This window comes from Hirschia litorea (genome assembly GCF_042665075.1).
Taxonomy (GTDB): Bacteria; Pseudomonadota; Alphaproteobacteria; order Caulobacterales; family Hyphomonadaceae; genus Hirschia; species Hirschia litorea.
The window spans coordinates 1,030,721-1,146,063 of record NZ_JBHTBR010000005.1 but is presented as its reverse complement, the minus strand read 5'-3'; the positions used below and the strand labels follow the sequence as shown (position 1 = coordinate 1,146,063).

95 protein-coding genes and 1 riboswitch (2 of these 96 running past the window's edge) are annotated in these 115,343 nt (G+C 46.2%); of the genes, 47 read left to right on the top strand and 48 right to left on the bottom strand.

The genetic code is table 11. The features are described 5' to 3' along the window. Both eno and ACFQS8_RS13965 read right to left on the bottom strand, forming a co-directional pair. A protein-coding gene (eno, locus tag ACFQS8_RS13970) for a phosphopyruvate hydratase (RefSeq protein WP_382168409.1) crosses the window boundary here: on the bottom strand, positions 1–421 show its 5' portion. 878 nt of this gene lie to the left of the window's left edge; only the first 421 of its 1,299 coding nucleotides appear in the window; the start codon lies at positions 419–421; the stop codon falls past the left edge of the window. Further along, complete coding sequence (locus ACFQS8_RS13965) at positions 418–1,419, bottom strand: phosphotransferase family protein (RefSeq protein WP_382168407.1); 1,002 nt, start codon at positions 1,417–1,419, stop codon at positions 418–420. The genes eno and ACFQS8_RS13965 overlap by 4 nt, the downstream gene beginning before the upstream one ends. A 130-nt stretch (positions 1,420–1,549) precedes the next feature. Between ACFQS8_RS13965 and ACFQS8_RS13960 the strand changes: the two genes are divergently transcribed. Continuing rightward, positions 1,550–2,548: a LacI family DNA-binding transcriptional regulator gene (locus ACFQS8_RS13960; RefSeq protein WP_382168405.1), complete on the top strand. Its 999-nt coding sequence runs from the start codon at positions 1,550–1,552 to the stop codon at positions 2,546–2,548. Positions 2,549–2,672: 124 nt separating this feature from the next. Then, positions 2,673–5,027, top strand: coding sequence for a beta-galactosidase (locus ACFQS8_RS13955; protein ID WP_382168403.1), 2,355 nt, complete (start codon positions 2,673–2,675; stop codon positions 5,025–5,027). Positions 5,028–5,098: 71 nt separating this feature from the next. On the opposite strand, the gene ACFQS8_RS13950 is transcribed toward ACFQS8_RS13955, so the two are convergent. Further along, entirely contained in the window at positions 5,099–7,450 is a 2,352-nt protein-coding gene (locus tag ACFQS8_RS13950; protein ID WP_382168401.1) for an alkaline phosphatase D family protein, read from the bottom strand. A gap of 317 nt (positions 7,451–7,767) precedes the next feature. On the opposite strand from ACFQS8_RS13950, the gene ACFQS8_RS13945 reads away from it, so the two are divergent. Further along, positions 7,768–8,376, top strand: coding sequence for a GntR family transcriptional regulator (locus ACFQS8_RS13945; protein ID WP_382168399.1), 609 nt, complete (start codon positions 7,768–7,770; stop codon positions 8,374–8,376). A 68-nt stretch (positions 8,377–8,444) separates the two neighbouring features. Here the strand turns inward: ACFQS8_RS13945 and ACFQS8_RS13940 are convergent, their stop codons facing one another. The 7 genes from ACFQS8_RS13940 to ACFQS8_RS13910 all read right to left on the bottom strand — a co-directional run bounded on the left by ACFQS8_RS13940 (position 8,445) and on the right by ACFQS8_RS13910 (position 16,640). Continuing rightward, a complete protein-coding gene (locus ACFQS8_RS13940; RefSeq protein ID WP_382168398.1) occupies positions 8,445–9,890 on the bottom strand; it encodes an aldehyde dehydrogenase family protein in 1,446 nt (481 codons plus the stop codon). 3 nt (positions 9,891–9,893) lie between these two features. After that, positions 9,894–10,670: a 2,5-didehydro-3-deoxy-L-galactonate 5-reductase gene (locus ACFQS8_RS13935; RefSeq protein ID WP_382168396.1), complete on the bottom strand. Its 777-nt coding sequence runs from the start codon at positions 10,668–10,670 to the stop codon at positions 9,894–9,896. A 1-nt stretch (position 10,671) separates the two neighbouring features. Continuing rightward, positions 10,672–11,697, bottom strand: coding sequence for a zinc-dependent alcohol dehydrogenase (locus tag ACFQS8_RS13930; protein WP_382168394.1), 1,026 nt, complete (start codon positions 11,695–11,697; stop codon positions 10,672–10,674). A 16-nt stretch (positions 11,698–11,713) separates the two neighbouring features. Then, positions 11,714–12,856 (bottom strand): mandelate racemase/muconate lactonizing enzyme family protein, encoded by a 1,143-nt coding sequence (locus tag ACFQS8_RS13925; RefSeq protein ID WP_382168392.1) that lies wholly within the window; start codon positions 12,854–12,856, stop codon positions 11,714–11,716. 247 nt (positions 12,857–13,103) lie between these two features. Next, positions 13,104–14,255: a mandelate racemase/muconate lactonizing enzyme family protein gene (locus ACFQS8_RS13920; RefSeq protein WP_382168390.1), complete on the bottom strand. Its 1,152-nt coding sequence runs from the start codon at positions 14,253–14,255 to the stop codon at positions 13,104–13,106. Between the two features lie 11 nt (positions 14,256–14,266). Next, positions 14,267–15,043, bottom strand: a complete 777-nt coding sequence (locus tag ACFQS8_RS13915; protein ID WP_382168388.1) for an SDR family NAD(P)-dependent oxidoreductase — start codon at positions 15,041–15,043, stop codon at positions 14,267–14,269. Between the two features lie 31 nt (positions 15,044–15,074). Next, positions 15,075–16,640: an MFS transporter gene (locus ACFQS8_RS13910; protein ID WP_382168387.1), complete on the bottom strand. Its 1,566-nt coding sequence runs from the start codon at positions 16,638–16,640 to the stop codon at positions 15,075–15,077. Between the two features lie 384 nt (positions 16,641–17,024). Between ACFQS8_RS13910 and ACFQS8_RS13905 the strand changes: the two genes are divergently transcribed. The 4 genes from ACFQS8_RS13905 (at position 17,025) to ACFQS8_RS13890 (ending at position 22,191) form a co-directional block, all read left to right on the top strand. Next, positions 17,025–18,098 (top strand): SMP-30/gluconolactonase/LRE family protein, encoded by a 1,074-nt coding sequence (locus tag ACFQS8_RS13905; protein ID WP_382168386.1) that lies wholly within the window; start codon positions 17,025–17,027, stop codon positions 18,096–18,098. 68 nt (positions 18,099–18,166) lie between these two features. Then, a complete protein-coding gene (locus tag ACFQS8_RS13900) occupies positions 18,167–20,500 on the top strand; it encodes an agarase (RefSeq protein ID WP_382168384.1) in 2,334 nt (777 codons plus the stop codon). Positions 20,501–20,522: 22 nt separating this feature from the next. Continuing rightward, positions 20,523–21,167, top strand: a complete 645-nt coding sequence (locus ACFQS8_RS13895; RefSeq protein ID WP_382168382.1) for a 2-dehydro-3-deoxy-6-phosphogalactonate aldolase — start codon at positions 20,523–20,525, stop codon at positions 21,165–21,167. Positions 21,168–21,177: 10 nt separating this feature from the next. Next, positions 21,178–22,191, top strand: coding sequence for a sugar kinase (locus ACFQS8_RS13890; RefSeq protein ID WP_382168380.1), 1,014 nt, complete (start codon positions 21,178–21,180; stop codon positions 22,189–22,191). A gap of 149 nt (positions 22,192–22,340) precedes the next feature. Here ACFQS8_RS13890 and ACFQS8_RS13885 read toward each other — a convergent pair whose 3' ends face one another. The 4 genes from ACFQS8_RS13885 to ACFQS8_RS13870 are packed head-to-tail and all read right to left on the bottom strand — an operon-like array spanning position 22,341 to position 28,861. Then, positions 22,341–23,093: an SDR family NAD(P)-dependent oxidoreductase gene (locus ACFQS8_RS13885; RefSeq protein WP_382168378.1), complete on the bottom strand. Its 753-nt coding sequence runs from the start codon at positions 23,091–23,093 to the stop codon at positions 22,341–22,343. 45 nt (positions 23,094–23,138) lie between these two features. Beyond that, the gene (locus tag ACFQS8_RS13880; protein ID WP_382168376.1) at positions 23,139–24,452 is read right to left on the bottom strand and encodes an MFS transporter; all 1,314 of its coding nucleotides are present in this window, start codon (positions 24,450–24,452) and stop codon (positions 23,139–23,141) included. A 36-nt stretch (positions 24,453–24,488) separates the two neighbouring features. After that, entirely contained in the window at positions 24,489–26,663 is a 2,175-nt protein-coding gene (locus tag ACFQS8_RS13875) for a heparinase II/III domain-containing protein (RefSeq protein ID WP_382168374.1), read from the bottom strand. Next, the gene (locus tag ACFQS8_RS13870) at positions 26,660–28,861 is read right to left on the bottom strand and encodes a polysaccharide lyase 6 family protein (RefSeq protein WP_382168372.1); all 2,202 of its coding nucleotides are present in this window, start codon (positions 28,859–28,861) and stop codon (positions 26,660–26,662) included. Before ACFQS8_RS13870 ends, ACFQS8_RS13875 begins: the two co-directional genes overlap by 4 nt. A 304-nt stretch (positions 28,862–29,165) precedes the next feature. On the opposite strand from ACFQS8_RS13870, the gene ACFQS8_RS13865 reads away from it, so the two are divergent. Together ACFQS8_RS13865 and ACFQS8_RS13860 are read left to right on the top strand one after the other, a co-directional pair. Continuing rightward, positions 29,166–32,201, top strand: a complete 3,036-nt coding sequence (locus tag ACFQS8_RS13865; protein WP_382168371.1) for a TonB-dependent receptor — start codon at positions 29,166–29,168, stop codon at positions 32,199–32,201. Between the two features lie 120 nt (positions 32,202–32,321). Further along, a complete protein-coding gene (locus ACFQS8_RS13860) occupies positions 32,322–33,080 on the top strand; it encodes a FadR/GntR family transcriptional regulator (protein ID WP_382168369.1) in 759 nt (252 codons plus the stop codon). Between the two features lie 94 nt (positions 33,081–33,174). Here ACFQS8_RS13860 and ACFQS8_RS13855 read toward each other — a convergent pair whose 3' ends face one another. Continuing rightward, on the bottom strand, positions 33,175–33,705 hold the full coding sequence (locus ACFQS8_RS13855; protein ID WP_382168367.1) for a YkgB family protein: 531 nt from the start codon (positions 33,703–33,705) through the stop codon (positions 33,175–33,177). A gap of 117 nt (positions 33,706–33,822) precedes the next feature. Here ACFQS8_RS13855 and ACFQS8_RS13850 point away from each other — a divergent pair, with 117 nt between their 5' ends. Next, complete coding sequence (locus tag ACFQS8_RS13850) at positions 33,823–34,422, top strand: TetR/AcrR family transcriptional regulator (RefSeq protein ID WP_382168365.1); 600 nt, start codon at positions 33,823–33,825, stop codon at positions 34,420–34,422. 61 nt (positions 34,423–34,483) lie between these two features. Here ACFQS8_RS13850 and yghU read toward each other — a convergent pair whose 3' ends face one another. The 4 genes from yghU to ACFQS8_RS13830 all read right to left on the bottom strand — a co-directional run bounded on the left by yghU (position 34,484) and on the right by ACFQS8_RS13830 (position 41,427). Continuing rightward, positions 34,484–35,323 (bottom strand): glutathione-dependent disulfide-bond oxidoreductase, encoded by an 840-nt coding sequence (gene yghU, locus ACFQS8_RS13845; protein ID WP_382168363.1) that lies wholly within the window; start codon positions 35,321–35,323, stop codon positions 34,484–34,486. A gap of 85 nt (positions 35,324–35,408) precedes the next feature. Beyond that, positions 35,409–36,959 (bottom strand): sulfatase, encoded by a 1,551-nt coding sequence (locus tag ACFQS8_RS13840; RefSeq protein WP_382168361.1) that lies wholly within the window; start codon positions 36,957–36,959, stop codon positions 35,409–35,411. A 212-nt stretch (positions 36,960–37,171) separates the two neighbouring features. Continuing rightward, entirely contained in the window at positions 37,172–40,300 is a 3,129-nt protein-coding gene (locus ACFQS8_RS13835; RefSeq protein WP_382168359.1) for an efflux RND transporter permease subunit, read from the bottom strand. Positions 40,301–40,302: 2 nt separating this feature from the next. Continuing rightward, positions 40,303–41,427, bottom strand: coding sequence for an efflux RND transporter periplasmic adaptor subunit (locus ACFQS8_RS13830; RefSeq protein ID WP_382168357.1), 1,125 nt, complete (start codon positions 41,425–41,427; stop codon positions 40,303–40,305). 236 nt (positions 41,428–41,663) lie between these two features. On the opposite strand from ACFQS8_RS13830, the gene ACFQS8_RS13825 reads away from it, so the two are divergent. After that, entirely contained in the window at positions 41,664–42,599 is a 936-nt protein-coding gene (locus tag ACFQS8_RS13825) for a glycerophosphodiester phosphodiesterase family protein (protein WP_382168355.1), read from the top strand. A 45-nt stretch (positions 42,600–42,644) separates the two neighbouring features. Here the strand turns inward: ACFQS8_RS13825 and ACFQS8_RS13820 are convergent, their stop codons facing one another. The 4 genes from ACFQS8_RS13820 to ACFQS8_RS13805 all read right to left on the bottom strand — a co-directional run bounded on the left by ACFQS8_RS13820 (position 42,645) and on the right by ACFQS8_RS13805 (position 49,250). Next, positions 42,645–45,797 (bottom strand): TonB-dependent receptor, encoded by a 3,153-nt coding sequence (locus ACFQS8_RS13820; protein WP_382168353.1) that lies wholly within the window; start codon positions 45,795–45,797, stop codon positions 42,645–42,647. A 311-nt stretch (positions 45,798–46,108) separates the two neighbouring features. Further along, entirely contained in the window at positions 46,109–47,167 is a 1,059-nt protein-coding gene (locus ACFQS8_RS13815) for a FecR family protein (protein WP_382168351.1), read from the bottom strand. Between the two features lie 38 nt (positions 47,168–47,205). After that, entirely contained in the window at positions 47,206–47,805 is a 600-nt protein-coding gene (locus ACFQS8_RS13810) for an RNA polymerase sigma factor (RefSeq protein ID WP_382168349.1), read from the bottom strand. Between the two features lie 371 nt (positions 47,806–48,176). Then, the gene (locus ACFQS8_RS13805) at positions 48,177–49,250 is read right to left on the bottom strand and encodes an SMP-30/gluconolactonase/LRE family protein (RefSeq protein WP_382168347.1); all 1,074 of its coding nucleotides are present in this window, start codon (positions 49,248–49,250) and stop codon (positions 48,177–48,179) included. A gap of 440 nt (positions 49,251–49,690) precedes the next feature. Here ACFQS8_RS13805 and ACFQS8_RS13800 point away from each other — a divergent pair, with 440 nt between their 5' ends. The 4 genes from ACFQS8_RS13800 to ACFQS8_RS13785 all read left to right on the top strand — a co-directional run bounded on the left by ACFQS8_RS13800 (position 49,691) and on the right by ACFQS8_RS13785 (position 55,788). Then, complete coding sequence (locus ACFQS8_RS13800) at positions 49,691–51,121, top strand: aldehyde dehydrogenase family protein (RefSeq protein WP_382168345.1); 1,431 nt, start codon at positions 49,691–49,693, stop codon at positions 51,119–51,121. Between the two features lie 9 nt (positions 51,122–51,130). After that, positions 51,131–52,294, top strand: a complete 1,164-nt coding sequence (locus ACFQS8_RS13795; protein WP_382168343.1) for a mandelate racemase/muconate lactonizing enzyme family protein — start codon at positions 51,131–51,133, stop codon at positions 52,292–52,294. A 300-nt stretch (positions 52,295–52,594) separates the two neighbouring features. Then, positions 52,595–53,932 (top strand): MFS transporter, encoded by a 1,338-nt coding sequence (locus ACFQS8_RS13790; RefSeq protein WP_382168341.1) that lies wholly within the window; start codon positions 52,595–52,597, stop codon positions 53,930–53,932. A 65-nt stretch (positions 53,933–53,997) separates the two neighbouring features. Continuing rightward, positions 53,998–55,788, top strand: coding sequence for an arylsulfatase (locus ACFQS8_RS13785; protein ID WP_382168339.1), 1,791 nt, complete (start codon positions 53,998–54,000; stop codon positions 55,786–55,788). 351 nt (positions 55,789–56,139) lie between these two features. Here the strand turns inward: ACFQS8_RS13785 and ACFQS8_RS13780 are convergent, their stop codons facing one another. The 3 genes from ACFQS8_RS13780 to ACFQS8_RS13770 form a co-directional block, all read right to left on the bottom strand. Next, positions 56,140–59,160 carry a TonB-dependent receptor gene (locus ACFQS8_RS13780; RefSeq protein ID WP_382168337.1) on the bottom strand — a complete coding sequence of 1,007 codons (3,021 nt, stop codon included), beginning with the start codon at positions 59,158–59,160 and terminating at the stop codon, positions 56,140–56,142. Between the two features lie 250 nt (positions 59,161–59,410). Continuing rightward, positions 59,411–60,460: a FecR family protein gene (locus ACFQS8_RS13775; RefSeq protein WP_382168335.1), complete on the bottom strand. Its 1,050-nt coding sequence runs from the start codon at positions 60,458–60,460 to the stop codon at positions 59,411–59,413. 57 nt (positions 60,461–60,517) lie between these two features. Beyond that, on the bottom strand, positions 60,518–61,111 hold the full coding sequence (locus ACFQS8_RS13770; protein ID WP_382168333.1) for an RNA polymerase sigma factor: 594 nt from the start codon (positions 61,109–61,111) through the stop codon (positions 60,518–60,520). 400 nt (positions 61,112–61,511) lie between these two features. Here ACFQS8_RS13770 and ACFQS8_RS13765 point away from each other — a divergent pair, with 400 nt between their 5' ends. The 5 genes from ACFQS8_RS13765 (at position 61,512) to ACFQS8_RS13745 (ending at position 65,086) form a co-directional block, all read left to right on the top strand. Further along, positions 61,512–62,942, top strand: coding sequence for a sugar porter family MFS transporter (locus ACFQS8_RS13765; protein WP_382168331.1), 1,431 nt, complete (start codon positions 61,512–61,514; stop codon positions 62,940–62,942). Between the two features lie 281 nt (positions 62,943–63,223). After that, a complete protein-coding gene (locus ACFQS8_RS13760) occupies positions 63,224–63,370 on the top strand; it encodes a YqaE/Pmp3 family membrane protein (RefSeq protein ID WP_382168642.1) in 147 nt (48 codons plus the stop codon). 89 nt (positions 63,371–63,459) lie between these two features. Then, positions 63,460–63,954: a pyridoxamine 5'-phosphate oxidase family protein gene (locus tag ACFQS8_RS13755; RefSeq protein WP_382168329.1), complete on the top strand. Its 495-nt coding sequence runs from the start codon at positions 63,460–63,462 to the stop codon at positions 63,952–63,954. A gap of 93 nt (positions 63,955–64,047) precedes the next feature. Further along, positions 64,048–64,494, top strand: coding sequence for a PA2169 family four-helix-bundle protein (locus ACFQS8_RS13750; protein WP_382168327.1), 447 nt, complete (start codon positions 64,048–64,050; stop codon positions 64,492–64,494). Between the two features lie 205 nt (positions 64,495–64,699). Then, positions 64,700–65,086, top strand: a complete 387-nt coding sequence (locus ACFQS8_RS13745) for a hypothetical protein (protein WP_382168325.1) — start codon at positions 64,700–64,702, stop codon at positions 65,084–65,086. Positions 65,087–65,554: 468 nt separating this feature from the next. Here ACFQS8_RS13745 and ACFQS8_RS13740 read toward each other — a convergent pair whose 3' ends face one another. The 4 genes from ACFQS8_RS13740 to ACFQS8_RS13725 form a co-directional block, all read right to left on the bottom strand. Continuing rightward, the gene (locus tag ACFQS8_RS13740; RefSeq protein ID WP_382168323.1) at positions 65,555–66,370 is read right to left on the bottom strand and encodes a PRC-barrel domain-containing protein; all 816 of its coding nucleotides are present in this window, start codon (positions 66,368–66,370) and stop codon (positions 65,555–65,557) included. Positions 66,371–66,517: 147 nt separating this feature from the next. Beyond that, positions 66,518–66,919: a hypothetical protein gene (locus ACFQS8_RS13735; protein WP_382168321.1), complete on the bottom strand. Its 402-nt coding sequence runs from the start codon at positions 66,917–66,919 to the stop codon at positions 66,518–66,520. Positions 66,920–66,921: 2 nt separating this feature from the next. Beyond that, positions 66,922–67,260 carry an ElaB/YgaM/YqjD family protein gene (locus ACFQS8_RS13730; RefSeq protein WP_382168319.1) on the bottom strand — a complete coding sequence of 113 codons (339 nt, stop codon included), beginning with the start codon at positions 67,258–67,260 and terminating at the stop codon, positions 66,922–66,924. A gap of 165 nt (positions 67,261–67,425) precedes the next feature. Further along, positions 67,426–68,211 (bottom strand): response regulator, encoded by a 786-nt coding sequence (locus tag ACFQS8_RS13725; protein WP_382168317.1) that lies wholly within the window; start codon positions 68,209–68,211, stop codon positions 67,426–67,428. Between the two features lie 145 nt (positions 68,212–68,356). Between ACFQS8_RS13725 and ACFQS8_RS13720 the strand changes: the two genes are divergently transcribed. Genes ACFQS8_RS13720 through ACFQS8_RS13710 form a run of 3 tightly spaced genes read left to right on the top strand, consistent with a single transcriptional unit; the run spans position 68,357 to position 70,890 of the window. Continuing rightward, entirely contained in the window at positions 68,357–68,548 is a 192-nt protein-coding gene (locus ACFQS8_RS13720; RefSeq protein WP_382168315.1) for a NepR family anti-sigma factor, read from the top strand. A 4-nt stretch (positions 68,549–68,552) separates the two neighbouring features. Beyond that, positions 68,553–69,170: a sigma-70 family RNA polymerase sigma factor gene (locus tag ACFQS8_RS13715; RefSeq protein WP_382168313.1), complete on the top strand. Its 618-nt coding sequence runs from the start codon at positions 68,553–68,555 to the stop codon at positions 69,168–69,170. 4 nt (positions 69,171–69,174) lie between these two features. Further along, the gene (locus ACFQS8_RS13710; protein ID WP_382168311.1) at positions 69,175–70,890 is read left to right on the top strand and encodes a sensor histidine kinase; all 1,716 of its coding nucleotides are present in this window, start codon (positions 69,175–69,177) and stop codon (positions 70,888–70,890) included. Positions 70,891–71,072: 182 nt separating this feature from the next. Here the strand turns inward: ACFQS8_RS13710 and ACFQS8_RS13705 are convergent, their stop codons facing one another. The 5 genes from ACFQS8_RS13705 to ACFQS8_RS13685 form a co-directional block, all read right to left on the bottom strand. Beyond that, positions 71,073–71,579 carry a Dps family protein gene (locus ACFQS8_RS13705; protein ID WP_382168309.1) on the bottom strand — a complete coding sequence of 169 codons (507 nt, stop codon included), beginning with the start codon at positions 71,577–71,579 and terminating at the stop codon, positions 71,073–71,075. A 20-nt stretch (positions 71,580–71,599) separates the two neighbouring features. After that, positions 71,600–71,833, bottom strand: coding sequence for a hypothetical protein (locus tag ACFQS8_RS13700; RefSeq protein WP_382168307.1), 234 nt, complete (start codon positions 71,831–71,833; stop codon positions 71,600–71,602). A 43-nt stretch (positions 71,834–71,876) separates the two neighbouring features. Next, positions 71,877–72,671: a metallophosphoesterase family protein gene (locus ACFQS8_RS13695; RefSeq protein ID WP_382168305.1), complete on the bottom strand. Its 795-nt coding sequence runs from the start codon at positions 72,669–72,671 to the stop codon at positions 71,877–71,879. Next, positions 72,668–73,546, bottom strand: coding sequence for a diacylglycerol/lipid kinase family protein (locus ACFQS8_RS13690; RefSeq protein WP_382168303.1), 879 nt, complete (start codon positions 73,544–73,546; stop codon positions 72,668–72,670). The genes ACFQS8_RS13695 and ACFQS8_RS13690 overlap by 4 nt, the downstream gene beginning before the upstream one ends. A 133-nt stretch (positions 73,547–73,679) precedes the next feature. Then, positions 73,680–73,823 (bottom strand): entericidin A/B family lipoprotein, encoded by a 144-nt coding sequence (locus ACFQS8_RS13685; protein WP_382168301.1) that lies wholly within the window; start codon positions 73,821–73,823, stop codon positions 73,680–73,682. A gap of 169 nt (positions 73,824–73,992) precedes the next feature. Here ACFQS8_RS13685 and ACFQS8_RS13680 point away from each other — a divergent pair, with 169 nt between their 5' ends. Next, the gene (locus ACFQS8_RS13680; protein WP_382168299.1) at positions 73,993–74,166 is read left to right on the top strand and encodes a DUF1328 domain-containing protein; all 174 of its coding nucleotides are present in this window, start codon (positions 73,993–73,995) and stop codon (positions 74,164–74,166) included. 236 nt (positions 74,167–74,402) lie between these two features. On the opposite strand, the gene cydB is transcribed toward ACFQS8_RS13680, so the two are convergent. Together cydB and ACFQS8_RS13670 are read right to left on the bottom strand one after the other, a co-directional pair. Continuing rightward, positions 74,403–75,404 (bottom strand): cytochrome d ubiquinol oxidase subunit II, encoded by a 1,002-nt coding sequence (gene cydB, locus ACFQS8_RS13675; RefSeq protein WP_382168297.1) that lies wholly within the window; start codon positions 75,402–75,404, stop codon positions 74,403–74,405. A gap of 9 nt (positions 75,405–75,413) precedes the next feature. Then, on the bottom strand, positions 75,414–76,820 hold the full coding sequence (locus ACFQS8_RS13670; RefSeq protein WP_382168295.1) for a cytochrome ubiquinol oxidase subunit I: 1,407 nt from the start codon (positions 76,818–76,820) through the stop codon (positions 75,414–75,416). A 198-nt stretch (positions 76,821–77,018) separates the two neighbouring features. Here ACFQS8_RS13670 and ACFQS8_RS13665 point away from each other — a divergent pair, with 198 nt between their 5' ends. Together ACFQS8_RS13665 and ACFQS8_RS13660 are read left to right on the top strand one after the other, a co-directional pair. Beyond that, positions 77,019–77,450, top strand: coding sequence for a YeeE/YedE family protein (locus tag ACFQS8_RS13665; RefSeq protein WP_382168293.1), 432 nt, complete (start codon positions 77,019–77,021; stop codon positions 77,448–77,450). Continuing rightward, positions 77,447–77,869, top strand: a complete 423-nt coding sequence (locus ACFQS8_RS13660) for a DUF6691 family protein (RefSeq protein WP_382168291.1) — start codon at positions 77,447–77,449, stop codon at positions 77,867–77,869. Before ACFQS8_RS13665 ends, ACFQS8_RS13660 begins: the two co-directional genes overlap by 4 nt. 8 nt (positions 77,870–77,877) lie before the next feature. On the opposite strand, the gene ACFQS8_RS13655 is transcribed toward ACFQS8_RS13660, so the two are convergent. Then, the gene (locus ACFQS8_RS13655) at positions 77,878–78,378 is read right to left on the bottom strand and encodes a MarR family winged helix-turn-helix transcriptional regulator (protein WP_382168289.1); all 501 of its coding nucleotides are present in this window, start codon (positions 78,376–78,378) and stop codon (positions 77,878–77,880) included. A gap of 265 nt (positions 78,379–78,643) precedes the next feature. On the opposite strand from ACFQS8_RS13655, the gene ectA reads away from it, so the two are divergent. Genes ectA through ACFQS8_RS13620 form a run of 7 tightly spaced genes read left to right on the top strand, consistent with a single transcriptional unit; the run spans position 78,644 to position 86,133 of the window. After that, entirely contained in the window at positions 78,644–79,180 is a 537-nt protein-coding gene (gene ectA / locus ACFQS8_RS13650; protein WP_382168288.1) for a diaminobutyrate acetyltransferase, read from the top strand. A 58-nt stretch (positions 79,181–79,238) separates the two neighbouring features. Next, a complete protein-coding gene (gene ectB, locus ACFQS8_RS13645) occupies positions 79,239–80,534 on the top strand; it encodes a diaminobutyrate--2-oxoglutarate transaminase (protein WP_382168286.1) in 1,296 nt (431 codons plus the stop codon). Positions 80,535–80,543: 9 nt separating this feature from the next. Next, positions 80,544–80,972: an ectoine synthase gene (locus ACFQS8_RS13640; RefSeq protein WP_382168284.1), complete on the top strand. Its 429-nt coding sequence runs from the start codon at positions 80,544–80,546 to the stop codon at positions 80,970–80,972. Between the two features lie 13 nt (positions 80,973–80,985). Beyond that, positions 80,986–81,912 (top strand): ectoine hydroxylase, encoded by a 927-nt coding sequence (gene thpD / locus ACFQS8_RS13635; protein ID WP_382168282.1) that lies wholly within the window; start codon positions 80,986–80,988, stop codon positions 81,910–81,912. 14 nt (positions 81,913–81,926) lie between these two features. Next, positions 81,927–83,372 (top strand): aspartate kinase, encoded by a 1,446-nt coding sequence (locus ACFQS8_RS13630; RefSeq protein WP_382168280.1) that lies wholly within the window; start codon positions 81,927–81,929, stop codon positions 83,370–83,372. 5 nt (positions 83,373–83,377) lie between these two features. After that, a complete protein-coding gene (locus ACFQS8_RS13625) occupies positions 83,378–84,700 on the top strand; it encodes an MFS transporter (RefSeq protein WP_382168278.1) in 1,323 nt (440 codons plus the stop codon). Continuing rightward, positions 84,700–86,133: a sodium/proline symporter gene (locus tag ACFQS8_RS13620; RefSeq protein ID WP_382168640.1), complete on the top strand. Its 1,434-nt coding sequence runs from the start codon at positions 84,700–84,702 to the stop codon at positions 86,131–86,133. The genes ACFQS8_RS13625 and ACFQS8_RS13620 overlap by 1 nt, the downstream gene beginning before the upstream one ends. Positions 86,134–86,147: 14 nt before the next feature. On the opposite strand, the gene ACFQS8_RS13615 is transcribed toward ACFQS8_RS13620, so the two are convergent. From ACFQS8_RS13615 to ACFQS8_RS13595, 5 genes are all read right to left on the bottom strand, one after another. Beyond that, positions 86,148–86,909: an SDR family NAD(P)-dependent oxidoreductase gene (locus ACFQS8_RS13615; RefSeq protein ID WP_382168276.1), complete on the bottom strand. Its 762-nt coding sequence runs from the start codon at positions 86,907–86,909 to the stop codon at positions 86,148–86,150. A 134-nt stretch (positions 86,910–87,043) separates the two neighbouring features. Next, positions 87,044–87,643: a GPR1/FUN34/YaaH family transporter gene (locus ACFQS8_RS13610; protein WP_382168275.1), complete on the bottom strand. Its 600-nt coding sequence runs from the start codon at positions 87,641–87,643 to the stop codon at positions 87,044–87,046. Further along, a complete protein-coding gene (locus ACFQS8_RS13605) occupies positions 87,640–89,271 on the bottom strand; it encodes an AMP-binding protein (RefSeq protein ID WP_382168273.1) in 1,632 nt (543 codons plus the stop codon). Before ACFQS8_RS13605 ends, ACFQS8_RS13610 begins: the two co-directional genes overlap by 4 nt. Positions 89,272–89,297: 26 nt before the next feature. Beyond that, positions 89,298–91,001, bottom strand: a complete 1,704-nt coding sequence (locus ACFQS8_RS13600) for an AMP-binding protein (protein ID WP_382168271.1) — start codon at positions 90,999–91,001, stop codon at positions 89,298–89,300. A gap of 150 nt (positions 91,002–91,151) precedes the next feature. Next, positions 91,152–93,854 carry a TonB-dependent receptor plug domain-containing protein gene (locus ACFQS8_RS13595; protein WP_382168269.1) on the bottom strand — a complete coding sequence of 901 codons (2,703 nt, stop codon included), beginning with the start codon at positions 93,852–93,854 and terminating at the stop codon, positions 91,152–91,154. A 358-nt stretch (positions 93,855–94,212) separates the two neighbouring features. On the opposite strand from ACFQS8_RS13595, the gene ACFQS8_RS13590 reads away from it, so the two are divergent. After that, a complete protein-coding gene (locus ACFQS8_RS13590; RefSeq protein ID WP_382168267.1) occupies positions 94,213–95,238 on the top strand; it encodes an AraC-like ligand-binding domain-containing protein in 1,026 nt (341 codons plus the stop codon). A 20-nt stretch (positions 95,239–95,258) separates the two neighbouring features. Here ACFQS8_RS13590 and ACFQS8_RS13585 read toward each other — a convergent pair whose 3' ends face one another. Further along, positions 95,259–95,906, bottom strand: coding sequence for a ChrR family anti-sigma-E factor (locus ACFQS8_RS13585; RefSeq protein ID WP_382168265.1), 648 nt, complete (start codon positions 95,904–95,906; stop codon positions 95,259–95,261). Beyond that, positions 95,903–96,607 carry a sigma-70 family RNA polymerase sigma factor gene (locus tag ACFQS8_RS13580; RefSeq protein WP_382168263.1) on the bottom strand — a complete coding sequence of 235 codons (705 nt, stop codon included), beginning with the start codon at positions 96,605–96,607 and terminating at the stop codon, positions 95,903–95,905. Before ACFQS8_RS13580 ends, ACFQS8_RS13585 begins: the two co-directional genes overlap by 4 nt. A 125-nt stretch (positions 96,608–96,732) precedes the next feature. Here ACFQS8_RS13580 and ACFQS8_RS13575 point away from each other — a divergent pair, with 125 nt between their 5' ends. Genes ACFQS8_RS13575 through ACFQS8_RS13550 form a run of 6 tightly spaced genes read left to right on the top strand, consistent with a single transcriptional unit; the run spans position 96,733 to position 101,923 of the window. Further along, positions 96,733–98,040: an NAD(P)/FAD-dependent oxidoreductase gene (locus ACFQS8_RS13575; protein ID WP_382168261.1), complete on the top strand. Its 1,308-nt coding sequence runs from the start codon at positions 96,733–96,735 to the stop codon at positions 98,038–98,040. Next, a complete protein-coding gene (locus tag ACFQS8_RS13570; protein WP_382168259.1) occupies positions 98,037–98,819 on the top strand; it encodes a DUF1365 domain-containing protein in 783 nt (260 codons plus the stop codon). Before ACFQS8_RS13575 ends, ACFQS8_RS13570 begins: the two co-directional genes overlap by 4 nt. Further along, positions 98,816–99,997, top strand: coding sequence for a class I SAM-dependent methyltransferase (locus ACFQS8_RS13565; RefSeq protein ID WP_382168257.1), 1,182 nt, complete (start codon positions 98,816–98,818; stop codon positions 99,995–99,997). Before ACFQS8_RS13570 ends, ACFQS8_RS13565 begins: the two co-directional genes overlap by 4 nt. After that, complete coding sequence (locus tag ACFQS8_RS13560; RefSeq protein WP_382168255.1) at positions 99,990–100,481, top strand: chalcone isomerase family protein; 492 nt, start codon at positions 99,990–99,992, stop codon at positions 100,479–100,481. The genes ACFQS8_RS13565 and ACFQS8_RS13560 overlap by 8 nt, the downstream gene beginning before the upstream one ends. Positions 100,482–100,529: 48 nt before the next feature. After that, positions 100,530–101,153, top strand: a complete 624-nt coding sequence (locus tag ACFQS8_RS13555) for a DUF3833 domain-containing protein (protein ID WP_382168253.1) — start codon at positions 100,530–100,532, stop codon at positions 101,151–101,153. Further along, on the top strand, positions 101,150–101,923 hold the full coding sequence (locus ACFQS8_RS13550; protein ID WP_382168251.1) for an SDR family NAD(P)-dependent oxidoreductase: 774 nt from the start codon (positions 101,150–101,152) through the stop codon (positions 101,921–101,923). Before ACFQS8_RS13555 ends, ACFQS8_RS13550 begins: the two co-directional genes overlap by 4 nt. Here ACFQS8_RS13550 and ACFQS8_RS13545 read toward each other — a convergent pair. Beyond that, on the bottom strand, positions 101,916–102,464 hold the full coding sequence (locus tag ACFQS8_RS13545) for a TetR/AcrR family transcriptional regulator (RefSeq protein ID WP_382168249.1): 549 nt from the start codon (positions 102,462–102,464) through the stop codon (positions 101,916–101,918). The genes ACFQS8_RS13550 and ACFQS8_RS13545 overlap by 8 nt on opposite strands. A gap of 193 nt (positions 102,465–102,657) precedes the next feature. On the opposite strand from ACFQS8_RS13545, the gene ACFQS8_RS13540 reads away from it, so the two are divergent. Genes ACFQS8_RS13540 through ACFQS8_RS13530 form a run of 3 tightly spaced genes read left to right on the top strand, consistent with a single transcriptional unit; the run spans position 102,658 to position 108,467 of the window. Beyond that, on the top strand, positions 102,658–103,887 hold the full coding sequence (locus ACFQS8_RS13540) for an efflux RND transporter periplasmic adaptor subunit (protein WP_382168247.1): 1,230 nt from the start codon (positions 102,658–102,660) through the stop codon (positions 103,885–103,887). A gap of 21 nt (positions 103,888–103,908) precedes the next feature. Beyond that, a complete protein-coding gene (locus tag ACFQS8_RS13535; RefSeq protein ID WP_382168245.1) occupies positions 103,909–107,049 on the top strand; it encodes an efflux RND transporter permease subunit in 3,141 nt (1,046 codons plus the stop codon). Continuing rightward, positions 107,046–108,467 carry an efflux transporter outer membrane subunit gene (locus tag ACFQS8_RS13530; protein WP_382168243.1) on the top strand — a complete coding sequence of 474 codons (1,422 nt, stop codon included), beginning with the start codon at positions 107,046–107,048 and terminating at the stop codon, positions 108,465–108,467. The genes ACFQS8_RS13535 and ACFQS8_RS13530 overlap by 4 nt, the downstream gene beginning before the upstream one ends. A 69-nt stretch (positions 108,468–108,536) precedes the next feature. Here the strand turns inward: ACFQS8_RS13530 and ACFQS8_RS13525 are convergent, their stop codons facing one another. Next, entirely contained in the window at positions 108,537–108,860 is a 324-nt protein-coding gene (locus ACFQS8_RS13525) for a DMT family transporter (RefSeq protein WP_382168241.1), read from the bottom strand. Positions 108,861–108,883: 23 nt separating this feature from the next. Beyond that, positions 108,884–108,948, bottom strand: a riboswitch (guanidine-III (ykkC-III) riboswitch). Between the two features lie 399 nt (positions 108,949–109,347). Between ACFQS8_RS13525 and ACFQS8_RS13520 the strand changes: the two genes are divergently transcribed. The 3 genes from ACFQS8_RS13520 to speG all read left to right on the top strand — a co-directional run bounded on the left by ACFQS8_RS13520 (position 109,348) and on the right by speG (position 113,093). Next, positions 109,348–111,621: a TonB-dependent receptor gene (locus tag ACFQS8_RS13520; protein ID WP_382168239.1), complete on the top strand. Its 2,274-nt coding sequence runs from the start codon at positions 109,348–109,350 to the stop codon at positions 111,619–111,621. 124 nt (positions 111,622–111,745) lie between these two features. Next, the gene (locus tag ACFQS8_RS13515; protein ID WP_382168238.1) at positions 111,746–112,429 is read left to right on the top strand and encodes a Fe2+-dependent dioxygenase; all 684 of its coding nucleotides are present in this window, start codon (positions 111,746–111,748) and stop codon (positions 112,427–112,429) included. A gap of 136 nt (positions 112,430–112,565) precedes the next feature. Then, positions 112,566–113,093: a spermidine N1-acetyltransferase gene (speG, locus tag ACFQS8_RS13510; RefSeq protein WP_382168236.1), complete on the top strand. Its 528-nt coding sequence runs from the start codon at positions 112,566–112,568 to the stop codon at positions 113,091–113,093. A gap of 33 nt (positions 113,094–113,126) precedes the next feature. Here the strand turns inward: speG and ACFQS8_RS13505 are convergent, their stop codons facing one another. Next, on the bottom strand, positions 113,127–114,404 hold the full coding sequence (locus ACFQS8_RS13505) for an MFS transporter (protein WP_382168234.1): 1,278 nt from the start codon (positions 114,402–114,404) through the stop codon (positions 113,127–113,129). Positions 114,405–114,659: 255 nt separating this feature from the next. On the opposite strand from ACFQS8_RS13505, the gene ACFQS8_RS13500 reads away from it, so the two are divergent. Continuing rightward, positions 114,660–115,343, top strand: the start of a protein-coding gene (locus ACFQS8_RS13500) for a CRTAC1 family protein (RefSeq protein ID WP_382168232.1). 1,203 nt of this gene lie beyond the right edge of the window; only the first 684 of its 1,887 coding nucleotides appear in the window; the start codon lies at positions 114,660–114,662; the stop codon falls past the right edge of the window.

Below are 115,343 nucleotides of genomic sequence, written 5' to 3'. Positions count from 1 at the left end.
GACCATAAGCAGAAGCAACATGCGCCCACAAAGGCTTCTCATTATATGCAGCGGCCGCATGAAGTGTCGCCAAGGACGTCGCGATCATGGCGTTCCCACCAATGGCAGACTTTAGTTTAGTGCCGTCAATTTCGATCAATTGAGCATCAATACCCTTTTGATCGAGCACATCACGACCAATCATAGCCGGCGCGAGTTTCTCATTGACGTTGGCGACAGCACCTTGAACGTCCATTCCACCAAGACGGTCACCGCCATCGCGCAAATCAACCGCTTCGCGCGTTCCACGAGACGCACCAGCAGGCGCAATCGCACGGCCCATAGCGCCGTTTTCAAGATATACATCAGTCTCAACAGTTGGGTTCCCTCTGGAATCCCAAACACGTCTAGCGACGACTTTAGATATTTTGGATGAACTCATGATAATTCCGTTTTGATAAGACCAATCAGGTCAGATAGTTTTGATATCGGATGAGAAATCAGCGGCATGGACACGAAACGCACTTGATCTCGTGCTTCATTTGAAAGGTATTCAACCGGAGATTTTCCATCTATCCGCGCAAGCATCAAAATAGGCACAAGCGCGCACACTCGCTCTTCTAAGTGCGCACTATCTTCCCAATCAATGAAGTCAGAATAAGCCCCCCAAAACACCTCAACCATGTCCAATATATTTGAAGCATTGGCAGGTGAATTGAATGCCTTGAGAATAAGATGATTTAAGCAGAAAGAAGGGTCAAAACTCGCATCCCCCATCGTGGCGCATTCAGCGTCCAAGATTATGGGACAACCATTCCTCAATATTATATTTTTGGGACTTACATCCCCATGCACAAGCACATCAGATTTTTGCGCTAAGCCTGTCTCAACCGCGTTTATGTTTTCAGCCAATACCGCATGTTTATTCGCCAAAAAACCCAAATAAGGCTCTAAGCGAAGTGCCTTGAAATCATCGTGGTTATTAAACTTGTGACGCACAAAGTTTGGTTTAGCCGAGGCTGAATGGATTTTCCCCAAACAAGCCGCCACTGCCCGCGCCGCTTCTGGGCGAGCCTGCCCCCGCAGCAATTCATCTTTCCAGAGATATACCTGCTCTCCAGATACAAACTCCATCGCAAACCCGCTAAGGCTTTCTGATTGCCCATATAATTTCGGTGCACATTCTGGTAAAATCTGACCAACAAAATTCAACCACGCATATTCAGCTTCATTGCGGTGGACGGGTGCAAACCACTCTTCAGAAACTTGCAGCTTCTCGCGCGCAAACTTCATGCAGTAAACATCATCACCAATTTTCAATGATGCAATATCAGACGCAACCCCACCCGTTAGCGGACGTACATCAGACACATCTTCAACAGCGCCTAATTTTAGCTCTGTCACGAGGGCTTTACACAGCGTTTCCAATTCTCGATCCACGCAATATCCTCCCCCGACCTTATTGTTGACAAAACACAATGTTCACGTGAACATAAATCGGCTTATTGCGCTTGTGTCAATGTTTTTTTCGCCATAGCTTGCCAAATAATCAGAGAGAAAGAGGTTCTGTGTGTCTACGAAAGTAACGATAAAAACGATAGCTGCAGATCTGGGCGTTTCTCACATGACAGTCTCTCGCGCGCTCAGTAGTCACGCAAATGTGCGTCCTGAACTGCGTGAAAAAATCCTAAAACGCGCCGAAGAATTGGGGTATGTACGCAACGCCGCCGCCCTCGCTATGCGAGGTGACACACTCCCCTCCATCGGCCTCCTTATACCCAATCTCCGTAATGAGTTTTACGCCCACTTTGCAGACGCACTCACATCAATCTGCAATGAGCAAAGCATCAACCTACTCATCCACCTCACCCATGATGATATCGCAAAGGAAGAACATGCGCTAACCTTACTAAAAGAAGCTCAAGCGCAAACAGTTATCATGGTGCCCTCTCCCGCGCCTGTTCATTACACATCCACGCACACATCTGGTTTAAACATTATCCAGTTTATCCGCACGCACCCACGGATAGATCAACCTTCAAACTTGTTGATAGACGACGCGCCCGCCATTTTGGAAGCTCTCCAACATTTATCACAGTCAGGCCATTCAAAGATTGCTTATATCGGAGCCGACAAATCCCTCGCTTCTGGGCAGCAGCGCTATGATAATTTCCTAAAAGCCGCGCAAGCATGCCAGATAGATATCACTACCTCCCCAATACTTACTGGCCCACCCACACGGGACTATGGCTATAACAGTGTGCGGCACATCCTCGAAACCAGCCCACAAACAACAGCCCTTATCTGCGGCGGATTTGATATTTCTGTCGGTGCAACAAACGCCCTTCTTAAAGATACAGGTAGTTTACCTGCTCATTTTGGGTTTGTGGGATATGGCGATCCATCCTTCTATCAATGGATTGGCAATGGCATTTCCGCCATCGCCTTGCCGATGGAATCCCTTGCGCGCAAAGCAATCGAGCATTTGATGACCTATAAAATGGAAAAACATTTTACACCTCTTGTATTCACGCAAACAGCTGAATTCATAAGACGAAATTCTTGTTAAAGCACACGACCCCACCTCTAACGCACGCAATCTACCCTTAATTAGCTATTGATTTTTTGTTCAACTTGAACGAATGTTGTTAATTGTATACAATATAATAATAAAAACGCGTCGGGAGGAAAATATGAAATCCAGCAGCATGTTGGCATTGTTAACAAGCATATCTGCGCTTGCCATGATATCATCGTGCGCAGCTCCGGTTCAAAAAGCGCAAACAACTCCAGAAACTCAAGATGTATCGACGCCCGCCGCTACATCGACGCCTGCCGCCACGACGCAGCAATCAGAAATTATATTGTTTGATTTTAACGCAGACACCATTCCAACGCAGGTTTCAGGCAATAATGCAGACCTTCGCATTACAGCCGATAAGAAACTATCCGTTCTCCTTAAAGGAGAAGAGAATATCTATAGCGGCCTTTCCTTCAAAGCGGATACGCCTTGGGATTGGAGCGAATACGACTCCCTTGGGATCGCGCTTGATATCGCAAACCCTGGTGACTATTCCACGCAAGTCTTTTTCGGCGCAAAAGACGCAACAGGAAAATCCTTCACGCGAAGCGTGAACATTCCTCGTGGTGACACAAAGACCTATTTTGCAGACCTAAAAAGCGCAGACATAGACCTTGATACCGGCCTAAGAGACAACCCATCCGCACTCGCCATTGATGCAACCAAATTCATTTGGATGTGGGGCGTTGAAGGTTTGGACGTCAGTCAAATTACTGAATTTACGATCACCACAGATAGCTTGTTGCACGATCGCGAACTTACAATTGATAATGTGCGCGTCATCGCTAACCCCAAAACAAATCCATCTTATCTCACTAAGATTGTCGATAAATACGGTCAGAACGCGAATATCGAATTTGATCAAAAAATACACGATGACAAAGAATTAAAAGCCGTAATGGAAGCTGAACTCGCCACCATCAAGGATGGAAAAATGGCAGACAGGTCCAAATATGGTGGTTGGAAAAATGGACCAAAGCTTGAAGCAACTGGCTATTTTCGCACCGAAAAAGTTGATGGAAAGTGGGCACTTGTAGATCCAGAAGGTTATCTCTTCTTCTCTACAGGTATTGCAAATATCCGTATGTCCAACACATCAACAATGACAGGGGTAGATTTCGATCAAAAACTCCTTGTTCAACGCGATAAAAACGATGTCACACCTGAAGACTCTAAAGGCCTAAATCGCGTTCCCGATTCAGCGCTTGCAGGAAAATTCATTTCCTCAACCCTACGCCACGACATGTTTAAATGGCTTCCTGAATATGGCAGCGCCCTTGCGGATCATTACGGTTATCGCCGAGACGCACACACGGGCCCTTCCAAAACAGGAGAAACATTCAGCTTCTACCGCGCTAACCTTGAACGCAAATACGGTGAAGCTACGCCTGAATCCTATATGGATAATTGGCGCGAAGTGACAATTGATCGTATGCTCGATTGGGGCTTCACATCATTTGGAAACTGGGTAGACCCAAGCTTCTATCAAAACAATCGCTACCCCTATTTTGCTAATGGTTGGATAATTGGAGACTTCAAAACTGTCAGCAGCGGCGATGACTTCTGGTCACCATTACCAGACCCATTCGACCCCGCATTCGTAGAGCGCGCAAATATCACAGCAGGTGTTATCGCCGAAGAAGTGCAAGGTAATGAATGGTGTATCGGTGTCTTCATAGACAATGAGAAAAGCTGGGGACGCATGGGTACGCCGCAAGGTCAGTACGGCATCGTCATTAATACACTCAGCCGCACAGATGCAGATAGCCCTACCAAAGCTGAATTTACCCGTATCTTAAAAGAGAAATACGATACAATAGACGCGCTCAATACAGCATGGTCTTTAGATCTTGCCTCATGGGATGATCTATCCAATGGGATTGATATCTCCGAGCACACTGCAGCGCGCCAAGCAGATTATGCAATCTTGTTGGAAGCTTACGCATCTGAATATTTCCGTGTTGTAGATGCCGCCCTAAACGATGTCTTGCCAAACCACATGTATATGGGGGCACGCTTTGCAAGCTGGGGCCGCACGCCAGAAGTCGTCAGAGCGGCAACGAAATACTCAGACGTAATGAGCTATAATGAGTACAAAGAAGCCCCTCACAAAAATGCGTGGACTTTCCTAGAAGAGATCGACATGCCGAGCATTATAGGTGAGTTCCACATGGGCGCACTTGATAATGGTCTCTTCCACCCCGGCCTCGTGATGGCATCAGACCAAGTCGACCGCGCACGCATGTTCAAAGAATATATGAACACTGTAATCGACAATCCTTATTTTGTCGGTGCGCATTGGTTCCAATACATCGACTCTCCAATCACTGGCCGCGCCTATGATGGTGAGAACTACAATGTCGGTTTCGTATCCGTCACTGACACGCCCTACAATCAAATGATTGAAGCGGCTCAAGAGGTAAACTCAAACCTTTACACGCGCCGCTTCGGAGAGACCTCCGAATAGGCACTTAACTTTCCTGTCCCGAACCTTAGTGCGGAAGCTTTTTCAAGCTTCCGCATTTTTTTGTCCAAATTCTAGACAGTATATTTGTGAATAACCGGCCAACCATCGAATTGTTTTCCGGTCTTCGGATCGGCATCCCAAGGCCAGTTTTCTAACACGAAGTCTTTCGTATCATGGCGCACTTTTATTATGCCATAACCTTCACTTTTAAGATCACGGTCGGCGATGAATTTACCCCATGTCTCATTGCCCGCTTCAAACTCAGCATGCGTAACCTTGGGATTGGAAACGGCTAAAACGCGCATTTTATTTCCAAATGTATCAACAAAGTTTCCGGTATTGGCACCACCTTTATATTGATTGTCTAGTTTGCCGCCGCCTTCAAACCATCTCTGCCAAAATGCAGCCGTGGCAGGCCCAGCAAAGAATAATGCGCCATCATCAAAATCATTTACACCTTGGTGTGCGACCATTCCTAAATGCTGATCACCCGCGATCACGAGCGCTTTAGCATCCGCCACAAGTTTCACAGCGCGCGTCCGACCGTCAGGCGGAAACCCATTAGCATCATAATCGAGTAAAGGTTCCCCTTTGTCATCTGTTTGAGGGCTACCCCATATGGAAGCAGTAATCACCACTTTGGGCAAACCAACGTCCATATCTTTCCAAGCCTTGAGAAACGCTTCTTGGCGTGCTCCCAACAACTCGCCACGTGTATCTAGTGGATTGGTGACATAGTCAGGTGGAGACTTAAATTTTCGATCTTCAACGACCGCAAAGCTTGTCCCACCATACACAAAACTCCCATACGTCACGGGAATATCATACTTTATCGGAGTTGGATCATATGCATCAGGATTGTGGCCATGCTGCATACGGTAAACCATACGCACAACGCTCTTATCCCATTTAAAGCCACCGTCTTCTTCTTTCGGCATTTCCGAAGCATCACCCGCATTGCCCCAGAGGTTGCCTTGCAGAACATCATGATCATCCGCGACCATAATGGAAGGACGATTGCGAATAGATTCCCTATACGTCCAATACCACAAATACCAACGATAAAGCGTATCTAACTTGGCATCTTTTGTGTGACTTCCCCTACGAACCGGATAGGTTTCGTAATATTGATCGCCACAAAAAACATACAGATCCGGCTCATGCCCATCACAATTTTCTACGACCTGCGTGTGCGGAAAGAAAATATTCTCAGGCGTATATCGTCCGAGAGTTTTCTCTTGAGGAATTTTTTTGGGAATCCCCTCCCTATCCAAAGCGCGTGCTGTTGGAATGATGCAAGAATAAAGCGCAATCTTCAGCTCTTTGGAATTTTGTGGATCAGCAACAATCTCACCTTCAAACAAAGTCTGATCACTATCTGGCCAAACAATCCTGTATCTGTAGTTCTTTGTGTAATCCCAATCATCCACCCTATAGAGCGCAACAAACCCATCTTCGATATCGCGTGTTTGTCCATTGCTCCAATTTGCGTCACCCTCTTTTTTATACTCAAGACGTGCACGCGGATATTTATCCAAATTGATTGGCATGAACTGAGCTGTCATCTTCATGACATTTCTATTCAGCGAATGCATGCACCCCATTAGAGGCTCAAGCCCACGAGATTGATCAACATCAATCTTGTCACCACCCGTGCGCACATCTGCAAAGGACCAGCGACTCCCCTGCGTGCCAACAGCACTAGAGGAGAGCAGCATCATACCGCCAGCTAACTGGTAGGACTCCACCCCCGTACGTACAATAAAGCCTAACTCAGCATCCGTTTTTGCGTCATAGGCGATGAGCCGAACATCAAATAAACCACCTTCAACTGGATCTATATGACAATCTAAAACAACCCCATTATCCCAATTTACAGCAAGTCCATTTGAAACATTTTCGCCAATAATTTCATATTTTTCATAGCTTAAGGTCTTCTCACTATCGCTAAAGTCCCGAAAACTGAGCTGCCCCTTATCGTCGATTACGGCCATAAAACCACCGCCCTCACCCGACACCCGATTGGCAAGTGCCGCTGCCCGATAATCTAGCCGCCCCGCACCCACACCTAGCAAAAATCCGGAAAAACCTTCACCTTCAGCTATGGGCTGAACGCGGGCAGATATTCTACCCGGTGAATGCGCGTTATTCAGTTCGCGCGTCAGCAATGATACTGTTCTGATTTCAAAGTCTTTTTCATCATTCAGACATTCAATCTGACCATTATTATAACGCCAATCTTGAAGTCGATTTCCCCAGTAATCAGCGCCTAAATATGTACGAATATCGTCATCTGTAGAAGGCGTTATAGGAGAAAGACCGGTCATATCTGGCCTTGAAGCCGCAAGTTTTCCGGCACACGAGGCTATTAACGCGCCCCCCATACTCGCCGTAGCTGCCTTTATAAAAGTACGCCGTCTCATATCTCTCCCCTTTATCGAAATTATAAACAGTGGAGAATCAGATAAATTTATACCGATTGCCTATTCCCCAATATTGATTATTGTTAACAATATGAGCGTTGAAAGCAAACATTTCATCTCTTATTGGGCGTTTTTATCTGCAATTGTTTTATTAATTGGCGAAAACACAGAAAAAATAGTATTATTCATCATACAAACCTTGTCGTTCAATCTGCGCATTACTACCATTAAGATGAAAACAATATACAAAATGACTATCCGCGGGATGCGTGTTTCTAACCACAGATGAACTACATATTAAAAGGAGCTTTTTACTAATGCTCAAAACGAAACAGGTTATACCAATTCGTGAACAGATCGCGAACCAGATCCGCACGGATGTTATTGCCGGCGAAATGGAACCAGGACAGAGATTACGCGAGGAATCACTAGCGGAACGTTTTGGTGTATCACGCGGCCCCATACGTGACGTTCTTCTTCAATTAACAAAAGAAGGACTGCTCGTTTCCAAAAGAAATTGCGGTGTAACGGTAAATGAGATGCTCTCACCGGCAACTCAAAACCTTATGATTACGCTGCGCAAAAACATTGAAATATTTGCTTTCCAAATGCTGGAAGACAAACTCGATGATCATGATTTTGAACAATTGGAATCATTGCTAAATGCGATGCAAAAAGCTTTAGCAACAGAACATTTCACTGAAGCTGCCGAAATTGACCTCGAGTTTCACAGATACTTGCTAGATAAAGCTGGTGGTGATGAACTTGTGAATTTATGGACTCCGATGGTGCTACGCATGCGCATGAACTATCAGCGCGTTTGTTCACCAGAGCAAAGCATGCAAGAGCATTTAGATATTCTTCAAGCTTTAAAAGACAGAGACATTCCTGCCGCAATCAAACACCTTGAAACTCACATCAAATAAAAACTGATAAAAAAAGGGCTGTGAACGTAATCAAACACTCACAGCCCCAGTTCACGGACATATCAGGGTTAAACTTCTTTCAAATAAACCGTTTTCTTTTCGAGATATTGCTCAAGACCATACTTACCGTCTTCGCCGCCCATACCTGATTGCTTCCAACCATTGTGGAAACCTTGGTGCTGCTCTCCCATTGGGCGGTTGATGTATAATTCACCCGCCTCCATGTCATTGATGAATTTCTGAACATTCACATGCGACGCTGAGAAAAAGTAAGCGGCAAGCCCGTAAATACTATCACTCGCCATAGCGATCGCTTCATCCAAAGTGTTAAAGGTCACAACCGGAAGCACTGGACCAAATGTTTCTTCTTCTACGGCAATATTTTTATGCTCTGTTTCAAGAACAGTTGGCTCATACCAGAAACCACCTTCATATCCTTCAACATTCGCGCGCTTACCGCCAGCAAGTACTTTTCCGCCCTGCTTCACACTTTCCTGTACGATGTGATCAATATTCTCGATCTCTTTGGCATTCACCTTCGGGCTAAGCGTTGTGGTTGGGTCCAGAGGATCACCAATCTTCAACGCGGCAACCTTTGGCAAGAATAGTTCAAGGAATTTGTCCTTAATATCCTCGTGCAGATACACTCGCTCCGCACACGTACACACCTGACCACAGTTTGTGAAACGCGCACCCACCAAAATATCGGCAGCTTGCTCAAGGTCAGCATCATCCATCACAACAAATGGAGCTTTACCACCAAGCTCAAGCATAACTGGGATCATATATTTCCCCGCAGCTTGGTAGATTTGCTTACCTGCGTAAGTTGATCCCGTCATTGTAATCATCGCTGTGTGCTCACTCTCACACAGATAAGATCCAATTTTAGAACCCGATCCATTAATGATGTTCAACACACCGGCAGGCACGCCAGCCTCATTAGCAATTTCACCCAATTCAAGCGACGACAAAGGTGTCTCTTGCGTTGGTTTAAGCACCATTGTGTTCCCAGTGATCAGCGCTGGGCCAATTTTACGTCCCGCAAGCGCCATAGGGAAATTCCACGCTGTAATCGCAACAACGACACCGCGCGGCACTTTGTGAATGTAGATTTTCTCGTCTGGGTTATCCGATGGTAGAATATCGCCTGAAATCGTCAACGCATTGTCACAAGCGTATTCGATAAAGCTAGCAGTCGCATCTACATCAATGTACGCCAGCTCAAGCACCTTGCCCTGCTCCAGCGTCACCATTTTTGCTAGTTTGTCCCTGCGCGCACGGATACCAGCAGCGAATTTACGCATAATCTCTTGGCGTTGACGTGCTGTCATCTTCGCCCAAGCCGGCTGAGCGGCTTTTGCTGCTAGTAAAGCCTTCTCGGCCTCTTCGACTGGTGAAGCTGGGATGGAGCCCAACACCTTACCAGTTGCAGGATTGAGAACTTCAATGATCTCATGCGTAGGCGCAGCGATATATTCGCCGTTTATAAAATTGAGATTATTCTTAAATTCCACGGGTTATCTCCCCATCCATCCGCCATCAACAAGCAATGTCGCGCCATTTACATAGGCAGCAGCATCCGATGCTAAGAACACAATCGGCCCCTTAAAGTCGTCTGGTGTTCCCCAGCGACCTTGTGGAATACGGCCCAGAATTGCTGCTGAACGCTCAGCATCATCTTGCAATGCCTGTGTGTTATCAGTTGCAATATATCCAGGAGCAATCGCATTTACGTTTACGCCTTTAGACGACCACTCATTTGAAAGTGCCATCACCAATTGCTGTACACCGCCTTTACTTGCCGCATACCCTGGCACAGTGATCCCGCCCTGATAGGACAAGAGAGACGCTGTAAAGATAATTTTACCAGATCCCGCCTCAACCATGCGTCCACCAATTTCACGGCTTAGTATGAATTGAGCATTCAGGTTTACTTCAATAACTTTATCCCAAAGATCATCGCCATGAACTGCCGCAGGTGCACGCAATATTGTACCTGCATTATTGACCAACACATCTATCTTAGCATGGTCAGCTTTCACCTTTTCGATGAATGCATACAGGCTTTTTCGATCTGAAAAATCACATTGATAGCTATAAAATTTGCGTCCAAGAGCAGTGACGGCCTTTTCAACGGCGGAGTCTTTTGCTTCCAAGCTCGCCGATACACCGATGACATCAGCGCCAGCTTCAGCCAATGCGACTGCCATGCCCATACCGATACCGCGCTTACAGCCTGTTACGAGCGCAACTTTTCCAGCAAGCGAAAAGGAAGAAAGAACGTTACTTGTCATTTTAGGCACCACACTTCACTACTGTCTTCATTCCCACAGGGCTTGTCGCCAAAGTGTGGAACGCTTCATCAATACTTGTCAGGTCAAATTCGCTGGTAATAAATTTGTCGATATCAACCTTACCAGATGAGACAAGATCAATCGCTTTCTCAAAATCGGCAGCTTCATAAACGCGTGCACCTACCAATTCGAGCTCACGCCAGAAGAATTTAAACAAATTCACTTTTGGTGGCGCAGTCGCTGGGTAAATCGCCACAATACAGATACGCCCGCGAACAGCCGCGATCTCAGTCATGACATCAACAGCCGGTTGCACACCCGACACTTCAAACACGACATCCGCGCCTTTTGTTCCGGTCCATGCGTTCACATAACCGACCAAATCTTGGTTTAGCGGATCAACAGCTTTAATGCCGTTTGCTTCTGCAAATGCACGACGATCAGCATTGATCTCCGAAATAACAACATCCGCGCCTTCAGCCTTCGCAACGGCTGCAACAAGCTGACCAATCGGCCCACCGCCCAACACAACAACATGCTCGCCCGCTTTCACACGCGCCATTGAAATATCGTGACATGCCACAGCTAGAGGCTCGATCAACGCACCTTGTCTCAGGTCGATAGTATCAGGCAATTTGTGGATTGTACGTGCTTTAACAGTCCATGAACTTTGGAACGCACCTACACTATCCACACCCATGAATTTCAAATTGTGACAAATGTGGCTGTGACCCGCATCACATGCTGGACAATCACCGCAATAATCAAGTGGGCGCACAACAACACGATCACCAACCTTTACATCAGTGACACCTTCACCAACTTCGCGAACAATACCAGATGCTTCATGTCCTGTCGTTTCTTTCGGCGCCACACGTTTATCCATCGCACCATGATAGATGTGCATGTCGGTTCCACATATCCCAACATAGCCTACATCTAAACGGACCTCACCTGCTTTAGGTGCTACAGGCACGGAGTCAGCGATACCAAATTTTGAGTCACCCAAATATTGTGCAGCGATCATTTTTTTCAAACCTTTACTATGTCTGCGAAATCAAATGTGGCCCAATTAGAGCCTCATCAAATACAACGCCTGTGCCGACATGGTTGGGCGCGAAGGCAAGGCCATCACGTACTTCCAGCGGACTTATTGTATATTTATCAATGGGGAAGGAATGCACTTCCAACATTCCCGCATGCGGTTGAGCAGCCAACAACGACACATGCAACTCATGCATGCCGTGGCTACAAATCTTCAGGCCAGCTTTCGCTGCCAAATCAGATACTTTTAGAAACCCTGTAATGCCCCCAATATTGGAACAGTCAGGCTGCAAATAGGCTAGTCCTGCATATTTAATGGCGCGCTCAAACTCTTCCACAATGTGCAAGTTTTCACCCATTGCGAGCGGCAGACCAGTTGCGTCGGCAATGACAGCATAATCTTCAAATTCATCAGGAGAAATCGGCTCTTCAAACCAGCCAATATCAAATTCTTTTACCGCTTTACCAAACTCAATCGCACGCTCAACAGTGTATGACCAATTTGCATCCACCATAAGCTTATTGCTGGCACCAAGGACTTCGCGGATCTCGCTCACACGGCGCACATCTTCAGCGATGTCAGCCCGTCCAACTTTCGTTTTGACCGCTGTATGCCCAATCGCTACATGTTTTTTAACAAGCTCTTGTAACTGCTCACCTTCAAGATGCAAATCAATGAAACCAGCATAGCATGCCGTTTGGTTTGATGGTGCGTTCAAGACTTTCCAAAGCGGCGCATCCAAGGCTTTACATTTGATATCCCACAAAGCGATATCGATGGCGGAGATGGCAAAGCTGAGCAAACCACCGCGCCCCACATAATGCAGGTCCTTCTGCATCCCAGCCCATACGCTTTCGATATCCGCGCCATTTTTGCTCAAGATACGCGGCGTCAAATCATCTTTAATTAGCGAGTAAATACCGCGACCACCAGAACCGCCAGTATAAGTATACCCCACACCTTCGACACCATTGCTTCCGGTAATCCGGCAAACAATTAACTCAAAAAATGTGTGCGTGCCATGACTGGCATCCACGAGAGGCTCTGCAAGAGGAATGTGATAATATTCAGTCTTCACGGATTTAATCGCAAAGGCTTCTATAGGGGCAACCACACCTGTATTCAAACTATCAGAACTCACAACGACACCTCTTCCATTTCCAAAGCATGCACACACAGCACGAAACCGTTTTGTATCACCTAAATTTTGGAAACAGTGAAAACTTCCCTATGCGGCCTCCCCTCTCCTCTATCTTTTTATTGACTTCAGGAGATAACAGTTTTGCCGCCGTTATTTTGTATACAATATACAAACAACATAGATGATGTAAAGTGCTAGTCTTCAATTTGACAACAAATATCACCCCCCATTCACTTACCTTTTGTGCCTACCAATTTGTGAAGCTACCGTCAGGCTTGTATCGCCTTGGAATCTCCCAGAATTTGAACGTCTGATCCTTTATAAGATCCTCACGCACATCCACACCAAGACCCGGTTTATCGCTAACCTCATAATAGCCAGCCTTTTCGATCGGACGATTGATAAACAAACGATCATGATCTGACTTATCAGCACTGTAAGGCGCAATTTCTGTCCAAGACAAATTAGGAATTGCAGCACACATATGGTTTGTCGCAGCAGAACAAATCGGCCCCAACGGATCATGCGGCATCACATCAATATAGTGCGCCTCCGCAATCGCAGCCACTTTCATAGCCTCAGTAAGACCACCCACATTACACACATCAATACGCGCAAAATTGGTCAAATCATTTTCAAGATATGGCAGAAAGTCCCACTTACTCGCCCACTCTTCTCCAATCGCGAAAGGTATATTGGTCATAGATCGCAACGCCTTATACGCACCGGGCGTTTGCTGACGAATAGGCTCCTCTAAGAAATCAATCGTACCTTCTGGCATTTTTTGACAGAAGGCAGCCGCCTCCGCCACGGACATGCGGTGATGCATATCAATACCGATAACAATTTCATGCCCCACTTCAGCGCGAAGTTGAGGTAAAATCTCAGTCGTTTGCGCAATCGCTTTGCGTACATCCCATTGCGCGCTATCACCTGCACCGCCATCGCCCACAGTGGCCCGCACGACAGTCCACCCCTTGCTCACAAGATCTTTCACATCTTTGATCAAGTCTTGCGTGTGATCAGCAGTTGATGTTGCAAAACAAGGTATTTTGTGACGTTGCGCACCACCAAGCAATTCATGCACAGGCACATCAAACCGCTTACCCGCAATATCCCACAGCGCGATATCTATTGCGGAAATAGCACCCGACAATACGCGCCCACCTTCAAAATATTGGCCACGATACATTTCCTGCCATAGTGCACCGATATGACGAGAATCCTTACCGATTAGAAAATCGCGAAAATGCTCTACAGCTCCCGCAACAGCTAATTCACGTCCTGAAACACCAGATTCACCCCACCCATAAAGGCCATCTTCTGTTTCAACTTTTACAAGGCATAGATTCCTGTGGCCCACCCAAACTGGATACGCAATAACATTAGAAATTTTCATGACACTTCACCTTAAACGAGGTCGTCAGTCTTACATAATTGTGCGGCAACACCTTGGTCTGCGACTATATCAGTCCCAGTAATGGCGTTGGATAAGTCCGAGATTAGAAAGGCTGCGACATTAGCAATATCTTCCACACTACTTACTTGCCCAGTGGCATGCATGTCGTTGAAAGGTTTAATTAAATGAGGCTTATCCACCGTGACCTGCTGCACAGCCTCGGTCATTGTCAAACCGGGTGATAACGTGTTCACACGAATGCCATACTTGCCTAAACTCCACGCCATAGCGCGCGTCATCGCAGAGATACCGCCCTTTGTCGCCGCATACATTTCATACCCAGACACACTGGCCACAGAGTGATTAGATGACACATTAACAATGTGTCCGCCGCCCTGTTCTTTCATGTGACGCGCCACTGCTTGGCTCATCAAAAAGACAGACCGTTGATTGGTTGCCCAAAGCATGTCCAGCTTCTCTAATGGCATTTCAAAGAAGTCACACTCAATCGTGATACCCGCATTGTTTACAAGCGCATCAATACGGCCATATTTTTCATGCACCGCCGCAACAAAGCTGGAAATGCTCTCAGGGTCAGACACATCCGCCCGCATAAACTCAGCCTTAAAGCCTTCTGCAACGAGACCATCAATCCTCTCAGCACCGCTTTCGCTGCGCTGACACGCAATCACACTTGCTCCCGCTTTCACGCAGGCTTGCGTAATGCCCCAGCCTATACCGGAACACCCACCCGTTACGATAACGATTTTGTCTTGCAGAAAACCCATGTCACACACATCCAAATAAAGTCACTCAACATTAGGCCCCTTTAAAAGTGGCCTCGATTTGCTCAATCGTTTTGTTTTTCGTTTCTGGCACCAGCATATAAATCAACACAGCACCCACCACGATAATTACACCGAACAACAAGAACACTGCGCCCGCGCCAGCACCTGACAACAAGACTGGAAACACCATCGCAGCCCCAGCACTCACAAGGCTCGTGACCAGTGCACAAGCAGAGATGGCCACACCGCGCACGCGCGTTGGGAAAATTTCAGAAAACAACACCCACATGATCGGGCCAATAGAGATATTAAAAGCGGCCACAAATCCCAAAATACAAGAGATCACCAGACCAGCATTAAGTCCCTCAACAGCTGTCTTGATCAGCACACCCTCAAACTTGCGCGCATCATCAAAACCCAGCGTGTCCACAAGTGCATTTTTAAAGGCAACATCATTTGCAAACTCGACACCCACCAACGACTTCAAAGCTTCTGTTGGCATGGTTGCGGCCAATACATCCAAATCAACCATATCAATCATGTAGTGCGCTTGAGAGAAGCTCCATCCAGCAATCAACATACAAGCAGCCGCCACCGCCAAACCACCAATCAATAATGGTCGACGCCCCACGCGATCAATGACAACTATCGCAATAGCCGTAAATGCCATTGCTAGGACACCAAGCCCAACCGACGATATAAACGCGGCGTTCGTGCCCGCTCCTGCCTGCTCAAATACAATCGGCGCGTAATACAGCAAATTATTGATACCTGTCAGCGGCTGCAATACAGCCACCAACACACCCACAAATAACGCCTTACTCAAATGGGTAGAGAATAGTTCCTTAATACCCTGCAAATTGCTTATAGTGCCATTGCCTTGCGCACTCGCGCGGATCTCTTCCATCCCCGCATCAACATGTTCACCTGGCATCATTTTAGCCAAAACATCACGCGCCTCAGCTTCACGCCCCACACTATAGAGCCAACGCGGACTTTTCGGGATACCAAGCAGCAGCACAAGCCAAATTATCGCAGGAATAATCTCAACGCCTAGCATCCAGCGCCACATTCCTGTCTCAACACCAAACATTGAAACAGTTGTCGCACCAGGCGCAGCCATTGATGCAATGGCAAGGTTCACCAAGAAAGCAACTGTAATACCGATACCGATGTTTAGCTGATTGATAGAAACCATTTTCCCGCGCGCATTTGGCGGAGCTACTTCCCCAATATACATGGCAGCCACGGACAAGGACGTAAACGCCATCCCGCCTAGCGCCCGCGCTACAGCAAGCATTACCCAATTAGTCGCCAACACCGACCCAACAGCCGATACGATATACATCGCAGCGATGACTATGAGTGTGTTTTTACGGCCAATTTTATTAGTGAGCGGCCCCACCAACAATAATACAGGCAACACACCCCAACCAGCTGCGGAAACAACCCAGCCAACTTGCGCATCATTGAGTAAAAACTCAGAGCGGAAAGCAGCAATCCCACCAGAGATCAGAACAATGTCCAACCCAAATATAAACCCACCAAACGCAACAATCATTGCGCTTAGAATTGCTCTGTTCTCAGATATTTTCAAAATTCACTCTCCACCCTAAGTTTCTGAGTGGACGCACAACGTCTGCAAGCTCAGCCTTACAACAAGGCCTCGCGCACGTTACGCACCTCCCGATCTTCTCTTTATATCTCGTATTCTGTGCATATTCGTCACAGCAATAAAGAATTGTCAACAATTGACATTTCAAAAATGTAACGTCAAACATACCCAAAAGAATAAAGCAGTATTTTCTGGGGAGATGGAATACACAATGGCATTCAATATGCGCGATATGCAACACACCCGCTCGGGGCATAAAAGTGCAGGCGTAATATTGATGACTTTAACACCATTTGTATTTGACCAACCTCATGGAAAAATTGAACGAAGTAATTTAACCAGAACTCCTATAAAAGAGGTGACGCAATGATAAATCGTCGCAAAGTCTTACTCTCAGCGAGTGCATTCGCTGCACTTACTGCTTGTTCACAACCCTCCTCAAAGGAGCCAGAAATGTCCGATACCGGCCACGGCGCACCCGATAATTCCACCCCCGCCAATTTTGGTGAAATTATTTCCTTGGACGATAGCTTCAGCCAACTTATCGCACCCGACGCAAAGCTAGAAATCATCGGCACAGGTTATGGTTGGACAGAGGGCCCAGCTTGGGATTTCAAACGCAATTGCCTCTATTTTACAGACATTTTGGGAAATAAAATTCATCGCTGGGATAATGATAACGGCATGACCGTATTCTTAGGCCCTGCGGGAGATGACCACGGTACAGATAGCTCAGCCGTTACACCCGGAACAAATGGCAACTGGTATAATATCGATGACACAATGCTCATCTGTAACCAAAATGCGCGGTCTGTTGATAAAGTGAATATGGCGACTGGCGAACGCGTTATGCTCACGCGTGAATTTGAAGGCAAAGTCCTCAACACTCCAAATGATGTCATTCAAGCACGTGATGGCAGCGTATATTTCACCGATCCACCATACGGACTAAAAGAAGCCTTCACCTCCCCTGTGCGCGAAATGGATTATCAAGGCATCTACCGCCTATATCCAGACGGCAAGTTGGAACTCATCTCTAAAGACATGATTGCTCCCAATGGTCTCGCGCTAACAGCTGATGAGCAATATCTTTATGTCTCGCAATCAGATCCCGAATTTCCAATTATCCGTCGCTTCAAGCGCGAAGCAGACGATAGTCTGACTGATGAAGGAAACTGGGTGAACCTCTCTCAATTTGCAGATGATGACCACCCTGGCCTTCCCGATGGAATGGCACTCGATACCAATGGCAACATCTTCGCAACGAGCGCAGGTGGTGTCACAGTTATATCGCCAGAAGGAAAACTTCTAGGACGTATCGTAACGGGTAAGGCAACATCCAATTGCTGTTTTGGTGAAGATGGTAAAACACTTTTCATCACAAGCCATGACCTCGTTTTGAAAATCAAAACTCAAGCCAGCGCACTTCACTGGCTGTAATTTTGAACGCGTGAGAACGCAGCACAACCTGCTCTCCTTGACGACCCCACTTTCCAAAGGACTATGCGATGAAACAGTTTAAAGCTTCAATCCTAGCGACTACAATTTTATCTTTTTCACTTCTTGCTGCATGTGATCCAGATGAAAGCAATGTTTCATCGACAGAAGTGACCACAGAAGAGTCTGCGGAAAATGCAGCTTTAAAAGTTGTCACAGATTTTGAAGTGGACTCGCTGCCTTCTTGGGTAAAAGCAAGTTATGCAGACCTCTCAATCGTGGAAGGTAAATCTGGAAAAGCATTACGCGTGGACTTTGATGAAAACGCGAAACAGTCTGGTGTAATCTTCACACCCGAAACACCTTGGAATTGGGCGCAGTTTGGCAATGTTAATCTCTCGATGGACATTGAAAACAATAGCGAGGTATCAACCCACCTCTTCGTGACCATCACAGACGTATCAGGCAAAAGCCAGCGCCGTAACATCGTACTAAGCACAGGGGAAGCAGGCACCTACATCGCCCCTATCACAGGGCCAGAAGTGCAGCTTGAAGCAGGCCTTCGCGCCAACCCTAGCGCCTTCCCTGAAGAAGCTAATGAAATGATCTGGCGCTTTGGAAGCCGCGAAACTGACATGAGCCAAATCAAATCAGTCGCTGTCGAAGTCTTTGGTGCTATTCGTCCCAAAAGCATCACCATCGACAATCTAGAAATTAGAGAGAACCCCGAACCGATTAAAGATTACATGGTCGGATTAGTGGATAAGTTTGGCCAAAATGCAAAAGTTGATTTTGCACGAAAAATCAAATCAACAGAACAACTTAAAGCCGCCGCAGATGCTGAACTAGCTTCATTAAACCCTGACGGCCTACCCGACCGGTCCCGCTTTGGCGGCTGGAAAGACGGCCCACAATTTGAAGCAACAGGTTATTTCCGAACACAAAAAGTCGATGAAAAATGGTGGATGATTGACCCTGAAGGGTATCTATTTTTCTCCAACGGAATCGCAAACCTGCGCATGGCCAACACGACGACGGTGACCGGTATAGATTACAAAGACCCATCTGTACGCATTAAAGACCCTAATGAGGTCACGCCTGACGATTCCAAAGACCCCGAAATCGCACCTCAAGCTGCCCTCGACACGGCCTATGTCGCATCAGACCTCCGCCGCGATATGTTCACATGGCTACCAGACTATGATGACGAGCTGGCCGAACACTATAGCTACCGCCAATCAGTCTTTATTGGGCCAACTGAGCATGGTGAAACATACAGCTTTTACCAAGCTAACCTCGAACGCCGCTATGGTGAGGAATATGATCATTCCTACCTAGACAAATGGCGTGAAGTGACGCTCGACCGCATGAAAGATTGGGGCTTCACTTCAATGGGTAACTGGGTCGACAAAGGCTTCCACGACAATGAAAAAGTGCCTTATTTTGCAAATGGTTGGATCATTGGTGACTTTAAAACACTCTCATCTGGAAATGACTATTGGAGTCCAATGCCAGATGCATTTGACCCAGAGTTTAAAAAACGCGCACAAGCCACAATCAGCACTATCGCAGATGAAATCCAAGGCACCCCATGGTGCGTAGGCGTCTTCGTTGACAACGAAAAAAGTTGGGGCGATCGCGATAGCCTTGAAGGACGCTATGGCATCGTTATGGATGGTATTTCCAAAAGCGCAGAAGAAAGCCCTGCAAAAGCTAAATTCGTAGAAATACTAAAAGAAAAATATGCAAAAATAGACGATCTCAACGCGGTTTGGGGAACAGATATTGAAAGCTGGGATGCCTTCTCTGCTGGCTACAAAATAGAAAACCTCAACGAGGCGATGGTGCCAGATTTATCTGCACTGTTTACAGCATTTGCAGACCAGTATTTCCGCGTTGTACATGACACACTCGAAGAAGCCATGCCAAACCATCTCTATATGGGCGTACGCATGGCGAGTTGGGGCATGCCACAAGAAGCTGTTGAAGCCGCCATCAAGTATACAGATGTCATGAGCTACAATGTCTATAAGGAAGGCCTTCAACCCAAAACATGGGAATTCCTAGAAGACCTTGATAAGCCTAGCCTGATTGGTGAATTCCACATTGGGTCACTTTCTGACAATGGCCTATATCATCCTGGATTGATTGAAGCACCGACACAAGCAGATCGCGCACGCATGTACAAAGAATATGTACAGTCGGTGTTGGACAATCCTTACATGGTAGGCGTTCACTGGTTCCAATACATCGACTCCCCTCTTACTGGACGAGCTTACGATGGTGAGAACTACAATGTTGGTTTTGTGACTGTCACAGACCAGCCTTATCCAGAAATGGTCCAAGCGGCAAAAGACGTGAACACAAATCTTTACCCGGGCCGCTATGGCTCCACACCAAAGTAACACCTTGCGAGACACCAAATACATGACCCAATCTTTATCTGACATTTTTGCAGACACGCCAATTATCGCGATACTTCGAGGCGTCACACCTGAAGAAGTGTTAGAAGTTGGTGCGGCGATTTTAGATACTGGTGTGCCAGTTCTTGAAGTCACAATGAATTCTCCCAACCCGATAGAATCCATCAAACGACTTTCAGAAAAATACGGCACATCAAAACTTATAGGTGCAGGCACAGTCACCACTGTGCAGCAAGTCCAAGACGTTCACGCCGCTGGTGGACGCATCATCGTCTCACCAAACACAAATGTAGATGTGATAGCTGAAACCAAGCGTTTAGGCATGTTTTCTGCACCCGGATGTTTTACACCCTCAGAAGCATTTGAGGCGTATTACGCAGGCGCAGATATCCTGAAAATGTTCCCTACGGACATAATTGGTTCAACAGGTATCAAAGCAATGCGCGCAACGCTCCCAAAAGAGGCATTAGTTGCCGCTGTTGGGGGGGTAAACGCTGGTAATATGGCCGAATTTGTGAAAGTAGGTACTAATGGTTTTGGTATCGGTTCAGCGATCTATGCACCGAACAAAAAACTTGCAGATATTAAATCTGGCGCAGAGGAATTAGTTCATTCCGTTCGCGCTGCCCTAAAGACAGTTACAAACTAGGAATACTACATTGGCCCGCATAATTTGTTTTGGTGAAATGCTACTCAGACTAAGTTCACCATCGCGCGAACGACTGTTTCAATCCGCTCAATTAGATACAAATTTTGTCGGCGCAGAAGCCAATGTAGGCGTAACCCTTTCGCGCATGGGCAATGATGTGTCCATGGTCACTGTGTTGCCTGACAACGCAGTTGGAAACGCGTGTTGTGATACGCTCCACCAACAAGGCATCGATACGAAAAGCATCGTGCGCCAAGGCGAACGCCTCGCTGTCTATTTCTTGGAAACGGGCGCAATGATCCGCCCCTCCTCAATCACTTACGATCGGAAATATTCAGCATTTTCTCAAGCAAAATCTGATATTTATGACTGGAAAGCTCTACTAAATGGCGCAGACTGGTTACACCTCTCCGGCATTACACTTGCCGTAAGTGAAGGTGCTCAGCAAGCAAGTCTGGAAGCTGCTAAGACTGCACGAGAAATGGGTGTAAAGGTTTCTTTTGACTGCAATTACCGCCCGTCTCTATGGACAGGACGTGAAGCAGAAGGTGTCAAAATCATCAAAGAAGTCGCCGCATATGCAGATCTCATTTTCGGTGGTGATAAAGATGTTCAACTCCTCTTTGGCATAACGCGCAATGGAGACAATCCTGCTGAAAGTTTCCAACGCGCAGCTCAGGAATTCTTCAAGCAATGCCCACACTCAGAATATGTATGTAGCACTAATCGTACCGTCTTAAGCGCAGACTCCAACACGCTCGCTGGCTTCATCGCGACTAAAGATAGCTTTGCCCAAACCAAGTCTTGGGACTTACACAATATCGTAGATCGTATTGGTGGCGGCGATGCATTTGCCGGCGGTGCCCTACACAAATTGGCTGCAGGTGCGACACCTCAAGCAATTATCGATTTTGCTGTCGCAACTTCAGCCATCAAACATACTATTCCAGGTGACTTCAACATCACGACAGAAGCCGAAGTTGAAGGCTTACTCAACCATTCTGGTGGCGACGTAAAACGATAGCTCAAACTTATAAAACTAATTCATATATACCCCGCTAAATTCGCTTTGGCGGGGTTTATTTTTGCTGCACTTCAAACCAAAAAAATGGCTCACCTCTTTGGAAGATGAGCCATATAGTTAGGACGTACGGGTAGAAAAACTAAAAAGTCTTACGAGAAGGCCAAACCGCCATTCACGTCTAGGTTTACGCCATTCACGAAAGAAGCTTCGTCTGACGCAAGATAAGCAACAACATCCGCAACTTCGTCAGGATGTCCTTCACGACCAAGTGCTGTCATGCCAGCAAGCTTCGCGCGCACTTCGTCTTTAGAGAATGTGTCGTGGAATGTTGTAGAGATAAGACCAGGGTCAAGTGCGTTCACACGAATACCTTTTGGTCCAAATTCTTTTGCCATTGAACGCGTAAATGTCATCACAGCACCCTTTGACGCAGCATAAGCCCATGCTCCGCCGCCGCCGCCATCACGTGCAGCTTGTGATGCAAAGTTCACAATTGAGCCACCTTTTGGCATGAATGGAGCTACAGCTTTGGTTGTTAGGAATGTTGAGTTGAAGTTCAAACGCATAACAAAATTCACGAAGTCTTCGTCCATCTCAGCAAGCGGCTTACGTGCAACAAGGCCACCTACAACATTTACAAGAACATGAATTTCCTTGCCGAAAGCTTCTTGTGTTTTGCTTACAAGGTCATCTACATCAGCAGATTTTGTCATGTCGCCTTGTACAAGAATTGCTTCGCCACCAGCTGCTTTCACAGCATCCAAAGTTGCTTGTCCATCTTCTTCGCTATCGAAATAGTTGATAGCTACTTTTGCGCCTTCTTTAGCCAATTTCAAAGAGATGCTACGGCCAATGTCACGTGCACCACCAGAAACGATCGCTACTTTATTTTTAAGTCTCATTACGAAGAGTCCTTTAGGTTTGTTAGAAAAAAATTGATATTTGAATTATTGAGAAGCTTTGGTTTCTGCCTCGAGCGGTTCAATATTCCCGCAGAGGAACCAGACGCTTGCCATGCTTAGAATTGCCAGAGCCGCCCCGATCAAGAATGCTGGTGCATAGTTTCCACCTTGCGTGAGCCAAGGCACGAGGTAAGTCAGCGCTGCGGCACCAAGCTTTGCTGCCGTTCCCGCATATCCAGCTAAAGATCCGACAGATTTACCGCCGTAAAAATCACTTGGAAGCGTTTGGATATTCCCAATAGCTGTTTGGAAACCAAATAGGATGACAGCCATAAGCAAGACAGCAAGAACTGGTGTTGCTGCGACAGACATCGCCAAAAGAGCCGGCAACATTAACAATCCACCAAGCGTGATTGTTAGCTTACGGGTTGCATTTACAGACCAGCCAGACGCTAAGCGGTTTTGTGCCAATAGTCCGCCAAACCATGCTCCGAGCATCGCGCCAACATATGGCACCCAAGCATATAGTCCGATTTCTTTCACATTGAACCCGAAGCTTTCGCTTAGATAAATCGGGATCCAAAATACAAATAGCCACCAGATCGGGTCGATGAATGCGGCCGAAAGAATCGCACCCCAACTTTGTCTACGAGACAACATTTGACCTGTCGTTGGGTTATAACCTTCTTGGCGAACGACTTCTTTCGCGTTTGAATCATCGCGCTGACCAGTAAGAATGAATTCACGTTCAGCTGGCGTAATCCAAGGGTGAGTTTCTGGATCAGATTTCATCAAAATCCACCACGGAATCAACCAGACTAATCCAACAAGACCAACCAAAATAAAGATTGCATGCCAGCTAAAATGTACGGATAGAAACGCGATAATAAGCGGCGAAACAATACCACCGATAGCGGCACCAGAATTAAAAATTCCTTGCGCTAAAGCACGCTCTTGAACAGGGAACCATTCCGCATTTGCCTTTGTCGCACCAGGCCAGTTACCAGCTTCAGCAACACCCAGAATACCACGGAACAAGCTGAAGGTGAGCACACTGTTAGCAACGGCATGCAAGGCGGTGGCCAGTGACCATACACCAATGGACATCACGAACCCCAGACGGGTACCTACCCAGTCGAAGAGTTTACCAAAAATGGTTTGTCCCAGTGCATATGAAAACACAAACACAACTGAGATCGTTGCATAATACTGCTTTGTTTCATCGGCACTTTTATCTGGCCAAATTTCTGTAGCCATATCCGGCCAGAGATAGCCAAGCGTACCGCGGTCAATATAATTGATAATCGTGGCAATCGCGACAAGGGTGACGACCCACCATCGTAAACCTGCTATTTTCATGATCTGGTCTCCCCTATGGTTTGGACCTTGGTGGCTTTATTGCGTGACATGAACTGCCCCACTCCACTCTACCTGCTTATTTTTATGTGATATTTTATGAGTTTGATCAGCTTGCGTATCGTCAGCAAGGTAGATGGTGACAACATCACCATTCTTCATGGAGACGGTGTAAGCCGTCGCTGTCTCAAGCTTATCAGTGCTGATTTGCTCAACAGAAGAACCATCGAAAACGGTGACTTCTTCATCATTGTCATAACGACCATGACTTTCATAAACCGAAACAAAGCCAGCATTATCTGCTTCAGTACGCAGGATTAACGCCTGCTCTTTCCGGAAATTATGGTTTGGGTCATTCGCACCCAATTCTGTTAAATAGGCTTTATATGGCCCATCAACGGCAAACGTCATGGTGTAGAATTTGTCACCAATCAACCATGACATATCCTGTTGCCCCTCTAGCTCTGGAGAGACAGCTCTTTGCCATAAGTGTTGGTATCCATTAGCTTTTCCGAACACATTCATCTGTGTTGTTTCATGCTCTAAAGGGAAATTGGTTTCAATCAATTGGCCTTTGTAATGCACAGGGAGGTCATATACATGCCCGTCCCCACTTTGACCTCGCAATATGTCAATGACATATGGCGCGATCCCATCTTCTCGTGGAACCATCGCGACAACACGCTGAAGATTTACACCTTCATAAGCTGTATCAACCTCTGCCGCAGCGACTTGGACACCATTGATATTTCCAAATTTCAATACGTCTGGGCTAAATTTTTGGGACTCTCGCCAATCACCATCATAGTGACTTTTTTCATCTACAACCAATGTGTTATGCGCGATTGTCTGCTTACCGTAAGAGTCATTTTCAGGTAGGTATCGACCGCCAAACTTAGCTTCGACATTCAAGAAGCGCACAGCCCCATAATCTGCAACGACTTCAGACGCATTGTCGTAGTACAACAAGCCCAGCTTATCAAAATGGCCATGCCCCAAACCTTGCGTTGTCGCTTTCATCACGACAGCCGAGGCGTCACTTTCTGGACCCGAGCGAAGCACCATCAATGCTCCCTCATCCCCATTGCGACCATCACGAAGTTCTAAAGATTTGAATTCAAACGGTTTTGCTTTTCCAGCTGCAATGTCGTCCAACAATTTGCGACCTTCAGGCGTAGGCACAACGCTACCGTCCTGCAGTTGCACAGCCCCTAAAAGGGTTGGGTCATTCGTCAGATCATATGCAACGGCTAACCCATATTTAAGCTCGACTGTGTTGAGCCCTTTTTCTCGGATGGCGTCATTGATTGGAAAAAATTTTCCGGCATAGCTTTGCTGAACTGTCGCGCGGATCGCTTTTAAAACAATACCATCGCGATATTCAAATATTTTGCGCTCGGGTTCGTTTTTCTCAATCGCTTGTGAGAATAATACGAACGGCATCATTGCATAGCGCTGATAATAAGGCCCCTCAGCATAATATCCATCAGGCGAAAACAGCATATCCATCTGCTTTAGAAAGCCTGCTTCACCATCTTGGCTCAAACCAAGAAGCGATTTTTCAACGCGCTCTTGCTGCCCCAGCACATATCCAGTCATACCCACAGCTGCTGCGGCCCATGTGCCGTGGTTATGTATGCGGTCAAATGTCTGCGGAGATCCAATGGACAAGAAGTCAGCCATTGGGTTTAGCACGCCAGTTTCTATCTTCTCGCGCGCTTGCGGACTTAAGTCATCTCGAAACGTTTCATAGCCTTGAATAACATATACAAGCCAAACAGCTTCATTTAGCCCTTGCCAGAAAAGTTGCCCAGCTGTTGAAGGCTTATGCTCTGGGTGAAGGCCAAGCGTTGGGTAAAGCTCTGCGTAGTCTAATAGAATGTCGCGCGCAAAATTTTTGTATTTTTCATCTCCGGTATGCTGGTACAACATACCTGCTTCATAGATGGTTTTGCCGTTTTGCTTGTGTTGTTCATGCGTGTACCCACCACCAGCGTCAGCAGGAACAGGAACCGGCACGTCAGTCAGCATGCGGGCATCAATACTTGCCGCCAGCGCAGTCATCTGCGCATCGAAAGCAGACACAGACTGCGTTGAAATATCGGACTTTTCTGCTGCTTGCACAGTCTCGGAGCAAGCTTGGCTTAAACCTAAAGCTAAAACAGTTACCCCGGCTTTTAGCCATGATGATTTATATGAAAAATTGCTGATCATTTGCGCAAATCCTCTATTTTAAGGATAGTGTCCCCCTCATGCCCTATCCATGCATTGCCACTGAGGTGTGGCTGGGGTTTGCCTGTCGTTATTGTGAATAGCGCCTGCTTGCCGCCTGCTATGGTGTTGTCTTCAAGCTTCAACACCTGAACCCCATGGAGGTTAATTGCAGGCTCTTTTTCATCGCCGACACCATCAAATCCGGAGGACTTTATAACAATAGCTGGGCCGAATGTGCTTTCATCCCTACCGCCGCGATACACATCCACAGCGGGACCTTTCACATTCTTAAATTCGCTATTTTCAATCTCCAAGAATTCAACATTATACATGCCATAATCATCTGTTTCTGCATCCAGCTTCACCACTGAACCAGACACATCTGAAAAAGAGGAATTGAAAATTTTGATCTGGTGATAGAGCGTGCCTTTCGCGGCGCTCACAATTGAGAAACTACGGTTCACAACGAAGTCTGTGAATGTTGAGTTTGAAATCTGCAATAGGTGGTTGCTTCCTCCGCCTATAGCGCTTGTTGTGATCAAGCTATTGCCCACATTATCAGGCGCTTTGCTTCCCACAACATTCAGGCCGTCCAGCTTCAAACCACCCTGCCCAGACAACACAAAGAGGTTTCGGCGTTCAAATGATACGTTCACTTTGCCTTCAGCGCCTGGTTTTGCCCCGATTGTCACAGGTACACGCAGCTCAATTATTTTTGCTTCGTTATAATCACCCGCATCAAGCCATAAGTGATCACCAGCTTTTGCTTTTGCAATCGCGTCAAAGAGAGCATTTTCTCCAGCGTTTACATTAATATCACTGCCGCCTTCAAATGGAGATTTCGCTGTCGCCTTAGGATACCAATCGACGCCAGTCTCTTCACGTGCAACACCGTAATTGTCCACAGCGACCTTCTGGGCAAGGTCTGTTAGGACCTCAAACCCAGAAGATATCGCCTTGGGAGGCTCTGAATTTACTTTATTCCCGCTAAACTCAATTCCGCTCATATCATCGTGCAGCGTAAAAGGTGTTTGCCCATCAGCGTTCATGATCACATTGTTCTTAAAGGCCGAGTTGATTGGCACAGCTGAACGCTCAGCATCACTACCCTCGCCCAATTCAATTGCAGCAATATTTTCAAACACATTGCCTTCTATGAGGGCATTATCGACTTGATGATATCGGTTGATGGGTGAATTAGGTACGCCGTTCATAACAACAAGCGCACCCGAAAAACGTTCACCCGTTAAATCTTTAAAACCGTTATTGCGGATAGTTTGATCGCCATTGATAACGCGCACGCCACCAGTGTAAGGCGCGCCATTCCCATCAAATAAGTTTTTCTCAACACTTGTTCCGTTTCCATGGCGCAGAGTTAGTGTGCCCCGTGACTCAAAGAAGGTGTTGTTACGATATGTGTTACCGCCTGATTTATTTGAAATAATTTCAACTTCGCCGCTGCATCGGTCAAAATAGTTATACTCAACCAACGTATTTGAATTGGTAAGCGAATAATGGCTTGTACCGATACGGAATGTTTCTCCACCATTTGACCCCAGCACAGGACGAGGACCAAAATAGTTGTGGTGGACATGATGATTGTTGTCTTGGCTTTCTTCTGAATTCAAACGCACGACCATTGTTGGCCCCGAGTTTAGTTTTCCAGAAAGATGATTGTGGTCGAACTCGTTATTCTTACCATACATAACCACCCAAGAATCGCGCTGTGTTCGGTCTGGGTTGGAATAGTTTTCTATAACGGTATTCGTAACACGGCTAGAATTTGCAAGCGATTTACTATCGCGGCGAAAACTGATCACTTCATTGCGCGGGGTGTAGCCATCGCGGAACACTAAGCCCGACACAATCAAATGCTTCCCGCTGAGGCGAAGGCTTGATTGACCAGACAAAATAACACCGCCCGGAGTCTCACCCGTCAACCAGATCGGTTGCTCAGCACTACCCTCACCTTCAAGCACAGCATCAAAATCACGCCATACACCATCGGCAAGAACGATCATGTCTCCAGCGGTAACTGTTTTAACCGCCTGCTCAAACTCATCTTGTGTGTGAACGACAATACGACGAACGGAATCTACCGCCTCATCCACCCGCTCGACCGGCACGCTTTGTTGAGGAAATGCACAGGCAGATAGCCCCATAACACTTACCGCAATGCAAATTGCTCCTACCCTCATTTATTCCTCCCGATCGACATGTCTTTTTATGTTTTCAGTCATCCTTATATTCATCAGCAACATTGTCAACCAATTCAACAGACCAATTTTACAGAATTACTGAAAAGGCGTAGGAATTCGGTATATACACCCTGCATTTAGTGATAATATTGCAACACACACACCTCTAAATCCACAAAAAAACCGCCATTTCTCGATAAAGGTCCGCGCAATTGGTTGACACATCCGGTCTAAAAGTCATCCTACCAGCACAAAATAATAAATAATAATTCTACAAAATAAGTCTTAGGGAGAGACTCAAAGAATGACGATATTCAAAAAGAACGCTGGTGCCGCTACTCATAGTAAGGCGCGCCTTATCAAATTGGCCCTGTTGGGATCAGCTGCTCTTTCATTTAGCGCACCATCTATCGCGCAGGAGCAAACGCAGTCCTCGTCTGAAGCGAGCGATGAATCACGTACGCTAGATAAGATTGTGATCACAGGTTCTCGCGCAACCATTCAAAATACAATCGACCTGAAGAGAACCAACTCAAGTATTGTTGATGGTCTTTCAGCTAAAGATATTGGTGACCTACCTGCCCTTTCAATCGGTGAAGCTCTAGAATCTATCACGGGTGCCGCCTCGCACCGTGAAAACGGTGGTGCGACCGAAATCTCTATTCGTGGTCTTGGTCCTTTTCTAAGCTCGACGACATTTAACGGCCGCGTCGCAACAAATGGTACAGGCGACCGATCAGTGAACTTCTCTCAGTTCCCATCTGAGCTTATGAACAAGCTAGCAATCTATAAGACACAAGACGCGAGCCTTATTGAAGGCGGTGTCGCAGGTCTTATCGCATTGGAAACCCTCAAACCACTCGACTACAACCAACGCCGCTTCCAGTTTGATCTTAAAGGTAACTACAACCCCGATCAACAAAACATAGACAACACTTTGGCTGGAGATATTGGCCACCGCTTTACAGCAAGCTATGTCGACCAATTGGACCTTGGAGATGTTGGACGTCTAGGTTTCTCCATTGGAGGGCAAATAAGTGATATCTCTCAGCCCGAGCAAGAAATGCGCTCTTCTAGCCCGTCAGGCTCATCACTATTTGCATGTATAGCTGACGCTTCTGACCCCGACTCACGCGGGTATGCAGCAAGCAGCTCAGGCGATTGTGAAGACCAAGGCCCTAACCCAAGCAATAGAGATGGTTACAACACAACTATCGACCCAGAAACAGGCTTAGCCGTTGATAATGGGCTAGATTATGCATGGGCTGGTTCTTCTCGTGGATATCGCCAAAATGACACGAATGACAAAAGAGACTCTCTTTTTGCAGCATTCCAATGGCAGCCAAATGACCGCCTAGATATTAATGCAGACGTTCAATGGTCTGAGCGCACCCAACTTGAAGATCGTCACGACTTAAACTTCTCCAACATGAAGCGCAGTGTATCGGGCGACACGCTCGACAGCCTCATCTTTCAAGACAATGGCGTCGTGCAATCTATCACGACACAGTCTGACATTGAGTCAAATGGTGAGATTTATGAACGGACGGAAGAATATCTCGGTTACGGAATTAACGCGAGTTTCGACGTAACTGACAGATTGACAGTATCAGCCGACTACTCCCTATCGGAAACAACTAGAGACGAGCTTCAAGTTTCCTTACGCGTATCAAGTCAACGCGGACCAGGAAGTGGCGGGCGTGAAAACGTAAGTTGGACACGTGACAGTGACGGCTTTGTAAATTTCACAGTGCAAGATTTTGATGTCACCGACATCACAAACTACACTGATGGTGTGAGAGCACGTGTTGACCGCGATGCAAACCGCAGAAACACAGTTGAAGCCCTACGCCTTGATGCCGAGTATGACCTGAACATGGGGCCAATTACGACCATTGAAACAGGGCTACGTCTTTCTGACTTGGAATATGTAAGTTTTGCAGGAACACGCGACACCTACACAACCGGCGACTTAGACCCAGACAATATCCCTTGTGCATCAAGCTTTTCTGAAAGCGGCTTCCTAAGCAGCGCATCTGGCGGAATCGTTACGCAAATTGACGATGCTGGAAATGTTGTAAACACAACAAACAGCTGGGGCGTGTTTGATAACCAATGTCTACTAAACTACATCCTTACTGAAGAAGGCGAAGGTCCACTCGCCTACCCAGATAGCGACCCAGATGCTCTAGGCAACATCAATGTTTTAGAAACAACATTAGCAAGCTATATTATGGCGAGCTATGAAACATCACTTGCTGGAAAACCACTTACAGGTAATTTCGGTGTCCGTGTTGTTGATACAAAGGTGAAATCCCTTGGTAACCGTACGCCAGTTGTTACTGTCGTTGATCCAAATGATGGCACACTCTCCCTCGATACAGCAGGCGACGCTGTCGTTCTATACGGTAAAGGTGAGTACACAGAATTCCTCCCAAGCTTCAATGCAACGTTAGAGCTTCGCGATGACATTCTACTTCGCGCTGGTTTATTCCGTGGCATGTCACGCGCAGACCCGGGCGACATGAGCTTTGACCGCGACTTCAACGAAAACAATGAAGAAGATGCACCAACGACGCTTGAAGAATTGGTGACGGTTGAAGGTACAGGTAACCCAAATTTCCAACCTCTTATGTCTTGGAATTATGACTTGGCTGCTGAATGGTATCCAAACGATGACTCCATCTTGGCTGCGAGCGTATACTACAAAGACTTCACAGGCGGATTTGAGAATTCAACTGTTCTAGAAGACTTCGTGATTGACAACCAAACTGTCACGCTTCCAGTAAGTGTGTCAGCGACGAATGAAGACACGGCAGCTCTTTATGGTATCGAGCTAACTGCTTCTCACAACTTCTCATACCTTCCAGGTCTTTTGAGCGGTTTGGGTGCAAAAGTAAGCTTGAACCTTGCAGAATCTGACTTCGAATTTGAAGACAGCCTATATGGTGATCTTGGATATCGCGACGCTGATGGAAATTTTGTTCAGACAAATGTTGGCATCGTACAACCGGGCAACGTACCAGGCTTCTCGGACACTGTGTTCTCGGGTCAAGTTTACTACCAAAAGGGTAAATTCGACAGCTCCATCATTTACAAATATCGTAGTGAATACTTCCAGCCTTACACAAGCAATGGAACACGCTTGCGCTATGTTGGAGATGTTGGCGTCTGGGAAGCACGTGCATCCTATGACCTCACCGACAATTTCTCTTTAAACGTATCAGCGATCAATCTGTTTGATGCACCTAAAGAGCAATACTTTTTCACCAATGATAACTTAGGTGAAGTGAACTACTATGGGCCACGCGTATTCTTTGGCATCAAAGGTAAGTTCTAAGATCTAAGACCAGTCGCTCTGTTTTTTAGACACTTGAATTGGCATGACAAATTGGTATATCATGCTCATTAAGAGAGTCGAAAAACAGAGCTCACTGTAGATATGGCAGATTTAGAATAAATGGCTGATCAAAGATTATATAATAAGGTCGCGAATGAGATCCTGAAAATGATCGATTCCGGCATGTATCCCCCCGGCACACGTCTACCTGGCGAACGCGAACTTGCAACGAAATTCGATGTCAGCCGCGTCGTCATTCGTGAAGCCGAAATATCCCTCGAAGCCGTTGGTCGCGTGGAGATAAAAGTAGGATCTGGTGTATATGTCAGAGAACCCAAAAACTCACTTTTCGGCCAATCGCAACTTCCTTCAGTGAGTGCATTTGAGCTCACACAAACAAGGCTTTTGTTTGAATCAGAATGTGCAGCCCTCGCCGCCACGATGATCACAGATGAGCAACTTGTTGCGCTAGAAAACACTATTATTAAAATGGGTGAATCCGCGAATGGTCACTCACCTGATGGCGAGCAAGCAGACCGCGAATTTCACCATATTATCACGCAAGCGACCCGCAATAGTGCCAATGAATTTTTCATGGAGCATTTATGGCGGATGAGAACCGAAATTAACGCGGTTAAAAAAGTCTATGCCGCCGTATGTGTTGAAGATTCTGCTCATCGCGTGAATGAGCATGTTGAAATCTTAAATGCACTTAAATCGCGCGATCCTGATGCAGCACGCCGCACAATGAGAGAACACTTCTCTCGCCTATTAGAAGCCCTCTTGGATGCCTCAGAGCAGCAAGCCATTGAAGAGGCCAGACGCCGCTCCTCCGTAGACCGCGAGCAATTCCTGAAATCTGCAATACACCACCCTTAAAATGCAATAGAGCGGAGCGTTTCATACGCCCCGCCCTCGCTTTATCTGCAACCTTCCTCACCAATCAACAAATCAATGAGGTATGGTTTGCGGCTTATGCGGCCTCATCTGCAATTTTACTTAGCGCGTTGCCTGCAAGGAAAACCGCACCTGCAAGTAACACAATGTCTTTCAGCAAGAATTGCCCCGGCACGACTGAAAGCGCGGGAAAGCCTCCAAGGCTTGGCTCCCAACCCGGCGCCGTAAATAGGAAGCTAAAGGTTACAAGAAACGTCGCCACAGCAGCTAATGCACCCAATAAGGCAGCTTTCGGGAATTTAGCTCCAAATGCGATCAGTAACGCAGTTATAATTTCTGTTGTCCCGATCAAGTTTGATACCCCCTGCACAGACAACACGCTGTAGAGCCAACTCACGAGCGGACTAGATTCTACCAGACCTTTAATTGCGCCAGCCTCATAAGCTGTAAATTTCATGGCACCAATCCAACCCAACACCGTCACTGTTGAAAAGCGCAATGCATGCACACCCCAAGCACTTATTTTCGTTCCCAGATCAGCAATCTGTTGAACTGAATAGCCAGCAATTTCAGCAGTCGCATTTTCGTAATTTGTAGAGTTCGTCATTTTATTCTCCCATTGTTGACCTATCGGTCTAAAATTTGATACAGATGCTCTTGGACAGCGCCAATGAGACCTAAATATCAATAGTGTACCATTCGGTCAACAATAGGATTATCACGAATGCGTGAAGATGAAAACACAAGAAACCCCGGTCGCCCACGCGAATATGATGAAGATGAAACCCTTACAAAAATCATGTCTCTATTCTGGGAGAATGGATATGAAGGCACAGGGCTAAGCGATATTATTAAATCAACCGGCCTACAAAAAGGCAGCCTCTACAAAGCCTTTCAAAGCAAGCATTCAATGTATTTGCGAGCATTGGCGCATTATGAAAAACTCAATGTAGATACAGCCGTTGAATACCTACAATCAGACAATCCTCCTCTCAAGAGGATCAAAACCTTTCTGACAATTCCAATTGATGCGGCCTTTAGCGAGAATGATCGCCGAGGATGCTTTCTTTGCAATGCCTCCGCAGATCATGCCGCAAATGATCCTGAAACCCAAAAGCTTGTCCTGCGCGGCTATGGCAAAATGCAAAACGCTCTCACTCTACCTATCAGCGAACTTAGACCCGAATGGAGCAAGGAACAAACCCTGCAAACCGCGCAATTGATTTTGGTCATTTATTCTGGCCTGAGAATTATGGCGCGCTCGGCCACAGACAAAAATACACTCCTTGGCGCACGCGATACCGGTCTAACTCTCCTCGCATAGCTCACAAAAAAGGGCAGAAAACACACTGTGCCTCTGCCCTTTTTTATTCTTCATCTATAAATTAAATGTCGCTAGCATCATGGCGTTCCGCCACCTGTCCAGCCTCATCGCCCCATACGCGATTGACCTTGACGCCTCGCTTAACCGCTGGACGGTTAGCTATTTCCTCTGCCCAACGCTTTAGATTCTTATATTCGTGCACAGACAGAAATTCCGCCGCTCCATAGAGTTCACCAAGCACAAGATTTCCATACCAAGGCCAGATCGCAATGTCTGCTATCGTATATTCATCGCCCGCGACGTATTTATTTTTACCCAGCGCTTTGTCCAACACGTCTAGCTGACGCTTCGTCTCCATTGTGAAGCGGTTGATTGGGTATTCAAATTTTTCGGGTGCATACGCATAGAAATGGCCAAAGCCACCTCCTAGATATGGCGCAGATCCCATCTGCCAAAATAGCCAATTCATCGTCTCAGTGCGCGCTGTCGCATCTTTAGGAATAAGCGCATCAAACTTTTCGGCTAGATAAAAAAGAATAGACCCCGATTCAAATACGCGCGTTGGCGAACCACTCGTGTGATCCATCAAAGCTGGAATTTTTGAATTTGGATTCGCTGACACAAAACCAGAGGTAAACTGATCACCCTCTGTAATTTGAATAAGCCACGCATCATATTCCGCACCTTTATGGCCCAGTGCCAGCAGCTCTTCGAGCATCACCGTCACCTTCACCCCATTTGGCGTTGCCATTGAATATAACTGCAAAGGATGCTTACCAACGGGCAAATCTTTTTCACTGGTGGAACCAGAAATAGGCCGATTAATATTGGCAAACTTCCCGCCATTTCCCGGCTCCCATTTCCAAACCTTAGGGGGCGTATATGTATCGTTCTCAGCCATGTCTTGATATCCTAGTAAATTCAAATCTAGTCATATAGATCGACCTTAATTTGATCTTTTCAAGCTGAATTTTGTATTTTGACGATCACGGCTGCGTGATGTTTGGCTCCCACGGTCTCTCTTCGCTTCCCTCTTTCGCTCTTAAAAAATGTGCGTCTGTTTCTTGATACCATTCGAGCAATAATTGTTTCAGTTGGCGCACAGTGTCTGGGTTTTCAGATGCTATATCATTCGTCTCACCTACATCTTCTTCGAGATTGTAAAGTTGCACCTCTCCTGTTTCAAAATTTTGCAACAATTTCATATTACCAAGCCTCACCGCCGCACCCGGAAAACCACCTTGATTGCTGTAATGTGGGTAATGCCAGAATAATGGACGTGGCTCGGCTACATTATAATTTTCTTCCTTCAATAGAACAGAAAAATCCAGTCCGTCAGACATGCTCACTGCTACGCTTTGCAGACCATTCATTGCAGCTAGGCTTGGCAAAAAATCTTGTCCCGAAACCGGCATATCCACTCTAGTAGACGCGTTTGCTGCGTCAGGAAATTTCACAATAAAGGGAACCCGAATGCCGCCTTCATACAACCAGCCTTTACCCCCACGAAGTGGCAGATTACTCGTAGGCAAACCTTCGGCAGTGGACAAACCACCATTATCCGATGTGAAGACAATGATCGTATCATCGGCGACACCCGCATCATCAAGTGCCTGCAAGATACGCCCGACGCTCGTATCCATCACCTCTACCATTGCGGCATATTTTGCGTGATTTTGCCGGATTCGAACCTTACGCACTTCTTCCGTATCGGCAAAATATTGGATTTCATCGGCAAAATCGGCTTTGCCATCTTCTACCCATTTATTCTCATATTTGCGGATTAAATCAGCCGGTGCCTGCAGTGGCGTATGCACTGTGTAAAATGCCATATACATGAAAAATGGGTCTTGGTTTTTCGAGAATGTGTCGATTAAACTGACAGCTTCATCTGTCAGACGTGTCGTGAGATATTCACCTTCGGGACCATCTTCCAATCTTGGATTTTTATAAGGTGAGAAATATCCCGCCGCTGGGTGCCCTTTGGAAAATCCACCAATATTTACATCAAACCCCTGATGCTCTGGCCATACCGTTTCGTCTTCTCCCAAATGCCATTTGCCCAAATAAGCCGTTTGATATCCATTCTCTTGAAATACTTCGCCTATCGTCACCTCTTCAGATGCAACCTCTTCCTTCATCAAAGCCGCTTGAAAACGCTCGGCCCGATGAGGCACACCATCTGCGTGGAACCAGTCAGTAGCTTGCAGACGTGTCGGATGTTTACCCGTCATGATCGCAGCGCGTGAAGGACTGCAAACGGGGTTTGCTGCGTATCCATTTGTGAACATAACACCGCTTTGCGCTAAGGCATCGACATTGGGTGTTTCATAAAACGTATCTGGATTGTATGCGCCAATATCAGCATACCCCAAATCATCAACAAGAATGAAAACGACATTCTTCCGGTCAGGGGTTGAGCTTTCGACTTGCCCTTTTTCTCCACCCTCTTGGGCTGCGCATGCCGAAATTAATAGACCAGCAAAACTTGCAGCAATCAGTGATTTTAATGTTCCCGCCAGTTTGTCATTCAGCATATCTCAAAACCCCATTCATCATATCTTTGATATGTAGGCATAGGCAGAGGCGCTGAATTATACAAGTCCCTCGACACGAGACACACACAATGCCAGCAGATACGCACCAAAGGTTCGTCATATACGTATCAGGCAAGCACCGCAGCACTTGCATAGAGAAGGCAAAGACCCATCAGGATATAAGCGCAGCCATAGCACGCCACACTCTGTCGCTATTCAGCTGGAGTTTTCACAGACGTCGCGCTAATTTGTTCGCCCAGTTTACGCGTCACATCCCCTGGGGAACCTGTTCCCCGTGCGATTAGCCGATATGCGGTTGGCACAAGCAATAGCGTAACAACAATGGATGCCAGAACCCCAAAAAGAATAACAACACCAATAGCTTGTCTCGTTTCCGCCCCTGCACCACTTGATAAAATCAAAGGCAAGGAACCAGCCGCCGTTGTTAGTCCTGTCATCAAAATCGGACGAAAACGCGTCATTGCAGCCTCACGAAGCGCTTTTTCAAAAGCCACCCCTTCATCCCGCAATTGGTTTGCAAATTCTACAATCAGAATACCATTTTTTGCAGCCAAACCGATCAACATTATTAGCGCAATCTGGGTATAAATATTTAAGGTTGTACCTGTAATCCAAAGCCCAAATATTCCGCCGCCAATTGCGATTGGAACACACAGCATAATAATAATCGGGTGGATATAGCTCTCAAATTGAGCTGCAAGGACTAAGAATACGATCATTAATCCCACCCCAAACACAAACAGCATGGATGAACCGCTAGTTTGATAATCCAAAGATTGTCCTTTAAAATCAATGACCGCCTCCGTAGGAAGCACGTCTCTGGCAATGCGAGACATCTCATCGAGTGCGGTCCCTAATGAGACACCCTCCTCTAACCCAGCCTCAATAGTTATAGAACGAGAGCGGTTATACCTATTCAACGACGGACTATCAGCAACTTCTTCAACAGTAATCAGGTTAGAAAGAGGGATAAGTTCGCCCGACCTTTGAGACCTTACATAAATGTTCTGAACATCATTTGGAGAGTTTTGATCGCTTCTCAACCCTTCAAGAATGACGTCATACTCCTCACCATTCTCAATATAAGTCGTTACACGCCGAGACCCTAGCATAGTCTGCAAAGTGTTCCCGATTTCAGATACCGTTACCCCTAAATCAGCAGCGCGGTTATAATCGACCTGCAAACGATATTGGGGTTGGGTCTCTTTATAATCCCAATCAATATCAACAAGCCCAATATCAGCGCTCTGAAGTGCCTCGACAAAAATATCTCGCCACTGCGTCAACTCTTCATAAGAGGGACCGCCAAGCACAAATTGCACGGGCTTTCCAGTACCACCACCTAGCCCTTGGCGCATATTTGCAAACGCACGAATACCCGGTAAATCAGCAAGTTTCGCGTTGATTTCAGTAATAATTTCTTCTCCTGGACGGCGTTTCCCCCATCTGTCCAAAGAGATAATAACAAAGCCCTGATTGAAACTTGCACTTCCAAATCCCGGAGCTCGCAAAAGCAATCTCTGCACCTCGCCCGTTTCGGTATATGGCAACATACGGCGTTCAATCTCATCCATATATTTTTCCATATATTGATAAGATGCACCCTGTGGTCCCCGAACGGAAACGAAGATACTCCCCCGATCTTCCTTCGGCACATATTCACTCGTGACGTTCTGAGAAATGATCCAAGAACCAAAGATAGTCGCTAGAAATAGAATGGACATTAATAAGGGGCGCGCAACTGTTCTGTCGTAAAACCACCCATAGCCGCGCGCGACTTTATCCACTCCAGCAGAAAAACCGTTCAACAATTTCTGCAAACCGTTTGTATTTTTTGACTTTGGTTTCAATACCTTAGAGGCAAGCATGGGTGCAACAGTCAACGCAACCAAGCTAGAAAACGCGACAGCCGCAGCCATTGTGAGTGCAAATTCAGTAAATAAGCGCCCAACATCACCTTCCATAAAAGTGATTGGGACAAATACTGCGATTAGGACCAGAGTTGTCGCAATAACAGCAAACCCGACCTGACGTGTTCCCAAATAGGCAGCAACAAGCGGGGTTTCCCCTTCTTCGTCCATTCTTCGATGTATGTTCTCGAGTACAACAATGGCATCATCCACCACAAGCCCCACGGCCAGAACAAGCGCTAGAAGTGTCAGCAAGTTCACCGATAAACCCAATGCAAACAACACGATAAACGTTGCAATAATCGAAATAGGTACTGTAACCGCAGGAATAATAGTCGACCGGATACTGCCAAGAAATAAGAATATAACGACGATTACCAAACCGATTGATATGAAAAGCGTATTATACACTTCATCAATAGAAGCATCGATAAACACGGATGAATCGTAACTTTGGTAGATCCGCATGCCTTCTGGCATAGTCTCGTTTAGCTTCTGGGCAAGCTCTCGTGCCCCTCTGGCCACGTCCACCGTGTTGGCTGTTGACTGCTTGGATACACCCAGCCCCACCATAGGTATCCCATTGCCGCGAAACATGGTGCGGTCTTCTTCTGTCCCGCGCTCTACACGGGCAACATCACCAAGTCTGACAAGATACCCATCGTCTCCTTCAGCAATAACTAGGTTTGCAAAATCCTCGGCAGTGCGAAATGCGCGATCAATACGGACAGTAAATTGGCGCGTATCAGACTCAATGCTACCGGCGGGCGCTTCGATGTTTTCACTCCGAAGCGCACTTTCAATTTCATTTACAGTCAATCCCCGCGCTGCCAACGCACGTCGATCAATCCAGACGCGCATAGCATAATCACGCGCACCACCGACACGGACCCTTGCCACCCCGTCCAAAGCTGAAAATTTGTCAGTTAAATACCTATCCGCATAGTCTGATAATTCCGGCGTGGTTAAATTCTCACTGGCAAGGTTTAGCCAAATAACCACATCATCACTGGAATCTGCTTTTTCAATTTCAGGCGGATCTGCATCGGGTGGGAATTGGTCTAGCACACCCGATACACGATCTCGAATATCATTCGCGGCAACATCAATGTCCTGATCAACCGAAAACTCAACAGTTACGCGAGAGCGACCATCAGAGGAGCTTGAAGAGATAAACCTGATCCCTTCAACCCCAGCAATACGGTCTTCAACAATTTGCGTAATGCGTGTCTCAACAACGGACGCCGAGGCCCCTGGATAACTTGTATCAATGGAGACAATTGGCGCATCAATATCGGGATATTCTCGCAAAGGCAGACGGTTAAATGCAACCAAACCAAATACGATCAAAATCAATGCAAGAACGGATGCAAAAACAGGTCGTTTTACAGATATATCAGAAATAATCATTTTTAACTCGCGCCTGAAGCACGTGAATTTTCATCTTTAGAAACAATGCTCTGTGCTTTAGGTGAGTTTATTCGTGGGCTTAGCATCGCTTTGTCTTCTATTTTGATAGCACCGCCATCACGCACTCGGATTAGACCTTCTGTGACGATCAGTTGTCCATCTTCAAGCCCAGCTTCGATTTCCACCATACCATTGCTGCGCAAACCGGGTGTGACCTCGACGCGTTTGGCGAAAAGCGCACCTTCCTGATCATCCACAACATAGACAAAAGATAACGGACCGCGCGGCTCAATAGCCCCCTCTGGAACTGCAAGAGCGGTTCGCGGATTTGCGCGAAGCTCAACAGTCATAAACATCCCCGCCTTTAGTATTCTATCTTCATTGGGTAATGTTGCCCGCACAGTAACAGAGCGTGTGACAGGATTGATTGCATTATCAATACTTGTAATCTCGCCGGAAAAAGTTTCACCTGGAATATCAGCCGTTTCCGCTACAATTTGAGTTCCCAGTGTTAGAGACCTTAAAAACACAGAAGGAATAGAAAATTCCAATCGCATTTCAGAGTCATCTATAAGTGTCGCTATCGTATCACCCGCACTTACATAAGAACCAACACTTACACGGCGAAACCCTAATACACCATCAAATGGCGCAACCAACACACGGTCTTTTAAGCGTGATAATACAGCCGCTTTTTGCGCTTTAGCAGCGTTCGCATTCCGGCGCGCTTGATCTAGCTGAGATTGAGATACAGCATCTTCATTCGCAAGCTGTATCGCGCGATTGAGTTGCTTGATAGCCTCATCTTCACTTGCCTCTGCAGCTTCAACCAAAGCAACCTGTTCAGCTTGCGCTAGTGATAAAAGCGTCTTGCCTTTTTTAACGCGCTGCCCGTCTTCAAAATATAATGAGGTTACGCGATCTGCTGTATTAAGTGTTAGATCTACGCGCTCTTTAGGCTCTAACGTTCCCAACGCTTCAATATTATTAAAAAATTCAATACTCTGAACAGGCTCAACAAAAACATTGGCTGCAGACTGATTTCCACCTCTTCCAGATTGCGCATTTGCTGACGCAACTCCCAGAAGGCATAACATTGCAATACCGCATGCTTTTAGTGCAGTCATTTTACTATCCAGTTTTACTAACTTTTGAGGCACAATAGCTCTGATATAGAGTTCACCCCCAACTATACCACTTTTCGAATCATTCCGCAGCCGAATCAAGGCTCAAACGCCCCGCTCCAGATCACTTACACGTGAACACCTTGTAACTATCGCCTACTTGCTTCGATAGGATGAAGAATGAAAGAGTGTCTTAAAGGATTGTCTTTGTAGTCTATTAAGCAATTGGAGCAGTAGGGATGAGTGATATTAAAACAAGTGATTACAAGACACTAAACAAAGAAAAACCTATTGTTATTGCCCATCGCGGTGCATCTGGTTTATATCCCGAGCACACTATAAAGGCATATGAAACAGCGATTGAACAAGGTGCTGATTTCATCGAACCAGACCTGGTAATGACATCAGATGGTGTACTTATCATCAGCCATGATTCCTACCTTTCTGCCACAACCAATATAGCCGATCACCCTGAGTTTGCTGACCGCAAAACCAGCAGAGAAACCCCTTTAGGTGTACAGGAAGATTGGTGGGTTGATGATTTCACGCTCGAAGAGATTAAAACCTTAAAAGCACGTCAAGCTTTTAAAGGGCGTTCAAAAGCGCATGACGACATCTATGATATTGTAACTTTTGAAGAAATTATGGATCTGGCGATTCATCACGCAAACAAAGGACGCATTGTAGGACTACATATTGAAGCAAAATGGCCTAATTATTTTGCCTCAATCGGCCATGACATGGTTGATCCCCTTCTGAACGGAATTGAAAAGAAACAATTACAAAAACTTGGAATACCTGTTTTTATTCAATGCTTTGAGCCTAGCTTTCTAAATAAGGTGAGCCAGAAGAGCGATCTTCCACTTATTCAGAACATCGCCATTGAGAAAACAGCAAAGCCCATGGGTTGGGATATCAAGATTGAAGATACAACGACGACAGGTTTGGGCATCTATAAAGAATTAGTGCTCAATTCGGATGGTTCAACGAGTGATTATGTCGCCCGCGCTCATGCTGCTGGCCTCGTGGTACACGTCTACACCTTGCGTGATGATGCTGTGATGGAGGGGTATTCTAGCGTTGAAGATGAGCTGATCGCCCTCTTCAATGCGGGTGTTGATGGTGTGTGGGCCGACTTTCCCGCAACGGCACTTAAAGTTCGTGATGCACTCTAAAAATATGGGGAGGTTTTACCCTCCCCATATCTATTCAGTTACAAACTAGAAGCGCGCACGCGCGCCAAGTGTAAATCGTGCACCCGGAGATTCCAGACTTACGAAACGCACGTCTGAACGTCCTGTGTTACGTGAGTATGATTCAGTGAGGTTCGTACCTTCAACAAACACCTGATACCGGTCTTTGAAGTTGTATGCGATACGCGCATCAATTTGATCATACTGATCTGTATACACAGGCTCTAGACCCGCAAAGTTACGGAAGAAACGGTCACGGCTGTTATAGGCCACACGCGCTTCAAACCGCTTGTCATCATAGAATAAAACAACGTTTTGTGAGTCACCCAAACCAGGTAGAACCACATTGTTATCCTGACGTGTCACATCAAACTCATCCGTGCCTTTCACATATGTGAAGTTGGCATTGATCCCTGTGTATTGCAGGAAGCTTGGAAGGTAGTCAAATGTGTGTTGGAAGGAGAATTCCGCCCCATACACGCTTGTTGTTTCAAGGTTACGCGGTCTGTCGATAAGGAAGAAAATCTGATTTCCGCTAATGTTGGTGCGGTCTTCTGTAATCAAATCCAAATCATTTGGCTCTGGCACAGTAATCGCCTCACGTGCGCCTCCACGAACGATGAAGCCATCAATGTCTTTATTGAACAATCCCATTGAGAAAATTGTAGAATCTCCAAAATAGAATTCAGACGAGAAGTCCAAGCTTTTGGCAATATAGGGCTTCAATGCAGGGTTACCTGCTGTACCAGTCATGTTTGAAAGACGTGTCTCAAACGGCGTAATAATGCTTGGGTTCAAATCGCTCAAGTTTGGACGCGTAAGCGTTTCTGAATAAGCAGCACGTAAGATAACATTATCATTCACACGCAGACGCGCATTAATTGATGGTAGAAGATTGTTGTACGATGTGTCTTCACTGATCGGAGCTGCAACGGAGCGCGTTACATCCAACACATCAGGACGAGATGTATTAGGTCGGAAGTTAGCAAACCCTTGCGCATAACCAGCTGATGTTGCTTCAGTTTTTGTATAACGAAGCCCAGCGTTCACATTCAATTCCATCTCACCAATGTCAGCACCAAATTCTGTGTTAACAAAGAAGGATGTGATCGTTTCTTCAACCTCATATCCATTTGCAAGATCTGGAACAGCAGCCAAACCACCCACAAAATTAGCAGCAGTTGTACCCGGTGGAAGGCCATTCAACTCATCGCGCAAGGCGAGAGATTCAGGACGCTCAAGATATTCGATCACTTCTTCAACATCAAAATTCAGTGTTGCAGATGGATAGCTACCTGGAACGGCTCCAAGGAAGCCATCACGATGGTCAACTGTGAAGAAACTTGCCGGAAGTGGAATCTGCGCATTCAAATACTGTACATTGTTTGGGTTTGCAGTACGCGCACTTGTGTGGATTTTTTCTTGCTTACCGTGATAGGCACCCGCCGTTACAGAGCGCAAATATCCATAATCAACATTCCAAGCGAAATCACCTTTGATCTCCGTGATATCATCTTCGTCGCCCTCACCCGAACGTTGGGAATACCAAGAGTTTTGCTTGTTGATATCAGGCACGACGATTTGATCGCCTAAGACATAGTCATATTGGTCAACAACACCATCGCCGTTCAAATCTTCTGTGCTTGGTGTGAAGAGATAGCTTGTACCGATTGGAGCTGGTTGACCGGATGTAAGGTCGTTACGCAAGATCGCTTTTTCGCCTGCAACCACCACATAATAGTTACCACCAGCGGCATCGTTTTGCGCATGGGATTTGGAGACATCAAAAGTAGCTTTTAGATTGTCAGTGATGTCCCACTCAACTTTACCACCAATTTGGTAGAGATCTGAATCGCGATTATTTGCGATAAAGATGTTGAACGGGTTCCCAAAGTTATCATACCGCAAAATCACATTGTTTTCATCTGCGACTGCATTGTGGAAAGTTGCACGCTCATTGAACGTCATGTTGCTGACTGTGTTACCCGTCACCTGAAACTTAGTGTAGAGACCATCAACAGTGAATTTTAGATTATTGGTTGGCTCAAATTCTACCACACCAGATAAACCTAAACGGTCGCGATCTTCATTTGCGCGGATATAATTTGTTTGCGTTAGGTGGACATAATTGTCGACGCCTGGATTACCCACACCATTCGCAAATACACGTTTGCGCGTTTCCTCGTCAAAGAAATCTTCAGTGAATTTATTGTTTGCTGTCACCTGATCGTTTGATGTTTTACGGGTCTGATAAGAGGCCGACACCAACACACCAAGTTTATCATCAAGGAAGGTATTGCTTACGAAGCCAAATAATTGCGGCGCAACTTCTTCTGCCTGTTTGTCATAAACGCCCTTACCACTGACAACCGCTGAGAATTTGCCAATATCAAGCGGACGCTGAAGACGTAGATTGATGGTTGAACCAATACCACCTTCTTGCAAAGCGGCATTCGCAGATTTGTATACATCCGCACCACCGATAAGGTCAGCTGGCACGAGGTCAAAGTTAAACGAGCGTCCATTTGCATCTGATGCAATGCGGCGTCCATTCACCAAAACAGTGTTAAATTGTGGACCAAAACCACGCACCGTCACTGATTGTCCTTCACCGCCCTGTCTGTCGATCGACACACCAGAAATACGTTGAAGTGATTCAGCCACGTTTGCGTCTGGGAATTTACCAATATCCTCAGATACAATGCTATCTATAATATCTTTACTGTTTCTTTTGCGGTCCACAGCTTGTGCAAGACTTTGACGCAATCCGGTTATAACGATTGTATCAAGTGTACGTTGCTCATCTTGCGCTTCAATTGCCGCTTGCTCAGTTGTCTCTTGAGCATTTGCTTGTTGGTTCCCCAAAACTAGAGCAGCAGCAGCAGCCCCAGCCAACAAAGCTTTCTTTTGATTATTCGTCACGTTTCCTACCCCATTCTCTGACGGTGGGGTAATGCGACGAATGAGAATAACATTATATTCTGTTCGCCGAATTTCGAGGTCATGCCCTTCAAGAAGTTTAGCAAGCACCTCGTCCACCGTACATTCACAAACGAAACCATCAGTGGAGATGGTTCCAACTATTTTGGGAGAGTAGAGAAAAGGATAATCAGACTTCTCGGAAATTATCCTCAAGGCATCAACGACTGTCATTGGCGGCACATTAAAAACGTGCTTCATCCCTTCAGCCTTAGCTGTTTGGAATGCCAAAGTGCAGACCGTTACACCCATCAAGAATAGGTTCCTTGACCGTATAATAATCCTTTTACCTCCCCAGGTAACGCCACCTTTTATTGTTTTGATTGCGGCGTCTTAGTTGTAAACAAACGGCGGATAGATATCCTCTATTAAAAAGTCATACTTTTGCGATTTATATGTAAATTTATTAGTTTGCAGGCGAATTTCATACTTATCTTTTTACGGATCATTGGCAACAATCAGCACAAAAATTTTCAAGTATTATGAGAACATAACATGCTGAAATGTTTATTTTAATTTGAGCTCGTCAAATAAATCGTCTGATCATCGCGATGCTGTACCGCGATACCAAAACCTTGCTCTAGCGCATCCAAGAATGCGTCCGTCTGACCAATGGGAAAGGTCCCACCGATAGCTATTTCTTGCAATGCAGGGTCTTCAACAACGATCCTACGCCCTGAATAACGGTTATACTCTTCGACAATTTCCCGCAGGGGTTCGTTGTCAAATGTCAGCATACCTTTACGCCACGACATACGTCGCTCGACCAGAGCGATATCTTTAATCTCTGTGAGCTTGTCTGTCTCACTCTCAAACACCGCATAACTACCGGATGTCACGCGCCGCTTCTCTGAGAGTTCGATACTGTTATTAAGGTCAATGGAGACTTTCGCAACGGCGTTTGCCGTCATCTCGACAATGCCTTCCTCAACAAGCAATTCTACCTTGCCTTTGACCGACTTCACTGAGAAAACTGTTCCAATTGCTTGCACCACAGTTCTATTGCTGTGCACGCGGAAAGGTCTGTTAGGGTCTTTCGCCACATTAAACACGGCCTCCCCTTTCACAAGCTGAACGCGTCGCTCGTAAGGGGTATATTCTACAGATAGCTCAGTGTCTGTATTGAGCATCACTGTTGAACCATCGGCAAGCTGAATTGTTTCCTGCTCCCCAACATTTGATGCATAAAAAACGGGGCTCTCGGTTTTAGGGATAACGGAATCCATAAATCCGCCCGGCAGCATGAAACTGCCCCAGATGAGACTGGCCGCCAACGCTCCGCCTGTCGCCATCAATCCCCAATTTCTCTTTGCTGTTTTAAGCCAGCCAGCAAAAGAGTTAGACGGGTTACTTGCCGCCTCAAGGTCTAGCACAGCTTCGCCTACAGTTGATAATAGATCTCGGACCGCGATGAAATCGCTGGAGAACATTTCAAAAGCGCGTTTATTCTCTGGATGGACCTGAAGCCAACCACGTAAAGCTTGAATATCTTCAGACGTAGCTGACCCGCCATCGATCTTTGCGATCCATGCACAGGCTTCCATCTCTCTATCTTCAATACTCTTGGTCAAAATCACCTACATGGTCGTTTTGTATAAATACGTTTGCTCTAATGTTCGTCACGGTCAGGTCGCCCCTCATATCCCGACGCCTTCATGTGTCTGGATGTGATAAGCAGTGCTTTAGCAATGTGTTTTTCTACTGTGCTGGGCGAAATTTCCAGCTTCTTTGCTATTTCCTTATGTGACAAACCCTCAAAATGGCGCAAGAAAAATACTTCTCTGCACTTAGGCGGTAATGTTGCCATTGCTTCATTCAACGCTTTCAATCTATCACGCTGAAATAACTGCTCGGCATGCCCTTGTACATCTTCTGCAACACCTTCGCGCACAAAATCCTCTACTACAAGTTCAACTGATCTTCTGCGTTTTCTAGAAACATTGAAGGAAAGATGCCGCGCAATCTTATAAAGATACGCTCTTCCAAACTCCAATTTCTGATTTTTCTTCGCTGCATAAGCGCGTAAAAACACCTCTTGAGCGATATCATCAACTTCACTTGTCAGATGAGAATTCGGCAAAAGGCGAACAATATAACGCTTCAACTCTGTCAAAGAATTCAAGTATGCTGTCTCAACATTCTCGTCCGAAGAAATGATTTTTTCTTCGTCCTTATGGTCTTGTTGAGATGGCAGTGAATTATTCGACATCGTCGCCGTAATTTCCCAAAATAAAAAAGATGGGATAAGCCTGCCTTACTATTTCAATTCCGGCAAGAGGGCGCACAAGTCAAAAATTATTCCGTAAAGAAACAGTGATTTACAAATGTAAATGATTACATTTGTGTCATGAAAAGCACATCAATCTCTCTTACATCGTGCTTTTTGGTCACGAAACACACGCGAAATATTGCCTCTATTCTGAACGCTTTTTCTATGTTTATTTCGTGCCTTCTCTCCATTTCTTCAGGTAAGTTTCGACAATCTACACACCAACAATAGCAAAGCTTACCTAAGTAAGCCCTCCTACTGTTAGTGCGGATTGGGATCTTTGGGCGTTTGTTACATACACCCCAACTGGCTCAAACCCATTGCACACCAGTCATTTTTGTTTTCACGCGCAACATATAGTCATCGGCCGTTATAAATAAAGTTTGTCCGTCTTCTCCAAAACAGCAATTTGACGCAAACCATTTTGTACGGATGCGACCCAATAATTTTCCATCAGGAGTTAAAAGAAATATACCGCCTGGCCCAGTGACAGCTAAATGTCCAGATTTTGACACCGCCATTCCATCAGGATTTCCAATTGCTCCATCCACATAGAAAGGACGCGCATCAAACCATATTTTATCTTCTCCAAGCCCGCCATCGGCAAGCAATTCAACACGCCGCACAAAAGCTTCTGACTTCTCAGATTGCGCTATATATAGATAGCGCTCATCCGGCGACAGAGACACACCATTAGGGAAGATCATATCCTCTAATAGCAGACTAATCTCACCATTCACATCGACTCGATAGACGCCATTATGTGGTTGCTCTTTTAATGGAGATTGGTTCGCACCTTCTAATCCCGACACAGGGTCTGTAAAATAGACCGTCCCATCACTTGCAACGACGACATCGTTCGGGCTGTTCAAACGCTTGCCTTGAAATGTTGAAGCTATGGTTGTGCGTTTGCGCGTTTGGAAATCAAACCTTTCAACAGCGCGCGTCCCGTGATTGCAAATCATCATATCGCCATTGGGCAACACCCAGAGACCATTCGATCCCAAGCGTATTTTTCCAGGTGCATTTTCTTGAGCAACACCGCCCGGCGTTTCAAATGGCTTCACCCCTGCTTTAGTTGTCCACTCGTAAATGACATTGTCATTCACATCAGAAAAATAAAGTGCGTTGCGCGCCTGATGCCAAGCTGGTCCTTCAACCCAATTATATCCTTCACCAATTACTTCTACAGGCGAAGACACATCAATAAGGTCTTCAATCCCTGATGCCGTCTCCTCTATATATCCCCCCACGGGTAAAATAGGTTTGCTCGCAGAATTTTCAGATCCTTCAATATTGTCTTTTTCATTGGATGTGTTTGGCATTGAGCAAGCAGCCATCGAAGCTGCTCCAGCCAATAATATGCCACGTCTTGAATAGTTCATTTTCCCTGCCCTACTTTATTATTAGAAATAGCCACCAAAGGTCGCTTAAGTTTTACCGGTAGAAACCCACACATTCTCCTAAACGACCCCCGATATTATCGACTGTATACAATATCTCACATTACACTCTGCCTTACGGCTCTACGCACCGTGTTTAGTTTCCAACACCTAAAATGCTGAATATATGTAGGTATTTAACAGTCACATTTTTAAAATCATCGTTTTTGAAGCTAAACTTCACCTCAGAAAACTGAATTTCTGTTTGCACACTCAAAGATATGATGTTATCAAACATTAAACAATAGATACACGAATGCAATCCGCATAATCTCTGATATGTCTCGCCCCCTGCAAAAGCGTCGACCTATCTCCTGATTGTTATAAATCGCAGATTACCGTTTGCAGTGTACGCCGAAATAAGAATTGGGAAGTGAGTTCAAATGTTTGCAAAACAACCATATATCGACGGTAAGCTTGTAGATGCAGGCGAAGTTTTTGAAGTCATAAACCCCGCAACAGAAGCTCCAGTTGGCACAATCGTTTTAGCCAATGCTGATGCGGCCCTCGCAGCCCTCGACGCTGCCGATAAAGCATTCCCTATGTGGGCCAACATGCCTGCTTCTGAGCGTGTGAAATGGATGCACAAGCTACGCGACGCAGTTATTGAGCATGAAGACCACCTGCGCACATGTGTTCACCTCGAAATGGGTAAGCCATGGGCTGCAACCAAAGACGATTATGACATGCTCGTAGATAGCTTGAACTTCTACGCCGACGAAATCATGGCGATTAAGGGTGAAGAGCTTAAAGACAAGGAAGGTACGCACACCCACATGCTCACGCGTGAGCCAATTGGTGTTGTGGCTGCATTCTTGGCGTGGAATTTCCCGCTGCTAAACCTTGCTTACAAACTTGGGCCAGCAATGGCGTCAGGTTGTCCGATCATCATTAAACCTTCAATGCAAACCCCATTGTCAGCCTATGCTGTCGGTGAGTTGTGCGCAAAAATCGGCTTGCCCGCCGGTGTCGTCAACATCATTAGCGGACATAATCGCGAGATCGGTGATTTGATCAGCGCGTCAACAATTCCAGCCATGTTGACCCTTATCGGATCTACGCAAACGGGTCTGCACGTTATGAAAGCGGGCTCTACATCTATCAAACGCTACTCTATGGAGCTTGGCGGAAACGCCCCTGTTCTCGTATTCGCAGATGCAGACCTTGATCTTGCAGCAGATACAGTTGTCGCGTTGAAATATGGAAATTCCGGCCAAATTTGTGTTGCGCCAAACCGCGTATTTGTGGCTGCGGAAGTGGCTGAAGCTTTCACACAGAAAATCGTTGAGCGCGCAAAAGCGACAAAAGTTGGTTTTGGAAAAGACCAAGATATTGATATGGGTCCAGTCATTGATGAAGGCTCTTGGAAGCGCATTGATGGGCTTGTTCAAGACGCGATTGCAAACGGCGCAACCCTGCTCGCAGGTGGTGGTCGCCCAGAAGGACAAGATATAGGTTCTTTTTACGCACCCACCGTGCTTTCCAATGTCACGGACGACATGCGCGTGTGTCGTGAAGAAGTTTTTGGCCCTGTTATCAATCTGATGCAGTTCACAGACGAAGCAGACGTTCTGGACATCGCAAACAACACAGATGCAGGCCTGACAGCCTATATCTTCACGCAAGACCAAGATCGCGCAGATTCATTCGCAGCCCGTCTTCGTTTCGGTGAAATCCAAATTAACGGCGTCAAATACGCAATCAACCTTCCTCATTGTGGTATTAAACAATCCGGTATTGGTGTGGATTGTTCTCACCTTGCGCTTGACGAATATCTTGCTCCAAAACGCGTTAGCCGCGCTATTATTAAGTAGGGCAACGCTATGAAAATCACAAAAATCCAAAGTCACGTCCTTCAATACGATCTGGAAGAAGAACTTGGCTATTCGCAACAATATTACACAAAGCGCACAGCTCACCTTGTTGAGGTAAGCACTGACGAAGGCATTACGGGTTGGGGGGAATGTTTCGGAGGGGGGAATATCGCCCTCGCCAACAAAACAATCGTAGAGCAGGTCATCCAGCCGATGATTGTTGGAATGAACCCGCTTGATCGCGATGTTATTTGGCATAAAGCTTATAACTTAATGCGTGACCATGGCCAAAAAGGCATGCCAATTCAATCACTTTCCGGTGTCGATATTGCGCTATGGGATATCGCAGGGAAAGCCTTAAACCTGCCTGTGTACCAGTTGCTAGGCGGTGCCTTCCGTACTGAAATTCCCGTTTATGGCTATGGCATGATGTTGCAACGTGTGCCTGACCTAAAAGAGCGTTTCGCCCGCGATAGCGCACAGATTGCCGATGGCGGTTTTAAAGCCATGAAGATGAAAATCGGCCTTGGCGTTAAAGAAGATATTGAACTCATCCAAATAGTACGTGAATCTATAGGTTCTGATATCGGACTAATGGTTGATGCAAACCATGCCTATACAACACGTGAAGCCATTCCAATTGGCCGCGCTTGTGAGCAATTAGGCGTGAATTGGTTTGAAGAACCCGTCGCACCAGAAGACCATGCAGGCTATCGCGAATTATGCGAAGCATTGGATGTGAATATTGCGGGTGGAGAAGCGGAATTCACCTCTTTTGGTTTCCGTGACCTTATCAAAAATCGCTGCGTAGATATTCTCCAGCCCGAAGTTTGCGCACTCGGCGGCATCACAGAATACCAAAAAGTCCTCGCAATGGCGCGCGCCCACTTTGTCCCTGTTGTGAACCATGTTTGGGGTTCAGCAGTTGCAGTCGGTACAAACATACACCTACTCGCCGCCCTCCCCGACTTTCCGGGCGCGGCGCATCCAGTGCAGCCAATGCTAGAATACGACACAACTCCAAACCGTTTTCGCGAAGAACTTCTCAAAGAGCCTCTAAAGGTCAAAGAACGCGTTAAACAATCAGGTGGCACTATCTCAATTCCAACCGGTCCAGGTCTCGGCGTCGATCCAGACCCCGCCTTTATCAAGCACTTTGAGGTCGGAATCTAACCAGTTTTTTTCCCGTAGACTTAGTTGTAACTATGTCCCGTAACTTGGCGCACCCAGCTCTTTTTGAGCCGAGTGCGCCTTTTTCTTATGTGAAATCAAAGCTCAAGCGCACTCACACCCACGGTCTAACACACGCGACAGTTGAAACTCATTTTCCTCATCAAATATACCCCTGTTTTGAGAAGTTTTTGTTACCCGTAAACGGGCAGCCACCATTGCAATTGCGACTATTTATTGGTGTTATATTGCAAACATATGATGTTTTTGAAAATATATAATAACATTTAGGGCGGATGGAAAATGTTGACTGAAAATGCCGAAAATCCGGCAACGCAAACACCCCCACGTGAAAAACCAACTCGAAAACGCTTTGCAATCCTCGCAATGATTTTCGTCACCGTGGTCATAAACTATATGGACCGCGCCAACCTCTCCATTGCCGCAACTGCGCTGAGTGGAGAATTAGAACTCAACTCCGAACAAATGGGCGCGATATTTGCCGCTTTTGGTATCACTTATTCGATCTCGCAAATTCCCGGCGGTGTTATTGTCGATCTTATGCGGTCACGCATTCTCTATCCCATTATTCTAATTGGATGGTCACTTGCCACCCTGCTGCAAGGCTTTGCCAATTCCGTTCTTCTCATCATGGGATGTCGTTGGGCGATTGGTATTTTTGAAGCCCCATCCTACCCGATCAATAATAAGGTTGCGACCAACTGGTTTCCAGAAAACGAGCGCGCATCAGCGATTGGAATTTACACATCAGGGCAGTTTCTCGGAATAGCGTTCCTCATGCCAGTCCTTACCCTCATTCAAGCCCAATATGGTTGGCGGGGTCTGTTCATCATTTCCGGACTCGTCGGCATTGTTTGGGGCGTAATTTGGTATTTCTTCTATCGCGATCCCGATGAACACAAGGGTGTAAATGACGCAGAATTGAAAATCATCTCTGATGGTGGTGGGTATAATAAAGACGAGGTAAAGCCAGCGACCGACAAGACCAAAGGAAAAGGGTTCAATTGGGGCGACCTGAAACAAACCCTCATCCACAGAAAGCTCTGGGGAATCTATATCGGGCAATTCTGCTTAGGCGGCGTAACCATTTTCTTCATGACATGGTTTCCCAAATATCTCGTCGATTATCGCGGCCTTGATTTCATCAAATCAGGTTATCTTGCATCCCTGCCCTTTATCGCTGCCTTTATCGGCATTTTGTTATCTGGGTTTAGCTCAGACTTCCTCGTAAAGAGCGGACTATCAAAAGAAGTTGCGCGCAAATCACCTATTATTTTGGGCATGTTGCTCTCCACATCCATTATCGGTGCAAATTATACTGAAAGCACATTCTGGATTATGGCGTTTATGTCCCTTGCCTTTTTCGGCATTGGTCTCGCTTCGATTGCGTGGGTTTTTGTGTCTCTTCTAGCGCCGCAAGGCAAAGTTGGTCTTGTGGGCGGCACCTTTAATTTCATTGGTGGACTTTCCGCCTTTGTCATTCCCTATGCCATCGGCGTCCTCGCAAAGGGCGGTCAATTCGAGCCTGCGCTCGTCTTCGTCGCCAGCTTGGGTCTTATCGGCACGTGTAGCTATCTTTTCCTTGTTGGAAAAGTGGAACGCATCGTTCCTAAAGGATAGCTCCCCAAAATTGTCAGCGCAAAGTGCTGCATCAATTCTCATTCTTGAATTAAGGACATTTCCAAATGACCGATATCAAAAACAAAAGCACGTTCTCTAAACTTTTATCCGGCTTCGCCCTCACCTCCGCCCTGTTAGCGAGCACAGCCTTCACGTCTGCGAATGCTGAAGGAAAACCAAACATCATCATTATGATGTCTGATGATCAGGGCTATGGTGATTTAGGCGCGCATGGCAATCCATATCTAAAAACGCCCAATATCGAGAAGATCGGTAAACAAGGCTTAGAAATGGACACCTTCATTACCTACCCAAATTGTTCAGCCACACGTGCTGGCTTAATGACGGGGCGATACCCTTACCGAACAGGCGTCACAGCCGTGACTCAAGTTGATCACTTGATGAATGCCTCAGAAGTTACACTCGCTGAAATTTTACGCGACAATGGTTATAGCACAGGAATTTTCGGCAAATGGCATATCGGGGATAACTACCCGATGCGCCCAACTGACCAAGGGTTTGAAGAAGCGCTCGTTCACAAGGGTGGCGGTATCGGCCAAGCGGCCGGGCCTGCCGGCAACACTTATTTTGATCCCATCCTTGAGCACAATAATGTCTCGACGAAATACGAAGGCTATGTCGACGATATTTTTACAGAAGCTGCGCTCGATTTCATTGACGAGAAAAAAGACGAGGACAAACCTTTCCTTGTCTATCTTGCAACCAACCTTCCCCACTTCCCATTGCAAGTTCCAGATTCTCTGGCAGACCGCTTCCGTAAAATGGGATTACACGAAGACAACGCCCTCACTTTCGGTATGATTGAAAGCATTGATTACAATGTGGGACGGGTTCTAAAAAAGGTGAAAGATGCAGGCATTGAAAAAGACACTATTGTCATTTTCATGTCCGACAATGGCCCAAGGGACCGCCGCACGAAAAACGACTCCTACCCTGGTCGCTGGGTTGCAAATCTACGCGGCACGAAAACCAGCGTGTATGACAATGGTATCCGCGTTCCGTTTTTTGTAAGCTGGCCGGGCGTGCTCGATAAGGGCATTAAAACAGACACAATGGGCACGATGATTGATATCATGCCTACGCTACTAGACGCGGCCGACATTGATATTCCAGACAATTTGGAAATAGACGGAAAATCACTTCTTCCTGTATGGAAGCAAGAAGAAGATACAACATTGGATGACCGAAATTTCTTCGTCCAAATGCATTACGGACCGACCCCATTTAAATACATGCACTTCACCGTACGCGGTCAAAAATACAAACTCATTAGCCCACATGATTTCCCGCATGGAATCCTCTTCCAACCTACGGATGATGAACTTGAACAAGTGCTCGCCAATCTGGAACTTTACGATCTAGAAAACGACCCAAGCGAACGCATCAATATTGCGGCAGATCACCCTGAAATTGTCGAAGAATATCTAGCACAATATGAGGCGTGGTTTGATGAAGTCACAGAAGAACGTGACGCCAAAGGCATTCAACGCATCCACCTTGGAAGCAAGCAGGCCCCAGCGGTAAACCTCTCCCAATTTGACTGGGGTGGTCCACGCGTAAACGTCACCAACAATTTGGGCCATTGGCGCGTCAAAACAGAAGCCGGACAGTATGATGTGTCCTTAGACCTGCCAAAAACTGAAAAAGACGGCATTGCACATTTGCAATATCACGACCTACACCTTCAACAGCCTATCAAAGCAGGCCAAAAACATGTGATGTTCAAAAATGTCACCCTGCCCGCGTCTGAAGGAAACTTCCATGCTTACCTGAAAATAGAGCGTCTTGCAGAAGGTCCATTATTTGTAGATGTGGTACGTACTGATTTAGACTAACCGCACACAAAAAACGAAACTCATTAAACGCCTCGAATGTAAATTCGGGGCGTTTTTGCACCTAAGCTCAAGCTGTTCTACTGCGACCATTAACTACCCACCCTGCACGTGCGCACCAGCATGACACCAGACCATACCTTGGCATATATCGCTGCTATACCAGCCCCTAGTCAGCGCACGACCTTGCCTCCAAAAGCACCGCTCATATTCCGACAATATTGCACAAAAAAATCCCGCCCTGTCTCAATGTCTTGAGCTAAAGCGGGAATTAGGATGTTTAAAAGTCTAGGAGGAGTTTTTAAATTAAAAATGATAGCGCCGCCCCTACTATTAGAGGCGACGCTGTATGCTTTAGAATTTGGCCTTTGCACCAAAGAGTATACGGCGACCATTGTCTTCAAAAACAGCTGGGAAACCATTGCCGTCAAATGATCCAATCGGCTCATCAAGCAGGTTTATACCTTCCAAGACCATCGAGAAATTCTCGTTGATGTCATAGGTAATGTTTCCATCCAGCACACCGCCAGCCTCGATGAACTGACCAAAGCCTTCTTGCGCACCATCATTGACAAGATACTCGTCTCTCCATGTGTAAGACAAACGCAAGGACAAGTGATCGCCTTCATAATAACCGCTAGCGTTAAAGTTGTTTGCAGATGCACCCACAACTTTATCTGGATCGGAATTATCAATATAGGTGTAGTTCAACAATGCGCCTGTATTGGCTAACAATCCCGGCAAGTTACTGAAACTATGCTGGAAAGTAAGCTCTACCCCTTGCACATTCACACCGTCACCATTCACAATCGAATTGACGATAAACTCTTCGGAAATCTGGTTACGTGTCCCATCTCCAAGAATTTCTGTGATTGTCAAATTCTCAATGCTCGTATCTTTTTCAATCAGCGACACCAGATCTTTGTGGAAGAAAGTTGCTGACAAAATCGATGCATCATCAAAATACCACTCCAATGCCATATCAAAATTGTTGGACCGGAACGGGTCTAGCATTGGGTTGTTTCTATTGATCGTTGGCGGAACATTGCTTGCTGTTGTCGACGGCGAAATCTGACCAAGGTTTGGTCGTGCCATAGTGCGCGATGCTGCCACACGCGCCACAAGATCATCTGTCAATTCGATCTGAAGGTTAGCAGATGGAAGAATATCAAGATAATCCCTGCTCACTGTCACCGGAGCACCCGGCGGTATTTTAATCAAAGCCCCTCCATCTGGCTCTATCGTGATGCCTGTAAGGTCGGGCGCAAATCCACGCGTCGTTTGATCTGTATTGACCAATCGCACACCGAAATTACCAGAAATGCGGTGATCATTAGAAGCGAAATCCATTTGCCCATATACGGACATGATTTTCTCAGTCACATCAATCGCAGCAGCAGTATCTTCAGACACTGTACCCAATTGCGCCAACGTACCGCGATCAAGTGAGTTCACAATATCACGCGCACGGGATCCCATAAATAACGATGGGACACGCGCTCCACCTTCATACGCATCGAGGAAACTACCACCGCCCGCATCCACGAGCTCTACGAGCGATGCTGCAGAGTAATTACCAGCCTCATTGCGTGATAGATTGAGCAAGTCCGCGATAACATCCTGATTAATATCTAATCTACGATATATACCTGTCTGATTTTGTTCAGAAAATGCGGCACCAAATTTAAATGCGCTTTCAAAGCCAAGGTCTAAATCGCGTGTGGCATCAAATTTAGCATTAAAGATTTCATCTTCAATCTTGCTTCCGAACTCACCAAAAAAGTTCAAGAATTCATAATTGTTTGGATCATCCGCATATGCTTGAGAAGCCTCATCAAGAATGAGGCTAGATACATCACTATCTACTGTCGCATCATATGCCGCCTGTGGAATATAACCACGAGTTAGCAAATTTAGTCCATCTGCGGATTGCTCTGAAGTTGAAAAACCAATCTCACCAGAGAACTGCCAGTCACCAACTTCATATTTACCGCCCGTTGAAACTCCCAGCGTTTCACCATCACGCACTTGCACACGCCCACCTGGACGCATTTCAACATTCGTCAGTCCAAGTTTTGTGTGCAGCAAAGTGCCATTTACATTCTCTTGCTGTGTAAGTTCTGGAACTTTTTGTTCAGGAGATCCCGGACGTACACGCCCAATTGTGTTTCCAAAGTTATACGCAGCAGCAGAGCGCACTGAAGTGTTATCAAGGCTAGTATAGAAGGCATCTGCATACAGTCTCATACTGTCAACAGGTTCCCACTCCACTTTACCGAGCAAACTCATACGTTCTTTTTCTTCTTCAAAACGCTCAAGAAGAAGAATGTTCTGAGTATATTCACGAGATTTACGGAAACCACGGCTCAGCGTAGCGTGAGATTCTGAATCGCGTTGAGAGAATGCTCCACCAAACGTCACACCCACTTTACCGTCGGCGAACACATCCGAATAAATGCCGGCAACGCGTGGTGCAATTTCTCCAGAGTTAGACTCGTGCGCCCCTTGAGCTGAAAGCGAAATTTGGCGCTTTCCAATATCTAAGGGGCTAGGCGTACGAATAATCACAGTCCCAGACAGCCCCCCCTCTTGGATGGAGGCCATAGGTGATTTGTACACTTCCAACGAATTCACAAATTCAGACGGCAGAGCAGAAAACTCAAAACTACGCGATGCCGCTTCAAGATTGTTAAGCGCAAATGCCGATGCCAGATTGCGACCATTCAATGTGGTTGAGGTAAATACGGGCGGCAAACCACGAATACTTACGCGGGAGCCTTCACCGCGCAAACGTTGTATCTGAACACCCGTCACGCGCTGTAGAGATTCTGCGACATTCTCATCTGGGAAACGGCCCAAATCAGTCGCGCTAATCACATCTGCAATTACATTGGAATTACGTTTTTTATCAACGGCCTGCTCAAGACTGGCGCGGATACCAGTAATCACAATTGTATCGAGCTTACGCTCAGTATCAGCTACAACTTGCTCTGGCGCTTCCTGCGCTAGGGCTTGTTGATGCCCCAATGTCACAGCAGCTGCGGCTGCCCCTGCCAGTAATGATTGTCTAATTTGTTTATTCACGTCTTCTGTCTCCCCGAACGGCGCTTTCGCACCTGTCTTACGCGTGATGACAACCATCCCGCGCTCAGTGAGACCACTAGAAAGACCCGTCCCCTGGAGCATGATTTCCAGAGCTTCAGTGACAGTAAACTGACCTTTGACGGGGTTAAGCCCATCAACCGGCACCAAATCATTAGAGAATAAAAGTTCAACTCCGGTGATTTCATGGACTGTATCCATCACCGAGCCAAGCGTCCCCCCGTCGATACTAAACTCGTATCGAGTATCAACGCTTTGTGCAGAGGCAGACATAACTGCCAATTGCGCCGCGACAACAAAGCATGCAAATGCCCTAATCTGCCTCGGTCTCCTCATCTCTATTTGTTTCGGTGCTGTGTGCAGCACTCTCAGACGGTTTTTTACCGGTCTCATAAGTAAAGACCGGACACCACGCTTTCCCCATAAGCGAAAATTACATTTTTATGACTTTTATGTTCATATGATGTTTTATCCCCTTGATTTTTATTATTTTTATTTTTCGTCGTTGTTTGGAATGTTATACTCATTGCTCGCGGTACAAGCGAACATGATGGTCACTCACGCGCTCAACTTCCACATTTGCCATCAAATGCAATGCCTCAAACATTTCATCTAAATCACCAATCCGGTAATATGCCACCACCTTTTGTTGGCGCAAATCGGCATCACTTATCTCAATCTGCATATCTGTGTACTGACCAATATCAGCAATCACATTCTCAAGGGTCTCTCCTTTGAAGGCCAATATCCCATCATGCCAATCGACCTTTTTTTCCAAAGCCAAAGGTTCGACAACGTCAATTCGGTTCGCCTTTTGCGCAAAAATCACTGACTGCCCCGCAGAAACTTCAATTGTTGCGGGCGCTTCCTCCACTCCGTCTACAGGCACCTCACCTAAGCCCGATGCCGCCAAAGCGACTCGCCCCTCAGTGACCAAGACATCAATATCCCCCTCTTGCACTTTCACCGAAAATGCTGTGCCGACCGCAGTCACAACACCGTTTACAGTCTTTACGGAGAATGGTTTTTTAAGGTTGGAGGCCACATCAAAAAATGCTTCACCCTGCTTTAATTCAATGACCCGCTCGTCCTTTGAATAGGCAACTTCTATCACACTATTTGTGTTGAGAAGGATTTGAGAACCATCCGGCAAATCAACTGTTTTCTGCTCACCAATATCTGTTGAAAATGCGCTAGTATAATTTGGATTTTCTTGCCCTGTCAGATAGGTCGCACCAAATCCAATGCTAACAAGAAACGACGCCGCCAAAGCCCCCACAAGAACCCGCTTAAATGTCTGCGTCTTCAAAAGATTGCGATCCTTGCGTACCGCCGCCACAACATCCACATTCGCGGCGTGATCTTTCAACTCTTGGAATACAGCTAACCCGCCCCAAAACTGGGACATACGTTCAAGCGCATCCTGATGTTGCTGACTTTCGTGATACCATTCTACAAATGCCGCATGATCTTCGCTAGACAAAGCTCCGCTATCAAAGCGCACAAACCAATGTGCTGCCTCTCGTTCGATTTTCTTTAAATCCGGCAAAGAAGTGATCTTTGGGGCCGTCATTCGTATTTAGTCTCTCTCACTCAACGTCTAACAATTGCATCTCACGCGAATTTGTATCTACAGGCCATATGTCTTTTGCGATGCAGTCAGTGTCGCAGATTTTTGCCTTTTCACCGCCTGAGGCAGTGCACCAAACTCAGCCGGATCATACCCCTGCTCTCTAAGGTAAATATGTATATCGACCATCGCAGCAGCCACACGTTTCTCCACCGTACTCACGGACACATTCAAACGCGTTGCTATCTGTTTATACTTCAATCCCTCTATACGGCGCATAACAAATGCACTTTTTAACTCCGGCGACAAACTCGCCAAGCCCTTGGTCAGTATGACCAATTTCTGACGCGCATCCAAACTATCAACTTGGCTAACCTGCCTGTCATCCAAAAAGACCGACGATCCGCCCAAATCCTCAATAGAAACCCCAGTAGAATTCACCTTCTTCTGTGCATGCTTAATGGCAAGATTTTTGGCTACACGCATGAGAAAATGCTCAGGCTCATGAATTTCATTGTCTAATTCTGCCGCAAACCCTTTCAAAAAAGTCTCTTGTGCAATCTCATCTACATCAGCCGGATTTGGCCGATACCGCGCTATAATTTTGCGCAAGACATGTTGCTGCCCCTCAAAGGCATCCAAAATTTTAGACATTTCCTCCCCAATTCTCCGTGGGTTTTTTGCTGAAACTCGCACGCCACTTGGGTTAGGTCAATTATCTTTGCATAGATATGATGAACGATAAGCTGGGATTTGACTCCGCAAATTTTGTTGCTTACTCGTAATGTTATCGCAATCATAAAATCCAGAAAGCTATCTCTGGATCGCCTTGCGTTCACGACATGACAGAAATCATGGCTAATCCGATATAATTTTACTGAGTTGATAGGAATACACTTTTCGTATATGACAACATTGTCAATTATACACTAACTTCACGCCCCATTCCGTAAAGCGTGAAGTATCGAGGGAACATATCTAAGGCGGGGCCACGCACACATGGTCCATAAAACATAAGCACGCCCGATATCAGGCGGCAGGGGAGTTAAACGCGATGAATACCACCACAACCGGAACACCACCGGGTGATCTTAAAGCAGGGAATATATCCTTCCTTCTGCTTATTAGCTGTGTCGCCACAATTGGTGGCTTCCTATTTGGTTTTGATAGCGGCGTTATCAACGGAACAATAGATGGTCTTCGCGCAGCTTTTAATTCAAGCGACGCTGGCTCAGGATTTCAAGTCGCCTCAATGCTCCTTGGGTGTGCTGTTGGGGCTGCCTTAGCGGGAACGCTTTCAGATAAATTTGGCCGCCGTTCAATGATGATCGTTGCAGCTGTTTTTTTCACAGTAAGCGCGTGGGGATCGGGTGTATCCAGCGATTCACTGCAATTCATCATTTATCGTCTTTTAGGTGGTCTTGCTGTGGGTGCAGCCAGCGTCATGGCCCCTGCTTATATCGCAGAAGTTGCCCCAGCAAACCTTCGCGGAAAAATGGCAACCATCCAACAAGTTGCGATTATCTTTGGTCTCTTCATCGCCTTCCTCAGCAATTATCTTATCGCTCAGAGTGCCGGATCATCAACGCAAGAATGGCTCATGGGATTTGAGGCATGGCGCTGGATGTATTGGATGGAGCTTATTCCAGCCATCGTGTTCTTGCTCGCTCTACTCGCCATCCCAGAGAGTCCGCGCTTCCTCGTCGCACAGGAAAAAACGCAAGCAGCACACAACGTATTTGAGAAGATTAGCGGCACAGCTCAAGCCACAATACAAGTTGCAGAAGTAGAAGCTTCACTTGCCTCAGACCACAAACCTAAACTTTCTGATTTGTTCAATAATGGTCGCCTTCGTCCTATCGTTTGGGTCGGTATCGGGCTGGCCGTATTCCAGCAATTTGTCGGTATCAACATCATTTTCTATTATGGTGCTGTGTTATGGCAGGCAGCGGGTTTCACGGAATCTGATGCCCTTCTCATCAATGTGTTGTCAGGTGGACTCAGCATTGGTGCGGTTATGGCAGCCCTCTTATTAGTGGATCGCATTGGCCGAAAACCGCTCCTCCTTATCGGTTCGATAGGTATGGCAGTGTCTCTCGCTGTTGTTGCTTTTACATTCTCGACAGGCGAACTTACTGATGCAGGCGGCATTAACCTCACCTCCTCAATGGGGCTTATCGCCTTGATCGCCGCAAATGTGTATGTGGTGTTCTTCAACGCCTCTTGGGGGCCAGTCATGTGGGTTATGTTGGGCGAAATGTTCCCTAACCAAATCCGCGGCTCAGGACTTGCTGTCGCAGGCTTCTTCCAATGGGTTGCGAATTTCGTCATCAGCATGTCTTTCCCCATCATGATCGGAACGGCATCAATCGGCCTCGTTGGAGCTTATGGCTTCTATACACTTTCGGCCTTTATATCGGTTGCATTCGTTTGGTATTTTGTGAAGGAAACCAAAGGAAAGAAACTCGAAGACATGGTGGGATAAACCTCCCCCATTTCTCGTAGCAAAACTAAGAGCCGCGCTGACAAAACTCAGCGCGGCTTTTTAACATCCACTCCCATGCTTTGGGATGTTTAAACTCAGGACTTTTTATTCTCTTCCAAAATTTGCTGATGACGACATGGAACCATTCCGCCTGATGTGACGTTGATTAGCCATACGATATAAAATGAATGAGCCCCCATCCTCATTCCCTACCCACACTGAAAGGAAGAACAATGAGTAATCATGTGACCCACAACACCTCTGGAACTGGCAATATCTTCATGACCATCCTTTCGATATTGCTGCCACCTTTAGGTGTCGCACTTGCCCGTGGTATCGGCGGAACATTCTTCTTGAATGTTCTACTTACAATTCTTGGTTATGTGCCTGGTCTGGTGCACGCTATCTGGGTTGTTGCCCGCAGATAACCACAAAACACATCTCCCCGCAGACCGATGCTTGATGCGCGATTTCCCCTCGATCGCGCATCAAAACCACCCCCAAATTGAGGTCAATTATGGCTGATATAGATAAACTAGAAACTGCCCCCAAAGAACAATTATGGAAGCATATAAGAGACGTTAGATGCGTTATGTTAGGTTCCCCCGATCCTAACCAACACATGCAACCCATGACACCGCAAATTGAAGAAGAGACCCAAGAGATATGGTTCTTCGCTTCTAAATCTTCAGAACTTGTGCAAACGCTTGATGTTGGCGCACACACTGTACATATGTGCGTCGTCGAGAAAGACTACCAAGCCTGTTTACAAGGTGCGCTCCGGGTCGAATTAAACTCACATATACTGGATCGTCACTGGAATTCAGTTGTGGCCGCTTGGTTTGAAGGCGGCAAATCCGACCCTGATTTAACCATGCTTTGTTTCCGTCCGCAAAACGCTTCAATTTGGGCCTCGTCTCAAAACCCAATCACATTTGCCTATGAAATAGCGAAGGCAAATATGAAGGACAAAACACCCGATATTGGCAGTCGCGCAAACGTGGATTTCTAACCTATCAAAAAACACTTTTACCCGTTTCCAAAATAACCCCCATTCTATTTTGGAAACACCCCGCCCCTCCAAACACCCCTAAGGAGAAATACAATGTCTGACCTAAATATTGATGTTCTAAACGATGTAACTGCAAAACTAATCGACAGCCAAAAAGGCTATATGAAATGCTATGAGATGACGGACACGTCTTATATGTTCCGTTCACAATTTCTTCACCGCGCAAATGACCGTGAAAAAATGATTAGCCAATTTCAAAGTCAGGTTCGTGCCCTAGGCGGAGAGCCCGTGACAAGCGGAACTGTTGGCGGAAGCGTGCACCGTGGGTTTACAGATTTCTCAGCCCTTTTCCAAAAAGACGGCAAAGCAGCCTTAAACGCCATTGATGATGGTGAAGAGCACCTTGCTGAAATGATCGAGGACAAGCTTGAGAAAGTTGACCTCCTTCCCGCAACACGCAGTTTGCTCGTCACAGCGCATGAAAGCGCCAAATCAGGTGAACGTTTTGCTGACCGCATGGAAGATGTCGTCACAAAATAAATTGAACTGATAGAATAGCCCCCCAAACTAAGCCGCGATACTTAAATGTATTGCGGCTTTTTTATTTCAACATCCCACACAAGCGCCCAGCACAGGCATTGCTGTAGGGCCTCAAAAGTATTGTTTATTAATTTCAAGTTAATTGGGAACAAACTTCCCCTACACAACGTTACTTAATTATTAATAGTCAAAAGGGGACTGTAAAATGCTTAAGTATATCCGCTCAGCAGGCGCTGTATTCTTACTCGGCACAAGCTTAACGAGTATCGCCCATGCAGACATGCCAACAGCTTATTCAAATGCCAATGACATTCAAGAATGCATTAACCCAGCCAACGCCATTCCAATGATTACTGACAATGGAACCGTCACTGGCAAATACGCCATCCCAACTATAAGCGCTAATGGCGAGATAAACTCAGCTACAATCGTGACCCATGAAGAATTATTACAATTAAGCGATTGTTCCTTGGATTCTAGTCAATCAAACAAACCAGTTGTCCACCAACCAGACACACTCATCATCCAAGGGCCACGTCCAAAGCTTGAAGAACAAGAAGACGACAATACCACGCTCTTTGCGATGTCCTGATTTAATGGAAACATATAAATTCACGCCACCAAAATTGATATATTCTAAAAGCCGAATGAACCTCCCTTCATTCGGCTTTTTGCTGCGCGCTATTTCCTAAATTAATTGGCCAAACACCTTGCATTTCTTCCCATGCGAAACACGTAGCACGCACAGCCCTTTCTTGCGCCTTATAAGACTGCTGCATAAGCACACCAGGTAAGGTGCACAGCCCTAACGGACGCTGCGCAGCCCATCTTCAGACCGCACCAGAACCTCAAAACAACACTCTTATATCATTCGCTTATCAGGCTTAAACCTCAACACACTCTATCCGGCAGCAGGCCTTTAGCACGCCCCTGTCATGCCCATCCCAGACGCTCACCTCAAACCCTTCAGAGTGCACAAAAACCGGCTACAGGATGAACCCATAGCCGGTTTTTTTATTTAACATACGACTGTATTAAACAATCAATATGCAATCATGTATTAGTCGTCGATTTCACGATACAACATAGATGCTTGGATCATCTCTTTTGTCAGATCAAGCTGCAACTCTCCGTCGCTATCGCCCTGAGCAATTTTAACCTTATCAAAATCAACAACATAGCGCTCATCCGTTAAGGCCTCCAACGGGCTTGCTGACACCAATGCGTAGCGCACTTCACCGTTCAAATTAGCCACAAGATCGGTAATGCGTGCTTTTTCATCGCTTGCCGCATACTGCGCGTTTGTTCCCATCAATTCAGAAGCAAGTCTGTAATCATTCGCTTTATCTTGCTCCCAAGAGCTGATCGCAGCAAGCGCATCACTTGTCATGCTCATTCTTACACGAGGCTCATTTTCTTCATCCAGCGTTACAGTCGCTTCATCATAATTAAGCTTACCGTATTTAGTGCCTAGACCGGCAATTCCGCCATTGGCAAATACGATGGATTCAATACGCCCATCATCACCAATAATAAGGTCGGAAACGCTTGCGATTTCTTCACCATTCTCGCCGTGAATGTCTTCACCAATCATTTCGCTCATTTCAAATTCAGTCGTAAGCATTTGAAAATAAGGCTTATTCATTTCGTCGGTTTTGTTCTCTAAGCGATCTTTTTGAAACTTAGCTTCAACTGGTTCAGCCGCGACCGGATTGTTTTGGAGGTCAGCCATATAAGTTGGGTTTTCAGCGTCAGCTTCCTGCGCTTGCATATTGGCTTCTACATTTTGCGCACGTGTATCTGTCTGACCATCTGAACAAGCGGCTAGACCAAACATAAGAGCAAAAGCGGCAGTAGAGGTTTTGAGATTCAACATTTGATTTCTCCTTTTCAACTAGAGTAATCAATCAATGTTTGAAACCTTCAACAGTTCCAATTTTACCTATAATTAACAATAAATACAAAAACTTAAATAAAAAAATGAGACCCCTGACAGGGATCTCATTTATAGATATTACTTATCTTATATTATCGCAAAAACGAGCCGCTGCATATTTTTCACGATCTCATCAGGGTCTTTTACGCCCACATATCCGGCGATCATAGCAATAGCCACTGCCGCGAATGGGCGTTTTCTGATCATGGATTGCACGGCATCATAGGGTAAATCCGCCAACGCCTCTGCTGTTGCTGTCTCAATATTCTCAATCTCTGAGACTGCGGATTTTTGTGGTCGTATACAATAATAAATACACACCCCAGAAATCGCCAAAAGCGTCAAGCCGACAATTAAAGTTGCCTCAATCCAGCCCAACCAGTACGCCAACGCAATAGTGATTGCAGCGAAAAGACAGCAAAGCCCGACAAAGCCTATTAATGCTCCGCCGAGCCCTACGATAATTCGCAGTTTAGCTGCGTCTAACATGATTATTTACGCGACAACATAGCAATCATCGCACCCACACCAAGCGCCAAACCAACTGACGCAATTGGATGCTTTCTAATCTTGTCTTGCGAAGTTTCCTTCACTTCACCAAACTTTGCACGCACGTGCTCAGTGGCTTCTTGTCCTTTTTCTACACCCTTTTCCAAAGATTGCTCTGAAGTAGAGTGAACGAAGGTTGCAGCGTTGCTGAACAATTTTTTGAAATCGGTACGGAGGTCGGCAATATCAGATTTCAAGGATTCAATATTGGCTTCAGCAGCCATACGAGAGGCTTCATTTGTGTCCAGTTTATCATCTGCAATTGAAGTAATCTTACTCATATCTAGTCTCCTTATGTGTTGCACATATAACTAACGCGACCAATCAAACTAGGTTCCTATGTTTCTCAAAAATTCGCATAAAAAAGCCCAGCATTTGCCGGGCTTTCAAAAAAAAAATAACAACTTAAAAATCAATATTTTAAGAGAAAATTTGCACCATTAAACTTAAGCTTCTTGAGCTTTTGCATGAAAGAATAATGCCTGCCCAACACATGCTTTCACGGTATTTTCTTGGAATGGCTTTGTAATCAAGAATGTCGGTTCCGGCTTGTCACCTGTAAGCAAACGCTCAGGGAAAGCTGTAATGAAAATCACAGGCACATCCAACTCTTTCAGAATATCATGAGCTGCATCAATACCGGATGAATTGTCTGCTAGCTGGACGTCACACAATACTAATCCAGGAGGGTTTTGTTTCGCCATCGCGACGGCTTCTGAACGTGTCGTCGCCTGCCCTGTGACTTGGTGCCCCATTTCTTCAACAAGGCTCGCAAGGTCTGCAGAGATAATAGGCTCATCTTCAATAATGAGAACTTTCGTTGCCAAACTTTTTTCTATGTCAGCCATCGCAGCGTCAATCAATGTTCCAACTCCCTCTGTGTCAGTTCCCAAAATTTGGGCAACTTCAGGAAGGGTGAACGCCTCCACACTCGACAATAAAAACGCCTGACGCTCAATTGGCGCAAGCGCAAGCAAACGTTCATCAGCCGCAACGCGCTCTTCTGCGCCAAAGTCTTCTAGCTTTGCGCCTGTACCGCCCCAAATAATATGGAAGAAACGATAAAGCGCGACACGCGGGGATAAACTATCATCAATTTGATCAGGAGCCTCCGCCAACGCTTCTAAGGATGCCCTTATATAGGCGTCTCCACTTGTTTGATTTCCAGTTAGAGCCCGCGCATAGCGGCGCAAAAATGGAAGGTGTGGACCGAATTGATTAACGAAACTCATAGTGGACCTCATGCTGTTGTTTGTATGTTAACGCACTTAAACGCAGGCGGTTGCATTTTTTTTGAATAATTATGAAACTTTCTTCGGTCAGCCGCGTTACTATAGCTGAATCAGTTCAATCCCTACTGAAAAAGCAAAGTTTAGAATGAGCAATCAACCACCTCAGAAACGCACCAAAGACCTCAGCAAACACGCGCGTCAAAGACGCTTGGGTGATCAACTCAAGCGCCTATACGATGATGTTGTGCAGGAGCCAATCCCTGATGAGTTTTTCAAACTTCTAGAACAAGCCGACGAACAGGCAAGTTCCCCCAAAGATGATAAGTCAGAGGCTTAAAAAAATGGCTAGCGAAATTGATACGCTGGACGAACCAGCTTTTAAGGCTGAACTAACGAGTCTAATCCCTCATCTACGTGCGTTTGCTAAGAGCTTGTGCGGAAACGCGGCTATGGCTGACGATCTAGCGCAAGAAACAATGCTTAAAGCATGGAGAGCGCGTGACCGCTATGAAGCCGACACAAATATGAAGGCTTGGTGTTTCACCATTTTGCGCAATCTTTTCTATTCAGAGAAACGTCGTGACTGGCGCGGCCAATCACTTGACCCTGAAGTGGCAGAAGCAACTCTGGTGGCCAATGATAAATTATCAGACACAGTAGAATTGCTTGAGCTTCGCAATGCTATGAATCAGCTTCCAGATGATCAACGTGAATGTCTCATAATGGTGGGTGCTGGTGGTTTATCTTATGAAGAAGTTGCTGAAATCTGTGACTGCGCAGTAGGAACTATAAAAAGTCGTGTAAGCCGCGCACGTAAAGCTTTGCTTGAGCTAGTCGAAGGTAGCCAAATCAGTGGTTTCCCGTCTAAAGACGACCTTGAAGCGCACGATGCTTTCGACGATATTCTAGATCAAGCTGATCAATTGATTGGCACGCCCCCCGTTCCAGGAGCTGCGTAAAACTTTGAAGCAATTTTTCTTTGGCGGTTCTTTGCGTCGCCGCTTGGTTTTCATCATCGCGGCGGCTCTAACGCCAATTTTGCTTATTGCGGGCGTTCAAGCTTATATTGACGCACAGGATAGCATGAAAGAACGTCGACTAGCGTTATTGCAAATTGCGGATCGCGCTATAGATGATGTTGAGCAATCGCTATCTACTGCTGAAATATTGCTTGAAGTGTTTTCCGCCCAAATCGCAGCCGGCCGCTGTACTGATGTTGAAGGTTGGCTAAAAGAAAAAGTGCCGGCTCTATCGACTGTTGTCTTCTTCGATGCAGACGGAATCTCACAATGTGCGTCTCAAGGTGAGGCTGGCTTCCCTATCGTAGATATGGAATGGAATGAACGGTTAAAAGCGGGCGAAAAAATCATCCGCACTGACGCGTTCTACGGAAAAGGTCTAAAAGAGTGGATGTTTGCCATCCTTGCGCGCTTAGAAGTGAATGGCGACTATAAAGGCGCAGCCTCCTTTGGAATGCGGGCGGATAAATTATCTGAGATTATCAATCCTGCAAGTTTGCCTGATGATGTTGCCATCGCTTTATCAGATGACAATGACCGCCTGTTTGGAAAACTGCCCTTTTCAAAAATCGAACACAAATGGATTGAAGATGCTCGCGAAGCAGACGGTGGTTTTCTTATCGTTGAGGATAGCCGCGAGGGCGACGCCCATGATGTTGTCATTAACCGCATCGGAACTACAGGCGTTTACGCCATCGTCACCCGCCCATCTCCGGGCCTGCTAGATGAGATCACGCTTCGCCCAGCAAAAGTTGTTGGGCTGCCCCTTCTCACATTCTCAATTGCATTATTCGTTGCGTGGCTTGCCATTGATAATCTCGTCCTAAAATGGCTTGCGCGTTTAAGCCGACTAGCAAGTGCATATGGCAAAGGCGATTATACAATTCACCCAGGTCGGGTCTTTAAAAATGCGCCAGAAGAAATCCTAAAATTCGCAAAAAATCTGGACCGAATGTCTGATAATATCAACATCCGTGACAAAGAACTGGTGGCTGCAATTGCCGTTAAAGATGCTGCCGTTAAAGAGATCCACCACCGCGTCAAAAACAATCTCCAAATCGTAACCAGCTTTTTAAACCTACAAAGTCGACGCCTCAAAAATACCGAAGGCAAAAACGCGCTCGCTGCTGCACGCCATCGCATAAACGCGCTAGCAGTTGTGCACCAAACATTATATCAGCACGAGCGTCTTGAAATTGTGCATATGCGTCCATTTTTGGAGGGACTTATACAACACCTCTCCGGCGCGATGGGAATGGAAGATCTCGACATTGAAATCATCACTGACATTGATGATCTTCACCGCGCCTCTGACGATGCAATACCTTTGGCTCTATTCATTGTGGAAGTCATCACCAACTCTGTTAAATACGCATTTGATGATCAAGGCGGCAAAATCGCATTGTCGATGAAACAAGTTGATCAAGTCATCGAGCTGACCATTAGAGATGATGGAGTAGGAAGCAGTTACGAAGAACCCGAAGATGATGCTGACATCCTCTCAAATGGGACGGGGCTTGGTAGCCAATTAATGAATGCATTTGCGCGCCAACTCAAAGGTACACTGGAAGTCATAGACACTTCGACAAGCGGTTATACTGTCAAACTTCTTATCCCGCACACAGATGATGACCAACCCGAAAGTGCGCCAACACAATAGGCGCACCACCCCCTCTCCTCATCACTACCGTAGCTATAGCAAGACGCCTGCAGGTACCATGCAGGCACACACCAGACTGCGCATTCACCTTTTTCATATCCACATACGAAAAAGCCCCACACTCTCATTGACTGAAAGTATGAGGCTTCTCTAAAGCGCCGTTTAGTTCGGAGGGGGAGAAACTATTCGGCGACAATCGCATTCAGCATCCACACGGCTTCTTCATGCCAAGTGAGACGCCCAACCAACATGTCCGCAGTGACAAAATCCTTTTTATCTTCAAAGGACTCCACCGCATCACGTAAGGTTTGAATGGTTGTTTCGTGGTCCGCTATAAGCATTTTAATCATATCCCCCGCAGACTTAGGTTCATCTACATCTTTAATGGAGGATAATGCGCCATATTTTGTGTAACTAGCAGGTGCCTTCATGCCCAATGCACGAATGCGTTCAGCTAACTCATCAATGGATGCATACAGATTTTCATAATGTTCTTCTGTGAGCTTATGGATGCTAAAAAACGCAGGTCCTGTCACATTCCAGTGGACACCTTGCGTTTTGATAAACAACATATAGGTGTCAGCTAAAACCACCCCAAGCTTCTCAGCTATGGCCTTACGGTCCTCAGGCGTAATGCCTGCGGACCGTTCAAATTCGGGTGTGTTGGGTTTCAAAGCTTGAATAGTCATTGCTCATCTTCCCTTTCTAATTATTTCTCACCATCAGTGGCATCTTCAACATCATCTGCCATATCTTCAGCAGAGTCAGCGAGATCATCAGCAGCGCGCTCCAGCTCATCGCCGGCACCCTCTGTTCCATCTTTAATGTCGTCTACAGTTTTATCTATTTGTTCACCTGTGTTCTCAAAATGATCGTCATTTGAGTCACATGCTGTCAGCATTAAACCACTAATACCAGCAGCAATAATCATTGGGATTTTCATAGCAAACTCCTGTTTCATCTATGTACAGGTAAGTAACGAACACCTATGCAAAAGGTTCCAATGATTTACGCGTCCACCTTCCTAAATCCACGCGATCAAACTCGATACCGTTGAAGGCATATACAGAAACGCTTATATACTCATCATCAATGTTCAACACGTTGAAACTAGGCGGGTATTCTCGCAGCCGAGTGGAAAGCGTACCCGCAGATATTGCAAGATATTGCCCTGATTTCTCTCTATAAACCGTAGCTGATGGTGTATGCACATGCCCCGTCAGCAGGATTTCAACGCCCGCTTCTGCAATGCGTCCACTTGCTAAAATTCCTCGGCGCGTAGCTGTAACCATGGGCGCTTTAGGTGGTGATAAAAAGGGATGATGACAGGCCAAAATGAACGGTTGTTTTTCAGCATCACTCCCTTGCTTCAGCACATTATCCAAAGCATCCAAATTGACACTTCCTTCAGCCCAATTACGTCGCACTTGCCACCCACGGGCCGTATTTAATCCTGTGATTTTTCCATGTGAGACAGATATGGGACTTGAAATCGTATCAAAAAACTCGTGATAGCGCGCAAACGCCGAACGCATTCGCGTCCACAAATTTAACAGCGGCGTGTCGTGATTTCCTGGTACAACGAGTATTGGAAAGTCAAAATGCGTCAGCCAGTTTTTTGCGTCCGAAAACTCTGACCTCTTTCCGCGCTGAGTTAAATCCCCACAAACAATTATCGCGTCTGGAGCAATCTCATTTATCTGCCCAATAGCGCTTTTGATCGCTGCCTCATGTTCAGCGCCAAAATGTATATCTGCAATTTGAACGAGAACATCACTCATAATTTAGCAGACACCACCTTCACAGCAGCAGGCTCAAACACAATGTCTATAGGAAGCGATAATTTCTGAAACTCACCATCCAAAGTGGCGTCAATCTCGTTACTTTCATCACTTATCACAGTCAGGTAAGGCACACGAAACCGGTCAATCTCATCAACATCATGCCAATCGCCTATAAATGACTGCAATCCAATGCTCGCCAGATCCAAAATAGAATCCGGATTTATCATGCCAATATCAAACGCATGCGGTATAGATTTATCTACCCCCACTCCAATTGCCGATGCTTGGTAAGACTTCCCATTAGATAGCTGAATTTCTAAAATCGGATCAAGATCAAGAACATCATCCGTCGCAACCATTTCAGACACGGCTGAAATCAAATTGTTTTCGCGCAATTCTTCTCTTGGGATTGCAAGCTGCGCTAATTTTCCCAACAATGTCGCAACGTAAAAATGAAGGTCCTCTCCATCCTTTTTCTGAAGACAACCACGCGAGATATTCACGCTCTCATTTGCAACAAGGCAGTTATCCAAAATCGTCTGCCAATCCGCCCCTTCTCCATGAATTGTGCGGTGAAGTAGGTTCATCGTACCGCCGGGCAAAGCTATGATTGAAAACTTCTTAGGTGATAAATTTTCAAGCGCGCAAGCAATTGTGCCATCTCCGCCCCAAACGATACACGGCATCGCTTGAGTCGCCGTCGTACGCTGATTAATATCCTCGAACATGTTGCAAAGGTCATCTGGCTCAACACACAATATTTCATGCTGAATGTTGCGCTCTTCAAGGAAAGCCCCCAATTGCGCTTTTGCATCATCAGGCACTGTCTTGGCTAACATATTCACAATCGCATACATGGTCATAGAAGGCATAATCCCTATTTGAATCCTCCAATACCAATGCTTTGCTACGGGCTTTGTTCCCTTTTATTTCGTTTATAAGTTTTCTATAAAAAAAGCGCCCCTTTTCAGGGACGCTTTATCGTATGCAGGATGAATAAAAATCTTAGTCGGGATTTTTATCTTTTGCTGTTTCTTCAAGCTTAGATCCTACTTTCTCTACGTCTTTCCCAACCCCCTCAACCGTGTTGCAGGCGGCAGCTAAAAAAGCAAAAGCAGTAACTGTCAAAAGCGTTGCATAGCGTGTCATAGGGTAATCTCCTTAGTAGATAACATACCCCTTACAACGCAGCCTTAAAGTTTAGGTTCCATCGCATAGCTCAACATAATTTACACACGAATTTGGAACCAAAACCCCTCCACTCCCGTTTCCTTATCATCGACGCCCTGATGTCGCATAACAAAAAAAGGAGTACATTATGCTTGGTTGGTCAGTCACATTTTTCGTTGTAGCTCTTATTGCTGCTGCACTTGGTTTTGGTGGTTTAGCAGGTACATTTGCCGGAGTTGCCCAAATCCTATTTTTCGTATTTATCGCGCTACTTATCCTCACATTCGTAGCACGTGCCGTTCGCGGGAATTCACCGTTATAATGCACACGAAAAATTGTTATAAATCCCCCCAAGAATAAGGGCGTATCCAACGGATACGCCCTTATTTTTATAAATTTTTGACCTCAAGAAATGTTGCAGTTTTTAACTACCCAAAGCGAGTTTAATAACGGTCCCCAATATCAATACGCAAGCGACACCTAACCCCCAAAGGCCTATGAACCACACAATTTCTTTTGGGCCGGTTTTATCTATGTCATGATCACGATCTTCCAACATCAATGATACCCCGCTTCAGGATCGATTTTACCGCGAAACACCCAATATGAATAAGCTGTATAGCTGAGGATTAAAGGCACAAGTATGACCGCTCCTACCAGCATGAAGCTAAGGCTTACATCCGGCGCTGCTGCATCATGCACTGTAATTGCGCGCGGTACGATATAGGGAAACATTCCAATTCCCAGCCCTACAAAGCATAAACTGAACAATCCAATCGCACTGGGAAATGGCACATAATCTCGTTTAGCTATTATCCCCCACGCAAGTAATGCTGCAATTATGGCAGTCATTGTGGGAACGGGCAGCACGAACATCAAATGCGGAAATGTGAACCATCTCTCTGCAATTTCCGGTGACAAAAATGGCGTCCAAACACTCACTATTGCGACAAATGCCAAGGTAAATACACCGGCCCATCTGGTGCAAAAATAAGCTTTTTCTCTAAGCTCGCCTTCTGTTTTCATCACGAGCCAACTCGCGCCCAGAAGGCTATACCCAGCTGTCAAAGCAAACCCACACATAATAGAGAAAGGCGTGAGCCAGTCCCACCAACCTCCGCTATATTCGCGCCCGGTTACTTCAATACCTTGAACAAAAGCACCTAAGACAATGCCTTGGCAAAAGGTCGCCATAAGCGATCCCCAAAAGAAAGAGCGATCCCAAATTTTTTCATGAGCTTTGTCTCTCCAGCGGAATTCAAACGCCACACCACGAAACACCAAGGCCAATAGCATGAGTATAAAAGGCATATAGAGGGCGGGTAGCACGACCGCATAAGCCAATGGGAAGGCAGCCATCAGGCCACCACCACCCAGCACCAACCATGTCTCATTTCCATCCCAGACAGGGGCAACTGAATTCATCGCCAAATCGCGATCAGAATCTTTTTCTAAGAGTGGAAATAATATTCCAATTCCTAAATCAAACCCATCCAAAATCACATAAATAAAGATCGCCAGCGCAAGGATAAATGCCCATATTGTCGGTAAATCAAACATAGGTTTCTCCTATTCTTTATCAGATTTTGGTGAGGCAGCTGACGCTAATTGCGTCGTCCCTGCACTCCGCGTTGGTGCTGATGGCAAGGGAGCCAACTGCCCCGGCGTGCGGTTCATCATTTTCAAAATATACATGGTCCCGAAACCAAAAAGAATAAAATAAACAATGATGAAAGCCAATAAAGACACAGCCACCGCAGGCGCTTCAACTGGTGCAAGAGAATCTGACGTTTTTAGAAATCCATAGACTGTATAAGGCTGACGTCCGACTTCTGTTGTCACCCATCCCGCGAGCACAGCGACAAAACCAAGCGGCCCCATCATCACAGCCATCTGATGGAAAAATTTTGTTGAATATAATTTGCCCCGCCACCGCAAAAACAAACTAATTCCACCAACAAGCAACATTAACATGCCTAAACCTACCATGATGCGAAAGCTCCAAAACACAATCCCCACAGGAGGTTGCAGCTCATCTGGCACAGTATCCAACCCCTTCATCGGAGCGTTCAAATCATGGTGCAGAATCAAGGATGACAGCTTGGGAATTCCAATTGCCATATCCAATTTTTGTTCTTTTTCATTAGGAATACCAAACAGATAGAGCGGCGCACCTTCTGGATGGCTTTCAAAATGCCCTTCCATCGCCATCACCTTCACAGGCTGGTGTTCCAACGTATTTAGCCCGTGTGCATCTCCCACAAATATCTGCAAAGGTGCTACAATCGCGAGCATCCACATCGCCATGGAAAACATAGTTCGCGCTTCTATGTTTTCGCGTTCCCGTAGCAAATGCCACGCCCCAACAGCGCCAACGACAAGCGCCGTTGTGAGATATGCCGCTAACACCATATGCACTAAGCGGTAGGGAAAAGAAGGATTGAAAATAATCGCAAACCAGTTTTCAGGAATAAACTGCCCCGCCTCATTTATACCAAACCCAGCAGGCGTCTGCATCCAACTATTTGCAGACAAAATCCAGGTCGCAGAAATGAGCGTTCCAACAGCTACCATCACAGTTGCCAGAAAGTGCAATTTCTTAGACACACGCCCCATTCCAAACAGCATGACACCTAGAAAGCCTGCTTCCAGAAAGAATGCGGTCAAAACCTCATATGCCATAAGCGGACCAATCACTGGACCAGCCTTATCAGAAAACACACTCCAATTCGTGCCAAACTGATAGGACATCACAATACCTGACACGACGCCCATGCCGAAAGCCACAGCAAATATTTTCCGCCAATATTTAAATAACTTCAGATACACATCTTTATCGGTTTTCAGCCACAATGCCTCCAACACCATAAGATAGCTGGCGAGCCCGATGGAGAATGCTGGAAAAATGATATGAAACATAACAGTAAAGGCAAATTGCGCCCTCGCTAACGCCAATACATCAAACATTTCCAGCATGATTTACCCTTCCTTTTATACAAAAGTATCGCGGTCTTTCTTCACCTTTATCACGTTTGAGAACGCTACTCATGGGTGCAGAGTGACACATGCAACCTTTAGACGCACGTACGATCTTCCGCGCGACATACTTTCCATAGACATATTCATCTGCTCACCACACAATAGCGCCACGACCTTGATAGGAGACAATACTCAATGGATAATTTCACTCCAATTAGTGCATCAATCGGCGGGATATTGATCGGCCTTGCTGCCGTCCTTTTAATGGCAACAAACGGACGCATCGCTGGAATTAGCGGCATTCTTTCGGGTACGTTAACAGCAAACAAAGGAGACAAGCTATGGCGAATTCTCTTTGTAATGGGGCTTATAAGCGCTCCCTTATTGTTCAGTTTTGCAAGCCAGACAAAACCACCTTTTGAATTAAATGCGTCCATCCCTCTTCTTATTGCCGGCGGTTTATTCGTCGGCTTTGGCACGCGACTGGGATCGGGTTGCACCAGTGGTCATGGAGTATGTGGCCTCTCACGGCTCTCGATCCGCTCTGCGGTGTCCGTTATAATTTTCATGCTTGCGGGAATACTCACAGTCACTTTGGCAAAGCATGTTTTAGGAGAACTAATATGAGCAAGCATATTTCCGGACTTTTCGCGGGTCTCATTTTTGGTTTGGGTCTTACTATTTCTCAAATGACAAACCCTGAGAAAGTGATCTCATTTTTAGATATTTTTGGAGAATGGGACCCTTCCCTCGCATTTGTCATGGGAGGCGCAGTCATTACTTCTTTCATCGGATATAGATTAGTATGGAGACGCAAAACTCCGCTTTTTGATACGCAGTTTCAAATCCCCAAGAACACCAGCATAGATCCCAAACTCGCTATAGGCGCGACGCTCTTTGGCATTGGATGGGGCTTGGTTGGTCTTTGTCCCGGCCCAGCAATCGCTGGACTTCTTATCGGTGGGAAAAACATCCTCATATTTCTAGCAGCTATGATTGCAGGAATGGTTGTCTTCGAAATCTATAATCGTTCAGCCATCCGATAGGTTCTAACTTATGCCTCTTCGCCATTTGAAGAAGGTAAATGCGTCACATCTCCAACGTCTAAAACAGGAGATGCATCAATCGCACCCGCATCCAATAGAGACACTAGCTTCAATAGAGAAGCGGCCAAACTCGCTTGCTCCCACTCTGGCAACTTAGAAAAACGAAGTAGAAAGCCAGTTTGCAAAAGATCAGGAGCGCCTTGCAAAACTGTTTCCCCTTTAGATGTAATACGCACCCATACATGACGGCGGTCTGTTTCACTTCTCCGTCGTGCAACTAAACCCGCTTCCTGCAGCTTATCCACCAACAGAGATATTGTCGCCTGCCTAAGATCAACAGCACTGGCAAGTTCGCCTGTTACAGTCTCACCTTCAGATTTTAATATTTGAAGAACAAGCAATTGAGACGCCGTCAAACCGGACTGACGCGCCAACCGTTTTGCGTTTCCTTCGGTCGCCTTTAGAATACGTCGCAACGCGATCAAAGATGTTTCTGCAAAGTCAGGCACGGCATCGCTCCAAGAAGTTCACACGATTTTACGTAGTTTAAAATCAGAATAGCTGAAAAACTCATTTAGCGGCGATATATTGATTGTCAAAATATATTTTGGTCACAAAAATACTTTATATTGGAACTTTATGCATCAAATAGGCGTTTAAAGCTTAAATATTAGACATTTTAGCGCGGTTGCATTTTCAATCGAGCCCACATATATAGTTTGTCGAACAATATAATTTGGTAGAACAAGTTATTCCGCCAAAAGAGAAATAGAGATGGATGAACAACAAGCAGACGATATTGATGATTATACGATTCGCTCACCTGTCCCTGAGGATGCGGTAGGCGTTCACGATCTCATTGCGGCTTGTCCACCGCTTGATACAAATTCTCTATACGCAAACCTTTTGCAATGTTCGCACTTTTCGAACACTTGCGCACTTGCAGTTTCAACAGCCCATACTCCGTCCACGCATGGATGGGTGTCAGGATATGTTCTACCGCAAGAACCAGAGGTCTATTTCCTATGGCAAGTCGCCATTGCAAAGGAAGCACGTGGAAAACGTGTCCCTAAAAGGCTCGTCAGCCAAATTTTGAATAGAGCCGCAACAAAGAACTGCCGCTATTTAAAAACAACTATAACCGCCGATAACCAAGCCTCATGGCATCTGTTCGAAAGTCTCGCCAGATGGCTAGAAGCGCCACTCACTAAGAGTGATGGCTTTGAAGAAGCTGCCCATTTTAATGGCCGCCACGATAGCGAGTTACTTGTAACTATCGGCCCATTCGGACGCCCACCTCCGGTCGTCTAAAATCACCGCAATCATTCCCCGTTTTCACGCAATTGCCACCTCATCAAGGAGCAGTACCATGCCGTTCGAATCAGAAAATCCAGAACACGCCATTTATGACCGCCGCGAGTCTGAAGTTCGCAGCTATTGCCGCGCTTTCCCAATTAGTTTTGATACAGCAAAAGGCTCACGTCTTATTGCCGAAGATGGTAGCGAGTACATCGACTTTCTCGCTGGTTGTTCAACGCTAAATTATGGCCACAATCACGACGATTTACAAAAAGCGCTAATAGACTACATCACATCAGATGGTCTTACGCATGGCTTAGATATGCACTCTGCTGCGAAAGCGACATTTCTCAACGCTTTTGAACAGCACATTATGAAGCCACGCAATCTTGATTACCGCCTTATGTTCCCTGGTCCCACAGGCACAAACGCTGTTGAAGCAGCTATGAAGACAGCACGCAAAGCAACAGGCAGAACCAATATTATTGCATTCACCAACGGCTTTCACGGCATGACTTTAGGCGCTTTGGCAGCCACCGGGAATGCAGGTAAGCGCGGCGGTGCCGGCATACCGTTGGCCGGCGTTGTTCACGAAGCATATGATGGCTATTTTGGTCCCGACATTGATACAGCGGAACAACTCGACATCCGCTTGTCAGACCCATCTTCTGGTCTTGATGCACCCGCAGCATTTTTGATTGAGACAACTCAAGGCGAAGGTGGACTAAATGTGGCCAGCGATGCTTGGTTGCGTAAAATTGCCAAAATCGCCAAAAAGCATGGCGCACTTCTTATTATTGATGACATTCAAGCTGGTATCGGTCGTACAGGTGGTTTCTTCAGCTTTGAACGTGCTGGGATCTCCCCTGATATCATCACATTGGCAAAATCGCTTTCTGGAATGGGACTTCCATTCGCTATGACAATGATCAAGCCGCAATATGATGACTGGAAACCGGGCGAACACAACGGAACATTCCGCGGAAACAATCACGCATTCATTACAGCTGCAAAATCTATCGAGCTTTTCTGGAGCGATGAGCGCTTTGAAACTGAAGTTATGCGTAAAAGTGCCCTTTTGGAGAAACGCCTTGAAGCCATCGTCGCAACAAGCCCAATTGCAAATCGCACTAAAGGGCGCGGCATGATGAAAGGTATCGAATTTCTCAATGGCGACCTGACGTCCGAAATCTGCGCCAAGTGTTTTGAAAATGGCCTCGTCATCGAAACAAGCGGAGCACATGATGAAGTTATTAAAGTGCTCTGCCCGCTAACAATCACTGATGAAGACCTAAACGAAGGTTTGGATATCTTAAGCAAGGCCATCATCGAGATTGAAAAATCATACGCAAAAACTGCTGCTTAGGAGCACATCATGATTGTGAGAGATCTCGCGGAAGCGAACAAAAACGAACGCCGTGTTGACAGTGAAGGCTGGACATCTGTCCGCCTTCTTCTTCGAGAAGACAATATGGGTTTCTCATTTCACATCACCACAATTCACAAAGATGCTGAGTTGGAGATGGAATACAAAAACCACCTTGAAAGCGTGTATTGCATGACAGGTGAAGGCTCAATCGAAGACCTTGCAACTGGTGAAGTTCACCAAATTCGTCCCGGTATTATGTATGCGCTCGATAAACACGATCGTCACATTCTTCGCGCCGACAAGGGTTCAGAGATGGTCATGGCTTGTGTTTTCAACCCACCGGTAGTTGGAAATGAAGTGCACGGTCCTGATGGCGCATACCCAGCTGCTGAACCTGAAACTGCCGACACTGCAGGCGCTGTCCCTCCAATTTGAAGGATTGCAAAACATGAAAGATGACCTCTACCCGTCCCGTAGCTCTACGCAGCCCCGTACCTACGAACGTAAAGATCCCGTTTTCTATGGAAAAGGCACATCTAATTGTCCAATATCTTCCCAAGACTTACAGGGTTATATTGAAAATGGTGTGATGGTGCTGGAAGATATGTTTTCAGCAGAAGAAGTTGCATCACTGCAAACTGCCGCAAATTCAATGCGGCAGAATGCAAATACCCTTCAAGCCGAAACGGTTGTTACAGAACCCAGTGCCGAACGAAATGATATAGTGCGGTCCGTTTTCGCGATTCATCAGCAATCAGATGTTTTCGCCAATATTGCCGCAAGTGAGCGTTTGTCAGACATTGCACGTTTCATTCTAAATGATGACGTCTACATCCATCAATCACGCTTGAACTACAAACCGGGCTTTCATGGAAAAGAGTTTTATTGGCACTCTGACTTTGAGACATGGCATGTAGAGGATGGGATGCCGCGTATGCGCGCTTTATCCATGTCTGTCATGCTCACCGACAATCATTCGCAGGCAGGTCCGACTATGTTTGTGAGTGGAAGCCATAATTCATTTGTATCATGCACAGGTGAAACGCCCGATGAGAACTATAAAAAGTCTCTAAAGAAACAAGAAGTTGGTGTTCCAGACGCGGACATTCTCACGCACATGGTGGAAACAGGCAACATAATTGCGCCAACCCCACCCGCGGGATCTGTTGTTATTTTCGATTGCAATACAATGCATGGCTCGAATGGCAACATCACTCCGCTAGAACGGACGAACGCATTTTTCGTTTACAACGCTTGGTCCAACCGCCTCACGACCCCGTATGGCGGCACAAAAGAACGGCCTGAATTTATAGCCCACAGATTGGTAGATCGCCCCCTCGTAGCGGCATCGAAAAAATCTATTCAGGCAGCTTAAAAGAAAGTAGCTTTATGACACACACAGTGGAAAAAATTGGCGGAACTTCAATTGCCAATACAGACATCGTTTTAAAAAATGTCTTTTTAGGTAACCGCAAAGATAAAGACATTTATGGACGTGCTTTTGTCGTGTCAGCCTATGCTGGTATAACCGATTTGCTATTAGAGCATAAAAAGTCTGGGAAGCCGGGTGTGTATGCTCTTTTTGCAAGCGCAGAAAGCAAATGGGCGTGGAGCGACGCCCTCTCCGATGTAGCCGAAGCAATGCGCGAGAAAAACGCTGACGTCTTTGGCGATCACCCTCACAAAGAAATCGCTGACGCATTCGTTGTCGAGCGGATCGAAGATGTCCGCAACTGCCTGATCGATTTGCACCGTTTGTGCTCTTACGGCCAATTCAGACTTGATGAACACCTTGCAGCGGTACGCGAAACACTTGCTGCTATGGGAGAAGCCCATTCTGCTCACAACACCGCTCTACTCCTACGTCAGCAAGACATAAACGCTGTATTCGTTGACCTTACAGGGTGGCGTGATGAACGTAAAATCCCGTTAGACACGCGCATATCTGACACGTTCGCGAAAATTGACCTCACTAAAGAGCTGCCAATTGTAACAGGATATGCAAGCTGTGAAGAAGGCATGGTGAGCCGATTTGATCGCGGATACACAGAAGTCACATTCTCCCATATTGCGGCTGTCACAAATGCCGAAAAAGCAATCATCCATAAAGAGTTTCACCTCTCAAGCGCAGACCCTAAACTGGTAGGTGTTGATCGGGTGCGTAAAATTGGTGAAACCAATTATGATGTCGCGGACCAATTATCAAACATGGGTATGGAAGCCGTACACCCAAGCGCTGCTAAAGGTTTACGTCAGGCAGGCATTCCGCTTTGGGTCAGGAACACGTTCGACCCAACGGATGCAGGAACGGTTATCAAAGCTACTTTGGAAACCTCCTCCCCACGCGCAGAAATCATTACAGGTCTACAAAGCATTTTCGCTATGGAAGTGTTTGAGCAAGATATGGTTGGCGTCAAAGGGTATGATGCGGCCATTTTAGGCGCTCTCACGCGCCACAAAGTACGCATTATTAGTAAGTCTTCCAATGCAAATACAATAACTCACTATCTGGAGTGTTCTCGTAAAGCGCTTAAACGCGCCGCTGCCGATATTGAAGCGCAGTTTTCAAGTGCAGAAATCACAATGCGCAAAGTTTCTATAGTGTCTGTTATTGGTGCCAATTTGGATGTTCCCGGATTAGTTACCCGTGCAAGCGGCGCGCTTTATAAAGAAGATATCCAACTACTCGGACTAAACTTCCTACCGCGCAACACCGACTTGCAACTCCTTGTTGCCGACGAACACTTTGACAAGACCATTGTTGCCCTGCACGCTGAACTTGTTGAAAAAACAGAAGTAAAAAAAACAGATAAAAGCCTTCAAACAGCGGCGTAATAAGAATGCCTATCGACTATCGTGCTGCCACTACGCATTTAAACGAGACGCTTGCAGGCTATAGAAATGTTCTGGCCGTTGTTACTGGCCTAACAATTCTGCAAGCGGCGATGGCATCACTCGCCATCGTTGTGGCATTTAACCTGCGCGATTCTGGGCTTTCAAATTCGATACTCGGTATGGTAGCCGCCAGTTTTGCTGGCGGCTTTCTTGTAGGCACACGCACCTCTCCTAAAGAAATCTCTCGCATCGGGCATATCCGCGCTTATGTCCTTTTCGCGACTATATCAGTCATTGCAGGCCTCGCATTCGGACTTGGAATCAACGGGGTTGGCTGGGCAATAATACAGTTTATATTAGGGTTATGTTGTGCAGGCCTTCTCACAGCAGGTGAAAGTTGGGTATCTGATGCAGCTCCGGAAACGCAGCGCGGCTCCATCCTTTCCTTCTATCACATGGTATCCAAGCTTGGCGCTATCGCCGGCCCGTTTTTGATTTCTGGCCTCGCTTCTGGCCTACCCGGTTTCATGATCATCGCTGCTCTATTTGCAGCATCAATCATTCCTGTTACACGCACAAACCGCGCGCAGCCTGCTCTTTCAACAGCAGAGCCATTTGGACCACGTCGGATTTACAAAATAGCGCCAGCCTCCGCAATCGCCGCTTTCACAGCGGGCGCAGTCAATAATTCAATTGCTCAACTATATCCCATTTTCACAGCCTCTGTGTCGGGCACATCTGATATGGGTTTTACCGCTCAATTCAATGCTGCCCTCCTCGCTGGTGCAATGATCGCTTTATGGCCAGCGGGTTTGATTTCAGATCGCATAGATCGTCGCTATGTGCTTTCCGCTCTTGGTTTTATTGGCGGCGGTTCTGCTATTGGGCTTTTCTTCGCTGCAAACAATCAGGCTCAAAATGCCACTTTGATTTGGGCATTCCTCTTTGGTGCTGGCTCTCTAAGCTATTATGCCGTTGCTGTTGCACATGCTGCTGATAAATCCAAATCCGGCCAAGCCACTTCCATGATGGCAGGTATCCTTATGATCTGGGGCTTTGGCTCAGTGCTAGGCCCAATATTAGCAGGATTTGCAATGTCCTCTCCCCTTGGAGCAGCAGGACTATTCATCTTTGCAGCAATCGCACTCATTGCCCTTGGTTTATCCATGTTCACCCGGGCAGTTTGGTCTGATGCTGTCGCAGAAGAAGATAAAGAACCTTTTGGAGTTGCGCCTGCAACATCCCTCGCCATTGCCGAACTCGACCCGCGTGGTGACGATGAGCAACTTGAATTATTCCCCCTTAATCCGGAGCCACATCCACAATGATAATGACCAGCTTTCTCTTGATTTTGGGAATTTTCCTCGCCATCGGTTTAGCATCTGCTCGTAAAGCGACGGGAGATAGAGAAGATTATTATCTAGCCTCAGGCTCTGTAAAACCATGGCTAGCGGGGCTATCAGCCGTGGCAACCAATAATTCTGGCTATATGTTTATTGGTGTTATCGGATACACCTACCAAACAGGCCTTGCAGCAATATGGCTTATGATTGGATGGATATTGGGGGATTTTTTAGGCTCTCTTTTCATCCATAAAAAACTAAAAGAAGCCACTACCGCCACCAAAGAAGCATCTTTTGCCTCCGTCATGGCACGCTGGCATGGCGAAGACTTCCAGATATGGAAGCGAATCGCTGCCGTCATTATGATTGTCTTCCTCATTGCCTATGCAGGCGCACAAATCGCGGCGGGTGGGAAAGCCCTTCAAGGTGTCCTTGGGTTTGACCCTCGTGCAGGTGCAGTCGCTGTCGCGCTTATTGTAATTGTATACTCAATCGCTGGCGGACTGCGCGCTTCAATATGGACAGATGGTGCCCAATCCATTGCCATGTTCGCAGCAATGGCGCTCCTTTTCTTCGTTGGTCTTCATGGTCTTGGCGGGATGTCAGGCACTATTGAAAAGTGGAGTGAAGTGCCGGGCTTCCTCAATCTTTTTCCAGATGATTTATTGCTAGCTGGTGCAGCTGGTGTCGCCCTATTTGTCATAGGTTGGATGTTCGCAGGATTTTCTGTAATCGGACAACCTCATGTCATGGTGCGCTTCATGGCGCTAGATGATGACAAAGATAATATGGTACGTGCCCGCGCATGGTATTACGCTTACTTCACAGGCTTCTATCTTCTCGCCACAGGCGTTGGAATGCTGTCTCGCATCTATCTGCCAGATCTTGCATCGCTTGATCCAGAACTTGCCCTCCCAACGCTCGCAGTAGAACTGTTACACCCAGCGCTTGTCGGGCTCATTCTGGCAGGAATTTTCGCCGCCACAATGTCAACTGCGGATTCTCTCGTACTGTCATGCTCGGCAGCCCTAACTCATGACCTCACACCTCAACGCCTAGAAAAACCTTGGCTCCTCAAAGCAGCCACCGCTGCCACAACACTTATCGCATTGGGCCTTGCACTTTCTGAAAGCCGCAGCGTGTTCAGTCTAGTGATACTGGCGTGGTCAACCCTTGCAGCAGCCTTCGCCCCACTACTCACCCTTTACTCACTAAAACGTAAGGTAAGCGAGCCTATCGCAATCGGCTTGCTCGTTTTAGGTGTTAGCATTGCGCTTTACTGGAGGTTTGGTCTTGGTTGGCACAATAATGTCTATGAAGGCCTTCCTGGGATTGTCATTCCACTTATCATTGGTTGGGCACTTTCAACCAAGGTTGAACCCAAAGTAACTGAGCACCAAACATCTGTGCCCAGTTAAACCTTAGAGATGTATTACGGCAAACGTATTCCACCATCTAGGCGGATTGTTTCACCGTTTACGTACGCACATTCGATCATGAATGCAGCAAGCTTTCCAAACTCTGCTGGATTTCCCAGACGTTTAGGAAACAATGGCTGTTCAGCTAGAGCAATCTGAGCAGCCTCAGGCAACGATGCCATCATCGGTGTCATGAATAATCCGGGCGCAATCGCGTTGACCCGAATTCCCTGATTAGCCAAATCTCTCGCCATCGGCAAAGTCATCCCTACAACTCCGCCTTTGGATGCGGCATAAGCAACCTGCCCCTTTTGTCCATCAAAGGCCGCAATGGAAGCTGTATTGATGATCAAACCACGCTCACCATTTTCATTGGCTGTATTTGTCTGCATGTGAGCCGCACTCAAACGCGCAACATTGAAACTGCCTTGCAAGTTAATATCAACAACGCGTTGAAATGCCTCAAGCGAATGCGGTCCCTCTTTCCCAACAGTCTTCATCGCCGTCGCAATACCAGCGCAATTGATTGCGACAGAAATATTGCCAAATTTTTGAACCGTCAGGTCCAAAGCTTTGGTGACATCTTCTTCCTTCGTCACATCCGTTTTCACAAATAGAACGGATGCTCCCAACTCTTCAGCAATAGCTTCACCACGACCTTCATTCATATCTAGGATAGTGACACGGCCGCCACGCGCTACAATCTCACGTACGCACGCTTCACCGAGACCAGATGCAGCACCGGTTACTACAGCAACAACCTCTTTAATATTCATATTGTCCTCCCTCCACTTTTATTTCTTACAGTTTGTCATCACTATAAACGCAATTTTAGCACAACAAAAATCTATCAATATATTATATATTGATAGATTAAGTCGTGTTTTGAATTTATTTTAGAAAAAATAGCCTACAAAATGGAGCCAAATGTTGGGAAAATTTTTCGTCCCATAATATGGTTATTCACAACAGCCCCCGCCATGTAGAGCGCTATCCACCCAGCCGCGAACAACAGATACCCAACGACCGGCTTAAACTGAGCACCTGCCAAACCTAGATCAAGCAAAACGATGATCCACAGCACGACATCCACCAACAATACTATGAGGAACATAGGGATAGGCGCTTTCAAATAGGACGGCGTTACAAAAGTCAAAAATGCGGCTCCTGCCATCCAGCAATAACCCTCAATGATTGCATGTGGTTGAACATCACCAAATTGCCCAGTCAGCATCAAAAATTTGAGGAAAGTGCTAATCGCCGCACCAAACATGAAAAAAGCTGAGAAGAATAAAAACACATTCCCCCCTGTCATATTCTTATCTTTCAGCTCGATGACTGCGACCGTGAACTGCACTATGCCACCACCCACCAACCACGCGGCAAGCAGAGGCAGACCACCCAGCTGAACCTGCCCAAGAAAGACGGCACCAAAGCCAAAGCAGGCCACTGCCAGCGCGGCCAATCCAGCCGGTGCAGGCGTTATAAAGCTATGTGTATCATCACTCATGACTGTTCCCATTCCTGCATTTTCAGTTCTTTACGTTTAATTTTACCGCTGATTGTTTTTGGAAGACTTTCTACAAATTCAATCTTGCGCGGATACTTGTATGGCGCGGTTGAGTTCTTCACATAGCGTTGTAATTCTTCCTTCAGAGCTTCGGTCGGCTCAACACCTTTTGCCAATATAATGAAGGCTTTAACTACCTCTCCTCGCGTTTCATCTGGGCTGGCGACAACCGCCGACTCCGCAACAGCTTCGTGCTCAAACAAAACACTTTCCACCTCGAACGGGCCAATGCGGTAGCCAGACGAGAGGATCACATCATCAGCACGCCCCACAAACCAAAAATACCCATCCTGATCACGCATTGCCCGATCACCTGTCAGATACCAATCGCCTTTATAAACGCTGGCTGTACGCACTTCATCGTCCAGATAACAAGCGAACATTCCCTGAGGTTTTTTCGAAGGGCTAATGTCAATGGCAATATCACCTTCTTGTTCAGGGTCCACAATATTCCCTTCATGATCAATGACTTGCAATGATATTCCCGGCGCAGGAAGCCCCATTGAACCAGCTTTGGATTCCATCCCGTCAAAATTACCACACAACAATACAGTTTCCGTCTGCCCATACCCCTCATATATGCGCAGCCCAGTTTGCGTTCTCCATAGATCAATCACCTCAGGATTAAGAGGCTCACCAGCACTCACACACCGCGAAAGGCTTTTCAGCTTTGCATCACTAATATCGCGGCGCACTAGAATTCTATAGACTGTAGGGGGCGCACACAGCGTTGTTATTTCGTATTTTTCTAACCATTCCAATGTTTGTTCAGCATCGAAAGAAGCACAATGCAGCGCAAATACACCAGCCCCCACCATCCATGGGGCGAACAAACTACTCCACGCAGCTTTTGCCCATCCAGTATCGGATAAATTCCAAACCATGTCCCCCGGTTTTGCCGCAAGCCAATGGCTCCCCGTAGCTTTGTGTCCCAACGGATAATCATGCCTATGAACCGTTAGTTTGGGTTGTCCCGTTGTACCCGATGTAAAGTAACATAGCGCTGCAGAATCTGCAGGTGTATCCGCCACCTGAAAATCAGGCTCAGATGACTTACGCAGCGCCTCATAAGATAGCCAATTGGCGCGCTCACCTGCGTCGACATTTATACGAACGCCGGGCCAATTTACCTTCGCAATTCCATCATCCACGATATCAAGCAAGGCATCATTTGTGATGATCGCTTTCGCTTTTGCAGCCTCCAAGCGATACGCTATGTCCTTTGGTTTTAACTGCACCGTCCCCGGTGAAACAATGGCACCGATCTGGATACACCCAAGCACGATTTCCCACCACCGCGCTTCACGTGACATGATTGCAAGAACTGTATCGCCTCGTCCGATCCCAGCGGCTTTCAAAACACCAGCCGCTCTAGCGGCATCTTCTCTTAATTGCGAAAAGCTCCGCTTAAACTCATTCCCTTCGCTATTGGTCCAATGCAGCGCAATAGCGTCTGGTTGGCTTTGCGCCCACGCGCTAATGGTATCACCTACAAAATTGTATTTTTCAGGCCTATCCCATTGAAAAGTCTCACGGTCTTCAAGGTATTTTTGGGCTATATTTATCATGTTATCTCCAGTTCGAGCGTATGAGCTCAGGCTGTTGCCCGGTCTTTCAAATTCAATTCTTTGATCATGGCGTCACGCATCAAAAACTTCTGAGCCTTACCCGTGACGGTCATCGGGTATTCACTGACTAACCGCACATAAGCTGGAATTTTGTAGTGAGAAATTTTGGACTTTAGCCACAACACAATCTCGTCCTCAGACAGAGACGCACCTTTGCTCAGAACAATCCACGCGCAGGTCACTTCACCAAATTTATCATCTGGCACCCCAAAAACCTGAACATCTTGAATGTGAGGATGCCCCAACAGATATTCTTCAATTTCGCGCGGATAGATATTTTCACCCCCACGAATGACGACATCTTTTGAACGCCCTGTGATATTGGCGTACCCATCTATATCAATGACGGCCAAATCCCCCGTACGCATCCAACCTTGCGCATCTATTGCTTTTTGAGTGGCCTGTTCATCTTCCCAATATCCATGCATCACCGAATAGCCACGCGTGTATAATTCTCCAATCTCACCACATGGCAAAACCCGTCCATTTTCATCAACAATTTTGGCTTCTAAATGTGGATGAATGACGCCTACCGTGGAGACGCGTTTTTCTATTGGGTCATCCATTTTAGATTGAAAACTGACAGGACTGGTTTCCGTCATCCCATAGCAAATTGTAACCTGCGGCATTTCCATTTCTGACAATACACGCCGCATTACATCGATCGGACATGGCGACCCCGCCATGATACCCGTCCTCAATGATGAAAAGTCACATTCTGCAAACGCATCACTTGCCAGCATCGCGATGAACATTGTCGGCACACCATAAACGGCCGTACATTTCTCATTCTCTATAGCCTTTAGCGTTGCAACAGGTTCAAACCCAGCTTCTGGATACACAACCACTGAGGCATGCGTCACGGCAGCAATATTGCCCATAACCATCCCAAAACAGTGATATAATGGAACTGGCACACATATACGGTCTGCAGCTGTGAGACCTATGCCTTCACCGACAAAATATCCATTATTAACAATGTTATGGTGTGTAAGTGTCGCTCCCTTAGGAAGCCCGGTTGTTCCGCTTGTAAATTGAATATTTATTGGATCTTCCGGCTGCAATTGTAACTGCAAATCACCCAATACTCGATCCGTGTCTTCAGTTCCCAAATTGGATAATTCTGCAAAACTCATCAAGCCATGATTGCGCGCAGTATCATCCAACAAAATAGCATGTCTAAGATGAGGCGCTTTTGTATGCTCAGCCTTTGCATCAAACACATGAGGTGCAATTTCTCGCAGCATTTCAATATAGTTTGAAGTTTTGAACCTGTCCGCAAGGATAAGCCCTGCACAGCCGACTTTATTTAAGACATATTCCAGCTCGGATGGCCGATACGCTGGATTTATGTTCACAAGTATAATACCCGCACGTGCTGTCGCATATTGCGTTACAGCCCATTCAACACAATTTGGAGACCAAATCCCAACCCGTTCCCCAGGTTTAATTCCCAGAGCAATAAGCCCAGATGCGACCTTGGACACTAGCGCGTCCAGATCAGCGTATGTCATCCTAATATCTTGATGCACCGAGACAATCGCCTCTTTATTTGGCGCCATCTGTGCAGCGTCACTTAAAGCGGCCCCCACCGTTTTATAGAGCAATGGCTGACTGGATATGCCCGATGTATAACTTAATTTTGGAGGCAATACGTTACGCGCACTCATTGTTTTTTTTAATCCCTTTTCTTGGATTGGGTGCTTCCTCTAAAGCGCCGTGTGGATCATAAGCCGCCTGCAAGGCTTATGATCCACATCGGTCTTAACTTAGCTCACGCGTCCGGTTGGAAGGTCCAGATCTTGGAGCTAAGTTACTCCTTAAAAAGCCGTCTTGAGGCTTATGTAAGCGCGGCGTCCACGTGGGTCATATGCCCGCGCTTCAAAGTTACCGTTTGTTTGTGCAAAAGGAGGATCTTCATCAAATGCATTGAGAACACCGATAGCGAATGTTGTCGCTCCGTCACCCAACAAGCCATCCAGAGTATAGCTATATTGAGCATCAAAAGTGACTTGCTCATCACGTTGAATACCACCACCTTCATCATCAACGAGTCCGTCAATATAGCGGATGTAGGTATTCACATTGTGTCCGCCACTGTTGAAACGCACACCAGCGTTGGCGCGCAATTCAGGAGATGGGTCACCAAAATTCCTGAAGTTACGGCTTCCAGCGCCATCAATCACATTCCCATTAACGCCTGTTAATTCATATTCCAGAACATAAGTTCCTTCGATGAAGGGCGTAATGCTACCTGCACCTGTATCAATTGCGTATTTAAGTGAGAAATCCACAACGCTTGTATTGATGGCGTTGGCATTTACAAAATCAGCAACAACTTGTCCGATTGTACCACCTGGAGTCAGGATAATTTTTGGGCTTGTTGTATCCGTCCCGTTCGCAACGGCTTCATTGATAATGGCCTGTGCATTTTCAGCAGTTAGCACATCCTCAAAGCTGAAATTTGTATAGTCCAATTCAAACTCTAGACCGCCAAAGTCAAATGTACCACCGACATTAAATGCTTGCGATGTTTCTGGCTTGAGATTCGAATTACCGTTGGCGCGCGTCGAAATAAAGTTCGTCGCACCATTATAACTCACCTGCGTAAATGTCGTCTGAGTTCCAAACAATTGGAAAGTAGATGGCGCACGGAAAGAAGTACTGTATGACCCTCTAAGAGTTGCCCAATCTGCAGGACGGTAAACCACACCAATTTTCGGGTCTGTCGTCTCTAGCCCATCAATCGTTTCATACCGTAAAGCACCCTGCACTTCCAAATTATCTGTAAATGGTAGGGACACCTCAGCAAATACAGCCCAACCATCGCGGGACGCACTAAAGTCAGGATTCCCGACCAAGAATGAATAAGCATCTTGGTTAGAAAGCGTATCATAATCGTGCGACAGGCTTTCTTCTCTATATTGCCCACCAAAAGCTGCACCAACTTTACCGCCGCCAAGCTCGAGACCAAGCTCACCTGAAACAACGAAATCAAGTGTCAACGCTTCAGATTTTGCATCCAGAGTTTGCTCACCAAAAATATAGTCTCGTATTTCTTGTCCATTTTTGATGGCAGTTGTGTTTGCAGGATCAATAGCTGAACCAAATGGGTTCCAGTAATAACACCCTGCAGCATTGTCACCCGGCGTCACACCCAAAGCATTTGCAGCTTCAATATTGCGTGCCTGACAGTCTGCTCCACCAAAACCAGCAACAGCTTCAATAAAGTGGTCCGTGATCGTATCACTTTGAATGACCAAGCCTTCGCTAATGCCTTTCGTTACGGTCGCTTCCCAGAAAATATCATCTGTGAAAGATCCCTCAAGCCCTGCACTAAAGCGGAATGTATCATTCTCAAATCTGTTTTCAGTCGCCGGCTGTCCCGTTCCAAGTGGGCGTCCAAAATAACGCACATCTGTTTCAAAGATATTGAAAGGCGCATATCCTGGCACCGTCGCATTATCCAAAATGAAGGGATAACTTGGCGATGTGTTTCTAGCAGCACGTGTCCGCGAAAACGCAATTTCAGCAAACCCACCTAAATTGTCTGAAAGATCATTTGTGTATTTCGCATACCCTTGAAAGCGGTTTTCTTTAGGAACAACAGTTTGCTGATCGTGAAAGTCAAAGCGACACACCGCCTGCACTTCGCCTCCAAGGCGCTCACAATCGGGGTCGGGCGTAAACGGCCCAGTTGATGGATACCCAAGCTCGGCAGGAACACCAAGAAACGTCCCTGGACTACCAACACCTGATGTGTTTGTACCGTTAATGGCGCGCAACCAACCAACTTCATCTCCATAAAGCGGTGTACGATCAAAGTATGATGCAGCAGCAACGAGATTTCCCCAATCCCCTTCAACACCAACAATACCTTCTATCTTAGCGTCTTCTTGATCTCCATCAGAAAAACGCGCCTGATAGTCAGCCTTCACTTCCATCCCAACAAACTTGTCACGCGTAATGAAATTCGCCACACCGGCAACGGCTTCAGACCCATAAATCGCAGACGCACCATCTTTCAATATTTCAAGGCGCTCAATCGCAATACTGGGCACTAAACTGTTTGTATCCACAAACAGAACACCCGCCGTGGTTGGCACACTGGACGTCACTTGGCGCTTACCATTTAAAAGCACGAGCGTTGACGCCACACCCAACCCGCGAAGGTTTATGTTACTTGTACCTGTCGTATACCCTGCAGTGAACACATCCGCGTTGTTTTGCGATCCAGCATTGATAGATAAAGTTTCAACAAGGTCACGCACATCTTGTGCGCCAACATCACCAAAAGCTTCTTGTCCAATTGATTCAATCGGAGACGCTTGATCACTAAAAGAAGAACGCTTGATGTTGGACCCTGTCACCACAATTTTCGCAAGTGTGCGTGTTTCACTCGCACCCTCTTTAGCTTCGGAAATTGTATCAGGACTTGCATCTTGAGCGATAGCATCCATCGACATCGTCATGGCAAGAACGGCCGCAATGGCTGTCCCCGTATTCTTTGTAATACGTTTCATTATATACCTCCCTGCGCGACTACCGATCTTTTACCCAAAACCTCTTGTGCTCTGGGTCCGCCGGAGTTTCCGCTAGGTTAGCGTTGAATAAAAAGTAAAGCCACGCTATCGCAACTGCGAATATTTAAGTTCATTTTGCGAAATAGAAGCTATCATTTTGACGAATCGATAAATATTCGTCGTGTCGTTTTTGATAAAAAAATGAATAAATTACCACATCTAGCACTCTATATATCTCTATACTTATAGAGAGTTTCAACCGCACGCCCAATGCTTGACTATCCGCAAACTCTACAACACTATATTTGGATAGTCGTTCAAATAGGAAGAAGTAGGCTCTATAGCCGAAACGCAAATAATGCTGCCATATATAGAAACCGACGCTGGGGAGAATACAGTTTCAAATCTAAATATACGGGATGACGTTGAGTTATTCCGAACGAAAGATTTGGACCAAGCACATGATTTTCTAGCTAAAAAAGTTAGCCCACACCGTATAGAAGTTGTTGAAGATATAGACCGATTAGATGTCCATTATCGGGGTCTAGTCAATGAATCCATTTCATTGATGCGTATCGGATACGGAACGCGCGTAAAGGCTCAACCCAAAGAATATCGCAATTTATTTTTTGCACAAACCATCATGCGCGGAGCCAATCGTATTGCACGCGGCTCACATGAAGTCGCGCTTCAACCCAATCAATCCATGATGCTATCGCCGGAATCCCCTTATAATATGGATATTTGCGATGACAGTGAACGTCTTGTGATCGGGATTAACAAAGATATCTTGCAGCGCCACCTTGAAACTCTGCTGTTTGAAGAAGTTTCTACACCTTTGGTATTCGCCACAGAGATCGCTTCCAATCAAGCCTCCCAAATTTGGCAAAACCACATCGCAAATGTTGCTCAAATTGCCTTCTCCATGCACGGCAATATGCGTCGCAACCAAATGCTTGTTTCCTATCTGGAATCAACCATGACAACAGCTCTGTGCGTGTTTGAGCACAATTACTCCGACCGCCTTTCAAACGATCCTATAGATGGAGATTCGACCAAAATGCAGCGTGCACTTGATTATATCCATGAGAATGTACGCGAAAATCCCACGCTCTCAGATATCGCCAAAGAGTCAGGTGTATCTGGACGCAGTTTACAGTTATTATTCCGCAAACGATTCAATCAAACTCCTCTAGAATACTTCAGAACCCAACGTCTTCACGCAGTTAAAAACGACCTAGAGCTTGCGCGTCAGGGTACGCGTGTGACGGATGTTATGCTCGATTATGGCATTACAAGTTTTGGACATTTCTCCAAACAATACAAAGAGGTATTTGGATGCTGCCCAAGGGAAAGCCTCCCTGCATCGTCTCAATATGATTGACCTAGTTTAGCGAAAACAGCTTATATTCTGAATGCACGCTGAAACAAGCGCGGTAAAAAATTCCTGAATTTAAGCGGTGCATCTGTTACGGCTAAGCAAACACATGCCTCACCATTCATTGCAATGGGTTGGTGCGGGCTGTCATGCGCAACGATCTGTATGTCACCCCGCTCAAACGCTTGGTCTCCATCAAAAAAACCACCCGATACAACTTGCGTTAACTCAATACCATTGTGACCGTGAGCGGAGGCAGAGGCTCCCGGAGAGATGTATAATAAACGTGCAACAATACCATCTTCTTCGTGCAGAATTTTTTGCTTTATTCCGCCGCCCATTGTCGACCATTTAATGTCGCCAAGGTCTCCACATAAATCTCGCAAGGGTTTTGGAAAAACAAAGTTCTTCTCAGCTTGCACAGGCGGCGCAATTTCACAGGGTTCCATTTGAGAACCCGCAATCGCAAGCACATCGTCTGCATTTACCGACATCTCGCTGACATGCTCTTGCGCAAGATTTTCTGCTAGCACTTGTTCATAAGTTTTTAAAGTAGCTCGACAAGATGGGCACAAAGATAGGTGTGTAGCTATTGCCAAACTCCACCCAAATTTCAAATCTCCAGCGGCATAAAGATATAAGAGGTCATCTGTTATATGGTGAGTGATTTTCATATTGATCCCTCTCCTAAGTCTGCATCTAAAATCGTGCGCAATTTCTCCAATGCCAATCGAAGGCGTGACTTAACTGTACCAAGCGGCGCTTTAAGGCTCGCCGCAATTTCACTTTGGGTTTCATCCGCAAAATAGGATTTTTGTAGCACTATTCTTTGTTGTTCAGGCAGTTTTTCCATTGCCGCCTTGATTGCTTTGGCTCTCTGCAATGTCGTTAAAATTTGGTCTGGCGTTTGTTCAGCCTCCTGTTCAAACGCGGGATCATTCACGTCCGCTTCTGGTCGCCCCTGCTTTCTTAGAAGGTCGATCTTTTTGTTCCTAGCCAACGTAAAAATCCACGTGGATGCCATAGCCTTCTCAGGGTCAAACTGAGATGCTTTGCGCCAAACTAATACAAATGTTTCCTGCGCTACTTCTTCAGCAAGCTCATTTTTCAAACCATAGCGTAGCATTGTGGATTTTATCCGAGGCGCGAAATGCGCGAAAAGCTTAGAAAACGCAGCCTTGTCCTGCTGTCGCCCCACTAAAACCAGTTCAGCAGACCAATCTCCGGGTAAAGATTCTTGCAAATGACGACCCCTTTGATGCGGATTGGCGTGCGCAAACTTCCATGCGTCAACATCCTTCAACCATACGACGTTATCGTCAATGATTGATTGATCATCATCTAAAGGGATTTGAGGGGCAATTTCATGTGTCATACCACTCTATACGAAGCGCTTAGACACATGGATCATTCTCTGACTCAATCATTAGCAGTGATCCATTCTCCGTAATCCCTCGTAAACAAATACAAACACGATAACAAATCTCGTTGGGAAACATTATGGCTTTTGAACAATCCACACACGCACATCCCAAAACACGCAAACGCATCGCCATTATAGGCGGCGGCATTTCTGGTCTTGGCGCGGCGTGGAAATTAAGCGAGCACCATAATGTAACGCTGTTTGAGAGCGAAGCAGAATTAGGCGGTCACGCCCGCACACGTATGGCAGGCCCTAACCGTGACATCCCAGTAGATACTGGCTTCATGGTCTTTAACGATGCAACCTACCCTCATTTACTAGAGTTATTCGCCGAACTAGACGTACCAAGCGTGCCAACCACTATGTCATTTGCTGTATCTTTAGATGATGGCAGGTTCGAATACGCACTGAGCAACCCCAAGCGCATATTCTCCGACCCTAAAAACATTCTTAGTCCAAAATTTTGGGGAATGATCAGAGATATTTTCAAATTCAACAAGAACGCACAGATCGCATTTGAAAATCCCGACCTCACACTAGGAGAGTTACTGGACCAGATGGGTGTTGGCACTTACTTTCGCCAAAACTACCTCTTCCCTCTTGCGGGTGCGATTTGGAGCACAGCGCGTCAAGACATCGAAAATTTCCCAGCGACTAGCTTTGTACGTTTCTTCCACAATCATGGGCTACTCTCAGCCTTGAAAGGCCCACAATGGCGTACCGTTGTTGGCGGAAGTAAAGTCTATGTAGATAAGTTACATGCAGCGCTTGTTTCCAAATCTGTAACACTAAAACTCAACACCGAAGTTTTGCAAGCAGGTCGCTCACCCACACCTTGGGTAATGCTTGAAAATGGCGATCAAGAAAAATTCGACGAAATCATATTTGCTTGTCACTCCAACCAAGCTCTAGAAATTTTATCCGATGCCTCACTCAAAGAAAAATCTTTACTTAGTGATATCAAATACCGCCCCAACCGCGTCATTCTTCACGGCGATACATCCCATATGCCAAAGAGAAAAGCCGCTTGGTCAAGTTGGGTATATCGCGGCAAATCCAACGAAATAGAAACAGATGGATCATTCACATACTGGATGAACCTCCTTCAACATATTTCAGACGACACGCCCGTCTTCGTGACACTTAATCCCAAAGGGCCAATCGCGGACGACCTCATTTATGACGAAACAACTTTGTGGCACCCGCAATTTAATGTGTCCGCTCTTAGAGCACAGAACCGAATGGTAGAAATTCAAGGCCCAACCAATATTTGGTTTTGCGGTGCATACATGCGCTATGGTTTTCATGAAGACGGACTCATGAGCGGCGTCGAAATAGCGAAATCGCTAAATGAAAAATACGCAAATCCGGTGGCTAAAGTATGAACATTACAAGTCCTATAAAACCACCACCTCAACTTCTCCGCGCTGACGTTTTTCATGGGCGAAAAGGTAAAATCAAAAACGCTTTTACCTATAAAACCGACTATGTTTTACTAGATGTAACGCAGGAATCGACCAGTTGGCCAACAGCCATGTCGCACAATAGGTTCAACCTATGGACCATACGCGATACAGACTATGGTCAGGGCAATACCACGCTGCAAGCATACGCGCACCAGCTTGCCAATGAATGCGCTATTCCCGTTCAGGCACATGCCCATATTCAACTCCTGACAATGCCAGCCTGCCTTGGGTTTAGTTTTAATCCTATCAGTTTTTGGCTATTTAAAAACAAGCACGGCCAGCTCATCGCTATTGTCGCTGAAGTTACAAATGTAGGTCGTGATAGGCATTCATATCTTTGTAAAAACGCACATTTTTCGCCTATCACCTCCAAAGATACCATCTCAATTGATAAAGCGATGCACGTTTCGCCTTACCAACCCCTTCATGGCCGATATGAATTCCAATTTGATGTGAATGAAAGCACTGTAAATATTGGGATTTTTTATACTAACCCCACAGAAGGCGGCATGGTCGCAAAATTAGCAGGACACCTCGCTCCGCTATCGACAAAAGAAATAATCATATCAAGCCTCAGATTACCTTTCGGGGCGCTACGCGTGATGTTTCTTATTTATTTTCAGGCACTTAAGTTAAAAATGAAGGGTGCGCACTTTCGTCGCCGCCCGACACCTCCTGCACAGGAATTATCCAAATGATTATATCATCTAAAAGCGCATCAAAAAAATTCTTTGCTCTCCTAGATCGCATCCACACCGGAACACTAAATGTTCAAACTCCCGATGGAAAACTACACCAATTTGGTCAAGGAAATCCGTGTGTTAACTGGGAGATACACGATTGGGATGTCCTCTCTGCCCTCGCGCTGCGCGGTGATGTTGGATTAGGTGAAACCTACGCCCAAGGCATGTGGGATACCCCCGATTTAGAGGCACTTTCTACACTTGCACTTCTAAATCATGATGTCATCAAAACACCCTTTGGCGGAGCGACATTTCAGCGCCTATTATTCATGGCGACAGACAAATTTACCCGCGCGAATTCAAAGTCAGGTTCTCGTCGCAATATCGCCGCGCATTATGACATCTCGAACGATTTTTATAGTCGCTGGCTAGACCCCAGCATGACCTATTCCGCAGCGCTATATAATAAAGAAAATCAGTCACTTGAGGACGCACAGCACGCAAAATATGACCGCTTGTTAAACGCCGTTAGATCAAGTGGCGAGAACACATTGGAGATAGGCTGTGGCTGGGGCGGTTTTGCTGAACGCGCCCTCTCAACAAGTGATCAAAACCTCACCGCAGTTACAATTTCAAAAGCCCAACATGCCTTTGCAAACAAACGCTTAGCGCAAAATGGATTAAATGAAAGAGCGGATATTCGTCTGCAAGACTATAGAGATATCAAGGGAAAATTTGACTCAATCATATCAATCGAAATGGTTGAAGCGGTCGGACAACGCTACTGGCCAACCTATTTTAAAACTATAAAAGACCGTTTGGCCGATAATGGCCGCGCAGCGCTTCAAGCAATTATTGTTGAAGATGAAGCCTTTGATACTTATCGCAACCGCACAGACTTCATCCGCCAATACACCTTCCCCGGCGGTATGCTTATTTCACCTGGAGAGATCACCCGACAAGCTGAAAAAGTTGGTCTCAAAGCAGATAACCTATTTCGTTTCGGGAAGGACTACGCCCGCACTTTAAGAGAGTGGCGTGGAAAATTTATGGAGACAAATCAAGATCTTGAAAAAGAAGGATACAAGAAAGAATTCCTTCGTGGGTGGCAATATTACCTCGACACATGCGCCGCTGCTTTTGAGCAAGGAACACGCACCAATGTTGTCCACGTGGAGCTAAGTCATGCTTAACTCATCTATTCTTGCTGCGCTTTTATTGTTGGGTGCCCCCTCACCCATTCCATATGAATCTTATCAAACGGTCGGTACTGCAAATTACTGGCTCGGCCCATTCAAGCTTTACCGCGCCACATTAATGGCAACTCACACGCCCTTCGACGCTAGCGCCCCTTTTGCTCTAAAGCTGGAATACACGCGCTCAATTCCGGCATCCAAAATAGCAAATGCCTCTATTGTTGAAATGGCGCGCTTAAGCAACCAAGCCGAAGACACCTATGAATATCTACGAGAAGACCTTGAAGGCTGTTTTGGTGATGTCAGCAAAGGCGATGAAATCATTGGCTTTAAGCGAAACGAAAATATCACCGAATTCTCACTCAATGGTGCACTTCGTTGCACTATTGAAGAGCCCGAATTTAGCACACATTTCTTTGCGATATGGCTCTCGCCAGATAGTCGATACCCCAAAAAAACCAAAGACTTAACAGGACGATAACCCACCACATTCTGATAATTCATCCTTTCAAAAAAGGACTCCGGAAAGATGTTTCGCATGATATATGTCGCAATAGGAATTTTACTCTCTTTAAGTCTACTCACAGTTTCAGGATGTGTGTGGGGGTTCTCAACACAAAAACCAGCAGACTACACCTCTAATTCTCCAATCTTCGATGCACAAAAAAACCTTAGCGGGGATTATCTGTCTGAAGGCCTAATCTATGACTACACGGGCAAAGTCGTCTCTCGTTTTAAAGCCCGCATGACAGGTGAATTCGATATAAATGGCGGCACTCTAAGTGAGCATTTCATTTATGCCAGCGGGCGTGAAGATCATCGCAAATGGACACTAGCATTCAATGGAGATGGCACCTTCACCGCCACCGCGCCAGATCTTATTGGACAGGCTGAGGGCATACAATCAGGCAACACGCTGCAAATGAAATATAAACTAAAACTAAGCGAAGACGCAGGTGGTCACACACTAAGCGTGACAGACTGGATGTACCTCACAGATGAAGGCACCATTATTAATCGCTCTCAAATGCGAAAATTTGGAATAAAGGTCGCCGAACTCGTTGCCGTATTTAAGCATCGTGACATCAATGAAAATTCAGTGTTCAATCAAGCTTCTCTCTCCAATTCAAACGAACTGGATGCAGCCGAATGAGTAGCGATAACGAGTGGGCCGGAAAAACATACTGGATTGTTGGCGCGAGCAGCGGTTTAGGTGAAGCGCTTGCGCGTGATCTATCTGCCCTTGGGGCATCCCTAATTTTATCCGCTAGAAATGAAACAGCACTATTCAAACTAGCCGCAGACTTACCTCACAAAACCCAAGTCGTTGAATGCGATGTAAGTAAAACACTGAGTGTCGAACGTGCCTTCAAGCAGGTCGTCAAGGAAAGACCCATTGACGGTATCATATTCTGTGCGGGCATTTACAAGCCAATGAGAGCGCAAAAATGGGATGCCGAGACTGTTGAAAACATATGTAATGTAAACTTTGTTGGAGCAGCGCGTATTCTTGGCGTCTGCATTCCTCATCTTATAGATCAAGGCCGTGGACATGTCGCTTTAATTGGTTCACTTGCCGGTTTACGAGGCATTCCGGCTGCTACAGCCTATGGGGCGAGCAAAGCGGGTTTAATCCATATGGCAGAAAACCTTAAAGCAGACCTCCCCCCTGAAAAATTCAAAATTCAAGTAATCAATCCCGGTTTCATCAAGACAAGACTTACAGATCAAAACGCCTTTAAAATGCCGTTTATTATGGATGTCGAGGAAGCTGCTACGCGTACACGCAAAGCGTTGGAGTCCAAAAGATTTGAAACCAATTACCCAACACGCTTTGCTATAATGTTCAAAATATTGGGACTATTGCCTAACTGTCTATACTTCCCAATTGTTCGGAAATTTCTTAGCACAAAGCCTAAATAGTGCTTTTCTCGCCAGATAACATAAATTTGATCAGACGTTTTACTTCCGCAGTAAGAGCCACGCGGTCCAGCTTAGGATTCACCAACACCTGAATCATAATACCGCTAAACATAGCCTTCATACAATTCACTTTAGATTCAACGTCTTCGACACCTAACTTTGACGTTAAAATATCCACAAAAACCTTGAGAGAATCTTCATGATGCCTGTGCACAATTTGTGCGATCTCACGATTTCGTTGGGTTTCAGCGAGAATTTCCCGCGACAAAATAGATTCAAACGGATCAGCGCACTTTTCTACGCCTTCATCCACCTTATCTAACAGAACTTGAAGTATATTTTCAGGCTCGACATCGCAGAAGGCCTTAAAAAACGCAACCTTTGCAGCAGACTCCCGTTCCACAATTGCTGCGATGATATCATTTTTAGTCGAAAAGTAGTGATATATATGCCCAGGGCTCATCTCAGCTTTTTTTGCAATGGCAGCCATACCAGCACCGTGAAAGCCTCTTTCCACAAAACAAGCCGCCGCAGCATTCATAATTTGCTCCTTACGCTGCAATTGTTTTTGGTCAGCCGAAAGGTCCGATTCGGTTTTTGTATTGGAAGCAATGTTAGACAATAAAATTTACCTTTTATTCGACTCTACAAAGTATTCACTTGCATTAGAATGAACGTTCATTCTATAAGGCGCACAATAAGTTTTTTTTCTAAGACCAGTCAAGGCCACCATTATGGTTCCGAAACACTTTTTTCCATCTCACAGTTTTTCCATGCTTAGCAGCGTGGTCGCGCTAACCCTTGGTGCACTCGTTCTTTCTGGCTGCGGACAAGACGCCGCTGCTCCTAGCGAGCAATCAGCCCCAGCAGCTCAAGGTAAGCCGGTCAAAATTCTAAAGATCAATGCAAGTTCTCTGGAAAGCCAGCGTGAACTTTCTGGTCGCACACATGCATTTGCTGAAGCTGAAATTCGCCCTCAAGTCACAGGTGTTATTGAAAAACGCCTGTTTGAAGAAGGTATGGATGTCAAAGCAGGACAAGCACTATATCAAATTGCATCTTCTGAATATGTCGCACGCGTAGACAGCGCAAAAGCCGAACTTGATCGCGCTGAAGCGACCGCTGAGATCGCACGCCAAAATGAAAAACGTTTTGCTCAACTTATCGAAAGTAAAGCGGTCAGTCAGCAAGAATATGACGAAGTCGTCGCGACACGTAAGCAAACGGAAGCAGATATTGCAGTCCGCCGCGCCACATTAACTCAAGCACGTATTGATCTTTCGCGTACGAAAGTGACCTCCCCTATTGATGGCCGCATCGGTCGCTCCAGCGTTACAGCCGGTGCATTGGTCACGCAAAACCAACAAAACTCACTTGCTCGCGTCCTTCAACTAGACCCAATATATGTTGACCTTGCAGCATCTAGTTCTGATGTCTTGCAGTTTAAGCGTGATGTACAAGCAGGACGCTTACAAACAAATGCAAACGAAGCCGTCCCTGTAACAATTTTGTATGAAGACGGCACCGCACACAATGCGAAGGGTCAACTCGCCTTTTCTGAAATCAGCGTCGATGAGTCTTCAGGAACCGTTATTCTTCGGGCCATTGTCCCAAATCCAGATCACCTTTTAATGCCTGGCATGTATGTGAAAGCTCAGCTTTCTGCTGGTTTGCTGGATAATGTTATCTTAGCACCGCAATCAGCCGTATCGCGTACACCGCGCGGCGACCCATATGCGTTGGTTATGAATGGACAAGGCGTTGCAGAGCAAAGAATGCTCAAACTTGCCGGTGCCTCAAACAATAACTGGATTGTAGAAGACGGTTTAAAATCAGGTGACAACTTGATTGTAGACGGCCTTCTTATGCTTCGCGAAGGCATGCCAGTTCAACCCATCAATTCTGAAAATGATGCAATGGCTAACGCCGAAGCAACAACTCCTCCCCAAGTATCAGAACAATAAACCACAGGCTTACAAACCCCAATGGCCAGCTTCTTTATCGACCGCCCCGTATTTGCGTGGGTCATAGCGATTGTCATCATGCTTGCAGGTGCACTATCGCTAAACAACCTTCCTGTTGCTCAATACCCTGATATTGCACCCACAACGATTACTATCGGTGCCACTTACCCGGGTGCATCTGCTAAATCTATTGAAGATTCAGTTACGCAGACGATTGAACAACAAATGACGGGATTGGATGGCTTAGATTATATGTCATCTATATCCAGTTCTGCCGGAACCAGTTCAATCACGCTGACTTTCGCAACCGGAACAGATCCAGATATTGCGCAAGTGCAGGTCCAAAACAAACTTTCACTGGCAACGCCTTTACTTCCTTCCGAAGTTCAGCGCCAAGGGGTTACCGTAAATAAAGCATCTGCAAGTTTCTTGATGGTTGCAGCCTTAACATCCCCAAACCGCACCTATGACACAGCTGATTTAGGTGATTATGTTCGCAGCAATCTTATTGATGAAGTCAGCCGCCTCAAAGGCGTCGGAAGCGTACAATTATTTGGGTCCCAATATGCTATGCGCATCTGGCTAGACCCTAACAAACTGAACAAATTCAATCTAATACCGAGCGATATCACCAACGCAATTCAAGCACAAAACGCACAAATATCATCCGGTTCCATCGGTGGTGCACCCTCCGTTGAGGGGCAAGAAATCACCGCGACAATTACTCTTCAGTCCCTACTGACGACGGTCGACGATTTCAAAAAATTGCTTATCCGATCCAGCGCCGAAGGAACACCGATTTATCTTGAAGACGTTGCGCGCGTTGAAAAAGGCTCAGAAAACTACACAATCGAGCCGCGCTTTAACAGAGCACCCGCTGCCGCATTTGCTGTGTCGCTAGCGACAGGTGCAAACGCTCTAGAAACTGCAGAAATTGTTCGTGAAAGCATTCTCTCTCGTAGTGAAAGTTTCCCCAATGATATCGAGGTTGTATTCCCTTACGATACAACGCCGTTCATTGAAGAATCTATCAGTTCTGTTGAGCACACACTCATAGAAGCGATTGTTCTCGTATTCCTCGTTATTTTCATCTTCTTGCAGTCTTTAAGAGCCTCTTTCATTCCGATGATTGCTGTGCCTGTCGTTCTGCTTGGAACTTTCGCAGTCCTTTCAGTATTTGGGTATTCCATCAACATGCTGACCATGTTTGCCATGGTCCTTGCTATTGGTCTTCTCGTGGATGATGCGATTGTTGTTGTTGAAAACGTTGAACGTGTGATGGAAGAAGATGGGTTATCTCCCATCGACGCTACGCGTAAATCCATGGGCCAGATCACTGGTGCGCTAGTGGGTATTGCCGTTGTACTATCTTCCGTTTTCATTCCCATGGCATTCTTTCCAGGTTCAGCCGGCGTGATCTACCGTCAGTTCTCCGTCACAATTGTATCCGCGATGATATTGTCGGTTATCGTGGCAATTGTGCTTTCCCCTGCCCTTTGTGCAACCATATTGAAAAACACACACGGGAATGCCAAAAGCTGGATCAATAAACCCGGTGATTTATTCAACTCTGGTTTCCGCAAACTTGAGCATGGATATACGGGCGTCGTAGAGCGTGTCATTCGCAGACGTTGGGTCTTTTTCGGCGTATTCTTAATCATCGGTGCTGTCGCAGCATTTGGTTTTGTCCGCCTTCCTACCTCTTTCCTTCCAGATGAAGACCAAGGTGTTGTTATCACGGTCGCTCAATTGCCTGTTGATGCAAGCAAAGAGCGTACAATCGACGTGATGGACCGCATTGGGAAACACTATATGGAAAAAGAAGGAGACAACATAAAAGGTGTCTTCACCATATCCGGTTTCAGCTTTGCTGGAGCGGGCCAAAACATGGGTCTATCCTTCCTCCCTCTAAAGGATTGGAAAGATCGCGAAGGACTTGAAAACAACTCATTCAATATCGCCAATCGCACAAGCCAAGCATTCGCAGGCGATCTTGAAGCCATGGTCTTCGCTATCAACCCACCTCCTATTCGTGAATTAGGAAACGCCAGTGGTTTTGATATGTATCTACAAGACTTGTCCGGTGTTGGTGGAAGCGCACTTGCCAATGCTCAGATGCAGTTATTAGGCATGGCGTCTCAGGAGCCAACACTCATGGGCGTGCGTCCAAACGGTATCTCAGACAGCCCTGAATTTAATGTCGAGATTGATTACCAAAAAGCGGCCTCCTTAGGCATTCAACTATCAGACATCACGAATGTATTGTCTGTTGGGTTTGGTGGCACATATGTCAACGACTTCCTTGATCGTGGACGTATCAAACGTGTTTATGTCCAAGGTGATGCTGAATACCGCATGCAGCCAGATGATTTTGGAGAGTGGCGTGTACGAAACAGCACAGGAGAGCTAACTCCGATTGAAGAGATTATTTCAACTCAATGGAAAACAGGTTCGCCTCAACTTAAACGCTTTGACGGCCTCCCAGCCTTGAACATTCAAGGAATGGCAGCGCCGGGCACAAGCTCTGGTGACGCCTTGGTAAAAATGGAAGAGTTGGTCTCTCAGCTTCCGGGAAATTACGCCGCTGAATGGGTTGGCATGAGTGCTCAAGAAAAAGAGTCTGGCAACCAAGCCAACGCGCTTTATCTACTTTCTGTGCTGTTTATCTTCCTATGTCTTGCTGCCTTATATGAGAGCTGGACCGTGCCCCTTGCCGTTCTTCTTGTTGCTCCCCTCGGTGTAACAGGAGCGATTGCAGCAGCGCACTTCTTTGACTTAGCGAATGATGTTTTCTTCCAAGTGGGTATTCTAACCACGGTGGGACTTGCATCTAAAAACGCGATTTTGATTATCGAGTTTGCTAGATCACTGGAAGATCAAGGCAAAGAACTGATTGAAGCCACTCTTGAAGCTGTTCGTATGCGCCTTCGTCCAATCTTGATGACATCATTTGCATTTGGTTTCGGTGTATTGCCGCTTGCCTTGGCAACGGGTGCAGGTGCTGGAGCTCGTGTCGCAATTGGTATAACTGTTGTGGGTGGTCTAATCTCGGCTACATTCTTTGCAATCTTCTTCGCCCCCCTATTTTATGTGATCATCCGCAAACTTACAGGCGGAAAATCAAATAAATCTCTCCCTCCTGCAGAAGGCGTATCAGCATGAGTAAACAACACTCCGTTATGATCGCAATGACAGGCGCAAGCCTCCTTGGAGGCTGTGTGAGCCTCGCGCCAGATTACGATCCAGTCGCGCCGCCAGTGCCAGCAGATCTGCATGACATAGACCTTAAGGAAAACACAGCCGAGCTACTTCAATGGCAATCTGTGTTTACCGCACCACAGCTCCAAAGCCTTATTGATACAGCCCTAACGCAAAACCGTAGCTTGCGAGCTGTCGCTGCCAATGTTCGCGCTGCCCGAGCCCAATATGGCATTACAGGTTCAGCACGCTGGCCTAGCTTGGCCGTCGGCGGAAGCGTGCGCGAAGGAGAAACCTTTGAGGAGGATGCAACAGCAACTGCTCAAGGCACCTTCAGTGATGGCTCTGCTCTAAATGTGGGTTTATCCAGCTACGAACTCGATTTCTTCGGGCGCGTCGCAAACTTAAGTGAGGCAGCTCTTCAATCTTGGTTGTCCAGCGTAGAAGGCGAACGCGCAACAAAGATATTACTTGTGTCTTCTGTTGCCGATGCTTGGATATCTCTCGCAAGTAACAAAAGACTTTTATTGCTCGCAGAAGAAACTGCGCAAAGCCAAATGTCTTCCCTAGAGCTAACACAGCGCCGCTTCAACTCCGGTGTTGCGAATGAACTTGATATTCACCGTGCTTCCTCAAGTGTGCATACTGCTCGGGCTGAAGCCGCTCGCCTTAAAGCTGTTGTAAGCCAGAACTTAAATACATTGCGTCTATTGGTAGGCGCTCCCCTGCCCGAAGATGTGTTGGAAACAGCAAATCTTGAATTTGCGCCAACAACTGAAAATTTGCCATTCGCGCAATCCTCTTCAATCCTACTTAACCGCCCTGACGTTATCGCAGCAGAGCGCACACTCCTTGCTGCAAACGCCAATATAGGAGCAGCACGCGCAGCATTTTTCCCTTCGATCTCCCTTACGGGAACTATTGGATATGCCAGCGCTGATCTGAACAATCTTGTAGATGTAACCTCTGGCGGATGGTCGTTGGGACCGAGTATCTCTCTTCCTATTTTCGACGGCGGACGCCGAAAAAGTGCATTGAATGTCAGCAAAGCCCAACAGGAAGCCGCGCTTGCAAATTATGAATATGCTATTCAGTCCGCCTTTAAAGAAACAGCAGATGCACTCGCTGTTGCTGACACAATAGAAGAACGTCTTGATGCGCTAAACGCCTTGGCAGAAGACAACCAAGCCACGCTTGATCTATCAAACGAACGCTTCTCTGCGGGAATTGATAGCTATTTGCCTGTGCTAGATGCGCAAAGAAACAATTACTCAGCGCAGCAATTACTCATCGCGACACAGCGTGACAAAGCCTTAAACGCGGTGTCAGTTTTCCGCGCTTTAGGCGGATGGCCTGAAACAACAATAAACGCCGGATCATAGTATACATCATCCCCTATTCATACGGACACCTTTGTCTATGTGAATAGGGGTGCGTTTGTACATTGCGCCTTATGCGGCAGTGAGTTTCAATCCAATAATCGCGACAAAGAGCATTCCAAGAAATATGAGCCGGAAGGGTGTTACTGGCTCATGAAACAGGAATATCCCCATTGCAGCAGCACCAATTGCACCTATCCCAACCCAAATTCCATAAGCCGTCCCAACAGGAATAACGCTTACTGATTTTGCCAGAAGATACATGCTAAAAGATAGTGTGATGATCGTGAAGACACTGGGACCAAGCTTGGTAAAGCCTTGAGAGTATTTCATCCCTAAAACCCAGCAAATTTCTAAAAGACCGGCAGCAAAAAGATAAACCCACGCAATCGACATAATGCGACTCCTTTATAAAAACAAAGGCGTCGTCTTGTCTTAACCGGGTACGGCGCATCTCGTCCGGGCCCCTAAACATAGTATACAAAATTTAAGACACAACTCACTTTGCATAAAAAGCACGCAAATACCTGTCTCACCCAGAATATCTTATTCCAGAATAACTTAGTCGTGCATACTCGTCATTTCTTCATCTTCGCCCTGTGATGAATAAGTGTTTTCACACAATTCTCTAATTTATATTTTTATATATAAAATCAACATTCTAACCATTATACAGCCACTTGAGCAAAATACTCTAAACTCAAAATCTGTTTCAAACTCAGTTTGAACGAGGCTCATTCAATCATTTAGCGCAGCGCGCCCTCCCAATTTCCAACCTTTTTCAGATTTATTTGCAAATGATTCTCAATCGCTATTGATTTACAACCTCGCACCTTGTAGAGATTTGCGAATGATTATCAATAGCATTTTATAAGGGGCCAAAATGCAAATGCCAAACAGTAAGACAACGCTGGAATCGACTTCCGCGAACCCACCTAAATCAGATACTGCTGTCGCAGGTGTTTTGGGGCTCGCACTTCTATCAGGATGGGCTGCACTTCCCGCGAACGCAGACGAAACCGCACCTCCTAAAGATAAAGAGCGTGTCATGGATACAGTGCATGTGGATGGTCAAAAAGTAGAGTCTTCTATCTCTACACTCACTGGTCCCGTTGAAGATATTCCTCAAATAATCAATGTAATCGACCAAGACCTACTCAAAGCCCAAGGAGTCAACACGCTGGAACAGGCACTGCGCAATGTCCCTGGTATCACAACAGACCTAGGTGAAGGCGGCGTCCTCAATGGCGACCAATTCTTTATTCGTGGGTTATCAGCGAAGAATGATATCTTTACCGATGGCCTTCGTGATTTCGGTGTTTTCACCCGCGATAGTTTCAATTTTGAGCAGGTTGAAGTCCTCAAAGGATCATCCTCCACAACATTAGGCCGCGGGGTCACTGGCGGTGGTATTAACACTAGCTCTAAAACACCTCACCTTAAGAACGCAATTAGCGGAACAATTTCAGCTGGTACTGCAGATTATGCGCGTTTCTCTGGTGACTGGAACCAGCAGCTAAACAGCTCAACAGCACTTCGTATCAACGCAATGGTTCATGAGAATGGCGTTGAAGGGCGAGACGTGATCAATTCAAAACGTTGGGGTTTTGCACCATCTATCGGATTTGGTCTGGGCAAGAAAACAAGCTTCACCCTATCTTATCTCCACCAAGAAGACGATCGCACACCTGATTATGGCGTTGGCTTTTACAACAATCGCCCCCTCACGGAATATGGCATCCCAAGTTCTAACTTTTACGGATATGATTCAGACACGGACGAATCCATTGTCGACTCCCTGACTGCGCGTTTTAAACATTCAATAAGTGACAATATAGAATTCACAAGTGACACCAAGGTCGGTGCGTATAGCCGTCTATTCGTGCAAACTATCAACTCCTGTAGTACGGGTGCGGATTGTATTGGAATAGAAGATGAAGCAACACGCGCAAATGCTGAAATCCTAACCCGATCTAGTCCCTATGATCAAAACACATGGGGCGTTCAAAATGTCTCCACTCTTCGCGTCACCTCCCCATTGGGCCATTTAGAAAATGAGCTTCTTATAGGCTGGGATGCGTCCTACCAATCTAACGAACGTAAACGCCTTGGATTTGATACCACTGACCGTGGCCGCGTCCCTAAAAGTGTCCTTTCACCCACGCATGGAGAAGGGCCGGCATTGGGTCAGGTTTACAGAATTGAAGATACTACCGGAAAAGACATCTCCATTTTCATACATGACCAACTATGGTTCACAGAAGCAATCTCAATGGTGTTGGGCGGTCGCTTCAACTCCTATGAAGTTGACCAAAACCGAATAGATTTCACAACACCTTATGCACCCACAGCATGCAGCGGCACATTGGGAGATAATTGTCTTACGCAATATGCGTCCAACACTGAGTTCTTCAACCCCAAGGCAAGTCTATTATGGGAACCGACAGAATATCAACACTATTATATTTCTTACTCTACATCTGCGACACCTCCAGGTGTCACGATCGCTAACGGCACAAGCCTATCTTCCACGACGCAAGATCTAGATCCTGAAGAGAACAAATCATACGAAATAGGTGCCAAAATTGGTTTATTGGGCGGGAATATCCTTCTTCAATCCTCAATATTCAAAACTGAAAAGGACAATGCAAAAGAAACCGATCCTATTTCGGGTGATATTACAGCATCCGGCCTCAAGCAAAGCGTTGAAGGTATAGAAATTGGTCTTTCAGGTCAGGCGACAGATGCGTTGAATATTTCGGCCAATTACACTTATCTCAATTCCACAATCGATGAATATGTGAACCGTTCCGGCCTCATAGATTCCAGCGTAACGGGCAACAAAACACAGTATGTACCTGAAAATGCCGCAAATGTATTCGTTACGTACAACTTGTTAAACGGCCCGCTAAAAGGTCTTCAAATTGGTGGTAGTGTAAATTACCAAAGCGAAGTCTTCCTCAACACCTCCAACACACAGAAATTGGATGGGCGCACCACAATGGATAGTTTTATTGCTTACGATTTTGGCAACTACCGCGCCGCACTAAATATCAACAACCTAACGGATGAAGACTATTTCAGCCAAATCCACTCTAGTCGTGTGACCCCCGCAGCAGGGCGCACAGCTATCGCAAGCTTGACAGCAACATTCTAATCAGCGCTAACAACTACACGGCGACCAGACACAAAATGTAGTTGGATTAGGATGTATTTGTCATGTGCCGGACCATTTGCAGGAAGGTGGTCCGGCACATTTTTATACAATATGGGAGGCAGACATGCTGATCAAAGCAGAAAAAGTACTTTCAACCACGCAAGTCAAAGAAATTAGAAAAATTCTAGAAAGTTCTCAGTGGGTTGACGGCAAAGTTACTGCGGGCATTCAATCCTCTCAAACAAAAAACAACCTTCAAATTCCTGAAGACAGTGATACAGCCTCTCAGTTGCAGCAGATCCTATTACCGGCGCTCGCTCAACACCCAGTCTTCAACGCCGCTGCCCTACCTTTGCGCGTCTACCCACCGCTTTTCAATCGATATAATGAAGGCATGTCCTTTGGCGCTCACATAGATAACGCAGTAAGGTTTATTCAATCCGCAGGGCTTCGTATTCGCACAGATGTTTCTTCTACCCTCTTCTTATCTGATCCAGACGAATATGAAGGTGGTGAACTCGTAATACAGGATACGTATGGCGAACAATGTATAAAGTTTGAAGCGGGAGATATGGTTGTCTATTCCGCAAATAGCCTACATCGCGTAAACCCAGTTACCCGCGGTACACGATGGGCAAGCTTTTTCTGGAGCCAATCCATGGTCAAAGATGATGGACAGCGTCGCACTCTATTTGATCTTGACCAGAGCATTATGAAAGCACGTGCAGAATTAGGCGAAAGCCACGATATCGTTTTGTCACTGACTGGTGTCTACCACAATCTTTTGCGTCAATGGACAGAGCTCTAATATAAGAAACCGGAAATTCTGAAAATCCAGCCTTTTTTCAACAAATTTCAATGCTATCCGCGCATGAGTCTGTGCTATGACATCACCAAATGCACACTCAATAACAGCCATTATTTCCACGCGAAAGAAGCTTTGAATGTCCCCTATTTCTGCAAAATTGCGCGCTCTTGAAAAGGGTGACCTACAATTTGTTCACGAGCTGAACAATAATCGTCGCGTTATGAATTACTGGTTTGAAGAGCCCTATGAGTCCTTTGTCGAGCTTGAAGAACTTTATTTAAAACACATTCATGACCTCTCAGAGCGTCGTTTCATAGCGGAGGATGAGACAGGTGATCGTATCGGCTTGGTTGAGCTTGTAGAAATCAACTACATTCATCGCCGCGCAGAATTTCAGGTCATTGTCGCCCCCACACACCAAGGCGAAGGTTATGGCAAGACCATCACCAATCTGGCACTTGATTACGCTTTCTGCATTCTCAACCTGAATAAAGTCTACCTTATCGTCTCAACTTCAAATGAGGCAGCAATCCATATTTATAAAACAGCCGGCTTCATCGAAGAAGGTTGCCTTATCAATGAGTTCTTTGTTGATGGCGAATATCAAAACGCCCTAAGAATGTATCGGCTACAAGCAGACTTCTTGAAGTCGCGCAAGCAGTAAGTAAACTAAAGCTCAACAGATATATTCCTCTGCTTAAAGCGAGTGAGTCTCGCTTTTCCCCTGTATTCCCCCCTCATCTGGTGTTCTTGGATCAATATCAATCATAGCAACTGTTGAGGGCAATGTTGGGTGCCAATCAGCTTGCGCATCTTCGGGTGGAGATGCACGGCTGCTATTACGTACAATCATCACAAATGCCAAAAACAGGTGAAGAATAAAGACGACACCAAACAACCCCTTCACACCCAATAGGCTGTTCATAGCTAGCCCCAGCACGAAGGGGCCGATAACCGCCCCTGTCGCCCACACAAATAGTAGAAGAGACATCATTTGCGTAATCTGCTCTTTCTTTGAACGATCCACGCCATGGGCCACGCAAATTCCATAATACACCAGCGAACCCGCTCCCCATATGCCCAAAAGCACAAGAAGGACGGACATAGACATAAGCTCTGCAAAGAAAAAGATTATTGCCCCCGCCACCGCCGCAATAATCGCAGTAATCCCAACAACGACCCTGCGATCCATATGGTCAGACAGCCAGCCCATAGGCCATTGGCTAATCAATCCCCCCACATTCACTGCCGCAAGAGCTAAGGCTGCATATAAAGTAACATCTTCCGCACGCGAAAAGGGCTGCATAAATAAGGGCAATAACGCCATTACTGCTGAGTTGATCGCACCCGCAAAAAACGCCCCAATCACCGCCGAAGGCGCAGTATGTATAAGAGAGAATATCGACTTATTATCTCTCACAGGTCGCGGAGGTTCATTCTGTTTTGTGATACACACAGGTATCAGCGCAGCTGCTAGAAATATCCCCGACAACACATAATTGGTATGATCCAATGACGCATTCCCAATTATAATCAAAGGCCCCAGCAATAGCGCCGCTTTTGCGACCAAGTGATAGATACTCATCACGCCGCCGCGTTGCGCAGGCGATATTGCTGCCCCCATCCAAGATTCAATCGCGGTCACCATGAGAGAAAAAGCAAGGCCAATTAAAAGGCGCAGCACAGCCCAAACACCCGGATGTTGCCACATATCCATGCTCAAACAACTAATACAGCAGATAGCGGCCGCCATTGAAAAACAACGAATATTTCCAATACGTGAAATCCAGTAAGGCGCACTCAACGCCCCCGCCATAAACCCCACGGCATAAAGAGAAGCAACCAATCCGATATTGGAAAGGCTTACCCCCATTTCACCTAAACCAAGTGGTGTGACCAGACCAAGAATTCCGCCAGCCAATTGCAAAAACCATATTGCAAAGACCATGGGCAGAGCGGCGCGATAAGCAATCATATATCTGGGTCCAAATTGATAATTTTTTGAGAATACAAACACTCATTCTCTATACACACAATGATGCCAGACACTGCCATTGCACAAGCCATAAGATCATAACTAATTACATAGAATTTCCGTTCACCACACGCCTCAACGCCACATACCAACAATTGAAAAGTATGATGTTTGAGGGTATTCTAGACCTCTTTCTAGTTTTACATCATTTGGGAATTTTCAATATCTTCATCTAGTCACGGCTTCAAACGTATCTTGCTTGGCACTATCGCTCTTGCAGCAACTGGGTGTCAGACATCTGCCCTCTCCCAAACTCTCCCTACCGCATCTTCAGCTAACAGCCCAAATCACTTATTTGAAGAGACCACTTCAGATATCAAATTTGAAAATGTGAACCGCCGCAAATGGGATAACGCTATTATTGCAGACCTTGATCAAGACGGATTTCAGGATCTGCTTCTCACAGATCACGGCTACAGCATCAAACTCTATTGGAACAACAAGGGCAAATACGCAAAAGGGACTGATTTAATCGTCGGTGACATGCACGGTATTACTGTCGGTGATTACAATGACGATGGAGATATTGATATTCTCATCTCCCGTGGCGGCGGCTCAGGGTCCAATGCGCGCAACGCCAAAGTTTTCCACGTCTCTAAAGATAGGAAAATTACGGATGGGGAGAATTTCAAAGAAGACTTCAAAAAGATGCGAGGCCGCACAACGAAGTTCGTCGATGGCGACAATGATGGTGATCTAGACCTAATACTAACAGGCATTCCCTTAGACTTTACCGACCCTAAGGGTGCCAATTATATATACAAAAACGATGGTCAGGGAGAGTTTGTATTTAAAGACTACCTCCCCCGCACACTTAAAGAAGGTCATCGTATCCTTGTAACGGACTATAATAACGACAATATTTCCGACCTTGTCTTC

Coding starts and splice junctions, on each gene's coding strand:
- ACFQS8_RS13555 (WP_382168253.1), top strand. CDS start 100,530: ATGTTTCGCATGATATATGTCGCAATAGGAATTTTACTCTCTTTAAGT.
- ectA (WP_382168288.1), top strand. CDS start 78,644: ATGGATGAACAACAAGCAGACGATATTGATGATTATACGATTCGCTCA.
- ACFQS8_RS13725 (WP_382168317.1), bottom strand. CDS start 68,211: ATGAGTTTCGTTAATCAATTCGGTCCACACCTTCCATTTTTGCGCCGC.
- ACFQS8_RS13820 (WP_382168353.1), bottom strand. CDS start 45,797: ATGAAGCACGTTTTTAATGTGCCGCCAATGACAGTCGTTGATGCCTTG.
- ACFQS8_RS13740 (WP_382168323.1), bottom strand. CDS start 66,370: ATGTTGAATCTCAAAACCTCTACTGCCGCTTTTGCTCTTATGTTTGGT.
- ACFQS8_RS13840 (WP_382168361.1), bottom strand. CDS start 36,959: ATGCTGAATGACAAACTGGCGGGAACATTAAAATCACTGATTGCTGCA.
- ACFQS8_RS13525 (WP_382168241.1), bottom strand. CDS start 108,860: ATGTCGATTGCGTGGGTTTATCTTTTTGCTGCCGGTCTTTTAGAAATT.
- ACFQS8_RS13530 (WP_382168243.1), top strand. CDS start 107,046: ATGAGTAAACAACACTCCGTTATGATCGCAATGACAGGCGCAAGCCTC.
- ACFQS8_RS13540 (WP_382168247.1), top strand. CDS start 102,658: ATGGTTCCGAAACACTTTTTTCCATCTCACAGTTTTTCCATGCTTAGC.
- speG (WP_382168236.1), top strand. CDS start 112,566: ATGTCCCCTATTTCTGCAAAATTGCGCGCTCTTGAAAAGGGTGACCTA.
- ACFQS8_RS13885 (WP_382168378.1), bottom strand. CDS start 23,093: ATGAGACTTAAAAATAAAGTAGCGATCGTTTCTGGTGGTGCACGTGAC.
- ACFQS8_RS13720 (WP_382168315.1), top strand. CDS start 68,357: ATGAGCAATCAACCACCTCAGAAACGCACCAAAGACCTCAGCAAACAC.
- ACFQS8_RS13825 (WP_382168355.1), top strand. CDS start 41,664: ATGAGTGATATTAAAACAAGTGATTACAAGACACTAAACAAAGAAAAA.
- ACFQS8_RS13615 (WP_382168276.1), bottom strand. CDS start 86,909: ATGAATATTAAAGAGGTTGTTGCTGTAGTAACCGGTGCTGCATCTGGT.
- ACFQS8_RS13770 (WP_382168333.1), bottom strand. CDS start 61,111: ATGTCTAAAATTTTGGATGCCTTTGAGGGGCAGCAACATGTCTTGCGC.
- ACFQS8_RS13600 (WP_382168271.1), bottom strand. CDS start 91,001: ATGAGTGCGCGTAACGTATTGCCTCCAAAATTAAGTTATACATCGGGC.
- ACFQS8_RS13735 (WP_382168321.1), bottom strand. CDS start 66,919: ATGTTAGACGCAGCTAAACTGCGAATTATCGTAGGGCTCGGCGGAGCA.
- ACFQS8_RS13665 (WP_382168293.1), top strand. CDS start 77,019: ATGGATAATTTCACTCCAATTAGTGCATCAATCGGCGGGATATTGATC.
- ACFQS8_RS13585 (WP_382168265.1), bottom strand. CDS start 95,906: ATGAAAATCACTCACCATATAACAGATGACCTCTTATATCTTTATGCC.
- ACFQS8_RS13670 (WP_382168295.1), bottom strand. CDS start 76,820: ATGCTGGAAATGTTTGATGTATTGGCGTTAGCGAGGGCGCAATTTGCC.
- ACFQS8_RS13750 (WP_382168327.1), top strand. CDS start 64,048: ATGTCTGACCTAAATATTGATGTTCTAAACGATGTAACTGCAAAACTA.
- ACFQS8_RS13575 (WP_382168261.1), top strand. CDS start 96,733: ATGGCTTTTGAACAATCCACACACGCACATCCCAAAACACGCAAACGC.
- ectB (WP_382168286.1), top strand. CDS start 79,239: ATGCCGTTCGAATCAGAAAATCCAGAACACGCCATTTATGACCGCCGC.
- ACFQS8_RS13830 (WP_382168357.1), bottom strand. CDS start 41,427: ATGACTGCACTAAAAGCATGCGGTATTGCAATGTTATGCCTTCTGGGA.
- ACFQS8_RS13800 (WP_382168345.1), top strand. CDS start 49,691: ATGTTTGCAAAACAACCATATATCGACGGTAAGCTTGTAGATGCAGGC.
- ACFQS8_RS13775 (WP_382168335.1), bottom strand. CDS start 60,460: ATGACGGCCCCAAAGATCACTTCTTTGCCGGATTTAAAGAAAATCGAA.
- ACFQS8_RS13535 (WP_382168245.1), top strand. CDS start 103,909: ATGGCCAGCTTCTTTATCGACCGCCCCGTATTTGCGTGGGTCATAGCG.
- ACFQS8_RS13560 (WP_382168255.1), top strand. CDS start 99,990: ATGCTTAACTCATCTATTCTTGCTGCGCTTTTATTGTTGGGTGCCCCC.
- ACFQS8_RS13715 (WP_382168313.1), top strand. CDS start 68,553: ATGGCTAGCGAAATTGATACGCTGGACGAACCAGCTTTTAAGGCTGAA.
- ACFQS8_RS13605 (WP_382168273.1), bottom strand. CDS start 89,271: ATGATAAATATAGCCCAAAAATACCTTGAAGACCGTGAGACTTTTCAA.
- ACFQS8_RS13930 (WP_382168394.1), bottom strand. CDS start 11,697: ATGATCGCTGCACAATATTTGGGTGACTCAAAATTTGGTATCGCTGAC.
- ACFQS8_RS13570 (WP_382168259.1), top strand. CDS start 98,037: ATGAACATTACAAGTCCTATAAAACCACCACCTCAACTTCTCCGCGCT.
- ACFQS8_RS13580 (WP_382168263.1), bottom strand. CDS start 96,607: ATGACACATGAAATTGCCCCTCAAATCCCTTTAGATGATGATCAATCA.
- ACFQS8_RS13625 (WP_382168278.1), top strand. CDS start 83,378: ATGCCTATCGACTATCGTGCTGCCACTACGCATTTAAACGAGACGCTT.
- ACFQS8_RS13505 (WP_382168234.1), bottom strand. CDS start 114,404: ATGATTGCTTATCGCGCCGCTCTGCCCATGGTCTTTGCAATATGGTTT.
- ACFQS8_RS13895 (WP_382168382.1), top strand. CDS start 20,523: ATGACCCAATCTTTATCTGACATTTTTGCAGACACGCCAATTATCGCG.
- ACFQS8_RS13900 (WP_382168384.1), top strand. CDS start 18,167: ATGAAACAGTTTAAAGCTTCAATCCTAGCGACTACAATTTTATCTTTT.
- ACFQS8_RS13765 (WP_382168331.1), top strand. CDS start 61,512: ATGAATACCACCACAACCGGAACACCACCGGGTGATCTTAAAGCAGGG.
- ACFQS8_RS13630 (WP_382168280.1), top strand. CDS start 81,927: ATGACACACACAGTGGAAAAAATTGGCGGAACTTCAATTGCCAATACA.
- ACFQS8_RS13595 (WP_382168269.1), bottom strand. CDS start 93,854: ATGAAACGTATTACAAAGAATACGGGGACAGCCATTGCGGCCGTTCTT.
- ACFQS8_RS13780 (WP_382168337.1), bottom strand. CDS start 59,160: ATGTCTGCCTCTGCACAAAGCGTTGATACTCGATACGAGTTTAGTATC.
- ACFQS8_RS13875 (WP_382168374.1), bottom strand. CDS start 26,663: ATGATCAGCAATTTTTCATATAAATCATCATGGCTAAAAGCCGGGGTA.
- ACFQS8_RS13745 (WP_382168325.1), top strand. CDS start 64,700: ATGCTTAAGTATATCCGCTCAGCAGGCGCTGTATTCTTACTCGGCACA.
- ACFQS8_RS13640 (WP_382168284.1), top strand. CDS start 80,544: ATGATTGTGAGAGATCTCGCGGAAGCGAACAAAAACGAACGCCGTGTT.
- ACFQS8_RS13920 (WP_382168390.1), bottom strand. CDS start 14,255: ATGAAAATTTCTAATGTTATTGCGTATCCAGTTTGGGTGGGCCACAGG.
- ACFQS8_RS13695 (WP_382168305.1), bottom strand. CDS start 72,671: ATGAGTGATGTTCTCGTTCAAATTGCAGATATACATTTTGGCGCTGAA.
- ACFQS8_RS13855 (WP_382168367.1), bottom strand. CDS start 33,705: ATGACGAACTCTACAAATTACGAAAATGCGACTGCTGAAATTGCTGGC.
- ACFQS8_RS13785 (WP_382168339.1), top strand. CDS start 53,998: ATGACCGATATCAAAAACAAAAGCACGTTCTCTAAACTTTTATCCGGC.
- ACFQS8_RS13860 (WP_382168369.1), top strand. CDS start 32,322: ATGGCTGATCAAAGATTATATAATAAGGTCGCGAATGAGATCCTGAAA.
- ACFQS8_RS13685 (WP_382168301.1), bottom strand. CDS start 73,823: ATGACACGCTATGCAACGCTTTTGACAGTTACTGCTTTTGCTTTTTTA.
- ACFQS8_RS13590 (WP_382168267.1), top strand. CDS start 94,213: ATGCTGCCATATATAGAAACCGACGCTGGGGAGAATACAGTTTCAAAT.
- ACFQS8_RS13700 (WP_382168307.1), bottom strand. CDS start 71,833: ATGAAAATCCCAATGATTATTGCTGCTGGTATTAGTGGTTTAATGCTG.
- ACFQS8_RS13545 (WP_382168249.1), bottom strand. CDS start 102,464: ATGAATGCTGCGGCGGCTTGTTTTGTGGAAAGAGGCTTTCACGGTGCT.
- ACFQS8_RS13705 (WP_382168309.1), bottom strand. CDS start 71,579: ATGACTATTCAAGCTTTGAAACCCAACACACCCGAATTTGAACGGTCC.
- ACFQS8_RS13935 (WP_382168396.1), bottom strand. CDS start 10,670: ATGACAAGTAACGTTCTTTCTTCCTTTTCGCTTGCTGGAAAAGTTGCG.
- ACFQS8_RS13810 (WP_382168349.1), bottom strand. CDS start 47,805: ATGTCGAATAATTCACTGCCATCTCAACAAGACCATAAGGACGAAGAA.
- ACFQS8_RS13915 (WP_382168388.1), bottom strand. CDS start 15,043: ATGGGTTTTCTGCAAGACAAAATCGTTATCGTAACGGGTGGGTGTTCC.
- ACFQS8_RS13730 (WP_382168319.1), bottom strand. CDS start 67,260: ATGAGTAAGATTACTTCAATTGCAGATGATAAACTGGACACAAATGAA.
- cydB (WP_382168297.1), bottom strand. CDS start 75,404: ATGTTTGATTTACCGACAATATGGGCATTTATCCTTGCGCTGGCGATC.
- ACFQS8_RS13565 (WP_382168257.1), top strand. CDS start 98,816: ATGATTATATCATCTAAAAGCGCATCAAAAAAATTCTTTGCTCTCCTA.
- ACFQS8_RS13755 (WP_382168329.1), top strand. CDS start 63,460: ATGGCTGATATAGATAAACTAGAAACTGCCCCCAAAGAACAATTATGG.
- ACFQS8_RS13835 (WP_382168359.1), bottom strand. CDS start 40,300: ATGATTATTTCTGATATATCTGTAAAACGACCTGTTTTTGCATCCGTT.
- ACFQS8_RS13760 (WP_382168642.1), top strand. CDS start 63,224: ATGACCATCCTTTCGATATTGCTGCCACCTTTAGGTGTCGCACTTGCC.
- ACFQS8_RS13805 (WP_382168347.1), bottom strand. CDS start 49,250: ATGAACTATTCAAGACGTGGCATATTATTGGCTGGAGCAGCTTCGATG.
- ACFQS8_RS13795 (WP_382168343.1), top strand. CDS start 51,131: ATGAAAATCACAAAAATCCAAAGTCACGTCCTTCAATACGATCTGGAA.
- ACFQS8_RS13850 (WP_382168365.1), top strand. CDS start 33,823: ATGCGTGAAGATGAAAACACAAGAAACCCCGGTCGCCCACGCGAATAT.
- ACFQS8_RS13870 (WP_382168372.1), bottom strand. CDS start 28,861: ATGAGGGTAGGAGCAATTTGCATTGCGGTAAGTGTTATGGGGCTATCT.
- ACFQS8_RS13950 (WP_382168401.1), bottom strand. CDS start 7,450: ATGAGACGGCGTACTTTTATAAAGGCAGCTACGGCGAGTATGGGGGGC.
- ACFQS8_RS13515 (WP_382168238.1), top strand. CDS start 111,746: ATGCTGATCAAAGCAGAAAAAGTACTTTCAACCACGCAAGTCAAAGAA.
- ACFQS8_RS13610 (WP_382168275.1), bottom strand. CDS start 87,643: ATGAGTGATGATACACATAGCTTTATAACGCCTGCACCGGCTGGATTG.
- ACFQS8_RS13550 (WP_382168251.1), top strand. CDS start 101,150: ATGAGTAGCGATAACGAGTGGGCCGGAAAAACATACTGGATTGTTGGC.
- ACFQS8_RS13790 (WP_382168341.1), top strand. CDS start 52,595: ATGTTGACTGAAAATGCCGAAAATCCGGCAACGCAAACACCCCCACGT.
- yghU (WP_382168363.1), bottom strand. CDS start 35,323: ATGGCTGAGAACGATACATATACGCCCCCTAAGGTTTGGAAATGGGAG.
- thpD (WP_382168282.1), top strand. CDS start 80,986: ATGAAAGATGACCTCTACCCGTCCCGTAGCTCTACGCAGCCCCGTACC.
- ACFQS8_RS13865 (WP_382168371.1), top strand. CDS start 29,166: ATGACGATATTCAAAAAGAACGCTGGTGCCGCTACTCATAGTAAGGCG.
- ACFQS8_RS13520 (WP_382168239.1), top strand. CDS start 109,348: ATGCAAATGCCAAACAGTAAGACAACGCTGGAATCGACTTCCGCGAAC.
- ACFQS8_RS13680 (WP_382168299.1), top strand. CDS start 73,993: ATGCTTGGTTGGTCAGTCACATTTTTCGTTGTAGCTCTTATTGCTGCT.
- ACFQS8_RS13880 (WP_382168376.1), bottom strand. CDS start 24,452: ATGAAAATAGCAGGTTTACGATGGTGGGTCGTCACCCTTGTCGCGATT.
- ACFQS8_RS13945 (WP_382168399.1), top strand. CDS start 7,768: ATGCTCAAAACGAAACAGGTTATACCAATTCGTGAACAGATCGCGAAC.
- ACFQS8_RS13905 (WP_382168386.1), top strand. CDS start 17,025: ATGATAAATCGTCGCAAAGTCTTACTCTCAGCGAGTGCATTCGCTGCA.
- ACFQS8_RS13690 (WP_382168303.1), bottom strand. CDS start 73,546: ATGCCTTCTATGACCATGTATGCGATTGTGAATATGTTAGCCAAGACA.
- ACFQS8_RS13955 (WP_382168403.1), top strand. CDS start 2,673: ATGAAATCCAGCAGCATGTTGGCATTGTTAACAAGCATATCTGCGCTT.
- ACFQS8_RS13660 (WP_382168291.1), top strand. CDS start 77,447: ATGAGCAAGCATATTTCCGGACTTTTCGCGGGTCTCATTTTTGGTTTG.